The 114,255-nt window shown below is 71.8% G+C and carries 109 protein-coding genes and 1 tRNA gene (2 of these 110 running past the window's edge); 68 read left to right on the top strand and 42 right to left on the bottom strand.

Annotation, left to right across the window (positions count from 1 at the left end):
- Window positions 1-275, bottom strand: the 5' end (the start) of a protein-coding gene (gene folP / locus BLS70_RS12565) for a dihydropteroate synthase (RefSeq protein WP_091768139.1). It extends 586 nt beyond the left edge of the window; only the first 275 of its 861 coding nucleotides appear in the window; it begins with the start codon at window positions 273-275; its stop codon lies off the left edge, out of view.
- A 69-nt stretch (window positions 276-344) separates the two neighbouring features.
- Here folP and BLS70_RS12560 point away from each other — a divergent pair, with 69 nt between their 5' ends.
- Window positions 345-806 (top strand): MaoC family dehydratase, encoded by a 462-nt coding sequence (locus BLS70_RS12560; RefSeq protein WP_091768136.1) that lies wholly within the window; start codon window positions 345-347, stop codon window positions 804-806.
- A gap of 87 nt (window positions 807-893) precedes the next feature.
- On the opposite strand, the gene BLS70_RS12555 is transcribed toward BLS70_RS12560, so the two are convergent.
- From BLS70_RS12555 to BLS70_RS12545, 3 genes are all read right to left on the bottom strand, one after another.
- The gene (locus tag BLS70_RS12555; RefSeq protein WP_091768133.1) at window positions 894-1,298 is read right to left on the bottom strand and encodes a DUF6463 family protein; all 405 of its coding nucleotides are present in this window, start codon (window positions 1,296-1,298) and stop codon (window positions 894-896) included.
- Window positions 1,299-1,375: 77 nt separating this feature from the next.
- Window positions 1,376-2,632: a serine hydrolase domain-containing protein gene (locus BLS70_RS12550; protein WP_091768131.1), complete on the bottom strand. Its 1,257-nt coding sequence runs from the start codon at window positions 2,630-2,632 to the stop codon at window positions 1,376-1,378.
- 131 nt (window positions 2,633-2,763) lie between these two features.
- Window positions 2,764-3,051 (bottom strand): HU family DNA-binding protein, encoded by a 288-nt coding sequence (locus BLS70_RS12545; RefSeq protein WP_091768128.1) that lies wholly within the window; start codon window positions 3,049-3,051, stop codon window positions 2,764-2,766.
- A gap of 272 nt (window positions 3,052-3,323) precedes the next feature.
- Between BLS70_RS12545 and BLS70_RS12540 the strand changes: the two genes are divergently transcribed.
- Window positions 3,324-4,247: an aldo/keto reductase gene (locus BLS70_RS12540; protein ID WP_091768125.1), complete on the top strand. Its 924-nt coding sequence runs from the start codon at window positions 3,324-3,326 to the stop codon at window positions 4,245-4,247.
- Window positions 4,248-4,339: 92 nt separating this feature from the next.
- Here the strand turns inward: BLS70_RS12540 and BLS70_RS12535 are convergent, their stop codons facing one another.
- On the bottom strand, window positions 4,340-4,513 hold the full coding sequence (locus tag BLS70_RS12535; RefSeq protein WP_091768122.1) for a DUF1059 domain-containing protein: 174 nt from the start codon (window positions 4,511-4,513) through the stop codon (window positions 4,340-4,342).
- Window positions 4,514-4,567: 54 nt separating this feature from the next.
- On the bottom strand, window positions 4,568-5,662 hold the full coding sequence (locus tag BLS70_RS12530; RefSeq protein ID WP_091768119.1) for an EAL domain-containing protein: 1,095 nt from the start codon (window positions 5,660-5,662) through the stop codon (window positions 4,568-4,570).
- 173 nt (window positions 5,663-5,835) lie between these two features.
- On the opposite strand from BLS70_RS12530, the gene BLS70_RS12525 reads away from it, so the two are divergent.
- On the top strand, window positions 5,836-8,550 hold the full coding sequence (locus BLS70_RS12525) for a GAF domain-containing SpoIIE family protein phosphatase (protein WP_091768116.1): 2,715 nt from the start codon (window positions 5,836-5,838) through the stop codon (window positions 8,548-8,550).
- Between the two features lie 101 nt (window positions 8,551-8,651).
- On the opposite strand, the gene BLS70_RS12520 is transcribed toward BLS70_RS12525, so the two are convergent.
- Both BLS70_RS12520 and BLS70_RS12515 read right to left on the bottom strand, forming a co-directional pair.
- Window positions 8,652-10,700 carry an acyl-CoA dehydrogenase family protein gene (locus tag BLS70_RS12520; protein ID WP_091768113.1) on the bottom strand — a complete coding sequence of 683 codons (2,049 nt, stop codon included), beginning with the start codon at window positions 10,698-10,700 and terminating at the stop codon, window positions 8,652-8,654.
- Window positions 10,697-11,386, bottom strand: coding sequence for a TetR family transcriptional regulator (locus tag BLS70_RS12515; protein ID WP_255362434.1), 690 nt, complete (start codon window positions 11,384-11,386; stop codon window positions 10,697-10,699). Before BLS70_RS12515 ends, BLS70_RS12520 begins: the two co-directional genes overlap by 4 nt.
- Window positions 11,387-11,479: 93 nt before the next feature.
- Here BLS70_RS12515 and BLS70_RS12510 point away from each other — a divergent pair, with 93 nt between their 5' ends.
- The 12 genes from BLS70_RS12510 (at window position 11,480) to BLS70_RS12455 (ending at window position 25,286) form a co-directional block, all read left to right on the top strand.
- Complete coding sequence (locus BLS70_RS12510) at window positions 11,480-12,775, top strand: acetyl-CoA C-acetyltransferase (protein WP_091768107.1); 1,296 nt, start codon at window positions 11,480-11,482, stop codon at window positions 12,773-12,775.
- Window positions 12,776-12,855: 80 nt separating this feature from the next.
- Window positions 12,856-14,208, top strand: a complete 1,353-nt coding sequence (locus BLS70_RS12505; RefSeq protein WP_091768104.1) for a 3-oxoacyl-ACP reductase — start codon at window positions 12,856-12,858, stop codon at window positions 14,206-14,208.
- Window positions 14,208-15,074, top strand: a complete 867-nt coding sequence (locus BLS70_RS12500) for a MaoC family dehydratase (RefSeq protein WP_091768101.1) — start codon at window positions 14,208-14,210, stop codon at window positions 15,072-15,074. Before BLS70_RS12505 ends, BLS70_RS12500 begins: the two co-directional genes overlap by 1 nt.
- The gene (locus BLS70_RS12495; protein WP_218122393.1) at window positions 15,074-16,288 is read left to right on the top strand and encodes an acyl-CoA dehydrogenase family protein; all 1,215 of its coding nucleotides are present in this window, start codon (window positions 15,074-15,076) and stop codon (window positions 16,286-16,288) included. The genes BLS70_RS12500 and BLS70_RS12495 overlap by 1 nt, the downstream gene beginning before the upstream one ends.
- A gap of 382 nt (window positions 16,289-16,670) precedes the next feature.
- Window positions 16,671-18,308: a fibronectin type III domain-containing protein gene (locus BLS70_RS12490; RefSeq protein WP_091768098.1), complete on the top strand. Its 1,638-nt coding sequence runs from the start codon at window positions 16,671-16,673 to the stop codon at window positions 18,306-18,308.
- Window positions 18,309-18,480: 172 nt separating this feature from the next.
- On the top strand, window positions 18,481-19,341 hold the full coding sequence (locus BLS70_RS12485; protein WP_091768096.1) for a class E sortase: 861 nt from the start codon (window positions 18,481-18,483) through the stop codon (window positions 19,339-19,341).
- A 14-nt stretch (window positions 19,342-19,355) separates the two neighbouring features.
- On the top strand, window positions 19,356-19,511 hold the full coding sequence (locus BLS70_RS20810; RefSeq protein WP_091768094.1) for a hypothetical protein: 156 nt from the start codon (window positions 19,356-19,358) through the stop codon (window positions 19,509-19,511).
- 215 nt (window positions 19,512-19,726) lie between these two features.
- Window positions 19,727-21,250 carry an ABC transporter substrate-binding protein gene (locus BLS70_RS12475; protein ID WP_091768091.1) on the top strand — a complete coding sequence of 508 codons (1,524 nt, stop codon included), beginning with the start codon at window positions 19,727-19,729 and terminating at the stop codon, window positions 21,248-21,250.
- The gene (locus BLS70_RS12470) at window positions 21,247-22,188 is read left to right on the top strand and encodes an ABC transporter permease (RefSeq protein ID WP_091768516.1); all 942 of its coding nucleotides are present in this window, start codon (window positions 21,247-21,249) and stop codon (window positions 22,186-22,188) included. Before BLS70_RS12475 ends, BLS70_RS12470 begins: the two co-directional genes overlap by 4 nt.
- A 22-nt stretch (window positions 22,189-22,210) precedes the next feature.
- The gene (locus tag BLS70_RS12465) at window positions 22,211-23,167 is read left to right on the top strand and encodes an ABC transporter permease (protein WP_091768088.1); all 957 of its coding nucleotides are present in this window, start codon (window positions 22,211-22,213) and stop codon (window positions 23,165-23,167) included.
- Entirely contained in the window at window positions 23,164-24,258 is a 1,095-nt protein-coding gene (locus BLS70_RS12460; RefSeq protein WP_091768085.1) for an ABC transporter ATP-binding protein, read from the top strand. The genes BLS70_RS12465 and BLS70_RS12460 overlap by 4 nt, the downstream gene beginning before the upstream one ends.
- Entirely contained in the window at window positions 24,255-25,286 is a 1,032-nt protein-coding gene (locus BLS70_RS12455) for an ABC transporter ATP-binding protein (RefSeq protein ID WP_091768082.1), read from the top strand. Before BLS70_RS12460 ends, BLS70_RS12455 begins: the two co-directional genes overlap by 4 nt.
- Window positions 25,287-25,333: 47 nt before the next feature.
- Here BLS70_RS12455 and BLS70_RS12450 read toward each other — a convergent pair whose 3' ends face one another.
- Window positions 25,334-26,557: an MFS transporter gene (locus BLS70_RS12450; RefSeq protein WP_255362433.1), complete on the bottom strand. Its 1,224-nt coding sequence runs from the start codon at window positions 26,555-26,557 to the stop codon at window positions 25,334-25,336.
- Window positions 26,558-26,699: 142 nt separating this feature from the next.
- Between BLS70_RS12450 and BLS70_RS12445 the strand changes: the two genes are divergently transcribed.
- From BLS70_RS12445 to BLS70_RS12435, 4 genes are all read left to right on the top strand, one after another.
- Window positions 26,700-29,348 (top strand): putative bifunctional diguanylate cyclase/phosphodiesterase, encoded by a 2,649-nt coding sequence (locus BLS70_RS12445; RefSeq protein ID WP_176946386.1) that lies wholly within the window; start codon window positions 26,700-26,702, stop codon window positions 29,346-29,348.
- Window positions 29,349-29,358: 10 nt separating this feature from the next.
- Window positions 29,359-29,511 (top strand): hypothetical protein, encoded by a 153-nt coding sequence (locus BLS70_RS20805; RefSeq protein ID WP_176946385.1) that lies wholly within the window; start codon window positions 29,359-29,361, stop codon window positions 29,509-29,511.
- Complete coding sequence (locus BLS70_RS12440) at window positions 29,508-30,716, top strand: MFS transporter (RefSeq protein WP_091768074.1); 1,209 nt, start codon at window positions 29,508-29,510, stop codon at window positions 30,714-30,716. Before BLS70_RS20805 ends, BLS70_RS12440 begins: the two co-directional genes overlap by 4 nt.
- Before the next feature lie 37 nt (window positions 30,717-30,753).
- Window positions 30,754-30,840, top strand: a tRNA-Ser gene (locus BLS70_RS12435).
- Window positions 30,841-30,867: 27 nt separating this feature from the next.
- On the opposite strand, the gene BLS70_RS12430 is transcribed toward BLS70_RS12435, so the two are convergent.
- Window positions 30,868-31,665 carry an endonuclease/exonuclease/phosphatase family protein gene (locus BLS70_RS12430; protein WP_255362432.1) on the bottom strand — a complete coding sequence of 266 codons (798 nt, stop codon included), beginning with the start codon at window positions 31,663-31,665 and terminating at the stop codon, window positions 30,868-30,870.
- A gap of 386 nt (window positions 31,666-32,051) precedes the next feature.
- Between BLS70_RS12430 and BLS70_RS12425 the strand changes: the two genes are divergently transcribed.
- Window positions 32,052-32,879: a hypothetical protein gene (locus tag BLS70_RS12425; protein ID WP_091768513.1), complete on the top strand. Its 828-nt coding sequence runs from the start codon at window positions 32,052-32,054 to the stop codon at window positions 32,877-32,879.
- Window positions 32,880-32,913: 34 nt separating this feature from the next.
- On the opposite strand, the gene BLS70_RS12420 is transcribed toward BLS70_RS12425, so the two are convergent.
- Window positions 32,914-33,177, bottom strand: coding sequence for an STAS domain-containing protein (locus BLS70_RS12420; RefSeq protein ID WP_369406236.1), 264 nt, complete (start codon window positions 33,175-33,177; stop codon window positions 32,914-32,916).
- On the bottom strand, window positions 33,177-33,527 hold the full coding sequence (locus BLS70_RS12415) for an STAS domain-containing protein (protein ID WP_091768069.1): 351 nt from the start codon (window positions 33,525-33,527) through the stop codon (window positions 33,177-33,179). The genes BLS70_RS12420 and BLS70_RS12415 overlap by 1 nt, the downstream gene beginning before the upstream one ends.
- Window positions 33,528-33,664: 137 nt before the next feature.
- Here BLS70_RS12415 and BLS70_RS12410 point away from each other — a divergent pair, with 137 nt between their 5' ends.
- The 3 genes from BLS70_RS12410 to BLS70_RS12400 are packed head-to-tail and all read left to right on the top strand — an operon-like array spanning window position 33,665 to window position 36,392.
- Window positions 33,665-34,378, top strand: coding sequence for a response regulator (locus BLS70_RS12410; protein WP_304457108.1), 714 nt, complete (start codon window positions 33,665-33,667; stop codon window positions 34,376-34,378).
- Window positions 34,375-35,748: a sensor histidine kinase gene (locus BLS70_RS12405; protein WP_091768065.1), complete on the top strand. Its 1,374-nt coding sequence runs from the start codon at window positions 34,375-34,377 to the stop codon at window positions 35,746-35,748. The genes BLS70_RS12410 and BLS70_RS12405 overlap by 4 nt, the downstream gene beginning before the upstream one ends.
- The gene (locus BLS70_RS12400; RefSeq protein WP_176946384.1) at window positions 35,745-36,392 is read left to right on the top strand and encodes a GerMN domain-containing protein; all 648 of its coding nucleotides are present in this window, start codon (window positions 35,745-35,747) and stop codon (window positions 36,390-36,392) included. Before BLS70_RS12405 ends, BLS70_RS12400 begins: the two co-directional genes overlap by 4 nt.
- Here the strand turns inward: BLS70_RS12400 and BLS70_RS12395 are convergent.
- Entirely contained in the window at window positions 36,308-36,889 is a 582-nt protein-coding gene (locus BLS70_RS12395; RefSeq protein WP_091768059.1) for a hypothetical protein, read from the bottom strand. The genes BLS70_RS12400 and BLS70_RS12395 overlap by 85 nt on opposite strands.
- Window positions 36,890-37,010: 121 nt before the next feature.
- Between BLS70_RS12395 and BLS70_RS12390 the strand changes: the two genes are divergently transcribed.
- Both BLS70_RS12390 and BLS70_RS12385 read left to right on the top strand, forming a co-directional pair.
- The gene (locus BLS70_RS12390) at window positions 37,011-38,690 is read left to right on the top strand and encodes an alkaline phosphatase D family protein (RefSeq protein WP_218122392.1); all 1,680 of its coding nucleotides are present in this window, start codon (window positions 37,011-37,013) and stop codon (window positions 38,688-38,690) included.
- Window positions 38,687-39,976, top strand: a complete 1,290-nt coding sequence (locus BLS70_RS12385; RefSeq protein WP_091768056.1) for an alkaline phosphatase family protein — start codon at window positions 38,687-38,689, stop codon at window positions 39,974-39,976. The genes BLS70_RS12390 and BLS70_RS12385 overlap by 4 nt, the downstream gene beginning before the upstream one ends.
- Window positions 39,977-40,053: 77 nt before the next feature.
- Here BLS70_RS12385 and BLS70_RS12380 read toward each other — a convergent pair whose 3' ends face one another.
- Window positions 40,054-41,169: an NAD(P)/FAD-dependent oxidoreductase gene (locus BLS70_RS12380; protein ID WP_091768053.1), complete on the bottom strand. Its 1,116-nt coding sequence runs from the start codon at window positions 41,167-41,169 to the stop codon at window positions 40,054-40,056.
- A gap of 279 nt (window positions 41,170-41,448) precedes the next feature.
- On the opposite strand from BLS70_RS12380, the gene BLS70_RS12375 reads away from it, so the two are divergent.
- The 3 genes from BLS70_RS12375 to BLS70_RS12365 are packed head-to-tail and all read left to right on the top strand — an operon-like array spanning window position 41,449 to window position 44,533.
- Window positions 41,449-42,399: a glycine betaine ABC transporter substrate-binding protein gene (locus BLS70_RS12375; RefSeq protein WP_091768050.1), complete on the top strand. Its 951-nt coding sequence runs from the start codon at window positions 41,449-41,451 to the stop codon at window positions 42,397-42,399.
- Window positions 42,400-42,401: 2 nt separating this feature from the next.
- Entirely contained in the window at window positions 42,402-43,607 is a 1,206-nt protein-coding gene (locus tag BLS70_RS12370; RefSeq protein WP_091768508.1) for a quaternary amine ABC transporter ATP-binding protein, read from the top strand.
- Window positions 43,604-44,533, top strand: a complete 930-nt coding sequence (locus tag BLS70_RS12365; protein WP_091768047.1) for an ABC transporter permease — start codon at window positions 43,604-43,606, stop codon at window positions 44,531-44,533. The genes BLS70_RS12370 and BLS70_RS12365 overlap by 4 nt, the downstream gene beginning before the upstream one ends.
- Window positions 44,534-44,645: 112 nt before the next feature.
- On the opposite strand, the gene BLS70_RS12360 is transcribed toward BLS70_RS12365, so the two are convergent.
- Together BLS70_RS12360 and BLS70_RS12355 are read right to left on the bottom strand one after the other, a co-directional pair.
- Window positions 44,646-45,218, bottom strand: a complete 573-nt coding sequence (locus tag BLS70_RS12360; RefSeq protein ID WP_091768045.1) for an LOG family protein — start codon at window positions 45,216-45,218, stop codon at window positions 44,646-44,648.
- Window positions 45,219-45,303: 85 nt separating this feature from the next.
- Complete coding sequence (locus tag BLS70_RS12355) at window positions 45,304-45,762, bottom strand: MaoC family dehydratase (RefSeq protein ID WP_091768042.1); 459 nt, start codon at window positions 45,760-45,762, stop codon at window positions 45,304-45,306.
- 154 nt (window positions 45,763-45,916) lie between these two features.
- Here BLS70_RS12355 and BLS70_RS12350 point away from each other — a divergent pair, with 154 nt between their 5' ends.
- The 6 genes from BLS70_RS12350 to BLS70_RS12325 all read left to right on the top strand — a co-directional run bounded on the left by BLS70_RS12350 (window position 45,917) and on the right by BLS70_RS12325 (window position 49,756).
- Window positions 45,917-46,300 (top strand): nuclear transport factor 2 family protein, encoded by a 384-nt coding sequence (locus BLS70_RS12350; protein WP_091768039.1) that lies wholly within the window; start codon window positions 45,917-45,919, stop codon window positions 46,298-46,300.
- A gap of 36 nt (window positions 46,301-46,336) precedes the next feature.
- Window positions 46,337-46,864 (top strand): NUDIX domain-containing protein, encoded by a 528-nt coding sequence (locus tag BLS70_RS12345; RefSeq protein WP_255362431.1) that lies wholly within the window; start codon window positions 46,337-46,339, stop codon window positions 46,862-46,864.
- A gap of 55 nt (window positions 46,865-46,919) precedes the next feature.
- A complete protein-coding gene (locus BLS70_RS12340; RefSeq protein ID WP_091768036.1) occupies window positions 46,920-47,711 on the top strand; it encodes a hypothetical protein in 792 nt (263 codons plus the stop codon).
- A 43-nt stretch (window positions 47,712-47,754) separates the two neighbouring features.
- The gene (locus BLS70_RS12335; protein WP_091768033.1) at window positions 47,755-48,642 is read left to right on the top strand and encodes a 1,4-dihydroxy-2-naphthoyl-CoA synthase; all 888 of its coding nucleotides are present in this window, start codon (window positions 47,755-47,757) and stop codon (window positions 48,640-48,642) included.
- Window positions 48,643-48,681: 39 nt separating this feature from the next.
- Window positions 48,682-49,014 (top strand): hypothetical protein, encoded by a 333-nt coding sequence (locus tag BLS70_RS12330; RefSeq protein WP_091768030.1) that lies wholly within the window; start codon window positions 48,682-48,684, stop codon window positions 49,012-49,014.
- A gap of 145 nt (window positions 49,015-49,159) precedes the next feature.
- Complete coding sequence (locus tag BLS70_RS12325) at window positions 49,160-49,756, top strand: TetR-like C-terminal domain-containing protein (RefSeq protein ID WP_091768026.1); 597 nt, start codon at window positions 49,160-49,162, stop codon at window positions 49,754-49,756.
- 10 nt (window positions 49,757-49,766) lie between these two features.
- Here the strand turns inward: BLS70_RS12325 and BLS70_RS12320 are convergent, their stop codons facing one another.
- Complete coding sequence (locus BLS70_RS12320; RefSeq protein WP_218122391.1) at window positions 49,767-50,474, bottom strand: TetR/AcrR family transcriptional regulator; 708 nt, start codon at window positions 50,472-50,474, stop codon at window positions 49,767-49,769.
- 68 nt (window positions 50,475-50,542) lie between these two features.
- Window positions 50,543-50,983 carry a DUF5946 family protein gene (locus BLS70_RS12315; protein ID WP_091768022.1) on the bottom strand — a complete coding sequence of 147 codons (441 nt, stop codon included), beginning with the start codon at window positions 50,981-50,983 and terminating at the stop codon, window positions 50,543-50,545.
- A gap of 116 nt (window positions 50,984-51,099) precedes the next feature.
- Between BLS70_RS12315 and BLS70_RS12310 the strand changes: the two genes are divergently transcribed.
- Together BLS70_RS12310 and BLS70_RS12305 are read left to right on the top strand one after the other, a co-directional pair.
- Complete coding sequence (locus BLS70_RS12310; RefSeq protein WP_091768019.1) at window positions 51,100-52,209, top strand: NDMA-dependent alcohol dehydrogenase; 1,110 nt, start codon at window positions 51,100-51,102, stop codon at window positions 52,207-52,209.
- Window positions 52,210-52,283: 74 nt separating this feature from the next.
- Window positions 52,284-52,967: an HAD family hydrolase gene (locus BLS70_RS12305; RefSeq protein WP_255362430.1), complete on the top strand. Its 684-nt coding sequence runs from the start codon at window positions 52,284-52,286 to the stop codon at window positions 52,965-52,967.
- A gap of 48 nt (window positions 52,968-53,015) precedes the next feature.
- Here the strand turns inward: BLS70_RS12305 and BLS70_RS12300 are convergent, their stop codons facing one another.
- The 8 genes from BLS70_RS12300 to BLS70_RS12265 form a co-directional block, all read right to left on the bottom strand.
- Window positions 53,016-53,855: a glycerophosphodiester phosphodiesterase gene (locus tag BLS70_RS12300; protein ID WP_091768017.1), complete on the bottom strand. Its 840-nt coding sequence runs from the start codon at window positions 53,853-53,855 to the stop codon at window positions 53,016-53,018.
- A gap of 94 nt (window positions 53,856-53,949) precedes the next feature.
- Window positions 53,950-54,933: a glucosyl-3-phosphoglycerate synthase gene (locus tag BLS70_RS12295; RefSeq protein WP_091768499.1), complete on the bottom strand. Its 984-nt coding sequence runs from the start codon at window positions 54,931-54,933 to the stop codon at window positions 53,950-53,952.
- A gap of 105 nt (window positions 54,934-55,038) precedes the next feature.
- Window positions 55,039-55,488, bottom strand: a complete 450-nt coding sequence (locus BLS70_RS12290; protein ID WP_091768015.1) for a DUF5313 family protein — start codon at window positions 55,486-55,488, stop codon at window positions 55,039-55,041.
- Window positions 55,485-57,653, bottom strand: coding sequence for a phage holin family protein (locus BLS70_RS12285; protein WP_091768013.1), 2,169 nt, complete (start codon window positions 57,651-57,653; stop codon window positions 55,485-55,487). Before BLS70_RS12285 ends, BLS70_RS12290 begins: the two co-directional genes overlap by 4 nt.
- Window positions 57,650-58,276 (bottom strand): DedA family protein, encoded by a 627-nt coding sequence (locus tag BLS70_RS12280; RefSeq protein ID WP_091768011.1) that lies wholly within the window; start codon window positions 58,274-58,276, stop codon window positions 57,650-57,652. Before BLS70_RS12280 ends, BLS70_RS12285 begins: the two co-directional genes overlap by 4 nt.
- The gene (locus tag BLS70_RS12275) at window positions 58,273-59,082 is read right to left on the bottom strand and encodes an MBL fold metallo-hydrolase (RefSeq protein ID WP_091768009.1); all 810 of its coding nucleotides are present in this window, start codon (window positions 59,080-59,082) and stop codon (window positions 58,273-58,275) included. The genes BLS70_RS12280 and BLS70_RS12275 overlap by 4 nt, the downstream gene beginning before the upstream one ends.
- Window positions 59,083-59,257: 175 nt before the next feature.
- Window positions 59,258-61,810: a diguanylate cyclase domain-containing protein gene (locus BLS70_RS12270; RefSeq protein ID WP_091768008.1), complete on the bottom strand. Its 2,553-nt coding sequence runs from the start codon at window positions 61,808-61,810 to the stop codon at window positions 59,258-59,260.
- On the bottom strand, window positions 61,807-63,726 hold the full coding sequence (locus tag BLS70_RS12265; RefSeq protein ID WP_143030404.1) for a putative bifunctional diguanylate cyclase/phosphodiesterase: 1,920 nt from the start codon (window positions 63,724-63,726) through the stop codon (window positions 61,807-61,809). The genes BLS70_RS12270 and BLS70_RS12265 overlap by 4 nt, the downstream gene beginning before the upstream one ends.
- Before the next feature lie 191 nt (window positions 63,727-63,917).
- On the opposite strand from BLS70_RS12265, the gene BLS70_RS12260 reads away from it, so the two are divergent.
- The 12 genes from BLS70_RS12260 (at window position 63,918) to BLS70_RS21345 (ending at window position 77,252) form a co-directional block, all read left to right on the top strand.
- On the top strand, window positions 63,918-65,987 hold the full coding sequence (locus BLS70_RS12260) for a DUF7933 domain-containing protein (protein WP_143030403.1): 2,070 nt from the start codon (window positions 63,918-63,920) through the stop codon (window positions 65,985-65,987).
- 40 nt (window positions 65,988-66,027) lie between these two features.
- The gene (locus BLS70_RS12255; protein ID WP_091768002.1) at window positions 66,028-66,546 is read left to right on the top strand and encodes a GNAT family N-acetyltransferase; all 519 of its coding nucleotides are present in this window, start codon (window positions 66,028-66,030) and stop codon (window positions 66,544-66,546) included.
- Window positions 66,547-66,667: 121 nt separating this feature from the next.
- A complete protein-coding gene (locus BLS70_RS12250) occupies window positions 66,668-67,282 on the top strand; it encodes a hypothetical protein (RefSeq protein WP_091768000.1) in 615 nt (204 codons plus the stop codon).
- Between the two features lie 206 nt (window positions 67,283-67,488).
- Complete coding sequence (locus BLS70_RS21350; RefSeq protein WP_255362429.1) at window positions 67,489-67,617, top strand: hypothetical protein; 129 nt, start codon at window positions 67,489-67,491, stop codon at window positions 67,615-67,617.
- A 709-nt stretch (window positions 67,618-68,326) separates the two neighbouring features.
- Complete coding sequence (locus BLS70_RS20800; protein WP_091767997.1) at window positions 68,327-69,370, top strand: hypothetical protein; 1,044 nt, start codon at window positions 68,327-68,329, stop codon at window positions 69,368-69,370.
- Window positions 69,371-69,700: 330 nt separating this feature from the next.
- Window positions 69,701-70,210, top strand: coding sequence for an acyltransferase (locus BLS70_RS12240; RefSeq protein ID WP_091767994.1), 510 nt, complete (start codon window positions 69,701-69,703; stop codon window positions 70,208-70,210).
- Window positions 70,211-70,543: 333 nt separating this feature from the next.
- The gene (locus BLS70_RS12235; RefSeq protein WP_176946383.1) at window positions 70,544-71,179 is read left to right on the top strand and encodes a class I SAM-dependent methyltransferase; all 636 of its coding nucleotides are present in this window, start codon (window positions 70,544-70,546) and stop codon (window positions 71,177-71,179) included.
- Between the two features lie 241 nt (window positions 71,180-71,420).
- The gene (locus BLS70_RS21730) at window positions 71,421-71,990 is read left to right on the top strand and encodes a molybdopterin-binding domain-containing protein (protein WP_218122389.1); all 570 of its coding nucleotides are present in this window, start codon (window positions 71,421-71,423) and stop codon (window positions 71,988-71,990) included.
- Between the two features lie 12 nt (window positions 71,991-72,002).
- The gene (fdh, locus tag BLS70_RS12225; protein ID WP_091767988.1) at window positions 72,003-74,720 is read left to right on the top strand and encodes a formate dehydrogenase; all 2,718 of its coding nucleotides are present in this window, start codon (window positions 72,003-72,005) and stop codon (window positions 74,718-74,720) included.
- Between the two features lie 28 nt (window positions 74,721-74,748).
- Complete coding sequence (locus BLS70_RS12220; RefSeq protein WP_091767985.1) at window positions 74,749-75,816, top strand: 4Fe-4S dicluster domain-containing protein; 1,068 nt, start codon at window positions 74,749-74,751, stop codon at window positions 75,814-75,816.
- Window positions 75,817-75,935: 119 nt separating this feature from the next.
- Window positions 75,936-76,874, top strand: coding sequence for an NrfD/PsrC family molybdoenzyme membrane anchor subunit (gene nrfD / locus BLS70_RS12215; protein WP_255362428.1), 939 nt, complete (start codon window positions 75,936-75,938; stop codon window positions 76,872-76,874).
- Window positions 76,875-77,126: 252 nt separating this feature from the next.
- Window positions 77,127-77,252, top strand: coding sequence for a hypothetical protein (locus tag BLS70_RS21345; protein ID WP_255362427.1), 126 nt, complete (start codon window positions 77,127-77,129; stop codon window positions 77,250-77,252).
- A 760-nt stretch (window positions 77,253-78,012) separates the two neighbouring features.
- Here the strand turns inward: BLS70_RS21345 and BLS70_RS12210 are convergent.
- The 3 genes from BLS70_RS12210 to BLS70_RS12205 form a co-directional block, all read right to left on the bottom strand.
- Complete coding sequence (locus BLS70_RS12210; protein WP_176946382.1) at window positions 78,013-79,164, bottom strand: O-antigen ligase family protein; 1,152 nt, start codon at window positions 79,162-79,164, stop codon at window positions 78,013-78,015.
- A 233-nt stretch (window positions 79,165-79,397) separates the two neighbouring features.
- On the bottom strand, window positions 79,398-80,198 hold the full coding sequence (locus tag BLS70_RS21650) for a Wzz/FepE/Etk N-terminal domain-containing protein (protein WP_369406234.1): 801 nt from the start codon (window positions 80,196-80,198) through the stop codon (window positions 79,398-79,400).
- Window positions 80,199-80,580: 382 nt separating this feature from the next.
- A complete protein-coding gene (locus tag BLS70_RS12205) occupies window positions 80,581-82,068 on the bottom strand; it encodes an oligosaccharide flippase family protein (RefSeq protein WP_091767976.1) in 1,488 nt (495 codons plus the stop codon).
- A gap of 322 nt (window positions 82,069-82,390) precedes the next feature.
- On the opposite strand from BLS70_RS12205, the gene BLS70_RS12200 reads away from it, so the two are divergent.
- Window positions 82,391-83,185, top strand: coding sequence for a glycosyltransferase family 2 protein (locus BLS70_RS12200; protein WP_218122388.1), 795 nt, complete (start codon window positions 82,391-82,393; stop codon window positions 83,183-83,185).
- A gap of 117 nt (window positions 83,186-83,302) precedes the next feature.
- On the opposite strand, the gene BLS70_RS21645 is transcribed toward BLS70_RS12200, so the two are convergent.
- A complete protein-coding gene (locus BLS70_RS21645) occupies window positions 83,303-83,752 on the bottom strand; it encodes a glycosyltransferase (protein WP_369406235.1) in 450 nt (149 codons plus the stop codon).
- Window positions 83,753-84,396: 644 nt separating this feature from the next.
- On the opposite strand from BLS70_RS21645, the gene BLS70_RS12190 reads away from it, so the two are divergent.
- The 7 genes from BLS70_RS12190 to BLS70_RS20480 all read left to right on the top strand — a co-directional run bounded on the left by BLS70_RS12190 (window position 84,397) and on the right by BLS70_RS20480 (window position 90,240).
- A complete protein-coding gene (locus BLS70_RS12190) occupies window positions 84,397-85,227 on the top strand; it encodes a glycosyltransferase (RefSeq protein ID WP_091767967.1) in 831 nt (276 codons plus the stop codon).
- On the top strand, window positions 85,224-86,150 hold the full coding sequence (locus tag BLS70_RS12185; RefSeq protein ID WP_091767964.1) for a glycosyltransferase family 2 protein: 927 nt from the start codon (window positions 85,224-85,226) through the stop codon (window positions 86,148-86,150). Before BLS70_RS12190 ends, BLS70_RS12185 begins: the two co-directional genes overlap by 4 nt.
- Window positions 86,151-86,339: 189 nt before the next feature.
- Window positions 86,340-87,527 (top strand): nucleotidyltransferase domain-containing protein, encoded by a 1,188-nt coding sequence (locus BLS70_RS12180; RefSeq protein ID WP_091767961.1) that lies wholly within the window; start codon window positions 86,340-86,342, stop codon window positions 87,525-87,527.
- Entirely contained in the window at window positions 87,524-88,342 is an 819-nt protein-coding gene (locus BLS70_RS12175; protein WP_091767958.1) for a class I SAM-dependent methyltransferase, read from the top strand. The genes BLS70_RS12180 and BLS70_RS12175 overlap by 4 nt, the downstream gene beginning before the upstream one ends.
- Window positions 88,335-88,613 carry a PqqD family protein gene (locus tag BLS70_RS12170; protein WP_091767956.1) on the top strand — a complete coding sequence of 93 codons (279 nt, stop codon included), beginning with the start codon at window positions 88,335-88,337 and terminating at the stop codon, window positions 88,611-88,613. Before BLS70_RS12175 ends, BLS70_RS12170 begins: the two co-directional genes overlap by 8 nt.
- The gene (locus BLS70_RS21640) at window positions 88,610-89,038 is read left to right on the top strand and encodes a lasso peptide biosynthesis B2 protein (protein WP_091767953.1); all 429 of its coding nucleotides are present in this window, start codon (window positions 88,610-88,612) and stop codon (window positions 89,036-89,038) included. Before BLS70_RS12170 ends, BLS70_RS21640 begins: the two co-directional genes overlap by 4 nt.
- A complete protein-coding gene (locus tag BLS70_RS20480) occupies window positions 89,035-90,240 on the top strand; it encodes an asparagine synthase-related protein (protein WP_143030400.1) in 1,206 nt (401 codons plus the stop codon). Before BLS70_RS21640 ends, BLS70_RS20480 begins: the two co-directional genes overlap by 4 nt.
- On the opposite strand, the gene BLS70_RS20475 is transcribed toward BLS70_RS20480, so the two are convergent.
- The gene (locus BLS70_RS20475) at window positions 90,217-90,918 is read right to left on the bottom strand and encodes a hypothetical protein (RefSeq protein ID WP_143030399.1); all 702 of its coding nucleotides are present in this window, start codon (window positions 90,916-90,918) and stop codon (window positions 90,217-90,219) included. The two genes, BLS70_RS20480 and BLS70_RS20475, sit on opposite strands and share 24 nt — an antisense overlap.
- A 222-nt stretch (window positions 90,919-91,140) precedes the next feature.
- On the opposite strand from BLS70_RS20475, the gene BLS70_RS20790 reads away from it, so the two are divergent.
- A complete protein-coding gene (locus BLS70_RS20790) occupies window positions 91,141-91,308 on the top strand; it encodes a hypothetical protein (RefSeq protein ID WP_176946377.1) in 168 nt (55 codons plus the stop codon).
- A gap of 73 nt (window positions 91,309-91,381) precedes the next feature.
- Here BLS70_RS20790 and BLS70_RS20785 read toward each other — a convergent pair whose 3' ends face one another.
- Entirely contained in the window at window positions 91,382-91,744 is a 363-nt protein-coding gene (locus tag BLS70_RS20785; protein ID WP_176946376.1) for a LuxR C-terminal-related transcriptional regulator, read from the bottom strand.
- Window positions 91,745-92,049: 305 nt separating this feature from the next.
- Window positions 92,050-92,613 carry a response regulator transcription factor gene (locus tag BLS70_RS21635; protein WP_091767943.1) on the bottom strand — a complete coding sequence of 188 codons (564 nt, stop codon included), beginning with the start codon at window positions 92,611-92,613 and terminating at the stop codon, window positions 92,050-92,052.
- A gap of 37 nt (window positions 92,614-92,650) precedes the next feature.
- Here BLS70_RS21635 and BLS70_RS12145 point away from each other — a divergent pair, with 37 nt between their 5' ends.
- Together BLS70_RS12145 and BLS70_RS12140 are read left to right on the top strand one after the other, a co-directional pair.
- Window positions 92,651-94,462, top strand: a complete 1,812-nt coding sequence (locus BLS70_RS12145; protein WP_091767940.1) for an ABC transporter ATP-binding protein — start codon at window positions 92,651-92,653, stop codon at window positions 94,460-94,462.
- Between the two features lie 308 nt (window positions 94,463-94,770).
- Complete coding sequence (locus BLS70_RS12140; protein WP_255362426.1) at window positions 94,771-96,156, top strand: sugar transferase; 1,386 nt, start codon at window positions 94,771-94,773, stop codon at window positions 96,154-96,156.
- Here BLS70_RS12140 and BLS70_RS21340 read toward each other — a convergent pair.
- Window positions 96,142-96,273 (bottom strand): hypothetical protein, encoded by a 132-nt coding sequence (locus tag BLS70_RS21340; RefSeq protein ID WP_255362425.1) that lies wholly within the window; start codon window positions 96,271-96,273, stop codon window positions 96,142-96,144. The genes BLS70_RS12140 and BLS70_RS21340 overlap by 15 nt on opposite strands.
- A 104-nt stretch (window positions 96,274-96,377) precedes the next feature.
- The gene (locus BLS70_RS12135) at window positions 96,378-97,517 is read right to left on the bottom strand and encodes an LCP family protein (RefSeq protein WP_255362424.1); all 1,140 of its coding nucleotides are present in this window, start codon (window positions 97,515-97,517) and stop codon (window positions 96,378-96,380) included.
- Between the two features lie 258 nt (window positions 97,518-97,775).
- Here BLS70_RS12135 and rfbB point away from each other — a divergent pair, with 258 nt between their 5' ends.
- The 4 genes from rfbB (at window position 97,776) to BLS70_RS12115 (ending at window position 101,068) form a co-directional block, all read left to right on the top strand.
- The gene (gene rfbB, locus BLS70_RS12130) at window positions 97,776-98,771 is read left to right on the top strand and encodes a dTDP-glucose 4,6-dehydratase (RefSeq protein ID WP_091767937.1); all 996 of its coding nucleotides are present in this window, start codon (window positions 97,776-97,778) and stop codon (window positions 98,769-98,771) included.
- The gene (locus BLS70_RS12125) at window positions 98,768-99,613 is read left to right on the top strand and encodes an SDR family oxidoreductase (protein WP_176946375.1); all 846 of its coding nucleotides are present in this window, start codon (window positions 98,768-98,770) and stop codon (window positions 99,611-99,613) included. The genes rfbB and BLS70_RS12125 overlap by 4 nt, the downstream gene beginning before the upstream one ends.
- A 63-nt stretch (window positions 99,614-99,676) precedes the next feature.
- The gene (locus BLS70_RS20780) at window positions 99,677-99,841 is read left to right on the top strand and encodes a hypothetical protein (protein ID WP_176946374.1); all 165 of its coding nucleotides are present in this window, start codon (window positions 99,677-99,679) and stop codon (window positions 99,839-99,841) included.
- 324 nt (window positions 99,842-100,165) lie between these two features.
- Window positions 100,166-101,068 carry a hypothetical protein gene (locus BLS70_RS12115; RefSeq protein WP_091767930.1) on the top strand — a complete coding sequence of 301 codons (903 nt, stop codon included), beginning with the start codon at window positions 100,166-100,168 and terminating at the stop codon, window positions 101,066-101,068.
- A gap of 50 nt (window positions 101,069-101,118) precedes the next feature.
- On the opposite strand, the gene BLS70_RS12110 is transcribed toward BLS70_RS12115, so the two are convergent.
- Window positions 101,119-101,301, bottom strand: coding sequence for a hypothetical protein (locus BLS70_RS12110; protein ID WP_091767927.1), 183 nt, complete (start codon window positions 101,299-101,301; stop codon window positions 101,119-101,121).
- Window positions 101,302-101,545: 244 nt separating this feature from the next.
- On the opposite strand from BLS70_RS12110, the gene BLS70_RS12105 reads away from it, so the two are divergent.
- Both BLS70_RS12105 and BLS70_RS12100 read left to right on the top strand, forming a co-directional pair.
- Complete coding sequence (locus tag BLS70_RS12105) at window positions 101,546-102,865, top strand: UDP-glucose dehydrogenase family protein (protein WP_091767924.1); 1,320 nt, start codon at window positions 101,546-101,548, stop codon at window positions 102,863-102,865.
- Window positions 102,866-102,990: 125 nt separating this feature from the next.
- Window positions 102,991-104,511 carry a sugar transferase gene (locus tag BLS70_RS12100; protein ID WP_369406233.1) on the top strand — a complete coding sequence of 507 codons (1,521 nt, stop codon included), beginning with the start codon at window positions 102,991-102,993 and terminating at the stop codon, window positions 104,509-104,511.
- Between the two features lie 264 nt (window positions 104,512-104,775).
- Here BLS70_RS12100 and BLS70_RS12095 read toward each other — a convergent pair whose 3' ends face one another.
- From BLS70_RS12095 to BLS70_RS12085, 3 genes are all read right to left on the bottom strand, one after another.
- Window positions 104,776-105,864 (bottom strand): glycosyltransferase, encoded by a 1,089-nt coding sequence (locus BLS70_RS12095; RefSeq protein WP_091767921.1) that lies wholly within the window; start codon window positions 105,862-105,864, stop codon window positions 104,776-104,778.
- Window positions 105,861-107,387: a sugar transferase gene (locus BLS70_RS12090; RefSeq protein WP_091767918.1), complete on the bottom strand. Its 1,527-nt coding sequence runs from the start codon at window positions 107,385-107,387 to the stop codon at window positions 105,861-105,863. The genes BLS70_RS12095 and BLS70_RS12090 overlap by 4 nt, the downstream gene beginning before the upstream one ends.
- A gap of 141 nt (window positions 107,388-107,528) precedes the next feature.
- Window positions 107,529-108,611 (bottom strand): hypothetical protein, encoded by a 1,083-nt coding sequence (locus BLS70_RS12085; RefSeq protein WP_091767915.1) that lies wholly within the window; start codon window positions 108,609-108,611, stop codon window positions 107,529-107,531.
- Between the two features lie 364 nt (window positions 108,612-108,975).
- On the opposite strand from BLS70_RS12085, the gene BLS70_RS12080 reads away from it, so the two are divergent.
- Window positions 108,976-109,728: a YveK family protein gene (locus tag BLS70_RS12080; protein ID WP_091767912.1), complete on the top strand. Its 753-nt coding sequence runs from the start codon at window positions 108,976-108,978 to the stop codon at window positions 109,726-109,728.
- On the opposite strand, the gene BLS70_RS12075 is transcribed toward BLS70_RS12080, so the two are convergent.
- Window positions 109,725-110,336 (bottom strand): Wzz/FepE/Etk N-terminal domain-containing protein, encoded by a 612-nt coding sequence (locus BLS70_RS12075; protein WP_176946373.1) that lies wholly within the window; start codon window positions 110,334-110,336, stop codon window positions 109,725-109,727. The two genes, BLS70_RS12080 and BLS70_RS12075, sit on opposite strands and share 4 nt — an antisense overlap.
- Window positions 110,333-111,682: an O-antigen ligase family protein gene (locus BLS70_RS12070; protein ID WP_091767910.1), complete on the bottom strand. Its 1,350-nt coding sequence runs from the start codon at window positions 111,680-111,682 to the stop codon at window positions 110,333-110,335. Before BLS70_RS12070 ends, BLS70_RS12075 begins: the two co-directional genes overlap by 4 nt.
- A 155-nt stretch (window positions 111,683-111,837) precedes the next feature.
- On the opposite strand from BLS70_RS12070, the gene BLS70_RS12065 reads away from it, so the two are divergent.
- Together BLS70_RS12065 and BLS70_RS12060 are read left to right on the top strand one after the other, a co-directional pair.
- Window positions 111,838-112,944, top strand: coding sequence for a glycoside hydrolase family protein (locus BLS70_RS12065; RefSeq protein ID WP_143030398.1), 1,107 nt, complete (start codon window positions 111,838-111,840; stop codon window positions 112,942-112,944).
- A gap of 47 nt (window positions 112,945-112,991) precedes the next feature.
- A complete protein-coding gene (locus tag BLS70_RS12060) occupies window positions 112,992-114,110 on the top strand; it encodes a GNAT family N-acetyltransferase (protein ID WP_091767904.1) in 1,119 nt (372 codons plus the stop codon).
- A gap of 7 nt (window positions 114,111-114,117) precedes the next feature.
- Here the strand turns inward: BLS70_RS12060 and BLS70_RS12055 are convergent, their stop codons facing one another.
- Window positions 114,118-114,255: the end of a hypothetical protein gene (locus BLS70_RS12055; RefSeq protein ID WP_091767901.1), read on the bottom strand. Its footprint extends 1,134 nt past the window's final position; 138 of the gene's 1,272 nt are visible here — the last part of the coding sequence; its start codon lies off the right edge, out of view; its stop codon occupies window positions 114,118-114,120.

Below are 114,255 nucleotides of genomic sequence, written 5' to 3'. Positions count from 1 at the left end.
ATCGGCAGCGCCGGGTGCGCGGCACGGATGGCGCCGACCAGGTCGACGGTGCGCCGGATCTCCTCCGCGGCGTCCACGTCCTCGCCCGGAGCCGCCTTCACGCCCCCGACGTCCACCATGTCCGCGCCCTCGGCGACCACCCGGTCCACCCGCTCGACGGCGGCGGCCAGCTCGAAGGTCGCGCCGCGGTCGTAGAACGAGTCGGGGGTCCGGTTCACGATCGCCATGACGACGAAGGCGCCGTCCGGCACGTCCAGCGCACCCAGTCGCAGCAACCCGTTCCTCCGCACGCTCGCCCGGTGTGGTGGAGTCAGCCAACCAGACACCAGTGGAGGGACGAGCAGATGGCGCAGACCACCGTCGACGGCGTCGAGGGCGTGCAGAGCCTGGTCGGGCAGCACCTCGGCTACAGCGACTGGGTGACGATCACCCAGGAGCAGGTCCAGCAGTTCGCGGACGCCACGGGTGACCAGCAGTGGATCCACGTCGACCCGGAGCGCGCGAAGCAGCACAGCCCCTTCGGCGGCCCGATCGCGCACGGCTACCTGACCCTGTCGCTGCTGCCCTCGCTCGTGCCGCAGATCGTCACGATCACGGGCTTCAGCATGGGCGTGAACTACGGCACCGAGAAGGTGCGCTTCCCCTCGCCGGTGCCGGTGGGCGCCCGGGTGCGGGCCGGCGCCACCATGGAGTCCGCGACCCCGTTCGCCGGCGGCGTCGCGATGAATCTCGGTGTGACGATGGAGATCGAGGGCGGTACCAAGCCCGCGATGGTCGCCACCGTCGTCTACCGCCGCTACGTCTGACCCACCCCGCTCTTCCGCGGAAAAGCGGTCTGCTTTTCCGCGGAAAAGCAGACTGCTTTTCCGCGGAGAAGCAGGGTGGGGCGTCCGTCAGGCGTCCAGGGCGCGGCCCCGGCGCAACAGCCACAGGCCGATCGGCACCGCGGCGGGGAAGCCCGACCGCGGCATGACGGCGGTCCCCATCGCGCCCAGGGCCAGGGTGGTGCCGCCGGCGACCCGCACGGCGCGGCCGTCACCGGCCCGGAGCGCGGCCTCGGTCAGGTAGCCGAAGCCGGACACCAGCGGCGCGGCGAACATGAACCAGAAGCCGGCCGCGCGGGCGCCGCGGGCGTCCTCGGTGTCGAAGATGCCGTCCCCCACCGCGCGCACCACGCCGGCCCGGACGATGTCGCGCAGCGGCTCGCCGTACGCCACGAGACCCCACACCGCGTGACCGAGCCCGAGCGCCACGAGCGTGGAGCCGGGGGAGAGCCGGCGACGTCCGTCGATGTCCATGGCCGACCGTAGCCTCGGGCCCCCTGCCTTACCGCGGAAAGGCGGGCCGCCTTTCCGCGGTAAAGCGGGGGTGTGGATCAATCGACGAGGGCCTGGTTGACCAGCTGGCGCAGGTAGTTGCGGATCGGCAGGGTGCTCGAGGGCAGCAGCTGGGTGAAGAACTGCACCGTCACGTCCTCGACCGGGTCGACGTAGAACGCCGTGGACGCCGCGCCGCCCCAGCTGTAGTCACCCGGGCTGGACAGCACGCCGTAGGCCGCCGGGTCCAGGACCATCGAGAAGCCCAGGCCGAAGCCGACCCCGCGCATCGGCGTCTCGGCGAACAGCGGCCGGCCGTAGGTCACCAGGTCGGCGTTGCCGGGCAGGTGGTTGGTCCGCATGTGCCGGATGGTCCGCGAGCTGAGCAGGCGCCCGCCGTCGTAGGAGCCGCCGCGGCGCAGCATCTCGACGAAGCGCAGGTAGTCACCCGCCGTGGAGACCAGCCCGCCGCCACCGGACAGGAAGTCGGGCTTGCGGTGGGCGCCCCGGTCCATGGCCTCGCTGAACGTCATGCCCGAGGAGGGCCCGCCCGGCTTGCCCGGCGTCGCCAGGTACAGGCGGGCCAGCGTCTCGGGGTCGTCCTCGGGGCGCAGGCCGAAGGAGGTGTCCTGCATGCCGAGCGGGGCGAAGATGCGGGAGGCGAAGAACTCGTCCAGCGGCTGGCCGGAGATCACCTCGACGAGCCGGCCGAGGACGTCGGTGGACACGCCGTAGTTCCACTCGGTGCCCGGCTGGAAGACCAGCGGGGCCGAGGCCCACTGCCGGCAGACCTCGGCGGAGTCCGCGCCGCGCGGGCTGCCCCACTCGTGGCCCATGGCGCGGTAGATGGCGTCCACCGGGTGGGCGTGGTGGAAGCCGTAGGTGAGGCCGGAGGTGTGGGTGAGCAGGTGCCAGACGCGGATCGGCTCGATCTGCGGGACGGTCACGGGCTTCTGCGCGGAGCCCGCGACGTAGACGCGCGTCTCGGCGAACTCGGGGAGCCACTTGGTGATGGGGTCGGTGAGCTCGAAGGCCCCCTCCTCGTACAGCATCATCGCCGCGACCGAGGTGACCGGCTTGGTCATCGAGAAGATGCGCCAGCGGGTGTCGTCCTCGACGGGGAGGCCGGCGTCCATGTCGCGGTGGCCCCCGCGGCCGACGTGCACCAGCTTGCCGTGCCGGGCGACGGTGACCAGGAAGCCGGGCAGCTGCCCGTCGTCCACCCAGCGGGACAGCCGCCGGTCCAGCCGCTCCAGCCGTCCGGCGTCGAAGCCGACCTCTGCCGGGTCGGTGCTGACCGTCAGATCACTGCCCACGTGGACCTCCGCTGCCCTGTGCGCCGACCGCCGTCGGGCGGCGCCTGCACCCGCATCCTGACCCATGGCACTGTGGCCCGGACCACACGGGTGCGGCGCGACGCCCGACGGCGGTCGGCGGAGCGCTCAGGTCAGGAGACCGGGACGGCGCTCGCAGCCTTCTTGAGGTTCGAGCCGGCGGTCACCTTGACGGTGTTCGCGGCCGCGATCTCGATCGTCTCGCCGGTCTGCGGGTTGCGGCCCGTGCGAGCGGAGCGCTGCGTGCGCTCGACGGTCAGCAGGCCGGAGACGGCGACCTTGTCGCCGCGGGTGATGGCGTCGACGAGCTCCTCCTGGAGACCGGCGATGACGGCGTCCACGGTCGAGGCCGGCACGTCGGCGCGCTTGGCGATGGCGGAGACCAGTTCAGCCTTGTTCATGAGCATCCTTTCGTTGGGGGGTGGCAGGTGCCTCGGTTCGACACCTGGCCGACGCCCCGGGCGCGATCTGCGCCGTGGGGAGTCCGGGTCCACGCCACACGGCGCAGGGGTCCGGGTCCGGCCAGACGAGAGCCGGACCCGGGGCACGCTGCCATGTCGGCCCGACAATCCGCCAGTGGGCGGCGATTTCTGGCCGCCGGATGGCTCGCAGGTCACACCTGCCACAGCTCCTGAGGCGCGCAGGTGTGCTCCGGCCCACATAGCGTGGGGACATGCCGCAGATCCCCGGGACCGACCTGACCGTGAGCGATCTGTGCCTGGGCGGCAACGTGTTCGGCTGGACCGCGGACGCACCGACGTCCTTCGCCGTCCTCGACCGGTTCCTCGACGCCGTGAACCCGCAGCCGGCGTTCGTCGACACCGCCGAGATGTACGGCAACGGAGCGTCGGAGCAGATCCTCGGCGACTGGATGGCGGCCCGAGGTGCCCGCGACCGGGTGGTGGTCGCGACCAAGGCCTCGCCGGGGAAGAAGCAGCACCCGCTGTCGGCGGGGGAGATCCGCTCGGCGGCCGAGCGCTCGCTGCGGCTGCTGCAGACCGACCGCATCGACCTCTACTACGCCCACTACGACGACGCGACGACGCCGCTGGAGGAGACGCTCACCGCGTTCGACGAGCTCGTGCGGGCCGGCAAGGTGCGGTACGTCGCGGCGTCGAACTACTCGGCGGCGCGGCTGACCGAGGCGCAGGAGACCGCGCGGCGGCTGGGCGTCGGCGGGTACACCGCGCTCCAGATGCACTACAACCTCATGGAGCGCGAGGCCTTCGAGGGCGAGCTGCGCGACGCCGTGCAGGCGCAGGGGATCGGGACGCTGCCCTACTTCGGGCTGGCCAAGGGCTTCCTCACCGGCAAGTACCGGGCGGGGGAGCAGATCGACTCACCGCGCGCCAAGGGTGCGGCGGCCTACGTGGGGGAGCGCGGCGACCGCGCGCTGACGGCGCTGGGCGCCGTCGCCCGGGAGCACGGCGTGCCCGTGCCGGCGGTGGCACTGCGCTGGCTGGCCGACCGGCCCACGGTGGTGGCGCCGATCGCGTCGGGCCGGACGGTCGAGCAGCTGGCCGACCTGCTGCCGATGCGCGACCTCGTGCTCACCGACGACCAGCGTGAGCAGCTGGACACGGCCAGCGCTGCCTAGGGTCCGGCGCCGGAGCTCGACGCCGGAGCCTGGAAGGCCCCCTCCGGAGGCTCGGCCCGAGCCTGCGAGGGCTGGGAGGGAGGGGTCCTCTTTCAGACGGTGGTGATGAGGCTGCGCACCGTGGCCTGCAGCTCGGGGCCGACCTCGTCGATGCCGTGCTCCGCGGCGGCGTGCGGCACGCACTGCGCGAAGATGCCCTGCTCGTCCTGGGCGGTGAAGGTGGCGCCGCATCCGGGGATGACGTCGCCGCAGGCGAAGCGCTTCATGTGTGGACTCCTCGTCGGTGGATCGGTGTGCGACTGGCCGGGGTCCGGTGGGGGTCAGCGGGCCGTCCGCGCCGCGGCGATGAGGTCCTCGATGCGCAGGATCCCGAGCACGTGGCCCGTGGGATCGGTGCAGACCACCGGCTCCCAGCGGTGGGCGGGCGCGCGGGTCAAGGCGCGCTGCAGGGTCTCGTGGATGTCGGTCGACGGGTGCACCCGGAGCGACACCGGCGTGGTGTAGACCTCCGCCGTCCGCGGGTCGCTGAGCAGCAGCGCGGCGGGCTCGCCGTGCTGCCCGACGAGCACCGCCGGCGGGATGCCGGGCACGTCCTCGCCCTGGGCGCACTGGCGCACCGGCCGCAGGAGGCTCGCCACGCTCTCGGTGAGCCGGGCACGGGCCACCTGGGCGCGGACCAGCCGGGTCACCTCGGGTGCCAGCGGGGCGAAGGTCGGTCCGGGGCGGCCGAGCAGCCAGCCCTGGGCCAGGGGGACGCCGAGCTGCGCGAAGGCGGCCAGCTCGGCCTGGGTCTCGATGCCCTCGGCGAGCAGCCAGGCGTCGATGCGGCCGGCGAACTCGCCCACCATCTCGGCCAGGGCCATGCGCACGGGGTCGGCGTCGGCGTCGGCCACCAGCGCCCGGTCGAGCTTGACCAGCTGCGGGCGCAGGGCGGCCATCTGCTGCAGCCCGGAGTAGCCGCTGCCGGCGTCGTCGAGGGCGATGAGCGCGCCGCGGCCGCGCAGCGCGTCGGTCTGCCGACGCAGTGCGGCGAGGTCGTCGACGGGCGTGTGCTCGGTCAGCTCGACGACGACGCGGTGCAGGTCGGGGCGGGTGGCCAGCGCGTCCCCCACCGGTGGGGCGCCGAGCAGGTGGGGGCTGACGTTGACGGTGAGGAACGTGTCGTCGGGCAGGGCCGGGACGACGGCCAGCGCCTTGTGGATGGCCAGGGCCTCGAGCTCGGCGGCGATCCCCGCCTCGGCCGCGGCGGCGAACCACACGTCGGGGCCGGCGGAACCCGGGAAACGGGCCAGCGCCTCGTACCCGGCCACCGTGCCCGTCTCGAGCCCCACGATCGGCTGGAACGCCAGCGTCAGGTCGTCGGGGTCGGCCAGCAGCGGACGGCAGTCCGGCAGACCCGTGCGTGTGCCGAGCATGACCTGACCATCGGACGGACCGGCGCCGTCCTTGAGGGGAGCGGCCCGCCTCACCCCGGCGGGGGAGCGGGCGCCACGGACGGCGCCGTCCCGTTTCCCGGCCGGAGCCGTGCAAGCATGCTTCTGGCGGTGACCGTCCCGGCGCCGTCACCACGGCCGGAGGGGAGCCCGAGGTGCCCGGCTCGCAGGTGACCGCCGCGGTCGAGGACGCCCTCAGCGACCCGGTGCGCATCGCCGCCGCCCGCCGGCTGCTGTCCGAGGTCTCGGGGCCCGCCGCCTACGACCGCTTGTCGGGCCTGGCCGCCCGCCTGGTCGGGGCCGGCCACGCGAAGGTCACCCTCTTCACCGACGAGGACCTCGTCGTGGGCGGGCACGGCCTGCCGCCGGGCGTGGTGGGCGGGCCGGCGCTGCTCACCGGTCCGCTGTCGGCGATGGTCGTGGCGAGCGGCAGCCCGCTCGTTGTCCCCGATGCACGGGCCGACGACCGCACGGCCGGCCTGCCCGCGGTGACCGCGGGGCAGGTGGGCGCCTACCTCGGCTCTCCGTTGACGACGGCGGCCGGGCACGTGGTCGGCGTGCTCGCCCTCTACGACCCCGAGCCGCGCCCGTGGACCGGTGACGAGGCGGAGCTGCTGCGGCAGCTGGCGAGCTCGGTGGTGGCCGAACTCGAGCTCGCGGCGGCCAGGGCCGCCGTCACGTCGTCCAGCCGGCGCCTCGACGTCGCCCTGGAGGCGAGCTCGGTCGGCATCTGGGAGGTGGACCTGCGGCGCGGCGAGATGGACTGGGACGAGCGCAGCGCCGCCATCTTCGGGCACGAGGGGGCGATGCGGCTGCCCATGGACCTGCTCATGTCCGAGTACGTGCACCCCGACGACCGGAAGTCGGCCGGGCAGATCATGCAGGAGGCCATCGACGCCCGGGCGCAGTACACGATCGAGCTGCGCGTGCTTCGGCGTGGCGGTGGCATCCGCTGGATCGTGTGCCGGGGCCGCGTCCTCTCCGACGCCGACGGGGAGCCGGAACGGATCATCGGCACCGTCCTGGACGTGACCGACGCGCGGGACCAGGCCACGTCGCAGCTGGTGGCGGTGCAGCGGACGGCCGCGATCGCCGCGGTGGCCGCGGAGGTGGCCAATGCCACCGGCATCGGGCAGCTCGCGGAGATCACGCTGCGCGGCGCCGAGGTGCTCGGTGCGGTGTCCGGCGGCGTGGCCGTGAACGAGCCGGACGGCGCGACCGCGCGGCTGTACCTCGGTCAGCGCATCGTGGACACCTTCGACGCCGGCTACGAGGCCGCCGAGGGCTTGCTCATCGAGCTCGACGACCGTCTGCCCACCCAGTACACCGCCCGTACCGGCGAGTGGGTGCTGCTCGCCACCGCCGAGGAGGGCGTGGTCCGCTTCCCGGCGATGGCCGGGGTTTCCGAGGCTCTGGGCCTGCGGGCGCTCGCGGCGCTGCCCCTGGTGGTCGAGGGCCGCGTGCTGGGCAGCTTCGTCGCCTACTGGACCACCGACCACACCTTCGACGCCGACGAGCTCCGGCTGCTCGAGGGGCTGACCGCGCAGATCGCGGTGAGCATCTCGCGGCTGCGGGCCGACGCCGCGCGCGACAGCGCGGTGAGGGCGATGACGCAGGCCAACCAGCGGCTCTCGCTGCTGGCCGAGGCCGGGCGGGTGCTGTCGAGCACGCTGGACATCGGCGAGCAGCTCCAGCGCCTGGCCTCGCTGGTCGTCCCGAGGCTGGGCGACTGGTGCTGGATCGTCACCACCGACGAGCACGGCCGGCTGCAGGAGTCGGCCAGCGCGCACCGCGACCCCGGCCGGGACGAGCAGGTGGCGGCCTACGTGCGGATGATGCTGCAGGCGGTCACGCCCGAGAGCGCACCCAAGGTGGTCTTCCGCACCGGGCAGCCGCTGGTCATCCCGAGCCTGACGCCCGAGCGCATGGCGGTCTCGCTCACGGACCCGGACGCGCGCGCGGCGCTGCTGGCGCTGGCGCCGTCGTCGGCCGCGGCCGTGCCGCTGACCATCCGGGGCCAGACCGTCGGCGTGCTGTGCCTGCTCAACGGCGCCGAGCGGGGGGCGCACCCGCCGGCGGACGTCGAGACCGCGGTGGAGGTGGGGCGCCGCGCCGGCATGGCGCTGCACCACGCCCGCCTCTACGGCCAGCAGCGGGCGCTCGCCGACGCGCTCCAGCGGAGCATGCTCACCGAGCCACCGCGGATCCCGGACTGCGAGATCGTGGTGCGCTACGTGCCGGCCGCCGCGGGCGCCGAGATCGGCGGCGACTGGTACGACGCCTTCCGGCAGTCCACCGGGACGACCGTGCTGGCGATCGGCGACGTCGTCGGGCACGACACCCGGGCGGCCGCCGCCATGGGCCAGGTGCGCAGCCTCCTGCGCGGCATCAGTTTCTCCAGCGGCGGGTCGCCGGCCGGGGTGCTGACCGAGCTCGACCGGGCGCTTGACGGGCTGGGCGTGCACACGATGGCGACCGCGCTCGTGGCACACCTCGAGCCGGGCGACGGCGGCGAGATGCTGCTGCGCTGGTCCAGCGCCGGACACCCGGCACCGGTGCTGCTCGACGCGTCGGGAGGGACCCGGCTGCTGGACGGCACGACGGCCGACCTGCTGCTCGGCGTCGACCCGGACTCCGACCGTGAGGACCGGACCGCCGTCCTCCGGCCCGGGACGACGGTGCTGCTGTACACCGACGGCCTGGTCGAGCGGCGGGACCGGGACATCGACGCGGGCACCGACGAGCTGCTCCGGGTCCTGGGCGAGTGCGCGGGCCTGCCGCTGGACCAGGCGTGCGACCGGGTGCTGCGGCGGATGTTCCTGCCCGACGCCGAGGACGACGTCGCCGTCCTCGCCGTCCGGCTGACCTGACCCGAGCCCGCGAGGGGCAGGTCAACCGGAACGGTCTGGAACCGGCCACCCTTCAGGGGCCCGCGCCGAGCCTGCGAGGCGTGGGGTGAAGGGTGGTCCTTTCACTGGCCCGGGGGGACGTCGACGGCGGTGGCGGTGCCCTCCGGAGTGCTCTGGCCGTTCTGCGCGCGGAGCTCGGCGTCCCGGGCGGCCATGGCCTCCTGGCGGGCGGGCTCCTCGACCAGGATCGCCGCGGCCTTCCACCCGTCCGGGATGGCGAAGCCGTCGACCAGCGTGACCAGGTGCGGCCGCAGCTCCCGGAGCAGCTGGTTCACCGTGGAGGTGAGCAGCTTGGCGCGGGCCGGGGTGAGCTGCCCGTGCTCCAGGAACCAGGCCTTGTCCGCCTCGATGGTCGAGAGCGCGTAGAGGTCGCAGAGGGTGTCCAGCAGCTGGCGGGCCGCCGGCTCCTCGGTGCGGTCGACGCCGGCGACGAAGGACTCCAGCACGATGCGCTCGATGTGCGTCTGGGCCGCCTTGAGCACGTGGTCCTGGACGTCGTTGAACATGTCGAACGGCGCCATGCCCTCGGTCGTCGAGTTCTTCCGCAGCCGCCGGGTCGCACCCTCCAGGGAGTGCTTCTCGCGGAACTCGAACATCTTGAGCTGCCAGCCGCGGTCGAGCATCGGCACGTCGTCCACACCGGGGACGGCGTCGACGAGCCGGGCGATCAGCGCGCGGGCCGCCGTCCGCTCCAGGACCGTCTCGCGGACCATGTCGGCCACGAACCCGACCCGGCCCCAGCCGTCCAGCGAGCCGAAGTTGTCGCGGTAACCGGTGAGCAGCCCCTTCGCGACCAGCTGGAGCAGGACGGTGTTGTCGCCCTCGAACGTCGTGAAGACGTCGGTGTCGGCCTTGAGGTGCGGCAGCCGGTTCTCCTGCAGGTAGCCCGCACCGCCGCACGCCTCGCGGCACATCTGGATGGTCTGGGTGGCGTGCGCGGTCTGGGCCACCTTGAGCCCGGCGGCCCGCGACTCGAGCTCGCGCTGGGCCTGCTCGTCGATCTCCTGGCCGTGCACGTGCACCGCCGTCTGCACGTCGTGCATGGTCTCGACCAGCTCGCCCTGCGCGAAGTGCAGCGCGTAGGTCTTGGCCAGCGCCGGCAGCAGCTTGCGCTGGTGCACGAGGTAGTCGTTGATGACGATCTCGCGCTCCTCGCCGGGGGCGGCGAACTGGCGACGCGCCTCGCCGTACCGGACGGCGATGTCCAGGGCCAGCTTGGTCGCCGAGCCCGCCGAGCCGCCGACGCTGACCCGCCCGCGCACCAGCGTGCCGAGCATGGTGAAGAAGCGGCGGGTCTCGTTCTCGATCGAGCTGGTGTAGGTGCCGTCCTCGGCGACCTGCCCGTAGCGGTCCAGGAGCATGTCCCGCGGCACGCTGACGTGGTCGAAGCTCAGGCGGCCGTTGTCGACGCCGGGCAGGCCCGCCTTGGGTCCGTCGTCGCCGATGGTGACGCCGGGCATCGGGTTGCCCTGCTCGTCGCGGATGGGCACCAGCCAGGCGTGCACGCCGTGGTTCTTGCCCTGGGTGACCAGCTGGGCGAAGACGACCGCCATCCGGCCGTCCTTCGCCGCGTTGCCGATGTAGTCCTTGCGGGCGGCCTCGTGCGGGGTGTGCAGGTCGAACGTCCGGGTGGCGGCGTCGTAGGTGCAGGTGGTGCGCAGCTGCTGGACGTCGGAGCCGTGGCCGGTCTCGGTCATGGCGAAGCAGCCGGGCAGGGCGAAGCTCATGACGTCGCGCAGGTACTCGTCGTGGTGGCGCTTGGTACCCAGCAGCTGCAGCGCGCCCCCGAACAGACCCCACTGGACGCCGGTCTTGACCATGATCGACAGGTCGTTGAACGCGACCATCTCGATCGAGGTGACGGAGCCGCCGGAGTCGTCCTGGCCGCCGTACTCCTTCGGGAAGCCCAGGACGACGCGGCCGGAGTCGGCCAGCTTCTTCGCCGCGCGGGTCACCCGCTCGCGGGCCTCGGCCATCGTCTCGCCGTAGACCGGCAGGAAGTCCGGGTCGTCGAGGTTCTCCCGGGCGTCGCGGCGCACGTGCGCCCAGCGGCCGTCCAGCACCTCGCGGAGGACCTCCGGGTCGACCGCGGCGTTCAGGGTGTTCGTCACTGTGCCTCCAACGGGTGCGCGGGTGCCACGACGCCGGAGAGTCCGGCCCAGGCGAGATCGGTCAGGTGTGCGGCCAGTTCGGTGCGGAGCATGGGGCGCCCGGCCCGCAGCCACCAGTCGGCGGCCGAGCGGACCATCCCCACGAGGCCGTGGCCCCATGCGTCGGCGGGGCCGGGGTCGCGTCCGGCCTGTTCGAGGGCCAGCGCCATGAGTGCGGCGGCCTGGTCGCCGACGAGGTCGGCCAGGTTGGCGATCGGGTCGGCGCCCTCGACCGGGTGCTGGGACACGACGAAGCGGTAGACCTCCGGCTCGGCCTCCAGGAAAGCGAGGTACGTGCCGATGGCCGCCGCGGTCATCTCGTGCGGGTGCGAGCTGCTGCGCATCGCCGTCCGCAGCTCGGCGAGCAGCCGGCCGGCCACCTCGCTGCAGACGGCGACGTAGAGCTGCGACCGGTCGGCGAAGTGCCGGTAGACGACGGTCTTGCTGGTACCCGCCTCGGCGGCGATCTCGTCCATGCCGACGCCGGCGCCGTGCCTGCCGACGGCGGTGAGTGTCGCCTGGACGAGTTGTTCGCGCCGCGCGCGGCGGTGCTCGTCCCATCTCGAGTCGCGACGGTCGCGCCGCTGCGTCACATTTCCGGAGGCGCGCAGGGTGGTCCCGGCCTCGCCGTGCGGGTCGCTGCCCACGTGCGAGGAGCGTCTCACCGCCTCGGCTTTCATGTGAACAACAGTACCGCGTACTCTGAGTACCGGCCACTCACCCGAACCCCGGAGGTCCCCATGGCTGACACCTCGAAGCCGGCAACCCGCAAGGCGGCGATCGTCGGCGGGAACCGGATCCCGTTCGCGCGGTCCAACACGGCGTACGCGCAGGCGTCCAACCAGGACATGCTCACCGCGACGCTCGACGGGCTCGTCGCCCGCTTCGGGCTGCAGGGCGCGCAGGTCGGCGAGGTCGTCGCCGGCGCCGTCCTCAAGCACGCCCGCGACTTCAACCTGACCCGCGAGTCGGTGCTCGGCTCGACCCTGGCCGCCACGACGCCGGCCTACGACATCCAGCAGGCGTGCGGCACCGGCCTCGAGGCCGCGGTCCTCGTGGCCAACAAGATCGCCCTCGGGCAGATCGAGTCCGGCATCGCCGGCGGCGTCGACACCACGTCCGACGCCCCGCTGGCCGTCGGCGACGACCTGCGCCGCGTGCTGATCTCGCTCAACAACGCCAAGACCATGGGCGACCGGCTGAAGGCGCTCGCGAAGATCCGCCCCGGCCAGCTGGTGCCGGACATGCCGCGCAACGCCGAGCCCCGCACCGGCCTGGCGATGGGCGACCACGCGGCGATCACCGCCAAGGAGTGGGAGATCGGCCGCGAGGAGCAGGACGAGCTCGCCGTGCGCTCGCACCACAACATGGCCGCCGCCTACGAGCGCGGCTTCTTCGACGACCTGGTGACGCCGTTCCTCGGCCTGACCCGGGACAACAACCTGCGGCCCGACTCGAGCCTCGAGAAGCTGGCCAAGCTCAAGCCGGTGTTCGGCAAGGGCGAGGGCGCCACGATGACCGCGGCCAACTCCACGCCGCTCACCGACGGCGCGTCGGCCGTCCTGCTGGCCTCCGACGAGTGGGCCGCCGAGAAGGGCCTGCCGGTGCTGGCCCACCTGGTGGACGCGCAGACCGCGGCCGTCGACTACGTGCACGGCGGCGAGGGCCTGCTCATGGCGCCGGTCTACGCGATGCCGGTGATGCTGGCCCGCAACGGCCTGACCCTGCAGGACTTCGACTTCTACGAGATCCACGAGGCCTTCGCCTCCACGGTCCTGTCGACGATGAAGGCCTGGGAGGACCCGGCGTTCTGCAAGGAGAAGCTGGGCCTCGACGCGCCGCTGGGCTCGATCGACCGGTCGAAGCTCAACGTCTACGGCTCGTCGCTCGCGGCCGGGCACCCCTTCGCCGCCACCGGTGGCCGGATCGTGGCCTCGCTGGCGAAGATGCTGCACGAGGCGGGCCCGGGCAAGCGCGGCCTGATCTCCATCTGCGCCGCCGGCGGCCAGGGCGTCGTCGCCATCCTCGAGTCCTGACCCCCACGTCCTGCTCTACCGCGGTAAAGCGGCCTGCTTTTCCGCGGTAAAGCAGGGATCTCGGAAGGAAGACACCTCCAGTGGCTGACTGGTACACCAACTTCGCCAACTCCGGCGTCGGCACCACCCTCACCAAGCAGCTCGGCCTGCCCCGTCCCGGCGTGCTGCGCCGCTACGAGCCCGGCGGCCCGCTGCTGGACGGCCCCGCGGTCGTCGGCTCCGCCGGCCAGGGGCGGCTGCGCGACACCGTCACCGCCGTCCTCCGGGACGCCGGGGTGACCGTGCTGTCGCCGGTCGTCGCGGACGGGGACGCCGCCGGCGAGAAGCTGGGCGCGGTCGTCCTCGATGCCACCGGGGTGTCCGGCCCGGCCGACCTCGCCGCGGCGCACGACTTCCTCGCCCCGGCGATCAAGCGGCTGCGCTCGAACGGCCGGGTCGTGATCCTGACCGACCCGCCCGCCGAGGCCGAGTCCCCGGCACAGGCCGCCGCCCGCCAGGCCGTCGACGGGCTCACCCGCTCGATCGGCAAGGAGCTGCGCGACGGCTCGACGGCCAACGCCATCTACGTGCCCGAGGGTGCCGAGGCCGGCGTGGCCGGACCGCTGGCGTTCTTCCTCTCCGGCCGCTCCGCCTACGTCGACGGGCAGGGCGTCACGCTGTCGGCCGCCGACGTGCCCGCCGGACAGGACGCCGAGAAGCCGCTGGCCGGCAAGGTCGCTGTCGTCACGGGTGCCGCCCGCGGCATCGGCGCCTCGATCGCGGACGTCATGGCCCGCGACGGCGCACACGTGGTGGCCGTCGACATCCCGGCCGCCGGCGACAGCCTGGCCGCGGTGGCCAATCGCATCGGCGGGACGGCGCTGCAGCTCGACATCACCGCGCCGGACGCCGCGCAGCGCCTGGTCGAGCACCTGCGCGAGCGCCACGGCGGCGTGGACGTCATCGTGCACAACGCCGGGATCACCCGCGACAAGCTGCTGGTCAACATGGACGCCGCCCGCTGGAACTCGGTCATGGCCGTGAATCTCCAGGCGCAGCTGGACATCACCCAGGCGCTGCTCGACGGCGACGTGCTCAACCCGGGCGCGCGCGTCGTCTGCGTCTCCTCGCAGTCGGGCATCGCCGGCAACCGCGGGCAGACCAACTACGCGGCGTCCAAGGCCGGCGTCATCGGCATGGTGCGCGCGTGGGCCCCGGCCTTCGCCGAGCGCGGCGCGACGATCAACGCGGTCGCCCCGGGCTTCATCGTCACCGAGATGACGGCGAAGATGCCCTTCGGCACCCGCGAGGTCGGTGCCCGCCTCAACTCGCTGCAGCAGGGCGGGCTGCCGGTCGACGTCGCCGAGACGATCGCGTGGCTGTCGCAGCCGACCAGCGCCGGCGTCAACGGCCAGACCGTGCGGGTGTGCGGCCAGTCGCTGCTGGGCGCCTGATGGCCACCACCGTGCTGGACGCCGCCCCGAGCCTGGCGTCGCTGTACGCGAAGGCCGCACTCACCTCCCGCGGGCGGGGCGGCGAGCTGCCGGACACCCGCCTGGCCCGGCACGGAGTGACCGTCGACCGCGACCACCTGGCCGACTACGCGCGGGTCTGCCGCATGCCGCTCGCCGACGTGCTGCCCGCGACCTACCCGCACATGCTCGCCTTCCCGCTGCAGATGGCACTGATGACCGACCGCGCCTTCCCGCTGGCGACGGTGGGCCTGGTGCACGTGCGCAACCGCATCGAGGTGTTCCGCGGCGTCCGCGCCGACGAGGCGCTCGACCTGGAGGTCTGGGCGGAGCGGTTCGCGGCGCACCGCAGCGGCGCGACGGTCGACCTCTGCGCGAGCGCCGCGGTCGGTGGGCAGGCTGTGTGGCGGTCCCGCTCGACGTACCTGTCGCGCGGGGCGAAGGCGCCGGACGGCGCACCGGAGGCCGACGTCGACGTCGCCGTCGGCTCCCTGGAGCGCACGGCCGCGACCTGGCGGGTGCCCGACGACGCCGGACGCCGCTATGCCAAGGTCTCCGGTGACGTGAACCCGATCCACCTGTCGGGCCTGACGGCCAAGGCGCTGGGCTTCAAGCGGGCAATCGCCCACGGCATGTGGGTGAAGGCCCGGGTGCTGGGCGCGCTGGCCGGCCGGCTGCCGGAGGCGCTCGAGGTCGACGTCGCCTTCCGCAAGCCGCTGTTCCTGCCCTCGACCGTCGCGCTCTCCACCGCGGAGGTCACCGGGGGCTGGGACGTCGCCGTCCGGAGCGCGACCAGCGGTACCGAGCACCTGATCGGTTCGATCCGCACCCTCAAGGAGAAGCACTGATGGCCGTCTCGTTCGAGCTCACCGAGGACCAGATCGAGCTGCAGAAGTGGGTGCACCAGTTCGCCGAGGACGTCGTGCGCCCCGCGGCGCACGAGTACGACGAGCGCGAGGAGACCCCCTGGGAGGTCATCCAGGAGGCCGCGAAGATCGGGCTCTACTCCATCGACTTCTTCGCCACGCAGTCCTTCGAGGAGTCCGGCCTCGGCATCCCGATCGCCATGGAGGAGCTCTTCTGGGGTGACGCCGGGATCGGGCTGGCGATCGTCGGCACGAGCCTGGCCGCGGCCTCGGTGAGCGCGAACGGCACCCCGGAGCAGGTCGGCCAGTGGGTGCCGGCCATGTTCGGCACGGAGTCGGAGCCCAAGCTCGCGGCCTTCTGCTCCTCCGAGCCCGACGCCGGGTCCGACGTCGGTGCCATGCGCACCCGGGCGGTGTACGACGAGAAGACCGACGAGTGGGTGCTCAACGGCACCAAGACGTGGGCCACCAACGGCGGCATCGCCGACATCCACGTGGTCACCGCCGTCGTCGACCCCGAGCTCAGGGCCCGCGGGCACGCCAGCTTCGTCGTCCCGCCGGGGACCAAGGGCCTGTACCAGGGGCAGAAGTTCCTCAAGCACGGCATCCGCGCCTCGCACACGGCCGAGGTCGTCCTCGAGGACTGTCGCATCCCCGCCGACTGCTTGCTCGGCGGCCGGGAGAAGCTCGACGAGCGGCTCGCCCGCGCCCGCGAGGGGGCTCGCACCGGCCGGACGCAGCCGTCGATGGCGACCTTCGAGCGAACCCGTCCCGCCGTCGGCGCGCAGGCCATCGGCGTCGCTCGCGCCGCCTACGACTACGCGCTGGAGTACGCCAAGCAGCGCGAGCAGTTCGGCCGGGCGATCATCGAGAACCAGTCGATCGCCTTCATGCTCGCCGACATGAAGACCTCGATCGACGCCGCGCGGCTGCTGGTGTGGCGGGCCGCGTGGATGGCCCGCAACGGCCAGCAGTTCACCGCCGCCGAGGGCTCGATGTCGAAGCTCGTCGCCGGCGAGACGGCGGTCCGGGTCACCGAGCAGGCGATGCAGATCCTCGGGGGCAACGGCTACACGCGCGACTACCCCGTCGAGCGGATGGCGCGCGACGCCAAGATCTACACGATCTTCGAGGGCACCTCGGAGATCCAGCGGCTGGTCATCGCCCGCACCATCTCGGGCGTCCACATCCGCTGACCTCGCGCTTCCTCGACCACGCCGTGTGGTCGCCGTCCACGCCGCACATCGCGGGGCGGTGACCGCACGGCGTGGTTCGTCCCGGGGGTCGCCGGGTTCGGGCCCCGGGCGTTCCAGCAACGGTTGTCCACAACAACCAAGGGCTCGTCTCGTCGCTTCTCGACTGCATTGCCCGGTGTGCTGACCTGCAGTTTCACCGCGAGGTAACGATCGGATCACGGGCCGCACCACTGGTGGAGGCGTGCGTGGCGGCACGGGTTCGGCCGGTTCCTGCGTGGTCTGGTTCGCCGTCCGGGTCGCCGGGCGACCGCCCCGGCGATCCGGGACCCATCAGGGAGCGAACGTGCACCTCACGTCCTCACCCCGTCGTGCACTCGGCCTCGTGGCCGTGGGTGCGATCGGCATGTCCACCGCCGTGCTCGGCGTCACCGGCACGGCCTCGGCCGCCACGACGTCGTTCACGTTCACCACCGCGGCCAGCGGCAGCCAGACCTACAAGGACCTGAAGCAGCTGGAGATCGAAGCCGCTTCCGGCAGCACGTGCACCGTCGACTGGGTGCTGGTCGGCGGGGCCGGCGGAGCAGGCGCGGACGCGAGCTCGTCGATCTCAGGTGCACCGGGTGGCCGCTACGCGGTCACGACGGAGGTCCACGCCGGCGACGTGTACGACCTCTTCCCCGGGAAGAGGGGTGGCGCCGCGACGTTCGGCCAGATCGGTAGCGGGGGCGCGAACGGCTCCTCATGGGGCTACGACGGCGTCGACGGCGGCTACGACGGTTCCGTCTACGGCGGTGGCGGCGGCGGCGCCTCGCTCGTGGGCCGGCACGGCGACACCGCGCTCCTCGGGGCGTTCGGTGGGAACGGCGGCGGCAACACCGGCAACAACGGCGCTGGTGGGCTCGACGGTGAGAGCCTCTCGAAGTGGGCCGGCACCAAGATGGTCGAGGGCCCTGACGACAACACCGGCGCGGGCTCCATCAGCGGCACCGTGACCTGCACGACGGCGCCTGCGGCTCCCGCCCCCGAGGTGGACCGACCCGGCACCCCGACGGTCAACTGGATCAGCGCCGGCAACAAGTCCGCGATGATGCAGATCTGGGCGGGCTACGTGCCCCAGACCTCGTCCACGCCGGTGTACGAGTACAGCCTGGACGGTGGCGCGTGGAAGAAGCTCGCCACCAGCAGTGGTTTCCAGATCGAGCCGACGATCACCGGTCTGGTCAACGGCAAGACCTACTCCGTGCGCGTGCGCGTGACGGTCGACGGCGTCAGCAGCGACGCCACCGCGGGGCAGTCCGTGACCCCTTACCAGCCGATCGGCGCGCCCGGCGACGTCGCGGTGACCTTCGGTGCAGCCTCGACGACGATCACGTGGACCGCTCCGGCGCCCGTGGCCGGCGTGCCTGCAGTGGACGGGTACGACGTCGGCTTCTCGGGCGGTGAGTACGGCGACAACCTGTGCACGACCGCCGCGACGGTGCTCACCTGCACCGTCACGGACACCGATTGGTTCCCCGGCAGCACGTACACGTTCTCCGTCACCGCTCTGGACGCCGCCGGTAACCGGGGCGAGTCCGGTCGTGTCGAGGCAGTCGCGCCCTTCCCCGCGACGGTCCCGACCTCCGACGGCCCGCTCACGAACGCCGGCTCCTCGACCTCGCTGGACCCGGGGCAGAGCATCACCATCTCGGGCACCGGCTACATGCCCTTCTCCACGGTCACCGTGGTCGTCTACTCCTCCCCGACCGTGCTGGGCACCGCCGAGGCCGACGAGAACGGCGCCTTCACCTTCACCGGCACGTTGCCGGAGGGCCTGGCCGCCGGCTCGCACACCCTGGTCGCAGCCGGAGTCGACGCCGACGGCAACCCGTACCACCTGACGCAGGCGATCACCGTCGCCGGTGGCACCGGCCTGCCCAACACCGGTGCCAGCGTCACGCTGCCGGCCCTGGGTGGCCTCACGGCCCTCGCCATGGGCGGCGGGCTGCTGTTCGCGGCGCGTCGCCGCACGACTGCCTGATCCGCACAGCACACCCGGGAGCCCGGGCCACTCCGCGAGGAGTGGTCCGGGCTCCTGTGCGTGCGACACCCGGCTCGGGCGGGAAAAGCGGGCGTCCGGGCGGCCCTCGCCTAGCATTCGGAGGCCGGTCGGATCGTGGTCGGACGCAGTGGCGGACGACCGGGGGAGTGGCATGGCGGACCCGGACGTGGACGAGCTCGGCGATCGGACCCTCCGCTGGGAGCGCGTGCCCGACCTCCCGCCCCTCGCGAGAGGAGACCGCGACGAGGAGCAGGCCGTCGTCCCGCCCGGTCGGGGGTTCTGGCGCACCGTCGCCCTCGGTGCCGGCGAGCTCCTGGTCACCGCCGGCGTGGTGCTGCTGCTGTTCGTCGTCTACGAGGTCTACGTGACCGATCTGCTGACCGCGCAGCGGCAGGACGAGCTGTCCGAGGAGCTGCGCGAGGAGTGGGAGTCCGCGCCCGCGCCCTCCCCGGGTGAGGGGCGCGGTTCGATCACCCGGGTCGAGCTCGGTGACGCGTTCGCCGTCCTCCGCATCCCGCGGCTCGGCGAGGACTACACCCGGGTCGTCCTGGAGGGCACCGAGGAGAAGCAGCTCTCCCAGGGGCCGGGCCACTACGTGGACTCCGCGATGCCCGGGGAGGACGGCAACCTCGCGCTGGCCGGCCACCGGGTCGGCAAGGGCTCGCCGTTCCTGGAGCTGGACGCGATGCAGCCGGGCGACCCGATCGTCGTGGAGACCGCGGACAGCTGGTTCGTCTACCGGGTGCTGGGTGATAAGGCCACCGGCGACGTCGACGCCGACCCCAGCGGCATCCCCGGGATGCACGTCGTCAGCCCGTCCGCGGTGGAGGTCGTCGCACCGACCCCGAACGCCGCCGGCGCAGCGCCGAGCGGCGCCTACCTGACGCTCACCACCTGCCATCCCCGCTACTCCGCACGGCAGCGGCTGATTGTCCACGCCCGCCTCGACGGCGGCGCGCTGAGCAAGGCGGAGTACCCGGACGGCCCCGACGCCCTGTACGAGAACCGCTGAGCCGGGAGACCCACATGTACGGCTGGATCTGGCGCCACCTCCCCGGCGGCACCGCGAGCAGGACGGTGCTCTCGCTGGTCCTCGTCGCTGCGGTGGTCGCGCTGCTGCTGTTCGTCGTCTTCCCGTGGGTCGAGCCGCGACTGCCGTTCAACGACGTCACCGTCGACTGATCCCCGCTTTTCCGCGGAGAAGCGTCCTGCTTTTCCGCGGAAAAGCAGGACGCTTCTGTGCGGGGAGGGGGGCGCGGCTCCTGGACGAAGCACGGCGGAAGGGTTGTTGCGAGATGGCAACGATCGCCGCGCGCGGCGACTTCGGGTGGCCGACCTGCGCGGACGGGTGAAGGGTCGAGGGCGGACGACGAACCTCGACCCACTCGGAGGCCCCCGTGCGCGCCACCCGCCCCCTCGCCCTCGCCGCCGCCGGTGCGCTCGCGCTGACCGCCTGCGGGGGCGGTGACTCCGTGGACACCGGCGGGGGAGGCGGAGGCGGTGACAACACCCTGGTCGCCGCCGTCAGCGCCCAGCCCGACCAGTTCGACCCGCACGTCACCACCGCGTACGCGAGCTTCCAGGTGCTGGAGAACGTCTACGACACCCTCGTCGTGCCGGATCCCGAGGACCTCACGATGCAGCCGAGCCTGGCCACGGAGTGGCAGACCAGCGACGACGGCCTGGAGTGGCGGTTCACCCTGCGCGACGGCGTCACCTTCCACGACGGCAGCGAGTTCGACTCCGCCGACGTCGTCTACTCCTACAACCGGATCATCGACGAGGAGCTGAGCAACTCCTTCCGCTTCCAGAACGTCGAGTCCGTGGAGGCCGACGGCGCGGACACCGTCGTCCTCACCCTGTCCCAGCCGACGCCGAACCTGCTCGAGCGGATCGGGTCGTTCAAGGGGATGGCGATCCTCCCGGAGAACGCCGCCGAGGACCTCGACCTCACCACCGAGGCCAACGGCACCGGCCCCTTCCAGCTGGAGAGCTCGGACGCCAGCAGCACCGTGCTCACCGCCTACGAGGACTACTGGGACGGGGCGCCCAGCGTCGACGGCGTCGAGTTCCAGTACATCACCGAGCCGGCCGCCGCCCTCACCGCGCTGCAGAACGGCGAGGTGCAGTGGACCGACAACGTGCCGCCGCAGCAGATCGAGTCGCTCGGCGGCGACGACGACGTGGAGCTGGAGACGACGCCCAGCGTCGACTACTGGTACATGTCCATGAACTACGGGCGCCCGCCGTTCGACAACCGCGACGTGCGGCGCGCCATCTCCTTCGCCCTCGACCGCGAGGAGATCGCGGAGGCGGCGTGGTTCGGCGCGGCCCAGCCCAACCAGACCGCGATCCCCGAGGACAGCTTCTTCCACCTCGACTACTCGCCGTTCGAGCGCGATCCGGAGCAGGCGCGGCAGCTGCTCCAGCAGGCGGGTGTCACGACGCCGCTGACGATGGGCCTCATGGTCACCGACGAGTACCCGGAGACGGTCACCGCCGCCCAGGTGATCGCCAGCCAGCTCGACGAGGTCGGCATCGACGTGCAGATCGAGCAGCTGGACTTCGCCACCTGGCTCGACCGCCAGGGCGCCGGCGACTACGACGCCTTCTACCTCGGGTGGCTGGGCAACCTGGACCCGGCGGCGTACTACCAGGAGCAGCACCAGACCGACGGGCCGAACAACTACCAGGGCTACAGCAACCCGCAGGTCGACCAGCTGCTGCAGCAGGGGGCCACGGAGACCGACGACGAGGCCCGCAAGGAGATCTACGACCAGGCCGCGAAGATCATCGTCGACGACGTCTCCTACCTGTACCTCTACAACCCCGACGTCGTGCAGGCCTGGGCTCCGGGGCTGTCCGGCTACCAGATCCGGGCGGACAAGGCGATCAACTTCGAGAACGTGGAGCTGCCCTGACCGGGTACCTCCTCCGCCGCACCGGACAGTCGGTGGTGGTGCTGGCGGGGGTCAGCGTCATCGTGTTCGCCCTGGTCCACCTGGTCCCGGGCGATCCGGTGCGGCTCGCCCTGGGCACGCGGTTCAACCAGGACGCCTACGACACACTGCGTGAGCGGTCCGGCCTGGACCTGCCGCTGGTGCAGCAGTTCTTCACCTGGCTGGGATCGGCGGTCACCGGCGACCTGGGGGTGAGCTTCCGCAGCGGCGACACGGTCACCTCGCTGATCGCCGAGCGGCTGCCCGCCACGCTCACGCTGGCCCTCGCCTCGATCCTGGTGGCGCTGCTGATCGCGATCCCGCTGGGCACGATCTCGGCGCTGCGGCCGCGGTCGATCATCGACCGGTTCGCCACGGTCATCAGCCAGTTCGGCATCTCGGTGCCCGACTTCTGGATGGCGATCGTGCTGATCCTGGTCTTCGCCGGGACGCTGGGCTGGCTGCCCTCGGGCGGCTACGTCGCGCTCAGCGAGGACCCGCTCGGCTGGCTGCAGCGGCTGGTCATGCCGGCGGTGGTCACCGGCACGGTGTCGGGCGCGGTGATCACCCGGTTCGTCCGGTCCAGCGTCCTGGAGGCCATCGGCGCCGACCACGTGCGTACGGCGCAGGCGAAGGGGCTGCCTGCCCGGCAGGTGTTCACCTGGCACGTGCTGCGCAACGCCCTGCTCCCGCTGGTCACCGTCACCGGCGTGCAGCTGGCCTACCTGCTGTCCGGTGTGGTCGTCGTGGAGATCGTCTTCTCCTGGCCGGGCCTGGGACAGCTGGCGCTGCAGTCGGTGCAGGCCCGCGACTACCCGGTCCTGCAGGGCGCGATCCTGCTGTTCGCGGTGGTCTTCCTGGTCATCAACCTCGTCGTCGACCTGCTCTACACCGCCATCGACCCACGGATCCGGCGATGACACAGAGCCGAGGCCTGCTCCCATGACCGGGGCTCCGGTCCCGCCACCGGACGCGCCGGTCGCGGGCCAGGGCGACGCCAAGGGCACCTCCCCGGGGCCGACGGCGCTGCGCCCGGCCCGGCCGCGGTGGCGGGAGACGCTCGGCCTGCTCGCCCGCAACCCGACCGCCGCCGTCGCCAGCCTGGTGCTCGTCGGGATCGTCCTGATGGCGATCTTCGACGAGACGCTGGCGCCGCAGGGCCCGAGCGAGGTCTCGGTCCAGGACCGGCTGCAGTCGCCGAGCTGGGCCCATCCCTTCGGCACCGACGACCTGGGCCGGGACATCCTCAGCCGGGTGATCCTCGGCGCCGGCGTCTCGCTGCGGGTCGGCTTCCTGGCCGTGGGGATCGCGCTGGTCATCGGCACCCTCATCGGCCTGCTCGCCGGGTTCTACGGGCGGTGGGTCGACGACGTCCTCATGCGCGTGATGGACATGCTCTTCGCCTTCCCCGCGGTGCTGCTGGCGATCGCCGTGCTGGCCGTGCGCGGCCCCGGGTCGGGCAACACCGCGCTGGCCATCGGCATCGTCTACATCCCGATCTTCGCCCGCGTGACACGGGCCAGCGTGCTCGGCGTCCGCGAGGAGGTCTACGTGCGCGCCTCCCGCTCGGTGGGGGCGTCGGACTTCCGGCTGCTCACCCGGCACGTGCTGCCGAACGCCGCGCCGCCGATCATCGTGCAGACCTCGATCAGCCTGGCCTTCGCGGTGCTCGCCGAGGCGGCGCTGTCCTTCCTCGGCCTGGGCACCCAGCCGCCCAACCCCTCGTGGGGGCTCATGCTCGCGGAGGGCCGCGGCTTCATCGACATCGCCTGGTGGCTGGCCTTCTTCCCGGGGATGGCGATCTTCCTGACCGTGCTGTGCTTCAACCTGCTCGGCGACGGGCTGCGCGACGTGCTGGACCCCCGGCAGCGCACGCTGATGGCCGGAGGCGGCAGGTGAGCGCGCCGGTGCTCGAGGTCGAGGACCTGCGGGTGCGGCTGCGCACCCCGCGCGGCCCGGCCGACGTCGTCAACGGGCTGTCCTACAGCGTCGGCGCGGGCGAGACCGTCGCCGTCGTCGGGGAGTCGGGCAGCGGCAAGAGCGTGTCGGTGCTCGCGCTGCTGGGCCTGCTGCCGCAGGGGGTGGCGACGGTGACCGGGCGGGCCCTGCTGCAGGGCGAGGACCTGCTGACCATGCAGCCCGAGCGGCTGCGGCAGGTGCGCGGCCCGGGCGCCGGCATGGTGTTCCAGGACCCGATGACCTCGCTCAACCCGGTGCTCACCATCGGCCGCCAGCTGGTCGAGGGCATCCGCGCGCACACCGACCTGGACAAGGCCGCCGCCCGCCGCCGGGCCGCGGACCTGCTCGGCGAGGTGGGCCTGCCCGATCCGGCCGGCACGCTGGACCGCTATCCCCACGAGCTCTCCGGCGGCATGCGGCAGCGGGTGATCATCGCGATCGCGCTGTCCAACTCGCCGGCCCTGCTCATCGCCGACGAGGCGACGACGGCGCTCGACGTCACCGTGCAGGCGCAGATCATCGACCTGGTCGAGGGACTGCAGGCCGAGCGCGGCATGGGCGTCGTCTGGATCACCCACGACCTCGGGGTCGTCGCGGGCATCGCCGACCGGGTGCTGGTCATGTACGGCGGCCGGTGCGTGGAGGACGGCACGGTCGACGACGTCCTGGAGAACCCGTCCCACCCGTACACGCGGGGGCTCCTGGGCGCCCTGCCCGACCTGGCGCAGCCCGCCGTCGACGGCGTCGTCCCCGATCTGGCCACGGTGCCCGGGGTGCCGCCGGCGCCCACCGACCTGCCGAAGGGCTGCGTGTTCTGGCCGCGCTGCCCGGTGCGGGGCGACGCGCGGTGCGAGACCGAGCAGCCGCCCCTGGCGATCATCGGCTCGTCGGACGTGGCCCTGCCGCACCGCGCCGCCACCTGGTGCACGGAGAGCCCTGCCCGCGCGGGCAGCACCGCCGTCTCCGGGACTTTCGGTACAGGAAGTCCGGGGACTTCCGGTATCGAAAGTCCCCGCGGGAGGCTCCGGTGAGCGGCGAGGTGCTGGTGTCCGCCCGCGGCGTGGAGGTGCACTTCCCCACCGGTGGGCGCGGCTTCCGCACGGCGCAGGCTGGGGTGCTGCGGGCCGTCGACGGCGTGGACCTCGACATCTACCGGGGCGAGACGCTGGGCCTGGTGGGGGAGTCCGGCTGCGGGAAGTCGACGCTGGGCAACGCGCTGCTGCGGCTCGTGCCGACGACCGGCGGTTCCATCGCCTTCGACGGCACCGACATCACCGGGCTGCAGGGCCGCCGGATCAAGGAGTTGCGCCGACGCGCGGGCATGGTCTTCCAGGACCCGTTCGCCTCGCTGGACCCCCGTCGCACGGTCGCCCAGACGGTGAGCGAGCCGTTGGAGGTGCACGGGCTGCGCAAGGGCCGCGACAAGGCCGCCCGCGTCGCCGAGCTGCTCGAGCTCGTCGGCCTGGACGCGAACGTCGCCGGCCGCTACCCGCACGAGTTCTCCGGCGGCCAGCGGCAGCGCGTCGGCATCGCCCGCGCGCTGGCCGGCGAGCCCGACTTCCTCGTGTGCGACGAGGCGATCGCCTCCCTGGACGTGAGCGTGCAGGCGCAGGTGCTCAACCTGCTGCGCCGGCTGCAGCGGCAGCTGGGGCTCACGCTGCTGTTCATCTCCCACGACCTGTCGGCGGTGCGCCACATCTCGGACCGGATCGCGGTCATGTACCTCGGGCGCGTGGTGGAGATCGGGCCGGCCGAGGCGGTCGGCACCGATCCGCAGATGCCCTACACGCAGGCGCTGCTCTCGGCGGTACCGCTGCCGCACCCGAAGCTCGAGCGGGAGCGCAAGCGGGTCGTGCTCACCGGCGACGTCCCCTCGCCGGCCGCCGTCCCCAGCGGCTGCCGGTTCCGCACCCGCTGCCCGTACGCGTTCGAGCCCTGCGACGACGTCGACCCCGCGCTGCAGCCGGTCGGCGCGCCCGGTCAGCAGGCGGCGTGCCACCTGCACGGCGTCGTCGGCACCCCGGCGACGACCCCGGACGGCGTCACCGCCACCCCCTGATCCGCTTTTCCGCGGAAAAGCAGGCTGCTTCTCCGCGGAAAAGCAGGTCAGGAGTCGGGGCTCACCAGGCGGGGGCGGGCGGCGGCCAGGCCCACCACCAGCTGGAGGACGACGGCGGCGAGCATGAGCCCCAGCCCCGGCCCCCACGCCCCGGTGGCGTCGTGCAGCAGCCCCACGCCCAGCGGCCCGGTCGCGGCCAGCAGGTAGCCCACGCTCTGCGCGGTCGCCGAGAGTCGGCCGGTCTGGGCGACGTCGCGACTGCGGGCGACGATCAGCATCATTGACAGCGGGAACGCGATGCCGCTGCCGATCCCGTAGAGCGTCGCCCACAGCAGCGGTGCCGCCTCGGGGGCCACGAGCAGCCCGACGATGGCCGCGATGGCCGGCAGGGCGCCCAGCAGCACCCATCCCTGCTGGCCCGGGCGCCGACCGGCCAGCCCCGGGACGACGAGCGCCAGCGGCACGGCCAGCCCGGTGGCGACGGCGAGCAGCCCACCGGCCGCCACGGAGGAGACGCCCGATTCCGCCTCGAGCACGTCGGCCAGCCAGGTGAGCATCGCGTAGAACGACAGCGACTGGAACCCGAAGTAGAGCGTGACGGCCAGCGCCACGCGGTCGCGCAGGATCGCCGTGCGCGCCCCGGACGGCGCGTCGTCGGGGCGGGGGGCGCCCCGTCGGGCCCGGGTCAGCACAACCATCGCCACCAGGGCGGCCAGCACGAGGACGCCCCACAGCAGCAGGCCCGCGCTCGCGCCGCCGGCCGCGGCGGACATCGGCCGGGCCAGGCCCGCGCCGACCGCCGCCGAGCCCGACATGGCCGCGGTGATCAACCCGAGGACGACGGCCGCGCGGGCGCCGTACTCGGCACGGGCGACGGCGGGGAGCAGCACGTTGCCCACCGCGATGCCGCCGCTGAGCAGCACGGTGCCGGCGAACAGCCCCGGGGCGCCGGCCACCCGCAGCAGGACGCCGACGGCGATGAGCGCGACGCCCACCAGGACCGCACCGTGCACGCCGAACCGGGCGGCCAGCGCCGGCGCGAACGGCGACACCAGCCCGAAGCAGACCAGCGGCAGCGCCGTGACGACCGCGAGGGCCCCGGTGGACAGGTCGAGCTCGTCGCCCAGCTGGCCGAGCAACGGGCCGACCGCGGCGAACGGCGCCCGCAGGCACAGCGCCACCAGGACGAGCACCGCGGCCGGGGCGATCACCCACCACCAGCGCGCCGCCCCGCGTTCCGTCCCGGCGTCTCCCGGTGCCCCCTGCGACACGTGCCCCCCGTCCGGCCGCACGGCGCACGGCGAGACGCCCATTGTCGGGCGGCCCCGATCGGGCCGGCGGGCGGGCCCCGGGATGCCTCTGTGGGGGGAGATCCGCTCAAGAAGGCGTTTCCCCGAGCCGACCAGGAATCTCATGCGGTTCCAGTCCCGTGCGGCCCGACGCCGTCGCGGTACGCCCCTGTGGGCGTACCTGACGGCGCTGGTCGTGCTGCCGTTGCTGGGTGTGGTCGCGCTGACCGGCGCCATCGTCCGCATCGCCGTCGACGAGGCGGGCAGCGCCGCACGCTCGGAGGCCGCGATCGGCGCCCTGGCCCGGCTGCACGCCGCCCGCAGCGCCGTCGTCCGCGAGATCGTGCCCACGCTGACGCTGGTCATCGTCGACAACCCGGACAACGCCGCGCTGGTGGGCCCGGACAAGGACCTGCTCCTCGGCTTGCGGGAGGCGGCCCGCGGGCTGCTGCTGGACAGCCGTGCCCTCACCGACCAGGTGCTGGACGAGTTCGAGGCCGGGTCCCTCGCAGCTCCGGCCGTCGCGGCCGCCACGCGCCGGCTCGCCTGGGTGCGCGCCGCCGCGGACGGCAACAACGCGGACGCCATCGCGCTGTACCAGGACTTCATGTCCCTCGCCGAGGACCTGACCGGCGCGCAGCGGCGCGCCGCCCGGGCCGCCGCAGCGGAGCAGGCGCCGGTCGTGACGATGGCAGCCACCCGCGACGTGCAGCTCCTCGCGGAGGTCGCCACGCTGGCCAGCCGGCTGGTGCCCGAGTTCATCGGCGCGCAGCTGCTGGGCGAGTCCAGCGCGGAGCACGCCGACTGGGAGGACAGTTGGTCGGACTACGTGCACGCCACGGAGGACCTGGCCGAGCTGTCGCAGCCCCCTCTCGCGGACCGGTGGCGGGAGATCGCCTCCTCGCCCCAGGTGGTGGCGGTCGACGGCGTCCTGTCGGAGCACGCCGATGGGGCGGCTGCCGCGACGTTGTCCGTGCCGCAGCTGATCGACCTCGTCAACCAGGGCACGGGCCGCGACGCTCTGCTGACCGACCTGCTCGGCAGCGCGGTCCGCGAGGCGCAGACGCTGTCCACGGCCGACCGCGAGACGGCCACGGGACGGCGGAACCTGCTGCTGTCGGTCGCGTTCGGGCTGGTCGTCGTCGCCGTGGCCGGCGCCGTGCTCGTCGGCCGCACCGTCTCCCGTGCTCTCGGGCTGCTCGCCGACCAGGCCGCCCAGATCAGCCAGGGGAGACTGGTCGACATCACCACCTCCGGGCCGCGCGAGGCCCGCACCGTGTCGGCCGCCCTGGCTGCCACGGTGGCGGGGCTGCGCCGCATCCAGGCCCAGGCCGGTGCCATGACCCGCGGCGACCTCACCGCCCCGGTGCTGGCCGAGCCGCTGCCCGGTCCGCTGGGCGAGCTGCTGCACGCCTCGGTGGAGCAGCTGGTGGACTCGGTCCGCGAGCGCGAGGAGCTGCAGACGGCGCTGGCGCACCAGGCCGCCCACGACCCGCTCACCGACCTGCCCAACCGCACCCAGGCCCGTACGCTCACCGTCTCCGCGCTGCACCGCGGCCGGCGCGCGGGCAGCATGACCGGCCTGCTCTTCGTCGACCTGGACGGGTTCAAGGCGGTCAACGACCGGCACGGCCACGCCACCGGTGACACGGTGCTGCGCGTGATCGCCGACCGGCTGCGTGCCGCGCTGCGGCCCGGGGACGTCGTCTGCCGGCTGGGTGGCGACGAGTTCGTCGTCCTCGTCGAGGGCGTCACCGACGAGCGCGACCTCGTGGAGCTGGCCGAGCGGCTGATCGGCACCGTCAGCCGGCCCATCCGCCGGTCGGGCGCCGACCTGCGGGTCGGTGCCAGCGTCGGCATCGCGGTCACGCAGGACGCCGGCGTCGACGCCGACGTGCTGTTCGCCGAGGCCGACGCCGCGGTGTACCGCGCCAAGGAGCGCGGCCGCGGACGGGTCGAGCTGTTCGACGAGGCACTGCGTGCCCAGCTGTCCGCCCACGCCGAGATGGAGACGGCGCTCGCCGCAGGCCTGGCAGGGGGCGAGTTCGAGGTGCACTACCAGCCCGTCCTCGACCTGAACTCCGGCCGGCTCGACGGTTTCGAGGCGCTGGTGCGGTGGAACCGTCCCGGCGTCGGCCTGGTGCCGCCCAACGACTTCATCCCCGTGGCGGAGAGCAGCAAGCTGATCTGCGACCTGGACCGCTGGGTCCTGCACGAGGCGACCCGTCAGGTCGCCGAATGGCGGGCCGCGGATCCGGCGGCGGCGGGGCTCACCGTGGCGGTGAACGTCTCCGGGCGGCATCTCGCCGACCCGCGCGTCGTCCGCGACGTCACCGAGGCGCTACTGGCGTCGGGCCTGCCGCCCGAGCTGCTGATCGTCGAGGTCACCGAGACGGTGCTGGTCAACGAGCCGGCCGCGTACGGGCACCTGGTCGCGCTGCGCGAGCTGGGCGTCGCGGTCGCCATCGACGACTTCGGCACCGGCTACACATCGATCGGCCAGCTCTCCGGGATGCCGGTGGACACGCTGAAGATCGACCGCAGCTTCATCTCCTCGGGCACGTCCGGCCACGCCGAGCTGGTCGCGCTGGTCATCAGCGCCGCGCACACCTTCGGGCTGACCGTGATAGCCGAGGGCGTGGAGGAGGAGTCCCAGCTGCAGTGGCTGCGGGAGCAGCGGTGCGACTTCGCCCAGGGCTACCTGCTGTCCCGGCCGCTGCCGGCGGCCGCCGCCGGGGACGCGTGGCGGGCGGCCCTCGCACCGACGTCCTGAGCCAGAGTGGTTGCGTACGGACGTACGCATCGCCGGTACCGTCGCCCGGGCCCTGGACGGCGTCATGGAGGGCCTGACCATGCACGCGATCCTCACCACCGCCCCGACGACCCCCGAGCAGACCCGAGTCGTGCTCGCCTGCGTCCTGGAGCTCGATCCGTGAGTGCAGTCCTCTCGACCACCCCCACCCGCGAGCTGCGTCGCGCCCGGGCAGCGGTGGCCGTCTGCTTCGCCCTCAACGCGATCTTCTACGCCAACCTCGTGCCGCGCCTGCCCGCGCTCAGGGACGACCTCGGCCTGTCCAACAGCGCCCTGGGCCTGGCGCTGGCCGGGGTGCCGCTGGGTGCGCTGATCCTGGGGCCGGCTGCCGCGGTGCTGGTCCGCCGGTACAGCTCGGGGCTGGTGGCCTCCTACGGCTCGGTCGTCCTGGCCATCGGTGTAGCCGCGGTCGCGGTCGCTCCCAACTGGCCGGCCCTGGCCGCCGTCCTGCTGGTCGTCGGGGGGATGGACGCGATCGTCGACGTCGCCCAGAACGCTCACGGCCTGCGGGTTCAGCGGGGCTACGGCCGGTCGATCCTCAACGCCCTGCACGGACTGTGGAGCCTGGGCGCGGTCGCCGGAGGACTGCTGGGCTCGGCGGCGGCCGGCCTGGACATCCCGCTGGGCCGGCACCTGGGCGCCATGGCGGTCGTGTTCGGTCTGGTGGCGCTGCTCACCGCCCGCTGGATGCTCCCCGGGCGGGACGACGAGGCGATCACCGAGCCGGCGGCGGATCAGCCGACCGGCGGAGGCCGCAGTGCCCGGCGCAGCGCGGTGATCGCGCTGGCCGTGCTCGGCACCCTGGCCGCGTCGGCGGCCTTCGTCGAGGACTCCGCCTCCTCGTGGAGCGCGATCTGGCTGCGGGACGACCTCGCCGCGACCGCGGCGGTCGCCGGGCTGGGATTCGTCGCCTTCCAGGTCGCCATGACCCTGGGCCGGCTGACCGGGGACCGGGTGGTGGACCGGTTCGGTCAGCGCCGGGTCGCCCGGATCGGCGGAGCGGTGGCCGCGGCGGGCTTCGGGCTCATGCTGGCCGTCCCCACCGTCCCCACGACGCTGCTCGGGTACGCCCTGGCGGGGGTGGGCGTGGCCACGCTCGTACCCGCGGTCTACGCCGCGGCCGACGGCCTGCCCGGGCTACGACCGGGAGTCGGGTTGACGGCCGTCAACTGGCTGCTGCGCATCGGGTTCCTCGTGTCGCCACCGCTGGTCGGCCTGTTCGCCGACCTCGCGGAGCTCCGCACCGGCCTGCTGGTCGTCGTGCTGGCGGGCCTGCTGGTCCTCACCCTGGGACGGACGCTCCGCACGACAGTCGCACCGACGTCCTGAGCCCGGTCCGGGGCACCGGCTAGCCTCGGTGCCGCCAGGAGGGCTCGCCTAGTGGCCGATGGCGGCGGTCTTGAAAACCGCTATGGGGTAACACCCATCGTGGGTTCGAATCCCACGCCCTCCGCTGCGAGCCCGCCGTCCCGCACGCCGATCAGCGGGGGTGCACCGTCACGGTGACGAGCCGGTGGTCCCCGAGCGCGAGACGGTGGGCCCCGGGACGCTGCGGATCCAGGCCGGCGGGGCCGAGCACGTGGTCGAGCTGCACGCGCGGCGCCGTCGCCGGGTAGCTCGGTGCGCTCACCAGCCGCGCGGCGCCGAACACCCGTGCCGGCACCGGGCCGACCAGGTTCAGGTCGCCGGCCAGCACGACCGGGCCCGGCAGCCGGGCGCACCAGCGGCGCAGCCGGACGAGCTGGCGCAGCGCGGTGTGCGGGGCGAAGGAGAGGTGGGTGGCGACCACGGTGCAGTGCCCGAGCTCGGCCGCGATCGCCAGCCGCGGCTCGTCGGGGAACCACCACCAGCGGTTCCGCCCCGTCCGCGGGTCGGGTGCCTGCAGCGGCAGTTTTGCCCGGCCGGCGCCCAACGGCAGCACCGACCACCGTCGCACCGGCAGCCGGCTGAGCAACGCGATCCCGTAGTGCGGCCCGGACGGCGCCTGGTCGGGGCCGCGCAGCACCGGCGGCTCGATCGGCGTCCAGCTGCGGAACGGGTCGGGCGTGCCGGCGACGGCGGCGGCGAACCGCCAGTCGCGGGCGCCCAGGCCGGCGGCCACCTCGGCCGGCTGGTCCGCGCCGTGCGAGCGAGGCTGGCCGACGTCGACCTCCTGGACGGCGAGCACGTCGACGTCCACCCCGGCGACGGCGGCGCGCAGTGTCGCGGCGTCGGCCGAGCGGCCACTCCCGTCCCGGCCCGAGGCGAGGTTCCACGTCCCGATCCGCAGCGCCTGCACCGGCCCACGGTAGAGACGGCGCCGACGGGGCGCGCCGATGCGTCGTCCCCGTCGTCCCCGTGACGCATCCGCGCACCCGGTCGCCGGACGCCGGACGCCGCCACGCCGGGCGCGAGATCTCCGACACGCCACGCGCGGGACCCCGATCGGGGTCACCGAGGCCGCAAACAGGCTTTTCACGCTGGTCAGGGGGCAGTTTGTCGACAAGACGCCGCCTCGGAGGACGGGTCACCACACCCTCGGCGGGGCTCCCACAACGATCAGGTGACGGGGCGGTCACATGCGCGTCCCGGACAGCCGATGGAGAACCCGGGGAGCCCTAGCGTCTGCCCTGTCCGCGACACTTCCCCGTCGCGGCGTAGGCGCTGAGGAGTACCCGCGTGACCATGGGCGCGACGCTGGTGTGGCCGGCAGTTGTGGTGCTGGGTTTCTGTGTCTTCACGGCGGTGGTCGTGGTTCTCGCAGCCAGCTCCACCGCGAGGTACGAGTTCGAGCGCAACGGGGCGCGGCAGCCCCAGCGCTCGGTCGCACCCCGCTCGGCGAACCACCCCGCCGGCCGTCGTGCTCCCGGCCGGTCGAACGGGACGGCGGCGGCCCCGGCCCGCGCTGGGCAGGCGAGCAGCGTCGCCGTCCGCCCCGCGCCGGCAGCGGTCGCCGAGGGCGGCCCGACCTGGTGGCTCGTGGGCGAGTCCGCGCAGGTGGTCGCCGGCCCCTTCCCCGACCGGGTCGACGCCGACTGGGCCGCCTTCGCCGACGAGCTCCCCGCCGTCGCGGTCTTCGGCACCCGGCGCACCGACGGCACGGTGAAGCCCAAGCCCTCCCCGGAGGAGCGCGCCTGGCTGGGTGAGCTGGGCCGCCACCTCGACCGGCTGCCGGCCGAGTGGGACGACCTGCTCACCGACACCGACCCGCTGACCACCCTCGTCGTCGAGGTCGCGGCGGCGCTGGTCGAGGCGGGGCTGCCGCTGCACGACGCCGGGGCCGCGCAGTCCGGGGGCGGCGTCTGCCTGGTTCCGGACCAGGACGCCGGCGGGCTGCTGGTCAGCTGGCGCCCGCACGACCGGATGAGCCTGCAGCAGTCGCGGGGCGCCACCGCCGACGAGGCAGTGCAGCGGCTGATGAACGCCGCGATCCTCGACGTGCTGGAGCAGCTGGGCTTCGTGGTGGAGGAAGCCGGCTCGACAGCCTGCGCGCTGGTGACCGCACTGCGTTGACCGGACCGGCCCGCTCCGTGGACGGGCCGTCCGGTCAGACGGGGTCGGCGCTCAGCTGGCGGGTGTGCTGCAGGACCAGCTCACCGCCGTCCTCGGCGAACCGGGTGCGCAGGCGGCGGAGCACGGCCAGACCGTCGTCGTCCGCGGCCTGCACCCCGGCGAGGTCCAGGACGACGCGGCGGTGCCCGCCCTCCCGCAGCGCGCGGGCGGTGCCGCGCAGCAGGTCCGCACCCTGGGCGCTGAGGTGGCCGCTGGCCCGGATGACCCCGATCCGCCGGTCGACCGTCTCCGACAGCATCACGCCACGCCCCGTCCGCGGTCGGTGTCCAGCTGCAGCACCCGCTCGAGCCCGGTGCGGTGCAGGAGGTCGAGGGTGCGCCGGTTGGCGCCCCGCAGGACGACGGAGCCGCCGCGGGCCCGGCAGATGCGGTGCGCCCACAGCAGGCTGGCCACCGCGGTGCTCGACAGGTGCTGCACCCGGGTGAGGTCGACGACCAGCACCCGCGCGCCGGCCAGCAGCGCGTCGTGCAGCAGCCATCGGACGTCGGCCAGCCCGTCGGCGAACAGCGCGTCCTCGAGGTGGATGGTCACCTCGTCCGGGGACACCCCGACCGGGTCGGCGCGACGGGCGGTGGCGGTGGCGGTCATGTGCGGCTCCTTCGACGACGCCGGTGGGCGCATGGGCTCCAGCGTCGCGCGGGGACGTTGCGATTCCCTGGGAGGCTGCTTTGCGATCCCATGACGGATCCCGCCGCCGCGGGGAGGCGTCCCGGGGCGGTGGCAGCATGGCCGACGTGCCCCTGCGTCTGCTCGTCGTCGAGGACGACGACTCGATCCGCACCGCCCTGCGGTGGGCGCTGGAGGACGAGGGGTACGACGTCGCCGAGGCGGTGTCCGGCGAGGATGCCGTGCGCGCGGTCGCCGTGGCCGCGCCCGACCTGATGGTCGTGGACCTGATGCTCGGTTCCATGGACGGCTACGCCGTGATCCGCGAGGTCCGGCGGGCCCACGACCTGCCGATCATCGTGATCAGCGCGCGGGCCGACACCGACGACATCGTGGCGGCGCTGGAGGCCGGCGCCGACGACTACGTGACGAAACCCTTCGAGGTCAAGGAGATCACCGCCCGCCTGCGGGCCCTGCGTCGGCGGGCCGCCAGCGGCGCCGCGGAGCGCAGCCCCGAGGAGGTCGTGCTCGATTCCGACCCGGCGGCTCCACTGGTCCTCAACGAGGCCCGTGGCACCGTGCACCGGGGCGCCACGCAGGTGCCGCTCACCCTCACGGAGTTCCGGCTGCTGTGCGAGCTCGCCGCCTCCCCGGGGCGGGTGTTCAGCCGGCAGGCGCTGCTCGAGCGGGTGTGGGAGCACGGTTTCTTCGGCGACGAGCGGATCGTCGACGTCCACGTGCGGCGGCTGCGCACCAAGGTGGAGACCGATCCGAGCGCGCCGCAGCTGGTGATCACCGTGCGGGGACTGGGCTACCGGCTGGATCCCCGGTGAGGCTGGCGCTCGGGCCGCGCGGGCTCCGGGCGCGCATCGTCCTGGGGTTCGCCGCGGTCACGCTGCTCGTGTCGGTCGTGCTGGTGACCGCGACCTTCCTGCTGGCCCGCAGCTACCTGCTCGACCAGCGCGAGGCCTCACTCACCCGTCAGGCCTTCGCGGACGCCAACGTGCTCAACAGCCGGCTGGCCACCGCGGGCACCGACGTGGGCGACCTGCTGGCCGAACTCGTGCCGTCCGGCGGGTCCGACGTCGTCCTGCGCAGCGGCGACGACTGGTACTCATCCACCCTGGACGTCGGCGCGCGGGACGTCCCCGGGGACCTGCAGGACATCGTCGCCGGCGGTGAGGCCGGCACGGTGCGCATCGACGCCCCCGACGGGCCGGCGCTGGTGGTCGGGGTGCCGCTGAGCTCGGCGGGCGTCGAGTTCTACGGGGTCGGTGGGCTCACCGAGCTGCGGCAGGTGCTGGCGACGCTGTCGGCGGTGCTCGCCGCCTCGGCGGTCGCGGCCACCGCGGCGGGTGCCGGCTTCGGTGTGTGGGCCAGCCGGCGCGCGGTGCAGCCGCTCGAGCAGGTTGCCGGTGCCGCGACGCGGATCGCCGGGGGCGAGCTGGCCACCCGCCTGCCGCCGACCGACGACCCCGACCTGGTCGCCATCGTCGCGGGGTTCAACAGCATGGTCGACGCGCTGGCCGCCCGCATCGAGCGCGACGCCCGCTTCGTCGGCGACGTCAGCCACGAGCTGCGCAGCCCGCTCACCAGCCTCGTCACCAGCGTCGAGGTGCTCGGCGCCCGCCGCGCGGAGCTCTCGCCGCGAGCCGGTCAGGCCCTGACCCTGGTCGAGGGCGAGCTGCGCCGGTTCCGCCGGATGCTCGACGACCTGCTGCAGCTGGCCCGCCTCGACGGCGACGCGACCGCCGGGACGAGCGTGCCGGTGTCCATGACGGCGCTGGCCCGCGAGGTGCTGACGGCCACCGGGCGGCCGGGCGGGCTGCTCGAGGGCGATCCGGACGAGGGGACCGTGGTGCGGGCCGACAAGAACAGCCTCGAGCGGGCGGTGCGCAACCTGCTCGACAACGCCGACCGGCATGCCGGCGGGCCGCGGCGCGTGGCGGTGCAACGGCGGGAGGACGCCGTCGTGCTGGCCGTGGACGACGCCGGTCCGGGGGTGCCGGTGGAGGACCGCGAGCGGATCTTCGAGCGGTTCGCCCGGGGTGCCGGAGCTGCCCGCCGCTCGCTGCCCGGCGCGGGCCTCGGGCTGGCGATCGTGGCCGAGACCGCGGCACGGCACGGCGGTGCGGCGTGGGTCGCCGACGGCCCCGACGGTGGCGCCCGGTTCTGCCTCTCCCTGCCGGCGGAGGGCCCGTGACCGCCCGCCGCGTCGGCCTCTGCGCCGTCCTCGCCGTCCTCGCCGGCTGCAGTGTGCCCACGGGCGGCGAGCCGTCGACCATCGCACCGACGGACGTGCCCTACGGGCTCGCCGAACCCAGCCCGGCGCCCACGTCCACGTCGCCGCCGGAGGCGACGGCCGACGCCTCACGCGTCCACTGGGTCACCGCGGCCGACACCCTGGTGCCGCGGGTGCGCGAGGTGAGCGGCAGGACCCGCCGCGAGCGGCTGGGCTCCCTGCTGGAGCAGCTGGCCGCCGGGCCGACCAGGGACGAGCGCGACGAGCAGCTGTCGACGGCGCTGCCCCCGGAGGTGCGGCTCGGCGTGACGGACCTGGACGGCGGTACCGCGACGATCGATCTGGACGAGCTGGCGGAGGCACCCGCCGGGGTCTCGGGCCGCCGGGCCGTCGCCCAGATCGTGCTGACCGCGACCAGCGTCCCGGGGGTGGAGTCGGTCCTGCTCGAGCTGGCCGGCGAGCCGATCGAGGCGCCGCTGCCCGCGGGCGAGCTGACCGACCGCCCGCTCACCGCGCAGGACTACGCGGCCTCCGCCGTCCCGGCGCCCTCGGTACCGCCGACGGCCGTCATCGTGGACCCGCCGATCCCTGCGCCACCGAGCTGATCCGCGGCGTCGGACGGGACCGCGTCCAGCAGCCACACGTCGAACACGAGGCCGCGCAGGGCGGCGACCTCGTCCAGCCGGCGAGGTAGCCGGGACAGCGGGCCGTCCGCCGTCCGGCAGGTCACGGTGACGGGGCAGACCACCGTGCCACCGGGACGCGGCGGGGTGCGGGTGCCCGGCACGGGCACCACCCGGTCGGCCAGCTCCCCCCAGCCGGCCAGGGATCGCGGCACCGAGGTGAGCAGCGCGAGGTCGCCGAGCCGGCCGGCGTCGTGGCCGGTCACCAGCAGACCGCCGGCGCGCGGCCACGGCACCGGTGGGAGGACGACGCGCACCCGCGCGCCCAGGGCGGTGAGCACCCGGGCCGCGGTGCAGATCTGCAGGCGCTGCCTGCGCCGTGCCCCACCGGGGATCAGGAGGCTCTCGGCGGTGGCGCCGGCGACGACGCCGGCGAGGGAGAGGAGACGGGTGGACCTGGGGACCACGACCTGGGTCACGCCGGCAGCCTCTCCTCCCGGGTGGGCCGGGGACGGCGCGCCCGTCGACCCGTCGGGGAACGGTCGGTGAACAGTCCGCAGAACGCCGTCACCGGAGGTCGCGACCCTCGATGGTCAGGATGTGACCGAGCCGTCCGCACCGTTCCCCCGACGCACAGCCCTGCAGCTGGGCGCCGCCGCAGGTGCCGGAGCAGCCGTGGCCGCGGTCCCCTCCCGGGCCGGGGCGACCCCGCCGCGCACGCCGCCCGGGCAGTCCCGGCCGCGCTTCCACCACGGCGTCGCCTCGGGTGACCCGCTGCCCGACGCCGTCGTCCTCTGGACCCGCGTCACCCCGCGGCCCGGCGACGACCCCGGGACCGGCCGTGGCCCGGTCGTCGACGTGACCTGGGAGGTGGCCGCCGACGCGCAGTTCCGCAGGATCGTGCGCAGCGGCACCGTGCGCACCGGACCCGACCGCGACCACACCGTCAAGGTCGACGCCACGCGGCTGACCCCCGGCACCTGGTACTGGTACCGGTTCCGCTGCCAGGGGTCGACGTCCCCGGTCGGCCGGACCCGCACCGCGCCCGCGCACTCCGCCGCAACTCCGCGGCTGCGCATGGCCGTCGTGTCCTGCGCGAACTGGCAGGCGGGCTGGTTCACCGCCTACCGGCACCTCGCCGAGCGGCGGGACCTCGACCTCGTCCTGCACCTGGGCGACTACCTGTACGAGTACGCGCCGGGGGAGTACCAGGCGCGCGACGTCGTCGTCCGCCCGCACGACCCGCCGCGCGAGATGACCGCGCTGGCCGACTACCGGCGGCGGCACGGCCAGTACAAGACCGACCCGGACCTGCAGGCGCTGCACGCCGTGGCGCCATGGGTGGTGACTTGGGACGACCACGAGTCGGCCAACGACGCCTGGGCCGGAGGGGCCGAGAACCACACGGCCGGTGCCGAGGGGGAGTGGCGACGGCGCCGGTCGTTCGCGCAGCGGGCGTACGCGGAGTGGATGCCGGTGCGCTACGAGGCGGGCGGCCGGCTGTACCGCCGCCTGCGGTTCGGCCGGCTGGCGAGCCTGTCGATGCTCGACCTGCGCACCTACCGCGACGAGCAGGTCGGCTCGCCGGTCGACCCCGCGCTGGGTGACCCGGACCGGACGATCACCGGCCGCGAGCAGTTCCGGTTCCTGCTCGACGGCCTGGCCGACCGCCAGGTGCAGTGGAAGCTGGTCGGCAACCCGGTGATGATCACGCCCGTGCGGTTCCCGAACGCGCTGGACACCCGGCTGGCCGACGGGATCAGCACCCTCGTCGACGCGCCCCTGCCCCCGGTGCAGGGGGTGCCGTACAACGTCGACCAGTGGGACGGCTACCCCGTCGAGCGGGCGAGGGTGCTGGGCCACCTGCGCGACCGCGGCATCCGCGACACCGTCTTCCTCACCGGCGACATCCACTCCGGCTGGGCCTGCGACCTGCCCATCGACGGCCTGACGTACCCGGTGAACGGCAACAGCGTCGGGGTCGAGCTCGTCTGCACGTCGGTGACCAGCGACAACCTCGACGACATCACGAACTCGCCGCCGCGCACGACGTCGCGGGCGGTGGAGACGGCGTTCAAGGCGAGCAACCCGCACATCAGGTACCTGGACTTCGACTCGCACGGCTTCTCCGTGCTCCAGGTGACCCCGGCAGGAGCGCAGATGGACTGGTACGTCCTCACCGACCGCACGGACCCGAACGCGGCGGCGGTGCACTCGGTGTCCTACCGCGTGCGCGCGGGGACGCAGAAGGTCGAGCCGGCGCCGAGGAGGCTCGTGTGAACCCGCGGACGACGCAGCTCGACCGGCGTCGCTTCCTCCAGGTCGGTGCCGCCGGAGGTGCGGCGATCGTGCTGTCGACGGCGGTCGGCGCGCAGCCGGCCCTCGCGACGCGGCGTCCCGACCTGCGCGTCTACGTGCTCGTGGTGGACGGCGCCAACCCGGCGGAGGTCGAGCCGCTGCTGATGCCGCAGCTGTCCAGGCTGCGGCGGGAGGGCACCTGGTTCGCCAACGCCCGGTCGCTGCCGGTGATGGAGACCATCCCCTACCACGTGATGATGATGACCGGTGTCCGGCCCGACCGGTCCGGCGTCCCGGCCAACTCGGTGTTCGACCGCCGCGAGGGCGTGGTCCGTGACCTCGACCGGCCGAGCGACCTGCGCTTCCCGACGGTGATCGAGCGGCTGAACGCGCGAGGCGCCACCACCGGGACGGTGCTGTCCAAGGAGTACCTGTTCGGCATCTTCGGCGGGCGGGCCACCCACCGCTGGGAGCCGAAGCCGGTGCTGCCGGTCACCGGGCACGCCCCCGACGCGTTCACCGTGGACGCCGCCATCGCGATGGTGGACCGGTTCGACCCGAACCTGCTGTTCGTGAACCTCGGCGACGTCGACCGCGTCGGGCACAGCGATCTGACCGGACCGGTGCTGCAGGCGGCCCGCACGGCGGCGCTGGTGTCCAGCGACCTGCAGGTCGGCCGCTTCGTCGAGCACCTGAGGCGCACCGGCCGCTGGAACCGGAGCGTCGTCATCGCCCTGGCCGACCACTCGATGGACTGGTCGCTGGTCACGAACGTCGTGTCCGTGGCGCAGATCCTCAGCGGCCGCCCGGACCTGCGGGACCACCTGCAGATCGCCCAGAACGGCGGCGCCGACCTGCTGTACTGGACCGGTCGGGCGAACCGCCGGACCGCCGCCCTGGACGAGATCCGCCGCCTGGTCCGTGCCCACCCCGGCGTGCTGTCGGTGCAGCGTCCGGACCAGCTGCGCCTCGGCGCCGAGGCGGGCGACCTGGTCTGCTTCGCGCGGGCCGGCTGGCGGTTCAGCGACACCACTGCGCTGTCCAACCCGATCCCGGGCAACCACGGGCACCCCGTGACCGAGCCGATCCCGTTCCTGGTCTCCGGCGGGCACCCGGCGGTGCGCCGCGGTGTCGTCCGCAGCGAGCCGGCCCGCACCCTCGACGTCGCACCGACCGTCGGCGCGCTGTTCGGCCTGGGCGCCCCGCGTGGCGGCTACGACGGGACCGCCCGCACGTCGGCGTTCACCCGTCTCCCCGTCTCCCGCTGACCCCGGGGACCTCCGGTGCAGGAAGTCCCCGGACCTCCCGGGACTTCCTGTACCGGAAGTCCCGGGACGGCGGTCCGTCAGCGGAGGCGGCGGGCCGCGGCGGCGAGGGTCGGCAGGGTGAGCCGGCCGTCGGCCAGCCCCAGGTCGACGACGTCGTCGAAGACGCGTTGATCGGCCGCGGCCGCCCGGAAGGCGGCGTCCATGATCCGCGGCCACCGGCTCAGCAGCGACGCGGCCGACGAGTGCCGCAGGTGCCGGCCCAGCCGCCGGTGCAGCGCCCGCCGGTAGGCCTGCCCCGCCGTGGCGCCGGCGACCGCCGCGGCGCCGGCGAGGGCACCCGACAGGACGGCGTAGAAGATCCCCTCGCCGGTCAGGGGGTTGATCAGCGACGCGGCGTCGCCGGCCAGCAGCACCCGACCGTCGGGCTGGCGGGGGCGCTGGGTGGACAGCGGCAGCCGGTGCGCGCGCAGGCCGTCGGGCTCGACGCCGGGCAGCAACCGGTGCAGGCCCTCGGTCAGCGCCGTCCGGCTGGCACCGGCCGAGACCAGCTCCCCGTAGCCGACGTTGGCCCGGCCGTCGCCGAGCGGGAACGACCACGCGTAGGCCGGCCACCGCTGCTCGGTCGTCGCGATCACCTGCACCCCGCGCTGGCCGGGCAGCTCCGGCGCGTAGCCGCGCAGTGCGACCGCCATCCGGTCGGGCCGGTTGGGCGCCAGGCCCAGCCCCCGGCGGACGACGGACTCCGCGCCGTCGGCACCGATGACGACGTCGGCGCTCAGCTCGCCGTCGATCACCACGCGTCGGCCGTCGTCGGTCAGCCGCCGGACCTGGTGGCGGCGGAGCTCCGCGCCCGCGGCGAGGGCGGCGTCGACGATCCGGGCGTCGAGCACCTGCCGGGGCACGGTGTGCGCGGGGCGGTGCATCGTGCGCTCCACGGCCGCTCCGCCGGGGGAGCGCATGCCCAGCCGCGGGACGGGGGCGAAGCCGTCGGTGAGCACTGCCGGCTCCACGCCGAGCCGTTGCAGCACGTCGAGCGCCTCGGGGGCGATGCCGTCGCCGCAGACCTTGTCGCGGGGGAAGTCGGCGCGGTCCAGCAGCAGGACGCGGGTGGCCGGCGCGGCCCGGCGGGCGGCCAGCGCGGATGCGGCACCGGCCGGCCCGGCGCCCACGACGACGACGTCCCAGTGCTCCACCGCGCCGACGCTACGGCTTCTCGCCCCGGCCGCCGTCCCAAGGCTCCCCCGAGCGTGCGGGGGTCGAGGGGTCTTGCGACGACATCTCCGCCCGGTCACTCTTCGGGGTGACCGGGCGGAGGATCCGGTACGCGTCTGACCTGCATGTGCGCCCGAAACGCGAGACGCTGTGCCGAACGCGCGGCATGCTGCAGGCTTCCCCCGTGGAGCCGGAGGGTTTCCGCGCGATGAACGACGACCGGCTGCCGCAGGCTCCGGCGCCTCGACGAGAGAAGATCCATGCTGCCCACGAACCTCCGCCCCCGGGCGTCCGCGGTGGCTCTGGCCGCCCTCCTGACCGCTTCGGTCGCCGCCTGCACCGCCGAGGAGGGCGCCGGCGGCAGCGGCGACGGGATCACCGTCCAGGCCGCGCAGTTCAGCTGGACCGCCGCCGGCCTGACCAACGGCATCCTCAGCGAGATCGCCGCCGACCATCCCGACCTGGGTGTCGCCTCCCTGGCGACCACGCAGCTCGACCCCGCCGCCGCCTGGACCGGCGCCCAGCGCGGGGACATCGACCTGCTGACCGAGGTCGCGCTCCCCAACCAGCAGGAGCTCGCCGACAAGGCCGCCGAGCAGGTCGACATCGTGTCGGAGACCTACGGCGAGGCCGCGCAGGGCTGGTTCGTCCCGGCCTACGCGGTGGAGCCCGGCGGGCCGCTTGAGGGTCTGACCAGCGTCGACCAGCTGAACGACTACGCCGACGAGCTCGGGAACAAGTTCTACGACGCAGACCCCGGATACATCACCACCGAGCAGAACCGGAAGCGTCTCGACGGCTACGGGATCACGCTCGAGCAGGTCGTCTCCAGCGAGGCGGCGGAGCTCGCGCAGCTGAAGAACTCCTACGGCCGCGAGGAGCCGATCGTCCTGTACCTGTACCACCCGGCCGCGGTGTTCGCGCAGTACGACATGGTGCAGCTGGAGGAGCCCACGCCCTACAGCGACGGGTGCCTGACGACCGGCGACGGCGCCTGCGCGATGCCCTCCTACAGCGCCAACATCGCCGCCAGCAAGGAGCTCCAGGAGGAGGCGCCGGACTTCGTCGCCCTGCTCGAGAAGCTCCGCATCTCCGTCGAGGAGATGGAGGAGATGCAGAAGGCCGTCGACGTGGACGGCGAGGACGTGAGCACCGTCGCGCGCCAGTGGGTGGACGACCACAGCGACGAGATCGACGAGTGGATCGGCTGACCGTGACCCCGGTGCTGCAGGTGACCGGGCTGACCAAGGTCTTCGGAGCCCGGGAGGCCGACGCGCTGCGGCTGGCCTCCGAGGGGCTCGGTCGCGACGAGATCCAGCGACGGACCGGGGCAACGCTCGCGGTGCACGACGTCAGCTTCTCCGTGGGACGCGGTGAGCTCTTCGTGATCATGGGGCTGTCGGGCTCGGGCAAGTCGACGCTGGTGCGCCTGCTCAACCGGCTGATCGAGCCCAGCGCCGGCACGGTCGAGGTCGACGGCCGGGATCTGCGCGGTCTGGACGACGAGCAGCTGCGGCAGGTGCGCAACGAGAAGATGAGCATGGTCTTCCAGCACTTCGCGCTGCTCCCGCACCGCTCGGTGCGGGAGAACGCCGCGTACGCGCTCAAGATCCGCGGGGTGGGCGCCGCCGAGCAGCGCGAGCGGGCGGACTGGGCGCTGCGCACGGTGGGGCTGCTCGATCGGGCCGAGGCCCGGCCCGACGAGCTGTCCGGCGGCATGCGCCAGCGCGTGGGCCTGGCCCGCGCGCTGGCCGCCGACTCCGAGGTGCTGCTCATGGACGAGCCGTTCTCCGCGCTGGACCCGCTGATCCGCCGCGACATGCAGGACCTGCTGGAGCAGCTGCAGTCCGAGCTGCACAAGACCATCGTGTTCATCACCCACGACCTCAACGAGGCCATGCGGCTGGGCGACCGCATCCTCATGCTCAAGGACGGCCGGACCGTCCAGCTCGGCACCGGCCCGGAGATCATCTCCGCGCCCGCCGACGACTACGTCGCCGACTTCACCTCCGACGTCGACCGCACGCGGGTGCTCACCGCCGGCGACCTGATGCGCGAACCGCGGATGACCGCCCACCTCGGGGACCCGGCGGCCGACGTGCTCCGGGCGCTGGGGACGGCGGAGGCCAACGGCGTCTACGTCCTGGACGACGACGGTCGGGTGGTGGGTGTGGCGCGCGACAACCTGCTCGCCCGCGCGCTGCAGGAGGGGATCGCCACCCTGGACCACCGGTCCGTGGTGGCCGAGCACGCCAGCACGACGGCCGACCGCCCTGTCGTCGATTTCGTGCACCTGCTGGGCCGCCATCCCGTGCCGCTCGGTGTCGTCGACGACGACGGCCGGCTCCTCGGCGTGGTGCCGCGGGCCGCGGTCCTGGACGCGCTGTCCGCCGTCCCGGTCCGTGGAGGTGCCCGGTGATCCCGCACGTGCCGATCGGCCGGTGGGTGGCCGACGCCATCGACTGGCTCCTCGCGACGGTGCCGTGGCTGTTCGACGCCATCTCCGAGGTCATGTCCACGGTGGTGAACCGGCTCACCGACGTGCTGGCCTCGCCCGCGCCGGTCGTCTGGGTGGTGGTCCTCGCGGTCATCGCGCTGCTGGTCCGCGGCCCCTGGCTGGCGCTCTACGCGGTGGCGGCGTTCCTGCTCGTGGTCTCGCTGGAGCTGTGGGTCGAGACCATGCAGACCCTGGCGCTCGTGCTGGTCGCGGCGGTGATCGCGGCGGCCATCGGCATCCCGGTCGGGATCCTCGCGGCCCGGCACCGGGCGGTGAGCATCGCCGTCCGGCCGGTCCTGGACTTCATGCAGACGACGCCGGTCTTCGTCTACCTGATCCCCGCCGTCTTCTTCTTCGGCGTCGGCGTCGTCCCCGGCGTGGTGGCCACGATCCTGTTCGCCATCCCGCCGGGGGTGCGGCTGACCGAGCTCGGCATCCGGCACGTCGACCGGGAGGTCGTCGAGGCCGCGCAGGCCTTCGGCGCCCGGCCGGGACAGATCCTGCGGGAGGTCCAGCTGCCGCTGGCGCTGCCCTCGATCATGGCCGGCATCAACCAGGTGATCATGCTGGCGCTGTCCATGGTGGTCACCGCGGGCCTGCTCGGCGCGGCCGGGCTCGGTGCCGTGGTGGTGCGGGCGGTGACGCAGCTCGACGTCGCCGCGGGCGTGGAGGGCGGTCTCGCCGTCGTCCTGCTGGCCATCTACCTCGACCGGCTCACGGGGGCCCTCGGGCAGCGGACCGCGCTGTCCCGGGTGCTGGGCACCCGCCGGCGCAGCCGATCGGCCGGCGCCGATGACGAATCGACGCCCACCCGGCCCGTGGAGGAGCCCGCCCTCAGTGCCCGCTGAGGGCGCGCTCCTCGGCCGGCAGGGCCCGCCAGCGCCAACCCCAGCGACTTTCGGTACCGGAAGTCCGGCCTACGCCAGGGACTTTCTGTGCAGGAAGTCCCTGCGCGTCAGGTCAGGACGACGACGGGGCCGACCACTTCCGTGCGGGGTGCTCGTAGCCCTCCACGAACCGCAGCAGCTCCGCGGCATCGTGCACCACGCCGAGGGCGTCCAGCCGGGCGGCGTCGAGGTAGCCGTCGTCGACCATGCGGCGCAGCTGGCCGACCAGCGGCTGCCAGAACCCGTCGACGTCGACCAGCGCCGTCGGCTTGGCGTGCAGGCCGAGCATCCCCCAGGTCCACGCCTCGAACAGCTCCTCGAGGGTGCCCGCCGCGCCCGGCAGCGCCACGAAGGCGTCGGCCAGCTCGGCCATCACGGCCTTGCGCTCGTGCATCGTCTGCACGACCTCCAGCCGCGGCAGGCCGGTGTGCGCGACCTCGTCGTCCACCAGGTGCTGCGGCATCACGCCGACGACCTCGCCGCCGGCGGCCAGTGCGGCATCGGCGACGACGCCCATCAGCCCGACCTTGCCGCCGCCGTACACGATTCCGACACCGGCCCGCGCCAGCCCGGTGGCGAACTCCGCCGCCGCCCGGGCGTGGTTCTCGGGCCCCGCGTGCGACCCGGTGAAGACGGCGACGCGCATCAAGACCGACCTTCCATATCGTTCTTCGGCCCCGTCCGGAGGCTCGGCCCGAGCGTGCGAGGGTCGAGAGGGACGGGGTCCCTCGTCAGCCGCCGTAGTAGCGGTACACCGGCTCGGCGATGCAGACCGGCTTGTCGCCGCCCTCGCGCTCGATGACGCAGGAGAAGGTGAGCTGCTTGCCGCCGGCGATGTCCTCGATGCCCGCCAGGGTCGCGGTCAGCCGCACCTTGGAGCCCACCGGCACCGGCGAGGGGAAGCGGACCTTGTTCAGGCCGTAGTTCACGCCCATCACGGTGTCGGTCACGCGCAGGACGCCGCCGAACAGCGGGACCAGCAGCGACAGCGTCAGGTAGCCGTGGGCGATCGGCCCGCCGAAGGGGCTCTCCCTGGTGGCGCGCTCGGGGTCGACGTGGATCCACTGGTGGTCGCCGGTCGCGTCGGCGAACAGGTTCACGTGCTCCTGGGTCACCTCGTACCACTCGCTGGTGCCCAGCTCCGTGCCGACGAGTCCGGGCAGCTCGGCCATGGTCGTGGTGGTGCTCATCGAGAGGTCCTCCGTCGGGGGGCGCTGACGTTGTCGCCCTGAACCTACGTCCTCGCCCGGGGCGGTTTCCGACGGCGCCCAGCTCTGGCAGCCTGCACGGCACCGTTCCACTCGCCGGCCTCACCGGCGTGCCCGTCCCCCGCGAGGAGAAGGCATGACCGCAGAGGCATCCCTGGAGTCCGTCGCCGCCTACGGGGCCGCGTGGGTGGAGCCGGACGCGACGGCGCGACTGGCCCTGCTGGAGCAGGCGTGGGCGGCGGACGCCGTGTACTGCGACCCGCTGGCGGTCGTCCCGGGGCGGGAGGCGCTCTCCGATCACATCGGGCAGTTCCTGACCGCCATGCCAGGGGGGCGCATCGAGGTGACCAGCGAGCCCGTGCGGCACCACGACAGCGCCTTCTTCCGGTGGTCGTTGACCGATGCGGAGGGCGCCACCGTCATGACCGGGTTCGACGTCGTGCAGTTGGACCCGGCGGGCCGTATCGCCCGGCTCACCGGCTTCTTCGACAGCGACACCGGGACCGCACCCACCTCCTGAGGGCGGCTGCGACATCTCCGCCCGGACCGTCCCGTCGTGGTGCTGTTCACTGGGCACGTGTTCTCGTCCACCGACGGCTGGACCTCCTGCGCCCTGGGGCACCAGCACTGGGGCCGGGCGGGCGCGGCCGGGCTCTTCCTGCACCGCGACGGCGCCGACGGCCCGGAGGTGCTGCTGCAGCACCGCGCGCTGTGGTCGCACCACGGCGGTACGTGGGGCACCCCCGGCGGCGCGCTGCACGCCGGCGAGCCGGCGCACGTGGGCGCGCTGCGGGAGGTGCGCGAGGAGCTGGGTCTCAGCCCCGACGACGTAGTCCTCGGTGCCCGGTCGGTCGACGACCACGGCGGCTGGGCCTACACGACCGTCCTGGCGCGCCCGGCCCGGCCGATCGACCCGAGCGAGCTGCGCCTGGACGGCGAGAGCGACGGCGTGGCCTGGTGGCCGCTGGCCGGGCTGGACGCCGTCGACCTGCACCCGGGGCTGGCGGCGTCGCTGCCGCAGCTGCGCCCCCTGCTGACCGCCGCTGTTCCGGATCCGGAAGGGACACGCCGGGCGGAGGAATAGCCGCGCGTGCGCGTGGGCAGGGGGCCCCTCAGCCGCACGTCCCCGAGGAGCCGAGTTGTCCCGCCACGCCGCACCCGAGCCCGCCACGTCGCCCGTGCGCGCCGGCGGTGCGACGTCGACGGCGACGGGGACGGCGGCAGGCGACCGTCGCCGCGCCCGGGCCCTGCTGCTGCTGGCGCTGGTCTGCGCGGCCCTGCTGATCGCCGCGCCCGTGGCCATCGTGCTGTCGCCCGGCTCGCCGGACAGCGCGAGTCGGCAGGCCGAGGTCTACACCCCGGCGGACCCGGACGGCGGCGGCTCCGGCGACGGCGATGCAGTCGGGACCGACGGCGGGGACGGCGGCGTGGCGCCCACCGCGGCGCCACTGCCGGACGGAGCGGTTCCTCCCGTCCCGGGGGCGCCCGGGCTGGACCCTGCGGCGAGCACCAGCCCCTCCGGCCCGGCGGCCGCGGGCGGCGGCTCGGCCGGCACCGACGCGGGGTCCGCAGGCAGCGGGAGCACGGTTCCGGGCTGGACCGCGGGGACGAACGGGGGCACGTCGGGCACCGCGCCCCAGGCCGGCAGCGCCGGGACCGGGTGGCAGCAGCCGGGGACCTCACCCATCCAGGTCCTGCCCTCCAGCCCGCCGGCGTCCTCGAACCAGCAGCAGCCGGCCCCGCAGCAGCCCACGCAGCAGCAGCCGCCGAAGCAGGAGCCGGTCCAGCAGCAGCCGCAGCAGCCCGCACCTCAGCCCGCGCCGAAGCCCACCCCGCCGCCCGCGGACTGTCTGTGCGAGGTCCTGGCGCCGGTCACCGAGCCGCTGAAGGACGCGGTCGGCGGCGTGACCGGCGGGCTGCTCGGCGGGTGAGCCGAGCGGCCGCCGTCGGTGCAGGCTTCGTAAGGTTCGCTGCATGAGCGCCCGCGACGACGTCTCCGAGATCTTCGACAGCTCCGCCTGGCGGCCGGTCGAGGGCTTCGACTTCGCCGACATCACCTACCACCGGGCCGTCGACGCCGGCGTCGTCCGCATCGCCTTCGACCGGCCGGAGGTGCGCAACGCGTTCCGGCCGCAGTCGGTCGACGAGCTGATCACCGCACTCGAGCACGCGCGGCTGTCCACGGACGTCGGCTGCGTGATCCTCACCGGCAACGGCCCCAGCCCGAAGGACGGCGGCTGGGCGTTCTGCTCGGGCGGCGACCAGCGGGTGCGCGGCAAGTACGGCTACGAGCACGCCCAGGGCTCGAGCGGCCGGCTGCACATCCTGGAGGCCCAGCGGCTCATCCGCTTCATGCCCAAGGTGGTCATCTGCGTCGTCCCCGGGTGGGCGGCCGGTGGCGGGCACAGCCTGCACGTCGTCTCCGACCTCACGCTGGCCAGCGCCGAGCACGCCCGCTTCAAGCAGACCGACGCCGACGTCGGCAGCTTCGACGGCGGGTTCGGGTCGGCGTACCTCGCCCGGCAGGTCGGGCAGAAGTTCGCCCGCGAGATCTTCTTCCTGGGCGAGGAGTACACCGCCGCGGACGCGCACGCGATGGGCATGGTCAACCGCGTCGTCCCCCATGCCGAGCTGGAGCGCACGGCGCTGGACTGGGGGAAGAAGATCGTGGCCAAGAGCCCGACCGCCCAGCGGATGCTCAAGTACTCGTTCAACCTGATCGACGACGGGCTCGTCGGCCAGCAGCTGTTCGCCGGGGAGACCACCCGGCTGGCCTACATGGCCGAGGAGGCCGTCGAGGGCCGGGACGCCTTCCTGGAGAAGCGCGACCCGGACTTCAGCCGCTTCCCCTGGCATGTCTAGCGGCCAGAATGGCCATGATGGCCCCATGAGGAGATCGCAATGATCGTCGAGGTGGTGACGGGCGCCGACGAGCGGCCCGAGGCGCGGGTGGTCGACATCGACGACCTGAGCCGGTGCGTCCTGGCCCTGGGGCAGGTCACCGACGAGGAGGCGGCGGAGGTCCTGGAGCGCTCCGGCCTCGGCCGGATGCAGGACGCCGGCACCGCCCAGCTGGACGCCGCCGCCCTGCGCGCCGCTGCCGAGCCGCGGGCCACGGCTGCCGACTGGAGCGCGCAGTGGGACGCGATGGTCGACCAGGCCCGCAGCGAGGGCCGGCTCTCCGGGGACGGCGCGAGCATCCGCGTGCAGGTGGAGTCCGCCGCCGGCGCCTGAGCGCCTGCCGGGAGGTCCGGAGCCACCCGGACGTGTCGCGGATTCTCACTTACCCGCGATAGTCGGGCGCGAGGTCATTGTGGTGACTCCACTGCCGGGGCCAGTATGTCGCGGTGCAGATGATCAGCCAGCTCGGAGGCCCGTCGTGAGCGGAACACCGGGACGCCCGCTGAGCGCCGAGTTGTCCGAGCAGCTCCTCGCGGTGGCCGTCGAGATCCTGGCCGACGAGGGCTGGGGCCGGCTCAACAGCGACCGCGTCGCGGCCCGTGCGCGCGCCGGCAAGGCGGGCATCTACCGCCGGTGGCCCACGATGGCCGCGCTGGCCCACGCAGCCGTGGGCCGGTTCCGCCTCGTGACCACGCCCGAGGACACCGGCTCGGTGCGCGGCGACCTGCGCGCGCTGGCCGACCGGTGGACGACGCCGCTGGACCGCGAGGAGCGCGCCGCGGCGAGCATCCTGGGCGCCGCCCGCTACGACAAGCAGCTCCGGGCGGGCCTGGAGCAGGCGCTGGTGCAGCCGCTGACCGCGGCGGTCGCGGCCATCGGCGGGCGCGCCGAGGCCCGCGGCGAGGAGATCGACGCCGACCGGCTGGCGTTGCTGTACTCGGTGCTCGAGGCCTTCTGGTGGCAGCGGTTCACCGCGGCCGGCGACGGCGCGATGGTCGCCGACCAGGTGGAGCGCGTGGTCGACGAGGTGCTCTGCCCGCTCGTCGAGCCGGAGGACATGCCCGTCGCCGTCTGACGGCGCGGCGTCAGACGGCCCGGCGGTCCTCGGTCGCGCCGGTGAGGGACCGGTCCACCAGCCCGTGGAAGGTGCCCGAGCGAGCCTGCATGTAGCCCAGCAGCCGGTCGCCCAGCACCTCGACGGTGCAGGCGACCTCGGTCGGCTCCAGACCCTCGGCGACCCGCAGCCGGTTCTCCACGATGAGCACGCGTACCGCGGCCAACCAGATGGCGGCGGTGAGCGGCGCGGTGATCGCCGGGTCCACCGGCGTGGGCTCACCGTCCTCGACGGGGGTCCGCCAGGCGTCCAGCAGCGCGTCGGAGAGTCGGTGCTCGGCCTCGAACACCAGGGTGCGCTCGTAGGTGCGCAGCGTCTCCGACGCCTCCAGGGTCTCCCGGTAGCAGCGCTCGTCGGGACAGGTCAGCGAGCTGAGCTGGAGGGTCATGAACTCGAGCAGGTGGGCGCGCAGGGCCGACAGCGGGCCGACCCCGGGTGCCCGGTGGCGCACGGCGTCAGCCACGCCCTGGACCCACGGCGCCCGGCCGTCGAAGAAGAGGTCTTCCTTGGTGGCGAAGTGGTTGAAGACCGTCTGCACGGCGACGTCGGCCTCGCGGGCGACGTCGGCGATGGTCACCGAATCGAACCCGCGCTCGGCGAAGAGGCGGTGCGCGGTGGTCCGGACCAGCTCCCGGGTCTGAGCCTTCTTCTGCGCACGCCGGTCCCCGAGATCACTCACTGTGCGAATGTTAGCAACCGAAAGTATTCGGCGCATCGTCACTGGTGAGAGCCGGATCCCCCCTCCCGTCAGCGCGCCGGGGCGGTCCAGTCCGCGAGGACGGCCCGCGCCCACGACTCCACCAGGACGCCCAGGTCGATGACGTCCAGGTCCGCGGCGACGTCGGCGATCGTCGTCGTCCACACCGCGGGCGGCTCCGACCGGCGGGCGCGGCCGGCGCCACCCAGTTCGCGCTCCAGCAGCTCGAGGGCGGCGGAGACCGCGGCTGGCTCGCCCGCGACGGGGTGCTGGGCGGCGTAGGCGGCGTCGGCGAGCCGGGCCGTGGCGGCGGCTGCCACGTCGGCGGACGCCTCCTCACGCGGTCCCCGCAGCGTCACCTCGAACAGCCGGGCGCAGGACGGCGAGGCGCCGGGACGCGTCGGGGACCCGGCGGGCACGGGAGCCAGGACGGCGCCGCAGCCCGGGCAGACCTCGGTCGAGGGCGAGGGAGGGGTCGCAGCCGTGGGCACCTGCGCGATCGTGCCGCACCGGTGAGCCGTCCGCGGGTCGGGCGGGTCCGACGAGCGCCATGCCGGACGGGCAGGATGGGCGACGGCGGGTTTCCGGGGACGTGAGGAGTTGTGCGGTGCGGACCAGAGCAGCGGTGATGCGGGAGCCGGAAGCCGACTGGGAGATCGTCGAGCTGGACCTGGCCGACCCCGGGCCGGGTGAGGTGCTGGTCGAGATGGCCTTCGCCGGCATGTGCCACTCCGACGAGCACCTCCGCCACGGGCCCGGGGTGCGCCCGATCGTCGGCGGGCACGAGGGCTCCGGCGTCGTGCAGGCCGTGGGGGCGGGGGTCAGCTCCGTGGCTCCGGGCGACCACGTGATTACCAGCTTCCTGCCGGCCTGCGGGCACTGCCGGTACTGCGCCCGCGGGAAGTCCAACCTGTGCGACAAGGGCGCCACCATCGGCACCGGCCAGCTCCCCTCGGGGACGTTCCCCTTCCGGCTGGACGGGCAGCCGCTGGGCGGGTTCTGCATGGTCGGCGCCTTCGCCCGCCACTCGGTGCTCAGCGAGTTCTCCTGCGTGAAGATCGACCCGTCGGTGGCCCTGGACACGGCGGCGCTGCTGGCCTGCAGCGTGCCGACCGGATGGGGGTCGGCGGTCTACTCGGGTGGGGTGCGGCCCGGGGACACCGTCGTCGTGGTCGGTCTCGGCGGGGTGGGCGTCAACGCGGTGCAGGGCGCGGTGCACGCCGGTGCGCTGCACGTGATCGGCGTCGACCCGGTGGCGATGAAGCGCGAGTTCGCCGAGTCGCTCGGCGCGACCCGCACGGTGGCCGGCGCCGAGGAGGCCGCGGAGCTCGCCCGCAGCCTGTCCCGGGGTACGGGGGCCGACGTCGTCATCCTCACCGTGGGGAAGCTGACCGCGGAGGCCTACGCCGGCGCGATGACGTGCCTGGGCAAGGCCGGGACCATGGTGCTCACCGCCCTGCCGGACGAGAACAAGGACGGCAGGCTCTCCCTCAACGGTCCGATGGCCACGGTCTACGAGCAGCGGATCCAGGGCTCGCTGTACGGCTCCTGCAACCCGCGCACCGACATCCCCCGACTGCTGCAGATGCACGAGGAGGGCCGGCTCGAGCTGGACCGGCTGATCACCCGCCGCTACTCGCTGGACGAGCTCAACCAGGGCTACCGCGACCAGGCGGCCGGCGAGATCGTCCGCGGCCTGCTCGTCCACGCCGACTGAGATCTCCGCTTTTCCGCGGTAAGGCGTTCCGCTTTACCGCGGAAAAGCAGGGGGTCGGTTGAGGAGTGGTGAGCGTGGGCAGCTCCCGCGCCATGAGTTCTCCGCGCATCGCCGTCCTCGACGTGGACGGGACCCTGGTCGACACCAACTACCAGCACGCCCTCGCCTGGTACCGGGCCCTCCGGTCGCTGGGCGAGACGTTCCCGGTCTGGCGCATCCACCGGCTCATCGGCATGGGCGGCGACCAGTTGGTGTCGGCGCTCGGCGGGGACGACGTCGAGGCGCGGATCGGGGACGCCGCCCGTGAGCGGTGGGTGGAGGAGGTCGACCCGATGATGGGCGAGACGGCGCTGCTCCCCGGCGCCCGGGAGCTCATCGTGGCGCTCAAGGAGCGGGGGCACCGGGTGGTGCTGGCCAGCTCGGGCAAGCCGCACCACGTCGACCGCGCGCTGGACCTGCTCGACGCCCGCGACCTGGCCGACGCGTGGACCACCAGCGACGACGTGGAGCAGACCAAGCCGGCGCCCGACCTGCTGCAGGTGGCGCTGAAGAAGCTGGGGGAGCCGCTGGATGCCCCGAGCGTGGTGATCGGCGACTCGGTCTACGACGTGGAGGCCGCGAAGAACGCGGGGATGCCGGCGATCGTCGTCCGCTCCGGCGGCTTCGGGGACGACGAGCTGCGCGACGCCGGCGCCCTCGGCATCCACGACACCCCGGCCGACCTCATCGCGGCCCTGGACGACATCGACCTGCTCTGAGCGTGCGTTTCCGCGGAAAAGCGGGCTGCTTTACCGCGGAAAAGCAGGTCAGGAGGCGGCGGCGTCCCGGCCGAGGCGGCGCAGCATCTCGTCGGGCCGGTCGGTGATCACGGCGTCGACGCCGAGCTCCCGCATCAGATCCATGTCGGCGGGCCGGTTGACCGTCCACACGTGGACCTCCTTGCCCGCCGCGTGCGCGTCGGCCACGAAGGCGGGGTCGGCACGGATGAGCGCGATCCCGGGGCCCATCGCGGTCGCGTTGCCGAGCAGCAGCTCCCGTCGCACCGGCCGCAGCCGCTTGCCGATCAGCTGCACCGTGGGCATGCCCGGCGCGAGATCGGCCATCCGGCGAACGGCGAGCTGGGAGAAGCTCATCATGCGGACGGCGGGCCGGCCGGCCCACTCGACCGGGCGCCCGTTGCCGAGCAGCCCGTACCGGCGGAGACAGTCGACGAGGGCCTCCTCGACCTTGCGGGTGTGCCGGGTGGGGTGCTTGGTCTCGATGGCCAGCCGCAGCGAGCCCGGCGTCGCGGTGATGTAGTCGAGCAGCCGATCCAAGGTCAGCACGAGCCCGTTCTCGAGGTCCGGCTCGTCGGTCACCGAGAGGATCTCGTCGTCGGCCCACCGGCTGCGGCCCTTGGGGCGGCGGGCGCCGAACTGGAACTGCTCGAGCTCGGCCAGGTGCAGCGCGGAGACGATGCCGCGCCCGTTGGAGGTGCGCCTGACCTGCCGGTCGTGCACGCAGACCAGGACGCCGTCCCGGGTGAGGCGGACGTCGCACTCGACGGCGTCCGCGCCGACCGCGGCGGCCTGGCGGTAGGCCGCCATCGTGTGCTCGGGCGCCTCGGCGGTGGCGCCGCGGTGGGCGACGACCTCGACGGCGGTCAACGGAGGGGGGCGGGAGGAGCGACGAGCACGGATGAATCCTGCCCCGGCCGCCGTCGCACCCGCGACAGGAGCGCCGACGGCGCAGGTCAGCGGGTCAGCCGGCGAGGATGGCCGCGCGCGCCTGGTACTCGGGCACGGTCGCCATGGGCGGCCGCTCGTCGAGGGCGACCGCAGTGCTGCGCGGCACGAACCGGCCGCCGTCGTGGCGGAACTGGGTGAGCAGCCCGCCCGCGGCCAGCGACGGTTCGGCCCGGGAGGCGCGGGCGAGCACCGTCGAGACCACCTGCCCGGCCATCGCGCCGAGGGCCTCCTGGCTCTGCGAGGTGTGCCGGCGGACGCCGAGGTCGACCTGGGCGAGGCCGCCCAGCCCGACGAGGTCCAGCAGGTCGACCAGCAGGCCGATCTCGACGCCGTAGGCCCCGGCGAAGGGCACCTGCTCCAGCACCGTCCGCCGGCCGGCGTACTCGCCGCCCAGCGGCTGCACGAACCCGGCCAGCTCGGGCCACAGCGCGTTGAGCAGCGGCCGTGCGGCCAGCTCGGTGACGCGCCCGCCGCCGGAGGGCACGCTCACGCCGTCGATCTCCAGCGGCCGGGTGTAGCAGCCCTTCACGTACTGCACGTGCGGGTCGGTGAGCAGCGGACCGAGCAGCCCCGGCACGTAGTGGCTGACGTCGCCCTTGAGGTCGGAGTCGAGGAAGACGACGAGGTCGCCGGTGGTGACGGCCAGCGACTTCCACAGCGCCTCGCCCTTCCCCGGCCGGCTGCCGTGCGCGGGCAGCACGTCGGCGGTGGCGACGACGTCGGCGCCCGCGGCCCGGGCGACCTCGGCGGTGGCGTCGGTGGAGTCCGAGTCGACGACGACCAGCTCGTCGACCAGGTGCACGCGGCGCATCCAGCGCTCGGCGATGTCGGCGACCAGCAGCCCCACCGTCGCCTCCTCGTCCCGGGCCGGGAGGACGACGCTGACCCGGGATCCGCTGCGCCGCTTGGCGGCGATCAGCTCGTCGACGTCGATGGCATCGAGGGCGCGGGCGGACGTGGTGCGGCCGTGGAACCAGGCTCGGGCATCGGGTCGCATCGCCTCACTGTCGACCACGATGGGGCTTCGCACCACTGCCCTGTGAGGGTGTTCACCCGGCCGTCACGGCCCGCTCGCCCCGGCGTCACCGGCGCCCGGAGAGCCCTAGCGGCCCTGGCGTTCGCGGTACCGGGCGGCCCGCTTGGCGGCCGCCGCCCGCCGGCGGACGCTGTCCTCGGCCTCGCGCACCCGGGCGGCGTCCTCCCGGACGGCGGTCGCCGTGCCCACCGGGTAGCCGGCCTGCTTGACCCGGTGCTCGGCGGCCTCGGGCATGTAGGCGACCGAATAGAACATGCCCAGGAGCAGCCCGCCCAGGGCAGCCATGCCACGGATCCAGAACTCGCCCGGCAGGAAGATCAGCACCGCTCCGATGGGCACCATCATCTGAACGAAGGCGCGGGCCATGTGCCGCAGCACCCAGGTGCGCGTCGTGGTGTCGTGCAGCACCCAGGCGCTGTAGCGCCGGGAGAGCCGACCTCCGAGCGCGTACCAGATCCACCGCACCGGGTCGGGACGGCGGAGCGCCGTCGTCTCGCCGTCGGCCGGGGTGCTCACGGCTCGATGGTAGGCACCGGGCGGTGCCCGATCAGGTCGTCGGCCAGCGCGCGGAGGCTCTGCTCGCCGACGGCGGCGCCCTCGCCGGTGGGCTCGGGGTGGCCGAGGTCGGTGAGCCAGCCGCGCAGCACCCGGTGGAGGTGCTCGGCCCCGACGACCTCGCCCGGCGCGGTCCAGGACGCGGGGTGGGCGAGGAAGCCGCGCTGCTGCGGCCCGCCGAGCCCGCCGTGCGAGCCCACGTGCGGCTCGAAGGCCGACGCCTCGTCGGTGTCGGGGTCGTAGCGGCTGTTGATCACCAGGTCCGGACAGTGCGGGAACGTCGAGGCCCGGGCCACCAGGGCGGCGGCGTGCGGGCCGTAGGGGAGCAGCGGATCGCTGCCCAGCACCTCGCCCGAACGCAGCCGGTGCACCCCCTCCCGGCCCAGGACGACGGGGCCGGACTCCGCCGAGTGCACCAGCACGAAGCCGACGCCGTCGTGGTCGACCAGCCCGGGCAGCAGGTGCGGCCAGCGCTGCTCGATCTCCTCGAGCGAGGCGCGCCCCGGGATGCCCGGGAAGGACACCGACGCGGTGTGGCCGGAGACGGCGCAGACGACGCCGGGCGCGACCTGGGGCACCGCCGAGTCGCCGGGCGTCAGCGGTGATGCGGTGCGGTCGGCGGCCTCGTCGGCGCGCTGCCGCAGCCGGCGGGCGATCGGCCCGCATTCCTCGGCCAGCGTCGCCCCGACCTGCCACCCCTCGCTGGCCCGCCGGCTGTCCCTGGGCCCGGACAGGTGCCGCTGCCGGCTCTCGACCGGGTTCCCGCACAGCGAGCCGACCAGCTCCTCGATCGAGTGGCCGAAGCGGTCGGCGAACGCCCAGCCCTGGGTCTGCCCGTGGTCGGAGAGCAGCACCAGGGCGTACGGGCGCGGGGCCAGCGCGCTGGCGCGGTGCAACCGGCCGATCTGCTGGTCGATGCTCCGCAGCACCTCGAGGGTGTCGAAGCGCTCGACGCCGGAGTGGTGCGCGACCTCGTCGTAGCCCAGGAAGTCCGCGTAGACCACCGGACGCCCGGCCAGCATGTCCTCGAGCAGCGCCGAGACGACGACGTCGCGCGCGAGCACCGTCGTCCCCGCGCGGGCCAGTGGGTAGAGCCCACCGCGCGGCACCCTCGGCCGGACGTCGGCCCGCCGCTGCCGGGAGGCCGCGGACAGCTCGCGGACGACGTCGACCAGGGCGACGCCCAGCGTGCGGACGGCGTTTCCCGGCTTGGCGAAGTACGCGTAGTAGCCCGAACCCACGCGGCCGCGCCTGCGGCGTCCTCGGCGGGCCTCGGCCGGGACGAGGGACAGCGAACTCATGGTGAGGCTGACGAAGCGCGCGTCGCCGGTGAACAGGTTGCCGCGGCCGGCGCCGTCCCCGGCCAGCAGCCCGCGTCCGTCGGAGTGCCGGCGCTCGATCTCGGCGGCGTCCCGGGGGTTGGAGACCTGGACCAGCCGGTCGGTCTCCTTCTCGTACCAGCGGAAGGCGGGGACGTCGAAGTTGGAGCCGTGCAGGATCCCGCAGACGCTCGCGCCGGTCTGCGAGCTCCAGTCGGTGTGCCACGAGGTGAGCACGTGGCTGCCCGAGCGCAGCCAGGCCGCGAGCGTCGGCATCGAGCCGTCCCGCACGGCGCGGCGGGCGGTGTCGTAGCCCAGCCCGTCGATCTGGAGGAACAGCACGCCCGGGGGGAGCGGCTCGGCTGACGCGGTCACGGGTGCGCGGCGGCGGGCCCGGCGGAAGAAGATCTCGTCCTCGTCGACGGCGAGCAGACTGTTGATGACCCCGGACACCCCGGCCATGGCCACGGCGACGACGACCGACGTCCGGAAGCTGTGCACCTCGACGCCCGGGATCGCGGTGAAGACACCCAGCACGCCGGCGCCGAGCAGCAGGAAGCCGCCGATGCCGAGGGTGAAGAAGGCCAGCGGCAGCGCGATCCGCAGCACCAGCGGCCAGACCCCGGCGGTCAGCAGGCCCAGCAGCAGGGCGGCCACGGGCGGGTGCCACCACGAGCGCATGGCGAAGCCGTCCAGCCATCGGTCGAGCGCGATCAGCGCGCCGGTGGCCAGCGCCCAGGTGAGCAGGACGCGGGCGAGGGTCCGGCCGGCCCGCAGGACGCGGCCGGCGCCGGAGGGTTCGCTCACCGGGTCTCGCAGGGCTCGAGGGCCGGTTCGGGGTCCGGCGTCCTCCGGCGGCGACGGCGGGTGGCGACGACGTTGAGCACCGCACCGACCAGCAGCACGAGGACGGTGGCGATGAGGACGGCGACGAGCGGCGAGTCGAAGATGCCGCCGCTGGCCACGCCGAGCAGCGCGTAGGCCACCGCCCACAGCAGCGCGGCGACGAACTGGGCGGGCACGAGCCGCCGCCACGGGTAGCTGAGCGCTCCGGCGGCCACCAGCACCGGGATCCGCCCCGCGGGCAGCAGCCGGCCGGCCACGAGGATCTGCCAGCCGTGCTGCCGGAACTGCTCGCGCACCTCCTCGAGCCGCTCGGTGTGCTGCCCCCGGGCGACCCAGCGCACGGCCGCGGGCCCGCCGAACCGGCAGACCGCGAAGGTGATCAGGTCGCCGATCAGCGCGGCGAGCGTGGCCAGCGCCAGCACGGTGGGCAGGCCGAGGTCGTTGCTGGTCATGGCGAAGGCCGCCGCGGAGCCGACGACGGCGCCGGTGGGCACGACCGGCACGACCGAGCCCAGCAGCACGCCGCCGAACAGCAGCGGATAGCCGACCGACGAGGCCTCGGCCGCCGCGCCCAGGACGGTCACGGGGTCACGCCCGGCAGCAGGGGCACCGGCTCGCCGGGCCGGGCGACGACGACCTCGGTGGGCAGCCCGCGCGCCGCCACCTCGCGGGCGAAGGTCAGCGGCGGCTCGACCAGCAGCCGGCGCATGCGGGCGCGCAGGGGAGTGGGCAGCCGGGTGGTGCCGGCCGGGGCGAGCGTCCCCCAGTGCACCGGGACGGCGAACCGCGGGCGCAGCCGGGCCACCGCCTCCGCGGCCTCGGTCGGGTCGAGGTGGCCGGGGCCCAGGTCGGCGCCCCAGCCCCACACCGGCAGCACGGCGACGTCGAGGGACCGCTCGGCCAGCAGATGCATGCCGTCGTGCAGCGCGGTGTCCCCGCTGACGTAGACGGTGCTGCCCGCGCCCTCGAGCAGGTGCCCGACGGCGGAGGCGTCCGGGCCGCCGGTGAACCGCGGGCCCCATCGGTGACCGCTGTGCTCGGCGTGGACGGCGGTGATGCGCAGCGCGCCGTCGGCCAGCGTCTCGCCGGCCGCGAGCTCGTCGACCCGGCGGAACCCGTGCCGCCGCAGCCACGCCCCGGCGCCGCGCGGCACCACGTAGCGCGCGCCGGTGGACAGCATCCGCAGCGAGCGCACGTGCAGGTGGTCGGCATGCAGGTGGCTGAGCAGGACGACGTCGACGTCCGCCCACAGCGCCGGGTCGGGCACCGGCACCACCCGGCGCAGCGGGCCGACCGAGGCGGTGAGCAGGGGATCGGTCAGCACGGTGCGCCCGGCCAGCTCGACGCGCACCGTCGAGTGGCCGAGGAAGTGCAGCCTGGGTCCGCCCACCCGGTCAGTATTCGGGGCGGCGCCGACGGTTCCCAGCGTCCGCGCCCCGAACGGGGGTGATCCCGGACCCAGAACGCGGGCGAACCCTGAGACCACCATGGCCACCATGACCCTTGTGGCCGCCGTCGTGCGAGCTTCCGAGGGCCAGGATGGCCACGATGGCCCTGGGGGAGGGTCAGGCGGGGGCGAGCAGGCTCACGACGTCGTCGAGGGCGAGGTCGTGCGGGAGCGCGCGCCCCTGCAGAAGCTGGACGCCGGTGGCGACCGCGGCGCCCTGCAGCTCCGGCGTGCCGATGCCACCGGCGATCACGTCGATGCCGAAGTGCTCCGTGGTCCGCACGATGGCGGCGAGCACCTGCATCGCCCGGCCGGCGTCCTCGTGGCCGGCCAGCCGGGGCAGGTCGATGCGCACCAGGTCCAGGGAGATCCGGGCGAGCAGCGCGTACAGGCTGTAGCCCATGCCGTAGTCGTCCAGGCACAGCCGGACGCCGGTGCTGCGGATGGCCTCCAGCTCGCCGACCAGTGCGGCCGGGGCGGTCAGCAGCGTCTCCTCGGTGAAGGAGACCACCAGGCGGGCCGGGTCCAGGCCGCTGTCGGCCACCTCGGTGGCCACCTGCTCGGCCAGGCCGGCGACGGTCACGTGGCCGGCGGGCAGGCTGACGACGACGCCGAGCCGGGAGTCGGCCAGGCCGGCCGCCGCGGCGCAGGCCTCGTGGATGAGCCACTGCTGCAGGTCGCTGCTGCGGCCGTGCCGCTCCGAGGCGGCCCAGATGTCGGGTCCGTCAAGGACGCCGAGCTCCGCGTGGCCCCACACCGGCAGCGCGTGCACCAGCTCGAGGTGGCCGTCGGGCCCGAAGGCGCCGTCCAGCCGCAGTCGCATCGCGCCCTCTGCCCGGCGGTCGTAGAAGTCGTGCGTCGGCGCGGCGTCGGACGAGTCCTCGCGGGCCACCCGGACGCAGCCCTTGCCGGCGGCCTTGGCCGAGCGCAGTGCGGCGTCGGCCTCGCGGAAGGCGAGCTGGCCGCCGCCGGGGCCGAGGACCGCGATGCCCACGCTGGCGCCCACCGCGTACACGGCGCCGTCGACGCGGTGGGGCATGGCCATGACCTGCACGATGCGGGCGGCGACGTCCTCCGCCTCGGAGAGGCCGCCGGTCAGGACGACGGCGAACTCGTCGCCACCGAGGCGCGCGACCAGGTCGGTGTCCCGGACCACGGTGTTGAGCCGGCGGGCGACCTCGACGAGCAGCTGGTCTCCGGCCTCGTGCCCGGCGCCGTCGTTCACGGCCTTGAACCCGTCCATGTCGAGCACCAGCAGGCAGCGCTCGGCGGCGGTGGTGGCGCCCAGCTCCTGGAAGAGCACGGCGCGGTTGGGCAGCCGGGTGAGGTGGTCGGTGTAGGCCATGCGCTCGAGCTCGCGCTCGCGGCGCCGGCGGGTGGTGACGTCGCGCAGGTACAGCACGCGCCGCCCGCTGCCGGGCCGCTCGGAGGAGGTGGCCTCGAGCTCGCGCGGTTCGCCGTCGGCACCGACGACGCCGAGGTGCAGCGGGGGGCCGGAGCCGGCGGGGCTCTCCTCGGTGGCGGCGCGGAGGGCCGCGCGGTCCTCGGGGCGGACCACCTGGAGCAGCGTGACCTCCTCGTCCCTGCCGTCGATGCCCAGGAGCGTGCGGGCGGCGGGGGAGGTGAACAGCAGGCGGTACTCGTCGTCCATGATCGCGATGCCGTCGGAGCTGGCCTCGACGAGCTCGCGGAAGTCCTCCTCGCTGCGGACGAGGTCCTCGGTCATGCGGCCGTCCTCGCGGATGCGCACCAGCATCCGGAGGGCCATGAGGGTGAAGACGGCGCCGCAGCCGAACTCGGTGGCAACGGACAGCGGCTCCCCGGCGGCGACCGCGAGGGCCAGCGCGAGGGGCAGGCCGGCCATCGCGACGACGACCAGTGCCATGCCGGTCGCACCCACCACGGGGGCGGAGGCGCGGGCGGAGCGGTCGGCGAAGCGCTGCGGGGCGAGGTGGGCGGCCAGCGGGCAGAGCACGAGGGCGAGGGCGACGGCGACGTCGGAGCCCGCGGTCCACAGCGGGGAGGGCGCCACGATGGCCATGGCCTCGCAGGCGGAGGCGCCGGCCTGGGCGGCGACGACGGCGATCATCGTGGTCGCGCTCCGGCGCAGGGCCCGGGTGGAGACGGTGCACAGGGCGCCGGCGCCGCCCAGCATGACCGCGGTGTAGCCGCCGTAGGCGAGCACGAGCGGGCGCAAATCCTCGGGCGCGCCGGCCGGGTCGACCAGCGACGTCCGCAGCACCTCGGTGATCACGAGCAGCGCGGTGGTGGTGAGCAGGCCGTCGACGACCAGCGCGGACCAGCGGGTGCGGATGACCCGGCGGGCCAGCAGCGCGCAGGTGACCAGCGGCGAGGTGGCGCCGGCGAAGAGGATGACGTCGTCGACGCCGAACCCGTCGAACGCGGGCCCGGGGAAGGAACCGGCGAGGAACTGGGCGACGGCGAAGCACGCCGCGCCGATGACCGTCGGCCACCAGGGGCGGGCGGCGGCGCGGTCCATCAGCCGGATGCGGCTGTACGCCGTCCACCCGCTGCTCACCGCGACGCAGCCGAGGACGAGCTCGTCCCACTGCATGCCGGTGCCGTCGGGCGCGCTGAAGGGGACGGCGAGCGCCAGCCCGAGCAGACCCAGGACGAGGGTCCAGACGAGCCGGCGGCCGACGGCGCTCACGGCTGCGACACCGGACCGGCGGCGCGGGCGTGCAGTGCGTCGGCGGCGAGCTCGATCCCGCGCGCCAGAGCGCCCACCTCCAGCGGGCGGGAGAGCAGGAAGCCCTGCAGGTAGCGGTGCCCCATGTCGCGCAGCAGCGTCAGGGTGGCCGCGGTGTTGACGCCCTCGACGATGACCGGCAGGCCGAGGCTCGAGCCGAGCTGGAGCACCGCCCGGCACATGGCGCGGCGGGCCGGGTCGTGCTCGACGTCGGCGAGGAAGTACTGGTCCATCTTGAGGACGTCGACGGGCATCCCGACCAGGTAGGCAAGGGAGGACCACCCGGTGCCGAAGTCGTCGACGGCGATGCGGACGCCGAGCCCACGCAGCGCGGCGAGGTCCTCGATGACGTGCGCGTCGTCGAGCAGCACCGACTCGGTGATCTCGACCAGCAGCCGCGAGGGGTGCAGGCCGCTGTCGGCGAGCGCGGCGAGCACGTCGGGGACCAGCTCCCCGCTGCGCACCTGGCGGGCGGAGACGTTGACGGCGACGTTGAGCGCCTCGGCGCCGGGGCCTCCGCCGTCGAGCACGGCGACGGTGCGGCAGGCCTCGCGCAGCACCCACCGGCCGACGTCGACGATGAGGGCGGTCTCCTCGGCCAGCGGGACGAACTCGACGGGGGAGACCTCGCCGAAGGTGGGGTGCCGCCAGCGCAGCAGCGCCTCGACGGTGACCGTGCGGTGCAGGACGGAGTCGACCACGGGCTGGAAGACCAGCCGCAGCTCGCCGCGCTCCAGGGCGCCGTCGAGGTCGGCGCGCAGGGCGCTGCGCCGGTCCTGCTCCGTGCGCAGGGCGTCGTCGTACCGGTGGACGGCGCCGTCGCCGGCGCGGCGTGCGCTGCGCAGGGCGAGGTCGGCGCGGCGCAGGGCCTCGCCGGGGTCGACGTCGGGCGACAGCTGGCTGACGCCGGCCGAAGCGGTGACGGGGAGGGTGCCGGTCGGGGTGGCCAGCGGGCCGACGGTGGCCATCAGGCGGTCGGCCACGGCCTCGGCGTCGGCGACGCTGCCCTGCACGAGGACGACGAAGTCGCCGTCGGTGCTGCGCGCGAGCCAGTCCTCGCCGCGCAGGACGCGGGAGATGCGGGAGGTGAGCGCCCGCAGCACGGTCGCCTCCTCGCCGGGGGAGAGGACCTCGCTGCAGGTGATGCCGACGACGGCCATGGCGTAGGTGCGGTTGCGCGGTCCGCGCTGCACCGCGCCGAGGCGCCGCATCAGGGCCGTGCGGTTGGGCAGACCGGTGACGGCGTCGGTGAGGGAGAGCTCGAGGGGCTCGGAGTCGGCGCCGGGGGCAGGGGCGCTCGGGCTCACGTCGCGGCAGTGCAGCACGAGCGCACCGATCTCGGGGTCGGCGCGCAGGTCGCGCACGGTGGCCTGGACCAGCCGCCAGCCGCCGTCGGACTGGCGGATGCGGGCGGTGCGGACGGCGGACTGGCCGTCGCCGTCGAGGGCGCCGAACAGGCCGGCGCGGTCGTCGGGGTGGACGGTGTCGGCGACGTGCACGCCGACCAGGTCGGCGACGCCGAGACCGAGCAGCGAGCCTGCGGCCTCGGAGGCGAAGGTGATGCGGAGGGAGTCGTCGAGGATCACGACGGGGTCGACGCTGCTGCGGACCAGCGTGCGCAGCGAGTCCTGGCTGCGGCGCAGGGCGCCGGACAGCCGGTGCTGGCGCTGCCACAGGAAGACCTGGAGGGTCAGCAGGGCGAGCAGCCCGCCGGTGGCGACGACGACGCCGGCCGGTGCGCGCAGCGCGAGCAGGCCGGCCACCACCGCGGCGATGCCGAGGACGGCCGCGGGCAGGCCGAGCGCCCCGGTGCGCCCGCTGCGGGGCGCGGCCGGGGAGCTGACCGGGGACTGCCCTGGGTCGGACGCGGTGCTCACCCCCTTGTTGTCGGGAGCCGCGGGGCCCGGCTGCAGGGACCCGGCGGCGCGGTCACCCCTTGGGGGCAGCCGTCGGCGGCGCGGTGCCGGCGGCACGCTGGGCAGGAGGCGGCTGAGGTGCATGGGGCGACACATCGATGGTGCCGCGTCCATCACCCCATGTGAGTCGCTGATCACTCTATGGTCCGCTCGTGGCCATCTCGCGTGGTTCCCTGTCGGCACGAGGACGTCGAACGCGTGCGCTCCTGGTGCTCGTCGTCGCACTGCTCGCCACGTCCGGCGTTGTGGTCGCCACCGCTCCGCCGGCTCAGGCCGCCGGCGACCAGCACGGCGCAGGCCAGGTCGTGCTCAATCCGGGTGGCGGCACGGCGTCGGACGGCCGGGACGGCCTGCGCATCGTGCTCAACGCGTCTGCTCACCGGATGGGCGTGCCGGCCCCCGCCGCCAGCGATCAGATCTGGTTCGCCAACTCGGTCCAGTACTGCTGCCTCACCGGAGCAGGTCCGCACCTCAACGTCGGCGGCACGCTCTTCGGCGAGAGCGGCGCGTCGGGCGGTGGGAGCTCGTGGACCAGCGTCACGGTCGTCGGAACGTCGGGGGCCGCGGCGAAGGGGCTGCCCTCGACGACCGGCGACGCAACGGCACACCTGCGCTACACCGCGGTGAAGAACGGCCGGACGTACACGGTCGACCGCAGGGTCGCCTACACCTTCCCGAACCACTTCTTCCGCGATACGTACACCTTCACGATCCCCGCCGGGAACACTGATCCGGTCCGCTTCTACAGCGGCGGTGACACCTCTCCGGGAAGTGGAACCGAGGGCTTCGGTGTCGGGCTCACCTCGCCGGTGCGGTCGGTCATCTCCGTGAACCCGGGGAGCGGGAAGCTGGTGGGGCAGCGCGAGGTGCCCGGCAGCAAGCCCTTCGACGGCGCCACGTCGGGCCCCTTCGACTCGCCGTACGACACCGTCGCCGAAGGGGGGAACGTCGGCTTCGCCGTCGCGGCGAGCGAACACGACACCGGCTTCATGACGCAGTGGAACCTCGGCTCCAGGCCCGGCACGCGGGTCCGCGCCCAGGAGACGTTCGTCGGTTTCCAGGGCACGAGCATGTCGGCGGCATTCCGCGCTTCGGAGGTGGCTGCGGGTGCTCCCGTGCTGCTGGACCTGAGCGTGCTGAACAGCACGCGGACCGAGGTGAGCGGCCTCGGCTACACCTTCACCCTGCCCGCGGGCATGGAGATCGCCGGGGGCGAGCGGACCAGCAACTGCGGCGGCTCGCTGTCCCCCAACGGCCGCACCGTCACGCTGACCGGTGGCCGTGTGCCGCTCGCGGACAACTGCGTGGTCTCGGTGCCCGTGTCGGCGCCTGCCGGGACGTACACGATCGGCCGGTCCGCGGTCAGCGGCCTGGCTGTCGCCACCAACGGCGTCGGCAGCGCCACCCTCACCGTGACCGCTCCGTCCACCCCGGTCCTGCCGCCGGCACCCCCGACGACCCCGGCGCCCGAGGCCCCCGCGCCGTCGGCCCCCGGAGCCCCGACCGGCCTGACCACGGCGCCCGAGCGCTCCGCTGTGCTGGTGAGCTGGCGGGCGCCGGCCACCGGTTCGCCGGCGGAGCGGTACCGGGTGACCGCGGACCCGGGCTCGGCGTCCTGCGACACGACAGGGCTGTCGTGCGTGCTCGGCGGTGTCGCGGGGACGTCGTACACGTACACCGTGACGCCGTACGGAGCAGGCGGGGTCGCCGGCACGCCGGCCACGGTGCGGACCAGCGTCGCGGTCGAGGCCCCGCAGATCCCGGAGTCTGCGCCGGAGACGCCGCTGACGCTCACCACCGACCGCGGGCCCATCACGAAGGCGTCGCCGGGCGAGGCGATCACCGTGATCGGCGACGGCTTCCTCCCCTTCTCGACGGTCACCATCGTCATCCACTCCACGCCGACGACGCTGGGGCAGGTGACCACCGACGCCGACGGCACCTTCTCTCAGGCCGTCGTCGTCCCGCCGGGCCTGGAGGTGGGGGAGCACTCGCTGGTCGCCTACGGCGTGGACCCGGACGGCGAGCCGCACCTGCTGCGGATGGACGTGACGGTGGCCGCGGCGGAGGCCTCGGCGGAGCCGGCCGACGGCAGCCTCCCGATGACGGGGCAAAACGTGCAGCCGGTGACCTACGTCGCCGTGGCGAGCGGGCTGCTGGCGGTCGGATTCCTCCTCATCCTCGGCGGACGCACCCGCCGCCGTCCTGAGCACAGGCTCTGACCCCTCGGCGGCGTCTCGCGTCGGCCTAGGGTTGCCCGCCGTGAACACCCCGCCAGCGCCGGTCATCCGTCCGGCCACCCCGGACGACGTTGCGGCGATCGCCTCGATCTATGCCCACTACGTCGAGCACAGCGTGGCCACGTTCGACCTGACGGCGCCGGACGCGGCCTGGTGGACGGCGAAGCTCGCGGACCTGACCGCCGTCGGTTGGCCGTTCCTGGTCGCCGAGGACGAGGGGGAACCGGCCGGGTACGCGTACGTGGCGCCGTGGCGGGTGAAGCCGGCCTACCGGCAGACCGTCGAGGACACCATCTACCTGGCGCCCGGGCGGACCGGCCGGGGCATCGGCCGGGCGCTGCTGGGCGCGCTGCTCGACGCGGCGCGGACGGCAGGGGCGCGTCAGGTGATCGCGGTGGTCGCCGACGGCGGGGACGAGTCGTCGGTGCGGCTGCACGGCGCGTTCGGCTTCGTGGAGGCCGGGCGGCTGCGGGGCGTCGGCTACAAGCACGGCCGCTGGCTGGACACCCTGCTGCTGCAGGCGGATCTGACCGACGGCTGAGCCCTTCGGATCTTGCGGGTTCCTTGCGGAAGCCTCGGGCCGCACGTGCGGATGCGGGCCCAAGGTCGATGGCGAGACAGGAGCGGAACAGCCGCTCTCGCCAGCCCGGGGGGATCCGAGCATGAGCACCAACACCATCACCACCGGTCGGCGCAGCGCCGGCAAGGTGGTCGGTTCGATCGTCGTGGTCGGGGCGGCAGCGGCCGTCGCCGGTATCGGCACCTTCGGTTCGTTCACCGACACCACCTCGGCGGTCGACGCCGGCGTGGACACCGGTGTGCTGTCCATCGACGTCTCGGCCGCAGGCACCACCGCACCGGTGCCGGTGACGACCGCCAACATGCTGCCCGGCGACGTCGGCTACTTCCCAATGGACCTGCGCAACGGCGGCGACGTCGGCCTGTCCTCGGTGACCCTCGGGTCCTCGGCGGCCGTCTCCAGCCGGCTGGACACCGAGAAGGTGCACGGCCTGCAGCTGAAGATCGACACCTGCGAGGTCGCGTGGGTGCGCTCCGGTGCCTCCTGGACCTGTGCGCCCGGTGCCGACCAGCTCTACACGGGGCCGGTCGTGACCAACACCGTTCTGCCCGGCGCGCTCAGCCTGGAGGCCGGTAAGACCGACCACCTGCTGGCCACGGTCTCCTTCCCGACCACGGGTGGCGACCTGATGCAGAACCAGAGCAGCTCGCTGGAGTTCGTCTTCACCGCCGCTCAGCGCGACGGCGGCGCCCGCTGACCTGCGGGGAGCGCCGGCCGGGGGACCGGCGCTCCCCGGCGGGACTCGTTCCAACCGTTCCCATCGGGGCGACCACGGGGTGCCCCGATGGGAACGGTGACGAGTCGGGTGCGGTGTGCCCCTCGTGTCACATCCGCATCAGCCGCGGGGCGAAGCCCTCGCGGGAGCCATAGCTTCTCCCCTTGCGAACGACGAAGGGGGTAGCCGTGGAGCACGTTCTGCAGCATCCGCCGGCCGAGGCCGTGCGGCGCTACCTCTCGATCGGCTTCTGGCTGATGGCCGCCGGAGCGGCCGCCGCACTAGGCCTCGACCTGGACGGCGACGTCCTGGTCTAGGCCTGCGCTGCGACCGAAGACCCTTACAGCGGGTCTGCTGTTCATGCAGGTGCACGCAAGGATCGCTATCCAGTGCCCATGGCGCAGGCGCAGCGGTTCGCTCGACGACTGAAACTGCGAATCCGTCAGTCTGGTGGGCCGAGCACGGGCCGATCGGCACGTTTTACGCCTGCCGCTGCGGCGACTTCCGCCCGGGCTTGTGAAGGCGCTGCAAGCCGGCATGCAGCAGGACCCCCAGCGCAACTCCGGTGCTGTTGGTGATGACGTCCATCGGTGTGGCGTTCCGTCCGGGTGGAGGAAGCTGTGCCGCTTCCACGCGAATCTAGACGGCGACGCATATCAGCCAGACCAGCCACCCGCTGGCTCGAGCCATCAGCCAGCAGAGCAGACCGCAGGGATAAACAGCAGCACGTTGGCTACGCCTCCCACGTCGCCGGTGCTGTCCACTCGAGGCTGTCGGCGCGCTGAAGCGTGGTGGCGCCTCGGCGAAGAGCCCACCCAGGGACGCGCCCAGCGTGAGTGCCGCGACGACAGCGACCACAGGACCATTGTGGTCGCCGCCGCCCGACGGCTCATGCCGCCAAAGTAAGCTCGACGCAGTCGCCGACCCAGCGGGCCGGTTGGTGCTCTGAGCGGCCTACTCTGGGCGAGCGGTACTTCCCGCGGGGAATGGGTACGGTGCCGTCTATCGCGAGGACGGGATGACCCCATGCGCCGGATAGCTTTGGTGGGCCTTGCTGCGGTGTTCATGGTGACCGCCTGCGGAAGCGACGACGAACCGAATCGCAGCCCGGGGGCGACCGCAGCGTCGGAGTCCGCCGCACCGACCCCGTCGGAGTCCACCGCACCGACCCCGTCGGAGTCCGCCGCACCGACCCCGTCGGAGTCCGCCGCACCGACCCCGTCGGAGTCCGCCGCACCGACCTCGTCGGAGTCCGCCGCACCGACCGATCTTGATGGCACACGAGAGTACGGCGATCTAGTCGAGCCCCAGCAGTCGAAGCGCGCCCGCGGTGGCCCCGAGAACACGGGGCACCGTGTCGGCGCTCTCGCCGACAGCGACCTGGTCACTATCAAGCCGGGCGAGCGCCACGTCGGAAAGCGGTTCACCAAGCCCGTCCGCATGACAGGCGGCGCTGCGGTCGACTCCTATTTCGCCGCTGGCCTGCTCGTTTTGCCCGGCGACCCCGTGAACGTGTCGTGGTCCACGATCCGCGGCGGGCTCGGAGTGTCTTCCCACACCGGCGGACGCTTCTCCAACCTCGACATCCGAGACCTTCCGCACGACGGGCTGCACATCACCTCCGACCGGGGCCAGCTCGCCCGCGACTTGGTGTTCGACACTTGTTGGGTGCACGGCTTCCAGCCCGCCGCTGGCGCGCACGCCGACGGCATCCAAATCCGCGGCGTCGACGGGCTCACTCTGGCGAACTGCACCCTCGACCTCGGCCCCTGGGCGCATGGGCCTGACGGGAGAGACGCCCTCAACGCGGCCTTCTTCACGGAGAACGCCAACGGCGGCGCGTCCAACGTCCGGCTGCGCAACTCCTACCTCAACGGCGGCGGAATAACGTGGCGCTCCGGTGGCGCCGTCGCCGGCGCCTTCGAGGTCACCGACTGCGACTTCGGCCCCGACTGGCGCTATGCCGTCCAGTACTCCGCCGGGGACCGCAAGGGCTCTCTCCCTACCCTCCAGAAAGGCAACCGCTACCTGGACAAGGACGGCACCTGGAAGCCGCTCATCCTCGTCTGACCACGCGGCGAAAGTTTTCTCAGCCGCTCATCGCGGCCTATACTCGCCTGCGGTGTCATAGGCCGTTTGGGACTCCGGCCGGCCGAAACAACAACTCGCGCTGCTCGCGAGTGCGTCGCGAACGGCAAGATCAAAAGCCGAGCTCCTCGAGATAGTCGTCGCACCACTTGAAAGGCTCCTCCAGGTCGGCTTGGGACTCCCCATGGGCGGCATCGCGGGCTGGCAGAGCGCTTCACCCGAATGGACCACCACGCCTCGAAGCTCTAAGCGGGCGCGCCCTAGCGGCCCAGTCTCGGCCCTCGGGCAGGCGTTGACCGTAAGGTCTCGCTCATGGGGCGCGTGGGTACCGAGTTGCGCCGGATCCTGCGCGACAGGCTCGTCAACGGGTTGATTGGCTCACCGATCGTGCCGCCGCAGGTGCGGTGGCGACTGCTGCGCCTGGCCGGCCTGGACCTGGCGAAGTGCAAAATCAGTGCCAGCACGTGGTTCAGCGGCCCCAGCGTGACAATCGGTCGGGGTTCCTACGTCAACTACGGCTGCTGGTTCGACAGCTTCGCACCTATCACCATTGGCGCCAGGTGTCATCTAGCCCCGCACGTCGTCCTAGTCACCAGCACCCACCACGAAGGAGTGCCGGAACAGCGCGCCGGTGCGGTCACGGCCGCCCCCATCTTTGTCGGTGACGGCACATGGATCGGCGTTCGAGCCACAATCTTGCCGGGAGTCAACATCGGTGAAGGTTGCGTGGTGGCCGCTGGCGCCACCGTCATCTCCGACTGCGAACCGCACGGCCTGTATGCCGGGACGCCAGCGCGAAGAGTCCGCGATTTAGGGCCCTGAGCGCCTTTCCTGTGTCGCCTACCGTTGGGTAGGCTCGAACGGTGGAAACCAGGGACGATTCGCAGCGCCAGGCAGACCAGCCGAGGTGGGTCAGAATGATTGACGGCGAATACTCGTTGCCCTGGTGGATCCTCGGGGGCTATTGCATGGTGGCGCCAGTCATCGCCTACCTCGGCATCACCGGCCGCATGTGATGCGGCGGCTCGTCGAGCGGTACCGCGGCACCGGGGGTTACCAGCGGACCTCCCGGCTTGAATGTCCCCCCTGCGGGAATGCTGCTCTCGTCACCAAGGACAAGTTGCTTCCCGACCTATGCACTGGTCGCGACGGGCTATGAAGCCGCACCGGCTATTGGCTCGCAACCTGTCGGCGCGGTCGCGCGCGCAGAAGGTGGAGTGGCTTCGCGCCCGTATCGAGCCGGGAGCGTCGGTGCTCCTGGTCGGCGCCAGCGGCTATGAGGCGGGCGGCGTCGACACCAACAACGCTGTCGAGCGTGGGGTCGCCGCCTTCACGAAAGCGCACGCCCTCGTCTACCAGGGCGTCGACCCACGGATCGGCTGCCCGTGGTCAGCGGGCGACGGCTGCGCGTTGCCGTTCGCTGACGCATCGTTTGACTACGTAGTGTCGAACGCGGTGATCGAGCACGTAGGCGGGCCTGGGCGAGCAGAACTGATGCTCGCCGAATCTCGTCGAGTCGCCCGGCTGGGCGCGTTCCACACCACCCCCGACCGGTGGTTCCCCATCGAGGTGCACACACAGGTGCCGTTGCTGCACTGGCTGCCTCGAAGTCGCCAGGCAGCCGCTTTTGCTCAAGCCGGCAAGAGCTTCTGGAACACGGAACACTACTGGCTATTCGGTCGCCGCGACTTTTCTGCCCTGGACCCGAACTTCTCCGTCCGGCGTATTAACCCGATGACCCTCATCGCCGAGTGGTCACCGGTGACCGCCTTGCAGGGCCCAGCGAGCTAGCCCTATAGGAATATGGGCGCCGGGCGGGGGAAGGGGCAAGCTCATCGATGATGACCTCGTAGATGGGATCGAGTCCCGCGCCGGCCTATACGGGGCAGATTGGCTCAACCTGCGGTGGGATGCGTTGCCGCGGACTCACGACATGTCCCGGGACTGCGGCGCAAAGCACCGCACGGAGGACGGCCGCCGGGTTGGATCCTTGGGAGCGGTCGTCGCGCCGGATGGCGGCGCCGGTGGCAACATGATCCGGGTGAAGACCTGGCTCGACAGTTGGCCGGTGTACCGGCAGCTCACCGGCTCGGACCCGTTCGGGCGCGGCAAGGCCGCCCGCAGCAAGGCGACCGAGGCGACGGTGTCGCGCACGGCCACGGCCGACCGGGTCTTGAAGAGCGTGTGCCCCTTCTGTGCGGTCGGTTGCGCGCAGAACGTGTACGTGAAGGACGAGAAGATCGTCCAGATCGAGGGCGACCCGGACTCGCCGATCAACCGCGGCCGGCTGTGCCCCAAGGGGTCGGCGAGCAAGCAGCTCGTCACCAGCCCGACTCGGGTCACCACGGTCAAGTACCGCCGTCCGTACGGGACGGAGTGGGAGGACCTGGACCTCGACACGGCGATGGAGATGATCGCCGACCGCGTCCTCGAGGCCCGCCGCAAGGGCTGGCAGGAGGAGGACGGCGGCAAGCGGGTCAACCGCACGATGGGCATCGCCAGCCTGGGTGGCGCCACGCTGGACAATGAAGAGAACTACCTGATGAAGAAGCTGTACAGCGCCCTGGGCGCCATACAGATCGAGAACCAGGCCCGCATATAGCACTCCTCCACGGTGCCCGGTCTGGGTGCCTCGTTCGGCCGTGGTGGCGCAACCAACTTCCTCGAGGACCTCTCGAACTCCGACTGCATCGTCATCGAGGGCTCCAACATGGCCGAGTGCCATCCGGTGGGCTTCCAGTGGGTGAGCGAGGCAAAGGCGCGCGGCGCGAAGATCGTGCACATCGACCCGCGGTTCACCCGCACCAGCGCGATCGCCGACCTGCACGTGCCGCTGCGCATGGGCACCGACATCGCGTTCCTCGGTGGGCTGATCAAGTACGTGCTGGACAACGACCTGTACTTCAAGGACTACGTCGTCGCCTACACGAACGCCTCGGCCCTGGTGAACGAGGAGTTCGCTGACACCGAGGACCTCGACGGCCTGTTCTCCGGTTTCGACGCCGAGAACCGCATGTACGACGACAGCAGCTGGCAGTACGACCCGGAGGAGCCCAACCATTCGGGCGCCGAGCAGCCGGCCGAGGCCGCCGAGCAGGAGCGCACCGACGACCACCCGGACGTCAAGAAGACCGACCGGGCGCAGGCGGCCGGCAGCGGCGGCCCGACGATCCCGGCGAAGCCCAGGCGCGACGAGACGCTGCAGCACCCGCGCTCGGTCTTCCAGATCCTCAAGCGGCACTACGCCCGCTACACCCCGGAAATGGTGTCCGAGGTCTGCGGCATCGAGCCCGAGGTGTTCCTCCAGGTCGCCAAGTGGGTCACCGACAACAGCAACCGCGACCGGACGACGGCCTGGGTGTACTCGGTGGGCTGGACGCAGCACAGCGTGGGCGCGCAGTACATCCGCACCTGCTCGATCCTGCAGACGCTGCTGGGCAACATCGGCCGTCCCGGCGGTGGGATCATGGCGCTGCGCGGGCATGCCAGCATTCAGGGCTCCACCGACATCCCGACGCTGTACAACCTGCTGCCCGGATACCTGCCGATGCCGCACGCCATGCAGCACGCGACGCTCGACGAGTACGTCGCCGACGCCGCCGGCAAGGCCGGGTTCTGGGGCAACAAGCGCGCGTACATGACCAGCCTGCTCAAGGCCTGGTGGGGCGACGCGGCGACGGCGGAGAACGACTTCGCCTTCGACTACCTGCCCAAGATCAACGGCGACCACAGCTCCTACCGGACGATTGCCGACATGATCGAGGGGAAGGTCTCCGGCTATTTCCTGGTCGGGGAGAACCCCTCGGTCGGGCACCCCAACGGCCGGATGAACCGGTTCGGCCTGGCCAACCTCGACTGGATGGTCGTCCGCGATCTGCAGATGATCGAGTCGGCCACCTTCTGGAAGGAAGGGCCCGAGCACGAGACGGGCGAGCTGGCCCCCGAGACGATCGGCACCGAGGTCTTCTTCATGCCGGCGGCGACGCACGTCGAGAAGGAAGGCACCTTCACCCAGACCCAACGGGTGTTGCAGTGGCGACACAAGGCGGTCGAGCCGCCGAACGACGCCCGCAGCGACCTGTGGTTCTACTACCACCTCGGCCGGATGCTGCGGGAGCGGCTGGCGGACTCCACCGACCCGCGCGACCGCCCGCTGCTGGACCTCACCTGGGACTACCCGGTGCACGGGGAGACGCAGGACCCCGACGCCGAGGCGGTGCTGCGGGAGATCAACGGCGTCGGTCCGGACGGGCGCGCGCTGAACTCCTACATGCAGATGAAGGACGACGGCTCGACCTCCGGCGGCTGCTGGATCTACACCGGCGTCTACGCCGATGAGGTCAACCAGGCCGCCCGGCGGGTGCCGGCGAAGCAGATGGGGCTGGCCGGCTCCGAATGGGGCTGGGCGTGGCCGCTCAACCGCCGGATGCTCTACAACCGTGCCTCGGCCGATCCGGCGGGCAAGCCGTGGAGCGAGCGCAAGAAGTACGTGTGGTGGGACGAGGACGCCGGTGAGTGGACCGGCTCCGACGTCCCAGACTTCGAGAAGAACAAGCGCCCGGACTACGTGCCGCCGGACGGCGCCAAGGCGCAGGACGCGCTGGCCGGCACCGACCCGTTCGTCATGCAGGGCGACGGCAAGGCGTGGCTGTTCGCGCCGGCCGGGGTGGTCGACGGCCCGCTGCCGACGCACTACGAGCCGGTGGAGTCCGTCGTCGAGAACGCCCTGTACCCGATCCAGGCGAACCCGACGGTGGAGCGCATCCCCGGCCCGTGGAACCGGGAGAACCCCTCCCGCAGCGAGGTCTTCCCGTTCCAGGTGACCACCTACCGGCTGACGGAGCACCACACCGCGGGCGGCATGAGTCGCACGCTGCCCTACCTCTCGGAGCTCCAGCCGGAGTTCTTCGTCGAGGTGAGCCCCGAGCTGGCCCGGCTGCGCGGGCTGAGCAACGGCGAGTACGCCACGCTGGTCAGCGCGCGGACCGCTATCGAGGCGAAGGTGCTGGTCACCGAGCGGATGCGGCCGATCCGGCTGCGCGGCGGGCAGGTCGTGCACCAGATCGGCATGCCCTACCACTGGTCCTACGCGGGCATCTCCACCGGCGATTCGGCCAACGACCTGCTGGGCATCGCGCTGGACCCGAACACGCACATCCAGGAGGACAAGGTCAGCACCGCCGACATCATCCCGGGCCGACGTCCACGCGGGCCCGCGATGCTCGATTTGGTGGAGGACTACCGCCGCCGGGCCGGAGTGCAATCCGGGCGGGTCGGGGTGAATGGCCGCGACCCGGTCGAGGCCGACGCCGGCGAGGGCTCGAACCTGTGACGGGCACCAACAGAGCGAAGGGCGCGGCATGACCTCGGTCAGCTCCGCGAGCGCGGCCTTCACCGGCCGCGACCCCGGCAACCGGCTGTACGGCCCGGTGCCCGACGTGACCGAGCAGTCCGGTTACGTCGAGGAGCACCCGGCGCGCGTCGGGTTCTTCACCGACACCTCGGTCTGCATCGGCTGCAAGGCCTGCGAGGTGGCCTGCAAGGAGTGGAACACGCTCCCGATGGACGACTCGCACGGCGTGAAGGACGCCCTCGGTCTGTCCGGCATGTCGTATGACAACACCGGCCAGCTGGGCGCCAACTCTTGGCGGCACGTCGCCTTCATCGAGCAGAGCCGCGCGGTCGACCTACCGATGCCGACCTTTGGCCGGCCCGGCGACGACCGGCACGACCACGGCCCGTCCCCGGCAGTCTCGGGGGATGACGTCAGCCTGGCCAACGCCCAGCAGAGCAGCGTGCTCAACGCCGAGGCGCTGAGCGAGTTCGACCCGCAGACCGGCCAGAGCGGGGCGGACAAGCAGGTGCGGTGGCTGATGAGCTCCGACGTCTGCAAGCACTGCACGCACGCCGGCTGCCTGGACGTCTGCCCGACCGGAGCGCTGTTCCGCACCGAGTTCGGCACCGTGGTGGTGCAGGGCGACATCTGCAACGGCTGCGGCTACTGCGTCGCCGCCTGCCCCTACGGCGTCATCGACCAGCGCAAGGACGACGGCCGGGTCTTCAAGTGCACGATGTGCTACGACCGGCTGACCGACGGGCTGCAGCCGGCGTGCGCGACGGCCTGCCCCACGCAGTCGATCCAGTTCGGCGACCTGGATGAGCTGCAGGCCCGCGCCGACGCGCGGCTGGAGACGCTCAAGGGTCAGGGCGTGGAGACGGCGCGGCTGTACGGGCGCGACGAGAGCGACGGCGTCGGGGGAGTGGGAGCGTTCTTCCTGCTGCTCGACGAGCCGGAGGTCTACGGCCTGCCGCCGGACCCGATCGTGACCACGCGTGACCTACCGGCCATGTGGAAGGCGGCCGGCAAGGCCGCGGTGATGATGGTCGGGGTAGCCGTCACGGCGATCCTCGGTTCGCGGCGCTCATGACCGGCGGGATCACCAGCCCGGGCGCCGGGTGGCGCCAGGCCGACCGCGGGCCGGCGACGCAACAGACGACCAAGAGGCGCCACAGGCGTGGTGGCGGTCGGGGTCGCGGCGAGGTCGCGATGGTTGACGACGTCGAATTCACCTCGTACTACGGCCGGCAGATCGTCAAGACGCCGGTGTGGAAGTCGCCCGACGTGCCGCTCTACCTGTTCCTGGGCGGGGCGGCGGGGTCCTCGGCGATTCTCGGCGCCCTGGCCGACGTCACCGACCGGCCGGCGCTGACCCGCGCCGCCCGGCTCACCGCAGGCGGCGGATCGATCCTGTCGGTGGTCTTCCTCATCCACGACCTGGGCCGTCCCGAGCGGTTCCTGCACATGCTGCGCGTGCTGAAGGTGACCTCGCCGCTGTCGGTGGGCACCTACATCCTGGCGCCGTTCAGCGCGGCGGCCGGGGCGACGGCGGCGGTGGAGCTGCTGGGCTGGTTCCCGCGGCTCAAGCGGTTCGGCGGCGTTGTCTCCGCGATCTTCGGCGGGCCGCTGGCAACCTACACCGGCGTGCTGCTGGCCAACACGGCGGTGCCGTCGTGGCACGAGTTCCACACGAAGCTGCCGTTCGTGTTCGGCGGGTCGGCGATGGCCGCTGGTGGCGGAATCTGCATGGCGTTCACGCCGGTGGGGGAGGCCGAGCCCGCGCGGAAGATGGCGATTCTCGGTGCCGGCATCGAACTCGCCGTGATCCGGGGCATCGAGGGCAGTGAGAGCGTCGTGGCGGAGCCGTACCACGAGGGACGGCCGGGCCAGTTCATGCGCGCGGCCAAGGCGTGCACCACCATGGGCTTGGGGCTGGCCGTGGTGGCCGGGCGCCGCCGGTGGGGGGCGGTTACGTCAGGGGCGCTATTGGCGGCGGGCTCGCTGCTCACCCGCTTCGGCGTCTTCGAGGCCGGCATCGCAAGCACCAAGGACCCGAAGTACATCGTGGTTCCGCAGCGGGCCCGCATGGCCGCACGCGCGGCCGGTGCACCGGGCAAGGACGGCGGGGTTCGCTTCGTCACTCCCTGAGCGCGCTCCTGTGGCGAATCTATATGCCAATGTGACGGACGAGGGGTGAGGCGGCTACAGGTTCACCCGGCCGTAGGGCCCGACGGCGCGGCCGACCAGGTGGTCAACGCCGCGGCGGCACGCTCAAGGCTGACGATCGCGCATTCACGTTGACCGGGGGGCACGCTGCTCTGGACGGCCAACTGCGCCACCTCGGCATCCGGGTCGCTGCCGACGGGAGGACGTACCGTTCCGATGTGGGACCATACTTTCGTGACGGATGGCTTTGACCAGGAGCACGCCGATCGGGCGCGCGTCGCAAGCGCTCGCACCTTGGTGTGGACGTATATGGCTGCGGCGATGTTCGTCGGATTCTTCTTCTTCTTCTTCGTCTTGTGATCCGGTGATGCATCAGACGCCGAAGCAGTGTTCGCAGCACTGAAGCAATGCCGCCAACTGCGGCGAAGTTGAAAGCTCGAGCGCCTGGGACCGGTCGAGCGGCGGGGCGACCCCTGAACCTATCCGGGTTGCGTACGCGCGCGAACACCGAAAGCGGCCCTCAGTCCGGCGTCGGCCGCGGCAACCCGACGATGGTTGTCGCGGGGGGCCGATGGCCATGCGCACTGTTCGGCGGCCACAGTCAGCGGTCTCGGCTAGCGTGAGCGCGAGGCGCATATTTCGATCCGACCCTTGGGTGCGTTTGACGGGCGAGGCCACTAGAGGTACACCTAGATAAGACAATTCTGGGTGGCATCCACTTAGGGAATCCACGCTAGCGTACGCAGAACCTTGGGCTCGTGTGCGGACGCGCCATTGAGCGCATCGCTTCATCGGCGCAACAAGCATTGTGATGCTAGGCGTGCATGTTAGAGCAATCGCATCATCAGGGCAGCGCACTGGGGGACGAAAGGACGTTCCAAAGCGGTCGGTGGTCGCCGAGAATTTCGCCATTCTGGTTCAGAGGCTGTTGACGGGGTCGAGACAGGCGACTTCGAGTACGCGGATGCTTCGAGGGTCGACGATCAGGATGCCGGCCGCCGGAAGCGCCGAACGCTGAAGGTTCGCAGCGCAAAACACAGGCCCGTTATACGCGCAGCCAACCCCGTAGACCACTATCGTGCGCGCGCACTCCCGCCGCGGTGTGTGGCTCTGCGCCCTTCTACTCCGTCTTTCGCAGCCCATCGTCCAAGACCTTCCAGGCGGGCGCGACAAGGGGCTCCTGTCGGTCCGACGGGACTCTTGGTGACATCAGAGCTATTCGCCATAGCGCTCCTGATAGACCGAAAAGCAGAAAAAGAAGTCCGGCGAACGTAGGGAAGGCTAATGCGTCGAAGGTGAGCGAGGTGACTAGTGCCACGAGGGCACTGGCGGCCAGAGCTTGTCCGAGGTGCGCGTCGTCCGTGCGAGTGGCGTTCTTGCGCACGACTCGACCCAGGGCATACGTACCCAGGTATACAGCGGTCAACGCCACAGTGCCGACAAGCCCGACGTCTAGAAGCGAAGATAAGAACTGATTGTCAAGCACGCGGTAGATTTCAGGGACGTAGCTACCCAGACCACGTCCGAACCACGGGCGATCCGTAATATAGGAGCTCGTCGCAGCGTAGTCCGCACGGCGATTGATGATACTCGGGTCATTACCGTAGTTCAGAAAGGCAGATCTGATCGTCCCTAGAACCCCGGGATTAATGACACGGAACAGGCCGAGCGCCATGACGGCGACGAGGATCGCTTTCATACGAAAGGCGCGAGGCCACACCGAGCACAGCGCTACAAAGGCTATGGTCAACCCCAGGAACCCCGCCCGAGACACTGAGAACGGAACTGCGGCGGCGAGGATTCCCACTATGATCCAGCGTCGCCGTATTGAACGGGTTGTGGTCGCGGTGATTGCACGATGGATTGCCAGCGGTAGCACCATGGCGAGCACTACTCCGAACTCGATGTAGTGCTGCTGCGTTCCGTAGACGCGACTGAATCCAGGGCCACCACGCAAGCCTAGGCCGACGAGCTCCCGATTGTATACGAGACCCGGTATTTGGATATATGGTGACAAGTCCAATCCGTAAAACTGCAGTGTTCCCAGCGCGGCACTGAAGGCGCTCAATCCGACTAGAGCGCCGATAATGCGGTCGACGTCCTTGCGATTCCGCAACCCATCGGCAGCTATTAAGGCCACCCCTAGCCATGACCCGAGGGTCAAGAGATACCTATCGGCGCTCCGTGCCTCGAGGGGCAATAAGCCTCTATCGAATCCAGCAATATATGCCGCTAGGAAGGTAATGACGAGGACGAGAAGCACCCATCGCACCGGCTGCACCGTACGAATAATGAGTGTTGGATGCAGTCGCGTTAGGAGCCACCACAGCAGGAGTCCGAGACCGGCAACCACTGCTGGCCGCCCGGCGCCTCCCATTCCAGGGAAGACGAGACGTGCAGGAAGGATATACAGCAGGCAAATGAATACGACAATCAAGTTGCCGGCATTGAGGTAGTCGGGCGACGGTCGGGCATGACGTGCTACAAACTGTCTGACCTGAGACACTATCGGGCGTCTCGCGGAGTGATGTCAGGGGAACTCTGGCCAGCCTCCTTGTCGCCCGGCGACTTCTGTCCATTCAGGGATGCTGAAGGCTGCCCGAGCTCGTCCGACTTGGTGGACGTGGATGCGTGTCGACGCCCCGCTGGTCGCCCCCGTCTGATTGCAAGAGCGTCGACCAGGACCGTCAATCCGAGCGTCAGGAGAAGGCCAGCCCCGAGTGCTACAACAAGAGAGCGCAGTCGAGAGTTATCTACCGCGGCGACGCTAGGTTGTGCCAGTGTTTTGATTGTTAACTGAGACTCCGGCGTTGGGAGTGGCTGCTGGCGGCTCAGTTCCTGCCCCAGACCGACGATGACACGGGAGGCGGTATCCAGCGCGGTTTCGCGACTCTTCGACTCTACCAGGATGTCGACTATTGGCTGTCGCTCTCGGGCGACGACTGAGTAGGTTGCAAGCGTTGATCCGGCTGCAGCGCGCTCTCGAAACTCGGGCCCCGAGGCGAGAATGGCGAGCGCCTGCGACGAAATCTGGGTGGAGGAGTTGAAGTTGAGTAAGGGATTGACTGGCTCGATCCCGATGCCCTCGGACGTGGCCACTCGCGCCGCGCCTGGAGGAAGTACGATCACGCTGCCGGTCACGGTGTAGCCAGGTTGGACACCAGCTCGCACGGCGAAGGCAAGGACGATCGTGATGAGCGTCAAGGGCAGGACTACGTACCACCGCCGCCGAACGGCTCGGAGAAGCTGTGCGAGATCCACAGTCCGCCTTCCGGATGGATTCTGATTGATGATTCGAGTGCGCATCTTAGCCGCAAGCGGTTCGACGGCCCTGGTCAGACTGGGAGCGCCGCTTCTCCCGGCACGGGAACAGATGCCGCTCGAACTGGCCTTCAGCGAGATACTGTCAAGCCCAGACCGTCGCCCTGCCGCACCGCGCTCACCGAAGCGCCGCTCTCCCGGGCTGAGCCCTGCAATGCGGGGGTAGCGGCTGGCCCTCGGCCGCCGCACTCTGGGTGCCTGGAAGACGCGCAACTGGCTGCTAGCGGACTGCATGCCCTTCGGTCATCTGCGCGCGCGGAGAGCCGTCGGGACCTCCAAGCAGCCTGCCGCGGCGATTGATCAGCTCTCGACACTCGGCCGGTGAACGGACAACTCGCTGTTGGCACAATGGGCATCTCCTGAACCGTCAATGTCCGCGCCTTCTGAGGAGCGGAGTCAGCCTCTCTCGCTCGAACCATGCGACACACGTCAGTCCCGCTGCGGCGCTGCAGGCACCCGCACCGAGGGTGGCATGCAGATGTCCGAGGTCAGTTAAGGGAGACGCTATGACGGCCAGCCCGGCGAGGAGAGCAGCTGTCCCGGCGCAGATGCCCGGCAGAGACTCACTCCAGACCTCACGCAAGCGGAGTCCAGTGCTTATGGTGAGAGCCCAGAGGGACAATGGCACGACGATGCACGCACTCACTGCGAGCCGGACGCTAGCAACAAGGGCCAACTGAGTGGGGACGGACCAATGGTCGGCCATCACGCCGATGACGACAATGCCAGCCGCCGTCGTTAGCAGTGTTAGACCGTTCACCGCCGCTAGTAGGCCTGGGCGGCTTACCGCCTGCAGGAGCGGTGGCGCAATGGCGGCGAGCACAGCAACCAATCCACTCAGTGCAAGCACCATGAGCGGCAAGCCCGCGTCCTTCCACGCTTCCCCAAGCATCCGCGGTGCTGGCAGCGCTGCGCCGGCCAGGATGCCAAAGAGGGGCATCGCGAGCAAACATGTGCCCCGTTGAATCTTGAGAACGCGCTTATGGAAATCGTCTCGGGATGCGCCCTGGAGACGTGCCAAGTCCGGCAATACGGCCGATTGCCCGCTTCGTACCGATACGTCCAAAACCATGGACGCGATACGGCTCGCGAGCCGGTACAACCCCACAGACCGTGTGCCCATGAACAGGCCCACAAGCAGGGTGTCGAGATTCCCGATGAGCAGTTGTGCGGTGTCTGCTGCGCTCGACCGGGTCGAGTACGCCAGGAGGCTCTTTCTGATATCGGGGCAGCGCCAAGGGCCCGGGCCGTGGATTGAGGGGCGCCAAGGCGACCGCGCAAGCAGGACAGTTGTTGAAACAAGCGCCCCAGCGAGTTGCTGAGCCACCAGAGCCCACACACCCGCGCCGGCGACGGCCGCACACACACCGACAACTCCGCCGACAAGGAGTCCGGCGAGGCCCCGGACCGCGAGCAAGCGAAAGTCCGACCGCCGGCGTGCCAAGGCGTCGGGAACTAGGTCGACTGCCAGCAGCGGCAGGGTCACCACCAAGGCGCAGAGGACTGAGGGTAGTTCTTTGCTACCGAAGAGCAGTCCAATGGGTTGGCTCAAGACTAGCGTGACAGCCGCGAGCGTCAGGCTGCCGACCAGTGCAAGCCGGAAGGCCACATTAAGCACCTGCTCATCCACGACCTGTCGGGCGACGAGGGCTGGCCCGAGGCCTTGCTGGAATGCCACCTGAAACAGCAGCACGAAGAGCGATGCGATGGCCACCGTTCCGAAGTCCCTCGGCCCGAGTATGCCAGCCAGGACCAGCAGCACCAGCGTGCTGATTATGGCGCGACCGCCGTTCAATACCAGCGACCACGAGGCAGCCCGCTTCAGGCCCGCGGGCGCCTCCGTCTCAGCGGGCATGGGGTTGAATCGGCGGTGTCACGATGCCGCACTGTAGTTCTCTGCGTGCCGGGGAGGCACGTGTTGATGTCGCTGCGCTGTCCGAAGCAGTCAACTGACGGGCCAGTGACGCAGGGAGCCCGCCGTAGACCCACGATGAGCCGAGACTGCCCGCATCCCCTGACTTGGTAGCCAGCGTGCCCCGAACATGCATCGCCGACGACAGGGGCGAGGCCGTCGGCACGGCATACCGTAGTCGGTGAGTGATCCGGTTGATCCCGCGGCTAGTCTGGGCGTCGGCTTGCCTGCGCATGCCTGATTCAGACTGGTTGGGAGCCCAATGGTGCAACTGGCGAGCGTCGGATCCTCGGTACGTCGTGCTCTTCGCCGCCACATCGGTATTTGGCCTCTTTTCGAAGCCCGCAATCGAGTCGTGCATGTCCGCGGGACTCTGGCCGCGCGGGCGACGGAAGCCCGTGAGACGCGTCGACTGGCCGAGCAGGTCCGTGACTTCGGGCCAGCGACGGTGGCAACTGTTATCCCGACCTACAAGCGGCCTGACCTGCTGCAGCGGGCCGTCGCGTCGGCTCTTTCGCAAACTGTCGACGACCAAATCATCATCGTCGTGGACGATGGAGGAGGACTGCCTAAGCTGCCGGAGGACTCGAGACTGCGAGCCGTCTCCCTGAGCCACAACACGGCCATCCTGGGACTCGTACGAAACGTGGGCATCTCGTTGACGCAGTCGAAGTACGTTGCCTTCCTCGATGACGACAACGAGTGGATGCCGAATCATCTCGAGATTGCACTCGAGGCGCTCGGGAGGGATGTCGACATGGTGTATACGGCCTTGCAGCGGCACCTACCTGACGGCACGTTGGTGGATATCCTCACACGCGACTTTGATCGCAAGGCGCTGGCGGATGACTCGAACTACCTCGATATCAACGCCGTCCTGGTGCGCAGACGTCCCTCGCTCCACTTTAGCCGCATCCCGCGTACTAAGCGGACCCTTCCAAAGGAAGACTGGGAGTTCATCTACCGTTTCTCCAGGCGTCACGACGTTCGGCACGTTCCCGTGCCTACCGTGCGGTACCTGATTAATGAAGAAAGCTACTACACGGAGTGGAGCCCGTAGTCGCGAAATGCATTAGGATCGGCTACCGGGGCCTGCTCCGGCAGCCGAACGCGATGGCCAAGCCGCAAAAGTGATCGAAGCCGTGCGGAGTGACCGCGCCACTATCGCGTGTCCTCCCTACGTGCTGGGAGGTGGGGCGACGCGCCATCTGGCGGCGGACCGAACGTCTTCCCAGCTGAGGTCCAGCGCCTCTCGATAGAGCGCTAGATCTCGGCCATGGAGTTCCCTCGCGATCTGTAGCTGATGGTCGTCTACATGTTCCGCGTAAGCGGATCGGCGAGGGACCAAGATGGGTCGGCGCCCCGCATTAAGCGCCCCCAAGGCGCTACCGATGCCTGCATGGGCGATCACTGCGTCTGCTTGCGCCATGGCGGAGTGCAATTCATGCTGAGGCAAGTACGGATGGGCGGTAATCGGCAAGCCGTCAACGTCCGACTCCCCGGTCTGCCACAGAACGTCGCAGTCGGCTGGGATGATGGTCACGAGCCTCTCGAGGAGTCGTCGGAAGCCGTAGCCCTGAATAGTACCTAGCGTGACCACCACGGAATGAATGGGCTGCTCAGTCATCTGTGTGGCCACGAAATCATCGAAGACCGAAACACTAAGGTCCCAGGGCGGTCTTGCCCACGAGCGGTACTGCGCCGACAGTTGAATGCCGGGTATCCGCTGGAGGATGCGCCCAGTGCGGGACGGTCCCTCGCTTCGTGCGGCACTCTCGATGTAGTGCGCTGATCTGCCCATGGCTCGGGCGGCGGGGAGGAAGGATAGCGCAATGCCGGAGCCCGTGCTGATTACGGCGTCGATCTGATGCCTTTTCAGGATCCGTATGGCGAGGGGAACGTTGGCGGCGACCCTGCGGTAGTCGCGTGGAGCCGTGTACGGCACGAACTCGACGCTTTCGCTGGCCAGCATCGATCGGCTCTGGGGCGAATCGAATGTTGCCCAGACGACGGGGGAACCTGGGGCGACCAGTCGAGGTCGCAGCTGATACAGCTGCGCAAGGTGCCCCCCGGTCGCAGCGACGAGCAATGTGGTCACAGTCGACTCCTGGTGCTGCGGGCATGAACTGCCTCACCCTAAGTGACGCAGGGGGAGCGGAGGCGATGCCGGCCAGGTTCTGCGTCCGCCTACGTCATAACTGCCGTTGGTCGCTGACGGTGCGAACGCGGGGTTCGTGATCGAATGAGCTCGTGTCAGCTGGTATAGCCCCCATGGCCTCGGTCATCATCCCTGCGCACCAGGAGGAGTCGGTCATCGGTCGGTGCCTCGACACCTTGCTGGAGGGTGCCGACCCTGGTGTCCTCGAGGTCATCGTGGTCGCGAACGGCTGCACTGACGGCACGGCCGAAGTTGTCGCTCGTTACGGGCAGCGGGTTCGGTTGAGGCAGTTGTCCGTCGGATCGAAGACGGCTGCGCTGAACGCCGGCGATGACATGACGTCGACCTTCCCCCGCATCTACCTGGATGCCGATGTTGAGCTCTCGTTTCAAGCGGCGAGGGCCGTGATCGCATGCCTGGACTCGCGGGACCCGCTCCTCGCCTCTCCGCGTCGAGTGTTGCAGGTGAATGGCGCGACCCGCCCTGTCAAGTGGTTCTTGCGTGCGTGGGAGGCGTTACAAGCAGCGCGCAGGGAAAGTATCGGTAGCGGCGTATATGCGCTGAATCAGGCTGGACGTGCTCGCTTCGAGCGCTTCCCTGACGTTATCGGGGATGATCGCTTTGTGCATGGTCTTTTCGAGGCGGCCGAGAAGCGCGTGGCCGAAGCGGAGGTCAAGGTCTGGCCGCCCCGAAACCTCCGAGAGCTAGTGAAGGTGAGAACCCGCATCGTCGTGGGGAACATGGATCACAGCCCATTGCAGCAAGTCGGCCCGCACAGGCCACCAATACCAGTGCAGGCACGGCATGTCCTCCGTGACCCAACGGCTATCGCAGCCCTGCCGTTGTACCTCGGGGTGTCCTTGCTCGTACGTCTGCGTGCGCGCCGCCGGATCAAGTCTGCCGACCACCACTCTTGGGCGCGGGCAGAACGGAGAGTCTCATGACTCCCGACGTATCGGTGCTCATCGTCACCTACAACAGCGGACCGCATATCGAGGCTTGCCTGACGGCCTTGGAGGAGGCCCTCCTCCGGGTCCGGGGTGAGATTCTGGTGTACGACAACGCTTCCAAGGACGACACGGTCGCGCGTGCCCGTAGCTTCCCGTCGGTGCGGGTGGTGGAAGGTTGCGACAATCTCGGCTTTGCGGCAGCTTGTAACCGTCTAGGCGCGCTCAGTAGTGGGCGCTACCTTTGGTTCCTCAATCCGGACACCCGTGTTGACTCCCGAGCGGTCGACGAGCTTCTTCGGGTTGCGTCCCAGCATCCGCAAGCGCACTTGTTCGGTGCCAAGACGATCACTCCCGACGGTCGGACCGTGACCGCAAGTGCTCAGGGTGAAATGTCAATATGGTCACTGACCTGTTTCGCCAGTGGGCTTTCAACAATTCTCGCTGGTCGGCGTGGAGCGGATCCTGAGAGCCTTCCAGGTTGGGATCGCACCACGACTCGGCACGTGCCCATGCTCAGCGGCGGCGCGCTCATGATCAGTCGGCACGCCTGGGCAAGGCTAGGCGGCTTCGACGAGCGCTACTTCATGTACGCCGAGGATGCTGACTTGTGCGCTCGCGCGTGCAGGGAGGGCTTCAAGCCGCTCTATGTTGCTTCCGCCGTAGTGGAGCATGAAGTAGGCGCCTCATCCTCGGCAGGAGGCAAGCTTGTGCTTCTTCATCGCGGAAAGGTCACCTACGTGCGGACCTTGTGGTCTCCTCTTCGCGCCTGGGTGGGCACGCGGCTACTTATCGTCGGCGTCGCCTTACGCTCAGCGGCCGCACGCCTTGGCGTGTTTCCAGACCGGCATGGTCGGTCGTTGGGAGATGCATGGACCGAGGCGTGGCGACGTCGTACGGAGTGGCGGCGCGGTTGGTGATGGTGAGCCTGGCCTATTCCACTGTGATGACGTCCTCTCATTGCGAGTGGCAACGAAGGTAGGCGGCAGTGCCAATCCGACCATTAGCGACGACTCCGGGCAACCATGGGTCGGGCGAACTCGTAGCGTCAGTTCGACGACCTAGTAGATTCGGGGGGAGGATAGCCGGTGAGGCCTCTGCATCGGTCGATGCGTGAGCGGATCGCGCGCGTGCGCGCGGTTGAGCGCGTGCTCACCGGCTGTGTTCGCGAGCACGATTGGACCGAGACTCCGTCCGACGTTGAGGCCATCCTCCCGGCCGTGGATCAAAGCCGACTCGTCGACCTAGCGCTGCGGCACCGGGTTGTCGCACCCGTACTGACAAGCCTCGCAGGCTCTTCGGCATTCGATCCTGATGTTCGCAGGCGGCTGCGCGCACTGACCCGCATGGATCACCTTCGAAGTCTTCAGGTAGAAGGTGAGTGCAGGCATGTCGGGGCAGCGCTGCGCGAGACTCCTTGGCTGGTCGTGAAAGGCCCGGCTTTGGCTCGCGGCTATTACCGCCGACCGGAGCTGCGAGCTTATGGCGACTTAGACATCCTCGTCCGTCCCGCTGACTTCGCCCTCTCATTGGAACGTTTGTCCGAGGCGGGCTACAGGCTCCTTGACCGGAACTGGACGCACCTATTGCAGACCATGTCGGGTGAAGTGCACCTGCTCTCGCCGAGAGGCGTTCTCGTCGACCTTCATTGGGACCTTACGAATGACCTGGCGACGCGGGAGAGTTACGCGATGGTTGCGCGTTCGTTCTTTGAGCGCGCGGAGCCGGTCCGAATCGCCGACGCGGAGTTCCAGACGCTGGACCCCCTCGACACCGTCGTGCACACGGCTGTGCACGCAGCCCGCTCAGGAGGAGACCGCCTCGTTTGGATGAAGGACCTCGAACAACTGGTGCTCGCGGGCCGCTTCACTTGGCCCGCTCTCGCCGTTCGGAGTGCCGAACACCACGCCATTCTGCCCGTCACCGTGATGCTGCATCGCATGCGCGCGACGCTCGACGTCCCACGCGTGTCTCACGCGGACTTGCGGTCACTCGGTGGACCGCGCACGTGGCAGTGGGTCGGGAAGGCCGTTGACCGCTTTGCTCCGTTGCTCGGCGCGGGCCCGGACGGCTCGATAGCGCGCATGTACGCGCGTTCCACCCGCTCCGACAGCAGATCTGCCTCTACAGAGTTGGCTCGCCGGCTGGTGGCCCGTGCGCGCCGGGGAACGTGGCCAGACGAGAACAACACTCTTAACCCGGCCCACCCCGAGTCCGTCCTGTACGACTCTGGGGGGGGAGCGGGGAGGGCCGCATTCCTGGACGCAGTCTTGGCGCACGACTGGGAAGTGACGTGAGCGCGCGGCCGTTGTGGCTCCGGGTCTACCTGACGGGGGAGCGGCGGATCGAGCGGCTCGTACAAGATCTGCACGGCGTCTGGGACGGCGTCTGGCTAGGAACGCTGACTCCTGAACAGTTGGGCGTCCTGGATAGGGCCTATTACGACGGCGAGGGCATGTATCGCACCGAGACGTATAACAGGCGGGGACTGTTCGAATGGGAAAGGCGCATAGTCGACAGTCACTTCCTGAACGGTGGCCGGATAGCGGTGCTGGGGGCCGGAGGAGGACGGGAAGTCTTGGCTTTGCTAGCCACCGGATACGACGTGCAGGGATTCGAGCCGAACGCCGAGTTGGTAGCAGTGGGCGCGCAACTGACAATGGCCGACGGGCATGGCAGTCGGGTCTCGTTCAGTCCGCGCGACGGATGGTCCGCGCCAGCGGAGTCCTTCGACGGAGTGCTCGTCGGTTGGGGCGCGTACATGCTGATCCCTTACAGGGAGGCGCGGGTCGCGCTCTTGCGGCAGGCGTCAGTCGCTACCCGTGGAGACGGTGTCGTAGCGGTTTCTTTCTTCACCATGCAGGGCGACCGCCGGCCGTTCCACATCGCCTATCGCGTGGCTCGTCTCGTCCGACGACTACTCGGCCGCCCGGCGCCCTTGATGGGAGATGCGCTCGTGCCGAACTTCGCGCATCACTTCACGCGGTCTCAAGTCGTTGAAGAGCTGACGGCCGCCGGACTTGAGCTAGTCGAGTGGGGCACCACCCCCGGTGGATACGGTTGGGTGGTCGCGCGCAGGGCCGTTGCGAACAAGGGAGCATCAGGTGAGTGAAGGAACGGGCAAGTCGATCCGTTTGCGCCAGGGGGCGGTGACGTGGCACGAGGCCGACGGTGAAGTCATCGCGCTCGACCTCCAGTCGTCCGACTATCTCGGGGTCAACCCGGCTGGAGCGGCGCTCTGGACTCGGCTCGTGGATGGAGCGACCGAGGCGGAGTTGATCGAAACACTCCGTAGCAGGTATGAGCTCGACCACGAACGCGCGGCAGCGGATGTCAAGTCATTTCTAGGGGAAGCGCGGACCCGGGGCCTGCTCGAGGAATGACGTCGTCGAATTATCCGTCCCGTTTGCACGGGCTGGACGAGTGGCGGGCCTACAGGCGGGCCCCACTTGTCGGCCGGTACAGCGTGGCGTCCGCCCGGGCTGGGCTCTGGGCCTGGATCAGTCTCCGCAGGGCGGCAAGAGCGCTGGCCCGGGATGGTGTCAGGGCGACCGTCGTTGCGCCGCCACCACTGCCTTCAGGCGCCCGTCGGGGTGTCGAGGCGGTGCTGCGTCGGACCTCGCCCACCTGTCTTGAACGGTCCTTGGTCTTGCAGTCATGGCTGGCCCACCACGACGTGCCCTGCGAAATCATCATCGGCGTAGCCAAGGATGGCCCCGACGTAAAGGCGCATGCCTGGCTTGACATCGAGTCGGGTGACCACGTCGCTCGCAATTATCGGGAACTGCACCGTTTGGAGCCTCGGTGACAACGTCCGCGCGAGCCTGGCGCCCCTGGCAGTTGTCTCCGTTGGAACTTGCAGCAGGATTCGCGCTGGGAATCGGCAACACCCCCCCTCTTCCCAGGGCGCCGGCAGGTTCGCCGAGTGCACGCAAGGCTTTTGAGGAGGTCATCCTCGAGGCGCTTCGTCACCCGCCGTGCGTGGTCAGCTTTTCCGGAGGGCGGGACTCCTCTGCGATCCTCGCCGTGGCCGCAGCCGTCGCACGAAGGGAAGGCCTACCTCCCCCGATAGCGGTCAGTCAGCGATTCACCGGCGTGGATACGGCGGAAGAGTCGCGGTGGCAGGAGATGGTCATCGCCGAAGCCAAAGTCGTTGACTGGGAGCGACTCGAACTCACCACTGAACTCGACGTCGTCGGCCCTCTGGCGCGGGACCTCATCAGCCGACACGGGGTGCTCTGGCCGGCGAACACCATGTTTCATGCGCCCATTGCCGCACTAGCTCGTGGTGGCACGTTGGTGACCGGCTTCGGCGGCGACGAGATCATGTCACCTGGATGGGCCTGGGAGCGCCTCAACAGAGTGCTGAGTCGCCAGGTGCGCCCCCGCCGTGGTGATCTCATCGAAGTCGCCGGTGCGATCGGGCCTCCAGCACTGAGACGGAGGGTGCTGGCGCGCCGCCCCGACCCTAGCGCCCCCAGTCCATGGCTTCGTCCACACGCCGAACGGGCGGTCCGACGAGCTTGGGAGGACTTGCGCGTCGCGGAACCCGTCCATCACGGCAAGGCGATCCGGTGGTGGTGGTCATCGCGATACATGTCCACCACGCTGCAGAGCCTAGGACTTCTTGCCAGCGGTTATGGCGCATCCATTCTTCATCCGTTTGCCGACCCACGTTTCCTGACGGCTGTAGCACGGGAGCGGGGTCGCAACGGTCCTCGGAGCCGGTCCCAGAGCATGATCGGTCTGTTCTCCGACGTCCTGCCGGAGCAGACGCTCGTAAGGGTTGGCAAAGCCTCGTTCAACGGAGCATTCCTGGGTCCGGAAACGCGGTCTTTCGCGAAGGACTGGGACGGGTCCGGGGTCGATCCTTCGTACGTGGATGTCGAGGTACTGCGCGACATCTGGCGCACGGAGGACCCCGATGCGCGCAGCTATCCCCTGTTCCAAGCCGCATGGGCAGCCACGGTCATGCCCTCGTCAGCTTCAGGAACTGAGCGCGTCCAATAGCTCGCAGGTCGAGCTCTCCATCGTGGACCAGTCCTGTCGGCGGCTCCAGTGAAGAATCGGAACACCGGCCAGGCTGAAGAACTTCGCCGGTTCAGTCGGCGGCAGAGGGACGGCCAGATTCGAGGCGAGGAGCGGCACCCGCATTTGAAGCGGCAAGACGGTGACCGCAGCCTCGCCCCACGTCGGCAGGATCCACCCACGCAAGGGCGCTGCTCCTGTCGGAGGAATCGGCACGCGCCAGCGCGCTCGCCGGCCTACGACTCCCAAGGGTGTACCGAACCCGAAGTGAGCCGCTGCACCCTCGCGGAGATCGATCAGTCCTGGCCCGGGGATCACCATCCCGTCCTGCACGACCACTACGTCGTCCGTGATGATGGGGAGGCCGAGAACATGCAACTGGGCCATGAGTGAACTCTTGCCTGCGTTTCGCTCGCCCAGTACCCCCCACGCACCCCCGCCGTATTCGAATGCGCCGGCATGAATCGTCTGCCAGCCCAGCCATCGAGCCATGATGGCCGCAACGCGTGCGATGTGCGGATGTACAAGATGGTCGTGGGGGAGAGGCGTCGTAGTCCTGAAATGCGCTGACAGCCTGGCACGATCCACTTCCACATCTCCCAGGCCATTGGGTAGCCGGTACGCGGTGCGGTCATCAGTCGACGTGTCCTTTGCCAGCATGGACGGTCCCCTCGCCTGGGTCACTCGCAGGACGGGGGCCGACTTCGGCGTTGGTCGCAGCAGCGCTGACGCCTCGGAGAGGTCCGGCATGGTGAATCCGTAGCAGCCCGTAGGCACCTCATGGCCCTTCGTCGAGGGCGCCACCCTAGGGGAAGTTGCCCGGTGCGTTTCGATCGTCGGCAATCTAACTTGATCTCACCTACTAGCAACGGGAAGTGCCTGATGGAGAACTACGAAGCGCCGTCGATCACCACGATCGGTTCACTGCACGACATGACCCTGCAGGTCAACAAGACTCTGGGTGCCAATGATGGAACCGGCCTCATCGGTATCCCCGGCGTCCCTGATGGCACGCCGATCGGTGAGCCCGGTAGCGGCCCGCTCAGCTGATGCACCGCTCGCCGTTGCCCGGCCAAAGGGACTGGGCAACGGCGAGCATGCAAGGCCGTGCTCGAGACTACTTTCAGCTGAGGCCCAGTTCGAGGGCCCGCTGAACTGCTTGAGCGCCGGTACGCACCCCGAGTTTCGAGAAAATCTTGGAGCGGTGCGTATCGATCGTCTTGACCGAAAGGCCGAGATCCCGGGCGATGGACTTCGCTGGTGTGCCAGCCATCATCGCCCGCAAGACCTCCATTTCCTTCGCAGTCAGTTGGGGCGCCTCGTCACTCCGGGTCGCTCGCCACTGCTCCAGAACGAGCATGGCGACCGCTGGATGCAGCGTCGCGCCGCCGGAGGCGGCAGCCTCTACGGCTTCCCACAATTGCCGGGGGTCGGTCGTCTCCAGGGGCAGGAAACCGGCCGCCCCGCGCAGAAGCAGCTCGGGCACCAAGGAAGCAGATTCCTGACTTCCTACAATGACGACTCGCGCGCTCGCGGAGAGTAGCTGGGACATGACGGCCAGCAACGGTACTCCGTCGATGTCAAGGGCGCACAGCGCCACCACCTGAGACCCTTGGTTGCACGCCCTCAGCAGTTCCTCGGCGGTTCCTACGTGGGAGATCGTCGCCGAATCGCCAGCGGATGCGCGCAAAGAACTCCGAAGCGCCGATCGGACCAACGTCGATCCGCCTGCAACGACCACCGCAAGCCCGTGCTCACCACGAGGAGCCGGTGTCGTCGGAGGCCGGCTGGTCATCGGCTTGCCTCGGGCCGTGTAGCGCTGCGCCTCACGACCCGTCCGCTGCCGCGAATCTCATGAGCCAGTCGCACTGCCTCCTGGCCAGACGTGGCGCCCAACTTCTCCATCGTCCGCCGACGGGCGGTCTCTACCGACCGCACGGACACTCCCAGCTTTTCTGCCGTCTGAGCAGCGGTCAGACCTGAGGCGGTCGCTTCAAGAACTGCGTACTCATGGGGCGAGAGCAAGCGGTGAGCCGGCTCGGAGGGCGCTGCAGTGTCCCTCGTAGTGTCGTTAGAGGCCGCGTGGACGGCGTCACAGAGAAGTTCCACCTCCCCGAGGTCGTACTCCTCGGCGCTGAATCGAGGCAGAGTTCCGCCGCCCTGCTCCGAGCTCACCCACAGGTCTACGTCGGATCGCCACCCTTCGGTCGACCGCCAGTCGGTGAAGACCCCCACGACCTGGAGTCGATCGTCAGACGAAAGCGCCACCCTCAGGCGTTCTCCAACAATGGGACGTCGATCCACGATCCCGACTCTTAGCGCGGTCGGGACCGGTGTGGCGAATGCGGACCCCATGACCGCAGGCTAAGCGAACCCCCTATGATCCCGGCCTATGCCGCCCTTCCGACGTCGGCTGCAGGCGGAGAAATTCCCCCTCTTGAGTGCAGTCGGGACGGTCTATGCGGCTGACCGGCGGGGGACGCTCGCCGCAGCGGCGTTGACCTTCGTCGGCGCGATGTCGGCGTTGGGGCTGGTCCTGGCCAGTCACCTCGCGCTCACGACGGTTCTCGTCGAGAGGGCTCCGGTCACCGCTCTAGGTGTACCGCTAGCTCTGTTAGCGCTCACGACCGCGGTCTCGGCTGCTGTTCCCGTCCTGCTCTCGTTACAGCAGCGCGTTCTGGGAGAGCGGGTGACGCAGACCATCTGGAGGCGCTTGCTTGACTCATGCGCGTCGGCCGATCTGGTCACGTACGAATCGCATGCGTTTCTCAACCGTTTGGAACGAGTGAGGGCCAACGCCGTCGGCCGCCCGCCGACCGTCGTGTCTGGCCTCTTGGCTCTCGGCGGCAGTGGAATAGGGGTCGTAGCGATGGGTGGCGCGTTGGTCGCCATCGCTCCCCTCATGCTCCCGGTCCTGCTGCTCGGGGGCATTCCGACGATTGTCGTCGCCCGTCGCACGAGCGTGCTGGAATTCGCGTTCGCCCGACGGGTGACCCTCCTTGGTCAGCGCCGGGGCTACCTCAAGCTGCTGCTCAGCTACCGCTTCACGGCGGCCGAGCTGCGGGCGTTCGACGCGACGACGGAGCTCCTGCGACGGCACGCTGAGGACGATGCGCAGTATCTGTCTCTGCTGGAGGAGCATGTCCGTAAGCGGCGGCGGTATGCCTTCGCCGGCCTCGTCGCCTCGGCTCTCACGCTGGGCGGGGCGCTGGCGGTCGTGGTCTGGCTCACTGCCGCGGGCCGCCTGAGCCTGCCGGACGCCGGCGCTGCAGCGATTGCCGCCCGCATCCTGGGGGGGCAGCTGAGCCAGGTGTTCCGGTCCTTCGGCTCCCTCATGGAGGCATCCCCGTTTCTCCTGGATCTCGCGAAGTTCCACGAGGACTACCCGCCCGGCCGCAGCGCCGGCACCCGGCACGACCTGTCCACCTCCCTGGTGGTGGAAGAGGCGTCCTTCACCTATCCGGGACAGGAGCGGCCGGCACTTGACGGCGTCACCGTGGTCGTGCCAAGAGGTCAGGTCGTGGCCTTGGTGGGTGAAAACGGCTCGGGTAAGACGACGCTCGCCAAAATCATGGCCGGCCTGTACGCGCCGGAGGCCGGCCGTGTGCTGTGGGACGGGAGCGAGCTCGACGGAGACGACCGGCGAGCGAGCTGCAGCATCCTGTTCCAGGACTTCCTGAAGTACCAGATGAGCGTCGCGGACAACGTGGCCATCTCCGACACGACCGTTCCCATCGACAGGGGAAGGATCGAGAGCACCGTCGAGCGGGTGGGGATCGCGGACGCGGTAAATCGCCTCCCGCACGGCTTCGACACGGTGATGGGAATCGAACTGGAGGAGGGCGCCGACCTCTCTGGGGGCCAATGGCAACGGCTCGCCCTCGCCCGGGCCCTCTACCGCGACCGCTCTCTTGTCATTCTCGACGAGCCGAGCGCGGCCCTAGATCCTCGAGCAGAGCACGAGCTGTTCGCCGACGTCCGAGGAGTGCTGGGCGGCCGAGCCGCGGTTCTGATCTCGCACCGCTACTCCAGTGTCCAGCTCGCCGATGTCATCTACGTCATGGAAGGCGGCCGAGTGGTGGAGGGTGGGACGCACGAAGAACTCGTGGCGTTAGGCGGGCGCTACGCGGAGTTGTACGCACTGCAGGCGCAGGCTTACCTGGCACCATCGTCCTCACCGCAACGGAGCGAGCGGAACGCATAGCGTCAGGGACATGGCGGATTCCCCGTGTAGCAGGCCGCATGCCTGATTCCGCCCTTCCCGCAAAGGCTCTCCGAGCGGTACCTTCTCGCCGTTGATTGAACTCGGAAGTTTCACAGCTCCGGCGACGCTGTGGCGCAGCGAGTTCGTATTCATGGGGCGCACACGGGGGTGTGACTATTTCGTTCGTTGAGATCCGTGACGATTCCGTCCGATATTCCGGCTCCGCCAGCACTCGCGGCTGGTACTCCTACGCGGCGCGTTTCCGCGGCGAGGGAACCGAGGCTCGTCGGGTCTGGCGAGCGGACTATGTGCGGCGTCTCGTCGTCACCGATGCCCTGTCGGCGCTCCTCGCCGCGCTTGCCGGCTTCGCGGTGCGCTTCGCCCCCGCTGACACGGCGGCGCCTGGCTACGCCTCTGTATGGACGTTGGCACTCCTGCCCGTGGTGTGGGTGGGTGCGATGGTCGTCGCCCGCAGCTACGAGGAGCGCTTCCTCTGGGTGGGGCCTGAAGAGTTCCGTCGGGTTTTCTTCGCGGCGATGATGCTGCTCGCGACCGTGGGCACCGTCTCCTGGGCGTTCCGTTTGGAAGTAGCCCGAGGGTTCGTCATCGTCGCCGTCCCCCTCGTCACCGTCTTCACGCTGCTACAGCGCTACGTGCAGCGGAAGATGCTGCACCGGGCGCGCCGCCGTGGTGAGCGCCTCCAGACGACCATCCTCGTCGGTCACCGCAATGCCGTCGCTGCTCTCGACGAGCAGTTGGAGCGGGAAGCGCACCACGGATACCGAGTCATCGGTTGCTGCTTGCCGGCCGATCAGTACGACCCGACTGCCGACGCCTTCAATGGCCTGCCGGTGCTGGGCGAACTCGACGAGGTCGCCGCCGTCGTCGCCAAGTACGAGGTGGACACCGTTGCTGTTCTTCCCTGCCCTGAGCTGGACGGCCCCGCACTCCGCCGGCTGGGCTGGGACCTGGAGAAGACGCGCGCCGAGCTGCTGCTCGCGCCCGCGGTGACGGAGATCGTCGGCCCCCGGGTGCGCATCCGCCCGGTCTGCGGGCTGCCGCTGCTGCACATGGAGCGGCCCGAGCTCACGGGTGCCCGCCGCATCGTCAAGAACCTGTTCGACCGGACCTCCGCCTCGCTGGGCGTGTTCTTCCTGCTGCCGGTGCTGCTCGGCATCGCCCTGGCCGTCAAGGTCACCAGCCGGGGCCCCGTCTTCTACAGCCAGCAGCGCGTGGGCCGTGACGGCGAGGTCTTCTCGATGCTGAAGTTCCGCAGCATGGTGGCCGGGGCCGACCGCATGGTGAAGGACCTCTCCCACGGGGACGAGGGCAACGGCGTCCTGTTCAAGATGAAGGCCGACCCGCGCGTGACCCGCGTCGGCAAGCTGCTGCGCCGCTACTCCCTCGACGAGCTGCCCCAGCTGTTCAACGTCATCCGCGGTGAGATGTCACTGGTCGGCCCGCGACCACCGCTGCCGACCGAGGTCGAGCGCTACGGCTTCGACATGCACCGGCGGTTCCTGGTGAAGCCCGGCCTCACCGGCCTGTGGCAGGTCAGCGGCCGCTCGGACCTGTCGTGGGACGACTCGGTGCGCATCGACGTCCGCTACGTCGAGAACTGGTCGCTGACCTTCGACTTCATGATCCTGTGGAAGACCGTCGGCGCGGTGCTCCGGGGGTCAGGCGCCTACTGACGTCCGGTGACGGTCGGCGCTCTGGACGCCGGCCAGCGCCACGGCGCTGAGCAGCGCGCCGTACTCGTTCGCCCAGACGGTCAAAGCGAGCCACGTCGACTCCAGCAGGAACATCACCTCGTCACCCTGCGACCGGCCGGCCCATGACCGGACAGGCGCGCCGGGTCGCCCCACAAGTTGGGACGCGTGAGACGTGTGGTGTCAGCAGGTGGTTCCGCGCATCAGCGCGGGACGGCGGGCAGTGTCTGCTGGGAGAACTCGTCCACGTTCTCCGCGAGCGAGTCGTTGTGGAGGTACTCCCACATCCGCTCACCCGCCGTCTCGTCGAGGTAGACGACGCTCGCCGCCCCCTCCCGCCCGGTGCCGAGCACCGGCGCGGTGAAGAACGCGACGTTCTCGGGCCGCAGATCCCTCATCGAGAACGCCAGCCCCAGCAGGTCGCGATTGCCGAGCGTGTCGTCCACGGACACGGCGCCGGTGAAAGCGAGCAGAGCGCTGTCGAGCCGACCGGGATCCGTGAAGGTGTTCGTGCTGAACAGCTTGTCGAACACCGACTGCAGGTACTGCTGCTGACGACGGACCCGGTCGAAGTCGCCCCCGGGCAGGCCGTAGCGCTGAGCGAGGTACCAGCGCGCCTGCAACCCGTCGAGCACGTTGGTGCCCGCGGAGAAGGTGTAGGGCCCGTTCGTCGTCGTCTCCGCCACCTCGACCTCGACACCCCCCAGGGCGTCGGTGACCTCGATCAGGCCGAGGAAGTCGATGGCGACGTAGTGGTCGATGCGCACCTGGGTGAGCTGCTCGACCGTCTCGATGAGGAGGGACGGGCCCCCGAAGGCGTAGGCGGCATTGATCTTGTTGAGGCCGCGGCCGGGGATGTCGACCCACGAGTCGCGGGGGATAGAGATCAGCTGGGCGTGCTCCCGGTCGGCCGAGAGGCGCGCCAGCATGATCGCGTCCGAGCGCCCACCCGGGTCCTGGCCGGTCTGCGCGGCCAGGCGGGTGTCGGACCCCACCAGCAGGAACGTGACCGGCTCGTCGCCGGCGGCCTGCGCGGGGGTGGCCGGCGCGGGGCGGCTGGCGTCGTCGAGGTCCGAGAAGACGTCCCCGACCCGTTCGATGTTGCCGCCGTAGCGGTCGGTGAGGTACCAGAGGCCACCGGCGGCCACGAGCGCGAAGATCGTGCTCAGCACTGCGAGGACGATCAGGAACTTCCGCAGCCGCCCGAACCGCCGGCGGCCACCCTCGTGCTCGCGCGGCGCGGGATCGAGTGGCGTGTCGACGTCCGGTGCGGGGCGCTCCGCCGTCGCGACGTCCGCTTCCAAACTGGCCGGGTGGCCGGGCTCGCGTCCTTCGTCACCCACGTCCCCACCACCCCTCCGCTCGGCCGGATTAGGACGGTACGGACAGTGACGGGGCCGGCGGCAGCGCTGCTCACCCCATGGGGGTGGCGGTCACTGCGGGTAGCGAAGGAGGTCCGCAAGGCGCAACTGCACCCCTAAGGGGCAGTGCCGACTGACGTCGTTGGCAATAGCCCGCTAGCGTCGAGAATCGCGGCGCGGCCAATGGCGTGTCGAGCGCGTCAGCGTGCGCTGCCGCGCAACAGCGGAGGGTTGTCAGACATGCGCTTGCTCGTCACCGGCGGTGCCGGCTTCATCGGTGCCAACTTCGTGCACCAGACGCTGCGCGAGCATCCCGAGCACTCGGTCACCGTGCTCGACGCGCTCACCTACGCCGGCAACGAGGCCTCGCTGGCCCCCGTGCGCGGCGACATCGAGTTCGTCCACGGCTCGGTGGCCGACGCCGACCTCGTCGACCAGCTCGTGGCCCGGCACGACGTCGTCCTCCACTTCGCCGCCGAGTCGCACAACGACAATTCGCTGCGCGACCCCTCGCCGTTCCTGCAGACCAACCTGGTCGGCACGTTCACGATCCTCGAGGCCGTCCGCCGGCACGGCGTCCGGCTGCACCACATCTCCACCGACGAGGTCTACGGCGACCTCGAGCTCGACGACCCGGCCAAGTTCACCGACCAGACGCCCTACAACCCGAGCAGCCCCTATTCGGCGACCAAGGCCGGCTCCGACCTGCTGGTGCGCGCCTGGGTGCGTTCATTCGGCATCCACGCCACCATTTCCAACTGCTCCAACAACTACGGGCCTTACCAGCACGTCGAGAAGTTCATCCCGCGGCAGATCACCAACGTGCTGTCCGGCCTGCGCCCCAAGCTGTACGGCGCCGGGGAAAACGTCCGCGACTGGATCCACGTCGACGACCACAACGCCGCGGTGCACCTGATCCTCGAGCGAGGCAGGGCGGGGGAGACCTACCTGATCGGCGCTGACGGCGAGAAGAACAACCGCGAGGTGCTCGGCCTCATCCTCGAGCTCACCGGGCAGCCGGCCGACGCCTTCGACTCCGTCACCGACCGCGCCGGGCACGACCTGCGCTACGCCATCGACGCCGGCAAGCTGCGCGCGGAGCTCGGCTGGACGCCGCGCTACACCGACTTCCGTGACGGCTTGGCCGCCACCATCGACTGGTACCGCGAGAACGAGTCGTGGTGGCGCCCGCTCAAGGGTGCGGTCGAGGCGCAGTACGCGGCCGCCGGCCAGTGACCACCCTCATCCTCGGGGCCAACGGCCAGCTCGGACGGGCGCTGCAGCGGCAGTTCCCCGACGCAATCGCCCTGGACCGGTCGAAGCTCGACGTCTCCGACCCCGCGGCCGTGCGCGACTACCGCTGGGACGGCGTCGACGTCGTCCTCAACGCCGCCGGCTGGACGGCGGTCGACGCAGCGGAGGACCCGGCCAACCACGCCGCCGTCCGGGCCGTCAACGCCGACGCCGTCGGCTACCTCGCCCGGGCGGTGCGCACCTGCGGCGCCGTCCTTGTGCACGTCTCCAGCGAGTACGTGTTCGACGGGACGCACGACGGCCCGCACCCCGAGGACTGGCCGGCCAACCCGCTGAGCGTCTACGGCCGCAGCAAGGCCGACGGCGACACCCACGCCGGGCACGTGACCAAGCACTACCTGATCCGCACCACCTGGGTGGCCGGCGAGGGCGGCAACTTCGTGCGCACCATGGCCGGCCTGGCCGACCGCGGCGTCTCGCCCACCGTCGTCGACGACCAGATCGGCCGCCCGACCTTCACCGCCGACCTCGCCGCCGGCATCGCCCACCTGCTGGACACCCGCGCGCCCTTCGGCACCTACAACCTCACCAACGCCGGCGAGCCCGTGTCCTGGGCCGACGTCGCCGCTGCGGTGTTCCAGGCTCGTGGCCGGTCCGCCGACGACGTCACGCGGATCAGCACCGAGAAGTACTTCGCCGACAAGCCCGGCACGGCGCCGCGACCGCTGAACAGCGTGCTCGACCTGAGCCGCATCACCGCGGCCGGCTTCAGCCCGCGCGACTGGCGGCCCGCCCTCACGGAGTACCTCGCCGACCTCGACTGACCCGTCGCACACGGCCAGGTGACTGATGTTGCCGTTGTGTGACTGGTGGACCACGCTGCGTACATGAGCTGGTGGGTATGGCTGCTCATCGGCTGGGCAGCACTCGCGGCCGTCGCCGGCGTGGTGCTCGGCGCCGTCGCGGCGGACGCGCGGGCCCGGAAGCGCGCCGACCGAGCCACCCGCTACCGGCTGGACCAGCAGGAACTCCCCGAGGACGACGGCGCCTGACCCCCTCCAGGGGAGGTAGTCCGTCCGAGTGACGGCGGTTTGGTCCGCCCCGGTGCCGGACACCGGCCGGGTCCTGACCTGACTCGGAGGAACTCTCATGTGGTGCGACGACTGTCTCGAGGAGCCCGGCTTCTGTTCCTGCCGTTACGAGCGCGCTCGGCAGCAGAGGCCGCTGCGCCGGCTGGCCCGGGCCGCCACGAGCTTCTTGCACCGCAGGAGGGATCCGGCCCACTAGCAGCGGCCGCGCCTTCGCCGTGCCGACCGGCACGAAGCCAGGACCACCGCACGGTCAAGTAGTACCGCCCGACTGCCGATGAACAGCGCGTGTGGTGGCTGTGGGTGCTGGGTGGACTGGTCGCGTGGACGATCGCGGCCGTCCCGGTGGCGCTCGTCCTGGGTCGGGGGATCCGCCACGCCGACCGCCGCGCGGCCACGGGCGTCCTGACGACCGCGGATCTCCACTCCGGTACTTCCGCGCCGGTCGTGGCGCGATCCGCGCCCGCACCCCGTGCTCGGCGCCGGGCGGTGCCCCTGCCTCCGATCGGCATCGCACTCGCCGCGCTCGCCGTCGCTCTCGAGACAGGCGGCTACCTCGTCCGGCTGAACGACGTCGGCGGCACCACCGGTCAGATCATGTCGATGGACGGGGCCTACTCACTTCCGCGCATGTTCGTCGCGGCCATGTTCGCCGCCGCAGCCATCGCCGCCGTCGCGGGAGCCGGTCGCATGCCGGGGCGCCGCGCCTGGTGGATGGGGGTGGCGCTCATCAGCGGGGCGATCGCCTCGGTCAAGGCAGGCAGCACGGTGCACGCCGACGCCGTCGGGGCACTGACCCGCGGCGCCGGCGACGTCGGCGCCCTCCTCCTCAGCGCCGCAGCGGCGTCCGTCGTCGTCGCGGGTCTGTGGTTCCTCAGCCGCACCGAGCGCCGCGACCGCCGTCGGGTCCTGGGCGTCCTCGCTCTGTTCGCCTTCGCCTCGGTCGGACTGTCGGCGCTCTCCTCGCAAGCCGCCTCCTACGGGCGCGACTGGCTCGCGGTGGCCACGTACGTCGAGGAGTCCGGCGAGGCGCTCGCCGGTGTCGCGTTCCTCATGGCCGTGCTGATCGGTGTCGCGCCGCGCCTGGTGCTGCCTGCAGCTTGGGCCCTGCGTCGCTCCGCGGACGCCCACTCGCTCGCCCTACCGGAGCCCCTGGCCATCCACCGCACCGCGCGGGAGTTCCGCAGCTGAATCCGGCGTGGTCCCGGCTCCTCGACCGGTGAGAGCCCGCTCCGCGCCAGCTACGAGTGAGTGCCCACGAGCCGGCGACCGGTGGCCGATTCGTACGCCGGCGCTTCCTTGTCGTCGCTGCACCTGCGGAACGGCACGCAGGCGTCCGCGAGCCGGATCCCGTGGCCGACGACGAACGCCGTCGCGAGTGCCAGGAACGTCCAGGCGAGGACGAGGACGACCACTGCGGTCATGAAGTGTTCCTCTAGCCGAGCCGGATCGTCATTGATCCGGGGTGGACAGGGGCACGAACGGTCCTGCTGATCACACAGGGTTGTGCCCTGGTCGCCCAGCCGGCAAACGCACGTGCTCGGGTCGGGATCCACCGTCGTGGTGAGACCACGGGACGAGACGCTGGCCCCGCGCCGAGCGAGCCTTTACGGTTCCCTTGCTGCGGGGGGCATCTCCGTGGCGTACGTCCGGAGAAGCGGAGCACGCGTGAAGATCTCGGTCATCGGTTGTGGCTACCTGGGCGCCGTCCACGCGGCGTCGATGGCCGAACTGGGTCACGAGGTCGTCGGGATCGACGTCGACGCCCCGAAGATCGCGATGCTCGCCGACGCCAAGGCCCCCTTCTACGAGCCCGGCTTCGAGGAGCTGCTCGAGCGCACCCTGGCGACGGGGCGGCTGCGCTTCACCACTGACTTCGCGGACGCGGCCGGGTCCTCGGTCCACTTCGTCTGCGTGGGCACCCCGCAGAAGCGCGGCGAGTACGCCGCGGACATGCGGTACGTGCAGGGCGCTGTCGAGTCCCTGCTCGCCGTCCTCGCGCCGGGGGAGCTCGTCGTCGGCAAGTCCACGGTCCCCGTCGGTACCGCGGCAGGGCTCGCCGATCTCGTCGCGAGCAAGGTCCCGGGCGCCCTGCTGGCGTGGAACCCGGAGTTCCTGCGCGAAGGCTTCGCCGTCCAGGACACGCTGCACCCCGACCGACTGGTCTACGGCCTCCCCTCGGGCCCGGACGGCGCCACCGCGCGGGCGCTGCTCGACGAGGTCTACGCGACCATCGTCGAGCGGGGCACCCCGAAGGTGGAGAGCGACTACGCCACCGCCGAGATGGTGAAGACCGCGGCGAACTCGTTCCTCGCCACGAAGATCTCGTTCATCAACGCCATGGCCGAGCTGTGCGAGGCCACCGGAGCCGATGTGAAGCTCCTGGCCGACGCCATCGGCTACGACGACCGGATCGGCCGCAAGTTCCTCAACGCCGGCCTCGGCTTCGGCGGCGGTTGCCTGCCCAAGGACATCCGCGCCTTCATGGCCCGTGCCGGTGAGCTGGGTGCCGACCAGGCGCTCACGTTCCTGCGCGAGGTCGACAACATCAACATGCGCCGCCGCATCCGCATGGTGGAGCTGGCTCGCGAGGTCTGCGACGGCTCGCTGCTCGGCAAGCGGGTGGCCGTGCTGGGTGCGGCCTTCAAGCCCGACAGTGACGACATCCGCGACTCCCCGGCCCTCAACGTCGCCGCCCAGCTCCAGCTGCAGGGCGCCGTCGTCCAGGTCACCGACCCGGCAGCCGGGGACAACATCCGTCGCAGCTGGCCGCAGCTCGACGTCGCCGACACGGCCGAGCAGGCCGCCGACCGCGCCGACGCGGTGCTGCTGCTCACCGAGTGGAAGCAGTACCGCGAGCTCGACCCCGTCGTCTTCGGCAAGGTCGTGAAGCAGAAGCGCATGCTCGACGGTCGCAACGCCCTGGACCGCGACGCGTGGACGGCGGCCGGCTGGAGCTACCGCGCCCTGGGGCGCCGGGCCGGATAGCCACCCCCTCCCCATCTGCCTGCCGAGGCAGTACGGTCGCTCAACCTCGGTCGAGCGGTCGCTGAGGCTCGGGGCCACTGAGACGTACCCGGTGTACGTCGCCGGCGCACGGGGGTGTCAGTCCGATGCTGGATGTTCGCAGCGACACGGACGGCAGCCGCTCGGACGGGATGTCGCACGCTGCAGCTCTGGGATGGGCCTGGCACGCTGCTCGTCTCGGCCAAGAGAGCACCGGTGCCCGGCGCGCCTGGCGGACGTCGTATGTCCGTCGCCTCGTCCTGGGTGATCTCGTCTGCGCAGCGCTCGCCGGCCTGTCTGCGTTGCTGGTGCGCTTCGGCCCGGAACCCGCACAGACACCGGCCGCGTCCACGGTGGCGGGTCTCGCGCTGCCGAGCGTCTGGCTGGGCTCGATCCTGATCGCCCGGGCCTACGAGGAGCGCTTCCTCTGGGTGGGCGCCGAGGAGTTCCGCCGGGTCTTCTTCGCGGCCATGATGCTCCTGGCGACGCTCGCGACCGCCTCCTGGGCCTTCCGGCTCGACGTCGCACGCGGATTCGTCGTGCTGGCCGTCCCGATGGCTCTCTCCCTGACGCTGGCGCACAGGTGTACGCAGCGTCTGTTGCTGCACCGGGCCCGCCGACGAGGGGAACGCCTCCAGACCACGTTGCTCGTCGGGCACCGCAACGCCGTTGCCGCACTGGGCGAGCAGTTGGTTCGAGAGAGCTTCCACGGCTACCGGGTCATCGGCTGTTGCCTACCGGAACACCAGTACCGGCCGGCGGCCGACGCCTTCCACGGCTTGCCGATCCTCGGAGACCTGACCGCTGTCGCCGCCACCGTCCGGCTGTACAAGATCGACACGGTCGCTGTGCTCCCGTGTCCCGAATTGGACGGAGCGGCGCTGCGCCGGCTCGGGTGGGCCCTCGAGAAGACGGACGCCGAGCTCCTGCTGGCACCGGCGGTCACCGAGATCGTCGGGACGCGGGTTCGCATCCGACCGGTGTGCGGGCTGCCCCTCATGCACATGGAGCGCCCGGAGCTGGCAGGGATCCGCCGCCTCGGAAAAAGCCTGTTCGACAAGGTGGCAGCCGGTATCGGGGTCCTGGTCCTCATTCCGGTGCTCGTCGGCTTGGCCGTGGCGGTGAAGGCCACCAGCCGCGGGCCGGTGCTCTACCGGCAGGAGCGGGTGGGGCGCGACGGTCAGACCTTCTCGATGCTGAAGTTCCGCAGCATGGTCGTCGGTGCCGACCGCATGGTCGACGACCTGTCCGCGGAGACCGACGGCAACGGCGTCCTGTTCAAGAAGAGGGACGACCCCCGGGTGACGCCGATCGGCCGCATCATGCGGCGCTACTCGCTGGACGAGCTACCCCAACTGCTCAACGTGCTGCGCGGAAGCATGTCGCTCGTCGGCCCGCGGCCCCCTCTGCCCACCGAGGTCGAGAAGTACGGCTTCGACATGCACCGCCGCTTCCTGGTCAAGCCCGGGCTGACCGGCCTGTGGCAGTTCAGCGGCCGATCGGACCTGTCCTGGGATGACTCGGTGCGCCTCGACGTCCGCTATGTCGAGAACTGGTCCCTGACCTTCGACTTCATGATTCTCTGGAAGACCGTCGCGGCAGTGTGGCGCGGGTCGGGAGCGTACTGACTGAACAGCGGCACCGCCGGAGAGCGCGGCCGCTCCCTGAGCCGCCGGCTCAAAAGCCGGGGCGGACCTGCCCGCAGCGGCATCGGTACAGCGTCGCGCTGCTGAACGGGTCGGCGCCCGCCGACCGGAACCAGTGCAAGTGCCACGGCGCCGGGCGCCCCGCTCCGCTGCGCGCGCGGCCGGCGGAGCGCCGCGGGAGACTCTTCGGGACGGACACGTGCCGATACTCCCATCGGAGGGCGAGCGGGGTCGATGCCGTCTGCGTCATGGGCGGGCAGCAGCCAGTGACGACGGCGGCCCGCCGGCGTAGACCGCGATGAGCGCGGCCCGCTGCTCGGCCGCGGTGTTGCGCTCCAGGTGCTCCGACCACCGGGCCACGTTCGCCCGCGCGGCCGCCGGATCGGTCAGGCAGGCCACCGCGCTCCCCACGTCGTCCTCGCCCGCCAGCGTCAGCGGCGACGGCACGTCGGCGAAGCTCGGCAGCCGGCGCACCAGCGTCGGCACGCCCAACGCCGTCGCCTCGGCCACCATCAGCGGGAAGCCCTCCCACAGCGCGGAGTGCACGTACAGGTCCGCCGCCGCGAGCGCCGGCAGCGCATCCGCGCGGGGGAGCCAGCCGGAGACCTCGACGCCCCCGGCCTCCAGTGCCGCGCGTCCCGCCGGGTCGCCGTCCCCGAGCCACACGGCACGCAGGTGGGGCACGCGGGTCCGCAGCCGCCCGACGAACCGCAGGAAGAAGGCAGGGTCCTTCTGCGCGGACAGCCGCCCGCCACCGACCACGAGCAGGTCGCCGTCCGCGCGGGCCGGCCGGGACGGCACCACGTCGGGGGCGATGTTCGGCACCAGGTAGCGCGGTGCGCGGCGGGTCGGCCAGGCGGACAGGTGCCACTCGCGAGGGGCGCAGGCCGCGAACGCGGTGGTGTTGATCGCCAGCAGCGCCTCGGCCAGCCAGAAGGCGCCGCGCACGGGCGCGGAGACGTCGCGGCGCTCGAAGGCGTAGCAGTGCGGGGTGTAGACGACGCGGTGGCCGGTGCGCGACACCCCGAGGCGCGCGTAGACGCCCCCGTGGCTGGAGTGCGCGTGCACGACGTCCGGGCGCAGCGCCCGCACCACCTCGCGCACGCGCCGCACCTTCGCCCGGTGCGAGCCGGTCATCTCGGTGGTGCTCGCGAAGTCCGCCTGGTCGGCCAGGTCGCCCTCGCCGTCCACCGGGGTGCCCGACAGCAGGTGGTGCTCGACCTCGGGCAGCGACCGGGTGTACTGCGCGATGGCCGAGCCGACACCGCTGCTGAACTTCTGCACGACGTGCAGCACGCGGGTCCCGGCGACGCCGTGCGGCGCTGCGGCCGTCACCGACCGGCGCCCCGGACCACCGAGCTGAACGTGCGCAGGATGATCTTCACGTCCAGCCAGAGGGACCAGTTCTCGATGTAGTAGTTGTCGAAGCGCGCCCGCTCGGCGATCGAGGTGTCTCCGCGCAGCCCGTGCACCTGCGCCCACCCGGTCAGCCCCGACGGCACCCGGTGGCGCGCCTCGTAGCTCGGGTAGCGGCTGCGGAACTGGCTGACGAAGTGCGGCCGCTCCGGCCGGGGCCCGACCAGGCTCATGTCGCCGCGCAGGATGTTGAACAGCTGCGGCAGCTCGTCCAGCGAGGTCTTGCGCAGGAACCGCCCGACCCGCGTCACCCGCGGGTCCTCGCCGATGTTCCACATCGTCTGGGACTCGCTCTCGGTGGCCGGGCGCAGCGACCGGAACTTCAGCAGCTCGAAGTGGTGCCCGTCCACGCCGACCCGCTCCTGGCGGAACAGGATCCCGCCCTTCCCGTCGAGCCGGACGGCCAGGGCCACCAGCGCCAGCACCGGAGCGAGGAACCCGATGGCCAGACCGGAGACGAGGACGTCCATCGACCGCTTCATCGCCCACGCCCGGCTGCGGTAGGTGGCCCGGCGCAGCCGCACGAGCGGGAACCCCCAGGCGGTGTCCATGGAGCTCTCCACCTGGTGCAGCTCGAACAGCCGGGGGACGACGAACAGCTCGCAGCTCAGCCGGTCGCAGGTGCGGATCAGGCTCACCATCTGCGACTCCTTCATGGAGGAGAAGGCGACGACCACGGTGCGCACCCCTCCCTGCACCAGCACCTGCGACAGGACCTCCGGACCGCCGAGCACCGGCAGCAGGCGCGGCTGCGAGGTCTCCGGCGGGTCGGCGTCGAGGAAGCCGATCGGGTGCAGCCCGTACTCGGGGTGCGCGCGCAGCACCTCGGCGACCTGGTTGCCGACCCGGCCGGCGCCGAGGATGAGGGTCCGGTGCGCGACGAGCCGGTGCGTCCGCAGCCGGCGGACGGCGGCGTAGCCGGCCGCCCGGAACAGCACGAGGACGACGGTCACGATCATCGCGCCGCCGAGGTAGGACCAGTTCACCTCGTAGACGCCGGACGTCAGCTCCGCCCAGGCAATCTGCGCGACGGCGGAGAGCGCGGCCGCGGCGAGGGCCCGGCCCCCCAGCGAGGGCAGGTCGTCGAGGGCCGACAGCGACAGCCGCGACCGGTAGAGGCCACCGGCCCACAGGCCCAGGAGGAAGAAGGCGCCGAAGCACAGCGTCTTGACCGCCGGGGTGCTGAACCCGAGGCCGCCGACAACCAGCTCGAGCAGCACGACGCCGACGGCGACCGCGGCCAGGTCGAGGGTCACCAGGAGAGGCCGGACGCTGAAGCGGGTGATCCGCGCCCAGCGCCGGGGCGTCGCCGGGACGGGGTCGGTCATCTGCGCCCAGTCGAGCGGCGTGACGGACGGCGGAGCGACGCGCGGCGGCGCCTCCGCCCCGGTCAGCGGAAAGGCCTCTGCGCGTGGTTGCAGGGATTTCAGGCTCTTGGTCATCGCAGGGAGTCCTCGGCATCGAGCGCTGGACGAGCGGGTGAGCTGCGGACGCGGTGGTCCGGCTGATGGGCACGCCGGGCGTGCCACGGTGGTGCGGAGGTCCCGGCGCGCGCAGAGGCGCCGGTCAGTCGAGGATCGCGGTCAGTCCGGGCGGTCGCCCGCGTCGTCGGCGCGGCTGACGACATGACCGGCGGTGCCCGACACGGCGCGGGCGGACTCGCGGGCGAGCGAAGCGGTCACCGCGTCGCCGAGCACGACGAGCGGGGAGTGGTGCCCGTCGTGCGCGCCGCCCGTCGCGGCTCCGAACGCGGCAACACCGCACGAGCCGGCCGGCGCGTGGAACGGCGCGGGCGCGGCGGGCGGCGAGGGGGCCGGCGGGACGACGGGTGCCGGCGGATCGACCGGCGGCGACGGAAGCGTCGCGTCCGGAGGGGTGCCGGAGGATCGGGATGTCGGCGGGGACGTCGGGACGGAGGTCGCGCGCCCGCCCGACCCGTCCACGAGCCCGTCCCCCTCGCACGTCGGGTCCTCGAGGTGCGGGACGGGCCGGGGAGCCGGCTCCGCCCGGGTCTCGGGTGCGGGCGCACGGGAGGGCTGGGCAGCGGCCGTCTTGGCGACCGCCGTCTTGGCGACCGCCTTCTTCGCGGAGATGCCGGGAGGGGCCTCATCGGCATCGTCGGCGGGCGGGGCCGCTGCCTGGTCGGCGACGTCGAGCGGCTGTGTCGTCACCGTCTTGCCGACCGGGGCGGTGGGGGTCTTCGCCGTGCTGCGGGCGGGGGCCTGCGGTTCGGCGCCGGTGCCTGCGGCGGGAGGGGGCGGAGGCGGAGGGCGTGACCCTGGCTCCACGACGACCGGCTCCCGCGGGACGTCGCCCGGTCCGGCGCCGTCACCGCCGGAAGCGCTGCCGCCGTCGTTCCCCCCGCCGCCGGTGCCGCCGTTCCCCCCGCCGCCGTTCCCCCCGCCGCCGTTCCAGCCGCCTTCGCCGTCGCCGCCGCTCGCGCCGCCGGCTCCGGTGGCCGGGGGAGCGTCGGGCTCGGACGCCGGTGGCGCATCGGGGCCGATCGGCTCCGAGGGAGGGGGTTCGGGCGTCGGCTCGGCCGCGTGCTGGACGCGGCCCGGAGCGCCGGCGGACCTCCCGCGGTCGTCGTTGCCGGCGTGTGCCTCGGACGACAGGGCGGTGAGGAGCACGGCGAAGCCCACGAGAGCGAGGACGGCGAGCCCCAACCGTGCGGACCAGGACAGGCCGGCACCCCGACGGCTGCCGTGAGGGGCGGTGTGCGGCGACCGTGGGAACGGGCCACTGCTCATCGCACGCCCCTTCCCACGCCCGGCAGGTGCCTCGTGACCTGCATCTTTCGGCCATCATGGGGGCGCGGCGCCGCACAGTCCCCGTCACCCTTCGCGGAGTGACCGACCACACGGCCTGGAGTCGAGGTCCTACGGCCCGTCGTCACCCGGTGTGACAGAGCTAGATGTGACTGTTCGTAGCGCTGTGTGCCCCGCAGTCGTCGCCTCCGGGGCGGCGCACGCGTCACCCGATCGGGCACCCGGACCTGACCTGGGCGGACACCGCCCTAGGCTGGGTCGGGTGAAGAGCAAGGGCGGGTCGCAGGCCCGGTCCGAGGCGGCCCAGCAGGAGGCGCAGCAGGAGGCCCCGGTCACGGCTCCCGCACAGGCCGCTCCGCCGACGGCCGCCGGGACCCGCAGTCCGGCCGCAGCCCTGCCCACCGCGGCGGACCGGCGCGCACCGGCACCTGCTGCGTGGTCGTCCCGCCGCCGGACCTCCCGGTCGGCGTACGTGGTGCTCCCGCTGCTCGGCGCGGTGGCGCTCGGCGCCGGGGTGCTGGCCTACGAGGCGCAGCGATCGCCGCAGTACACGTCCGAGGCGCTGGTGGCCGTGCTGCCCGAGGACCCCGGCGACGAGGTCTCGCTGCCCATCACCTCGATCTGGGTGGGGATCGCCGACTCCGACACCGTGCGCGACAGGATGGCTCCACGGCTCGACGTGAGCCGGGCGGCGCTCGACGACGGACTGACCATCGGCTCGTCCGACGACGACGCTCCCCTGGTCACGGTGCGGGCCACCACAGGCGATCCCGAGACCTCGGCCGCCTGGGCCAATGCCGTGGCCGCCGAGCTGCTCGCCGAGTCGGATCTGCACCCGATCTCCGGCTACACCCTCGACCAGGTGACCGATGCCCGCCCCCCAGGGGCGCCGGACCAGTTCCCCACGGTCCCGCTGGTGGGCGGCGCCGTCGTCGTCGGCCTGCTCGCCGGTGCGGGCGCGGCACAGCTGGTGGACCGCCGCGCCCGGCGCAGGGCGCGGCCGACGCCGGCCTAGTCGCCGACGGGGGCCTGCACGACCGCGCCCCGCCGCCTGCTGCCGCCGGGCAGCGTGGTGGCGAGCACCATCGCGACCGCGGCCCCGATGCCCGCGCCGCCCGCGGGGAGCAGCCAGCCGGGTGTGGTCGGGTCGTCCGGCAGGAGCGCCGGCCCGATGGTGGTCACGTCGTAGGGGTCGAAGGCGTCGACGCCGACCAGCGCCCGGCTCACCACGTCCGCCGTCCGCTGAGCGGTGCGCGGGTCGTCCGACGTCCCGGTGACGCTGATGAGGGGCGCGTCCGGAGCGGCCTGGACCCGCACGAACAGCCGGGGATCGTCCGCCTGCTCGGCCAGGCCGGCCTCCCGCAGCGGTTCACCGACGATGCTCGGCGACGTCGCCAGCCGGGCGAGCGCCTGCGTGCTGCGCGCGACGCTGTTCGGGTCGTCGACGTCGTCCGCCGTGACCGTCAGGTAGGCCGTCGACTCGTAGGTGGGGGACTGCGCGAACCCCAGCACGAGGCCCACGACGAGCCCCGCGACCGCGCAGGCCGGCACCCACCACCAGCGCCGGCGGGCCACCCCGGAGTCCGGCAACCGTCCGGTCGCGCCGGGAACCGGTGCGCTCACGCCGGCACCTCCTCGAGCACCCGTTCCTGCGGTGCGGGTTCCGGGGCCGGCTCGCCGACCGGGTCGTCGGGCAGGTCGTCCGGCAGGTCGTGGTCGGCCGCGGCCCAGCCCGCCAGGCCCAGCGCGACGGCCACGAACAGCGACCCGGGACCGCCGAGGTCCGCCGCCAGCATGCTCGTCAGGTGGTAGGCCAGGACCCCGGCCCCGGTCAGCGCCAGCGCGGTGCTCAGGTCCGAGCGGGGACGGGCCGAGCGGACCAGCCCGCGGGCCAGCAGGACCAGGAAGACGACGACGAAGACCCCGGCGGCCACCAGACCCTGCTCGCTGGCGACCAGCAGGTAGAAGTTGTGCGGCGACTCGAGCGCCACCTGCTCGAAGTCCCCACCGAAGGCGATGTCGCTCGACCCGAGCAGGGAGAGGTCCGCGTAGGCGTCGCGGTGCTCGGCGAACGCGCGCGGCCCGACACCGGTGAGGGGATGGTCGAACGCCATCTGCCGGGCGGCCTCCCACAGCGCGAAGCGGTCGACCAGCGACTGGTCAGGCGTCCCGCCCACCAGGCTGGTCGCCCGGTCGGCGAGCTCGCCGCCGCGCGCCACCAGGACGGGCAGCACCCCGGCGGCCACGGCGCCCACCGCCACCAGGGCGCCGAGCATCCGCAACGGCCGGCCGCGGCTGACCACCACCATCGCGGCCACCGCCGCCGCGACCCAGGCGCCGCGGGTGAGCGAGAAGGCCAGCGGGAGGGCCAGGAACACCGCGCCGCCCAGTGCCCACCAGCGCGCCCGCCCGGTCAGCACCACGCCGAGGGCGAGGCACACGACGAGGCCCAGCGCGGTGATCTCGGCCATCGCGCTGATGTCGTAGGCCCCGAACGTCCCGACGGCCCGGACGGACTCGCCGTCGATGTCGGCGCCGGTCGCGGTCACCGCCTGGACGACGCCGAGACCGCCCTGCAGGAAGGCCAGCCCGAGCAGCCCGCCCAGCAGGATCTGCGCGTCCGTCCGGCTGCGCACCGCCAGCAGCACGGTGAGCGGGACGAGGCAGAAGAGCTGGACGAACCGGACGCCGCCGACGACGTTGTCGGGGAAGTTCTGCGCCGCCAGGGCGGTGACCGCGCTGACCAGGCCCAGGGCCCAGAAGCCGATCGCCGGTACCGACCGCGCCCGCGCGCGGCCCTCGCCGTGGAGCAGCTCGCGCCCGGCCAGGACCACCGCCACCGCCACGACCAGGTCGCTGACGGAGACCGGCGGGCCGTCCGGCCCGGACGCGCTCTGGAGGGAGGTGCTCAGCAGAGCCGCGGCCAGCCAGGTGCTCGGTCGCGCGAGGAAACGGCGGGTCGGGGCCACGGTCGTCCCTCCTCCTCGCGACGGGGTTCCAGCGGGGCCGACGGCGCCACCTGGCGAACTGTGGTCATGATGGCAGTCGAATCGCACCCATCCGGGGCGCGGGCGAGGCGTCCAGGAGGTTCTCCCCCGTGCGGGTGACCGGCCGACACCGTGCTGTGCGCCCGACACCCCGGATGGTGTGGTGGACAGCGGGGCTCCTGCTGGCCCTGACCCTGGTCGCGGTGGTGGTGACGGTGCGGCAGGACCCGGTGGCGGACGTGCCCGACCCACCCGTGTCGACGGGGATCTTCCTGAGCGTCGTGCCGGTCGCCGGCGACCTGCCCGGAGGCCGCCGGCAGACGCTGGAGACCGCGATGGCCGACGTCGAGGCGGCGGCCGACCAGGGCGCCGCGGGCATCCAGGTCACCGCCGACCTGCGCTGGCTGTGCACCACGCCGCAGTGCGACACCGCGCCGCTGGAGCCCGTGGTCGCGCGCGCCGGCGAGCTCGGGCTGGCCGTCAACCTGCACGTCAACAGCACGCCGGTGTGGATGGACGAGCGCGGGCGGTGGTTCGGGCCGGAGGGCGCCGATGCCCTCCGCTGGGCCGACCTCTTCGCCCAGCTGGTCGCCCGCTTCGGCACCGACGTCGCCGGCTACGAGGTCTGGAACGAGCCGAACTACGAGCCCTTCTGGCAGCAGGGGCCCGACCCGGCGGCCTACGCGGACCTGCTCAAGGCCGTGTGGGAGGCGGTGGAGGCGGTCGAGCCGGACGCCCAGATCATCGGCGGCGTGCTGAGCAACAACGACCTGGGCTACATGAGCCGGCTCACCGCGGCCCTGGTGGAGCGCGGCGGCAACGCGGAGAACCGGTTCTTCTACGACCAGCTCGGCGTGCACCCCTATGCCGGTGACGAGAGCAGGGGCTTCGACCCCGGCCGGTCCGCGGGATCCGCCGACGTGCAGACCGCGACGGGCACCAAGGACATGACCTTCCGCGGCATCGAGCGGCTGCGCGCGCAGGTCGCCGAGGACGAGGGGATCTGGCGCGACGTCGTCGTCGGGGAGTTCGGGTACAGCACCACCCCGGGGACGTTCTACTTCGTGCCGGAACCGCGGCGGGCCGAGTACCTGACGGAGGCCCTCCGGCTGGCGGCCAGCTGGGAGTGGCTGCGGGGCTTCACCGTCTACACCACCCTCGACGACCCCGACGACGGGTTCTCCATCGCAGGCACGGAGAGCGAGGTCGCGCTGCGCGAGGCGATGACCGGCCGGCGCGACTGACCGGACCGCCGGACGAGCCGGTGGGCTACGCGGCTAGCCTGCCCTCCGTGGACCGGCTGGAGGCACGCGTCCTCCGCACCCACGCGGAGCTGGCGGCGCTCGCGGACGAGTGGGACCGGCTGTACGCCGTCTCGCCTCGTGCGACCCCGTTCCAGACGCACGCGTGGGTCAGCGCCTGGGCCCGCGCCTACGTGCCGGCGGGTGAGCTGTTCGTCGCCGAGGTCCGGCGCGAGGCCCGGCTCGTGGCCGCGGCACCCCTCTTCCGCGACCGCCGCGGTCCCTGGCGGGTCCTCGCCCCCCTGGGAGGAGCGATCAGCGACCACACCGACGTGCTCGTCGCGGCCGACGAGCCCGGCGCGCTCGATGCGCTCGGCCGGGTGCTGCTCGCCGAGCCCGGGTGGCAGGTCATCGACCTGCCCGACGTCCGGCCGGACGCCGTCGCCCGGGCATGGGCGGACACCTGGCCGGGACGGGCGAGCCGGCTGCCGGCCTCGACGGTTCTGGAGCTGCCCGCCCTCCCGCTGCCGGACCTGCTCGACCGGATGCCGCCCCGGACCGCGAAGACCATGCGGCGGAAGCTCCGCAAGGTCGAGCAGGCCGGCATCGAGGTCCGGAACGTGCCTGCCGACGAGGTCCCGCAGGCGGTGGGCCGGCTGCTCCGGCTGCACGAGGAGCAGTGGGCCGGTCGCGGCGGCACGCCCGAGCACCGCACGGAGCGCTTCCGCGACCACCTGGTGACGGCGCTGACGCGCATGGTCGACGACGGGACGGCCGTGCTGGCGGAGTACAGCTCGGCCGGGGAGGTCCGGGTGGAGCAGATCCTCCTGCTCGGCCACGACACCGTCTCCTACTACCTGGCCGGCATCTCGCCGCAGCTGCGCCAGGACATGGACACCGCGGCGCTGCTCGTGGAGCACGACGCCGGACTGGCCGTGCAGCGGGGCGCCGAGCGGTACTCGATGCTGCGCGGGCTCGAGGACTACAAGTTCCGGTGGCGGCCCGAGCCGGTCGTCCAGGAGCGGGTGCTGCTGTCCCGGCCCGGACCGGGTGGCCTGGCCTACGGAGCGCTCGTCCGGGCCCGTGCGGCGGCGGTGCGGCGGGTCAAGGAGCAGGCGCCCTGGGTGCGGGAGCTCCGCGACCGCGCCGTGCGGCGCATCCGCGGCTGACCGGCCTTCAGGACTGCGGCCGGTCCGTCCGCCACCGGCTCATCGGAAGCAGCAGGACGGCCGAGACGGTCAGCACGGCGCCCATCACGACCAGCCGGGTCACCCCCGACGTGGCGAGGAACGCGCCGGTGACGAGCACGGCCCG

The sequence above is a fragment of the Blastococcus aurantiacus genome, from assembly GCF_900102425.1.
GTDB lineage: Bacteria > Actinomycetota > Actinomycetes > Mycobacteriales > Geodermatophilaceae > Blastococcus > Blastococcus aurantiacus.
Note: the sequence above shows the minus strand (reverse complement) of the source record. Positions and strands in the feature narration are given on the sequence as shown.

What these genes read in the sequence shown, in the direction of transcription:
- BLS70_RS12240 (WP_091767994.1), top strand. Translation starts at nt 69,701, where the DNA reads ATGGGGCGCGTGGGTACCGAGTTGCGCCGGATCCTGCGCGACAGGCTC.
- BLS70_RS12465 (WP_091768088.1), top strand. Translation starts at nt 22,211, where the DNA reads ATGACCGGGGCTCCGGTCCCGCCACCGGACGCGCCGGTCGCGGGCCAG.
- nrfD (WP_255362428.1), top strand. Translation starts at nt 75,936, where the DNA reads ATGGTTGACGACGTCGAATTCACCTCGTACTACGGCCGGCAGATCGTC.
- BLS70_RS12360 (WP_091768045.1), bottom strand. Translation starts at nt 45,218, where the DNA reads ATGCGCGTCGCCGTCTTCACCGGGTCGCACGCGGGGCCCGAGAACCAC.
- BLS70_RS12110 (WP_091767927.1), bottom strand. Translation starts at nt 101,301, where the DNA reads ATGACCGCAGTGGTCGTCCTCGTCCTCGCCTGGACGTTCCTGGCACTC.
- BLS70_RS12530 (WP_091768119.1), bottom strand. Translation starts at nt 5,662, where the DNA reads ATGCTCGGCACACGCACGGGTCTGCCGGACTGCCGTCCGCTGCTGGCC.
- BLS70_RS12500 (WP_091768101.1), top strand. Translation starts at nt 14,208, where the DNA reads ATGGCCACCACCGTGCTGGACGCCGCCCCGAGCCTGGCGTCGCTGTAC.
- BLS70_RS12410 (WP_304457108.1), top strand. Translation starts at nt 33,665, where the DNA reads ATGGCCGACGTGCCCCTGCGTCTGCTCGTCGTCGAGGACGACGACTCG.
- BLS70_RS21650 (WP_369406234.1), bottom strand. Translation starts at nt 80,198, where the DNA reads ATGCGCACTCGAATCATCAATCAGAATCCATCCGGAAGGCGGACTGTG.
- BLS70_RS12185 (WP_091767964.1), top strand. Translation starts at nt 85,224, where the DNA reads ATGACTCCCGACGTATCGGTGCTCATCGTCACCTACAACAGCGGACCG.
- BLS70_RS12350 (WP_091768039.1), top strand. Translation starts at nt 45,917, where the DNA reads ATGACCGCAGAGGCATCCCTGGAGTCCGTCGCCGCCTACGGGGCCGCG.
- BLS70_RS12205 (WP_091767976.1), bottom strand. Translation starts at nt 82,068, where the DNA reads ATGCCCGCTGAGACGGAGGCGCCCGCGGGCCTGAAGCGGGCTGCCTCG.
- BLS70_RS12510 (WP_091768107.1), top strand. Translation starts at nt 11,480, where the DNA reads ATGGCTGACACCTCGAAGCCGGCAACCCGCAAGGCGGCGATCGTCGGC.
- BLS70_RS12495 (WP_218122393.1), top strand. Translation starts at nt 15,074, where the DNA reads ATGGCCGTCTCGTTCGAGCTCACCGAGGACCAGATCGAGCTGCAGAAG.
- BLS70_RS12560 (WP_091768136.1), top strand. Translation starts at nt 345, where the DNA reads ATGGCGCAGACCACCGTCGACGGCGTCGAGGGCGTGCAGAGCCTGGTC.
- BLS70_RS12295 (WP_091768499.1), bottom strand. Translation starts at nt 54,933, where the DNA reads ATGCGACCCGATGCCCGAGCCTGGTTCCACGGCCGCACCACGTCCGCC.
- BLS70_RS20780 (WP_176946374.1), top strand. Translation starts at nt 99,677, where the DNA reads ATGAGCTGGTGGGTATGGCTGCTCATCGGCTGGGCAGCACTCGCGGCC.
- BLS70_RS12545 (WP_091768128.1), bottom strand. Translation starts at nt 3,051, where the DNA reads ATGAACAAGGCTGAACTGGTCTCCGCCATCGCCAAGCGCGCCGACGTG.
- BLS70_RS12535 (WP_091768122.1), bottom strand. Translation starts at nt 4,513, where the DNA reads ATGAAGCGCTTCGCCTGCGGCGACGTCATCCCCGGATGCGGCGCCACC.
- BLS70_RS20810 (WP_091768094.1), top strand. Translation starts at nt 19,356, where the DNA reads ATGTACGGCTGGATCTGGCGCCACCTCCCCGGCGGCACCGCGAGCAGG.
- BLS70_RS21730 (WP_218122389.1), top strand. Translation starts at nt 71,421, where the DNA reads ATGATCCGGGTGAAGACCTGGCTCGACAGTTGGCCGGTGTACCGGCAG.
- BLS70_RS12555 (WP_091768133.1), bottom strand. Translation starts at nt 1,298, where the DNA reads ATGGACATCGACGGACGTCGCCGGCTCTCCCCCGGCTCCACGCTCGTG.
- BLS70_RS12540 (WP_091768125.1), top strand. Translation starts at nt 3,324, where the DNA reads ATGCCGCAGATCCCCGGGACCGACCTGACCGTGAGCGATCTGTGCCTG.
- BLS70_RS20800 (WP_091767997.1), top strand. Translation starts at nt 68,327, where the DNA reads ATGCGCCGGATAGCTTTGGTGGGCCTTGCTGCGGTGTTCATGGTGACC.
- BLS70_RS12250 (WP_091768000.1), top strand. Translation starts at nt 66,668, where the DNA reads ATGAGCACCAACACCATCACCACCGGTCGGCGCAGCGCCGGCAAGGTG.
- BLS70_RS12420 (WP_369406236.1), bottom strand. Translation starts at nt 33,177, where the DNA reads ATGCTGTCGGAGACGGTCGACCGGCGGATCGGGGTCATCCGGGCCAGC.
- BLS70_RS12190 (WP_091767967.1), top strand. Translation starts at nt 84,397, where the DNA reads ATGGCCTCGGTCATCATCCCTGCGCACCAGGAGGAGTCGGTCATCGGT.
- BLS70_RS12100 (WP_369406233.1), top strand. Translation starts at nt 102,991, where the DNA reads ATGCTGGATGTTCGCAGCGACACGGACGGCAGCCGCTCGGACGGGATG.
- BLS70_RS12425 (WP_091768513.1), top strand. Translation starts at nt 32,052, where the DNA reads ATGGGCGCGACGCTGGTGTGGCCGGCAGTTGTGGTGCTGGGTTTCTGT.
- BLS70_RS12145 (WP_091767940.1), top strand. Translation starts at nt 92,651, where the DNA reads ATGCCGCCCTTCCGACGTCGGCTGCAGGCGGAGAAATTCCCCCTCTTG.
- BLS70_RS21645 (WP_369406235.1), bottom strand. Translation starts at nt 83,752, where the DNA reads ATGACTGAGCAGCCCATTCATTCCGTGGTGGTCACGCTAGGTACTATT.
- BLS70_RS12375 (WP_091768050.1), top strand. Translation starts at nt 41,449, where the DNA reads ATGCTGCCCACGAACCTCCGCCCCCGGGCGTCCGCGGTGGCTCTGGCC.
- BLS70_RS12415 (WP_091768069.1), bottom strand. Translation starts at nt 33,527, where the DNA reads ATGACCGCCACCGCCACCGCCCGTCGCGCCGACCCGGTCGGGGTGTCC.
- BLS70_RS12090 (WP_091767918.1), bottom strand. Translation starts at nt 107,387, where the DNA reads ATGACCAAGAGCCTGAAATCCCTGCAACCACGCGCAGAGGCCTTTCCG.
- BLS70_RS12235 (WP_176946383.1), top strand. Translation starts at nt 70,544, where the DNA reads ATGAAGCCGCACCGGCTATTGGCTCGCAACCTGTCGGCGCGGTCGCGC.
- BLS70_RS12445 (WP_176946386.1), top strand. Translation starts at nt 26,700, where the DNA reads ATGCGGTTCCAGTCCCGTGCGGCCCGACGCCGTCGCGGTACGCCCCTG.
- BLS70_RS12485 (WP_091768096.1), top strand. Translation starts at nt 18,481, where the DNA reads ATGGCGGACCCGGACGTGGACGAGCTCGGCGATCGGACCCTCCGCTGG.
- BLS70_RS12180 (WP_091767961.1), top strand. Translation starts at nt 86,340, where the DNA reads ATGCGTGAGCGGATCGCGCGCGTGCGCGCGGTTGAGCGCGTGCTCACC.
- BLS70_RS12355 (WP_091768042.1), bottom strand. Translation starts at nt 45,762, where the DNA reads ATGAGCACCACCACGACCATGGCCGAGCTGCCCGGACTCGTCGGCACG.
- BLS70_RS12335 (WP_091768033.1), top strand. Translation starts at nt 47,755, where the DNA reads ATGAGCGCCCGCGACGACGTCTCCGAGATCTTCGACAGCTCCGCCTGG.
- rfbB (WP_091767937.1), top strand. Translation starts at nt 97,776, where the DNA reads ATGCGCTTGCTCGTCACCGGCGGTGCCGGCTTCATCGGTGCCAACTTC.
- BLS70_RS20475 (WP_143030399.1), bottom strand. Translation starts at nt 90,918, where the DNA reads ATGCTGGCAAAGGACACGTCGACTGATGACCGCACCGCGTACCGGCTA.
- BLS70_RS21640 (WP_091767953.1), top strand. Translation starts at nt 88,610, where the DNA reads ATGACGTCGTCGAATTATCCGTCCCGTTTGCACGGGCTGGACGAGTGG.
- BLS70_RS12330 (WP_091768030.1), top strand. Translation starts at nt 48,682, where the DNA reads ATGATCGTCGAGGTGGTGACGGGCGCCGACGAGCGGCCCGAGGCGCGG.
- BLS70_RS21635 (WP_091767943.1), bottom strand. Translation starts at nt 92,613, where the DNA reads ATGGGGTCCGCATTCGCCACACCGGTCCCGACCGCGCTAAGAGTCGGG.
- BLS70_RS20790 (WP_176946377.1), top strand. Translation starts at nt 91,141, where the DNA reads ATGGAGAACTACGAAGCGCCGTCGATCACCACGATCGGTTCACTGCAC.
- BLS70_RS12220 (WP_091767985.1), top strand. Translation starts at nt 74,749, where the DNA reads ATGACCTCGGTCAGCTCCGCGAGCGCGGCCTTCACCGGCCGCGACCCC.